Below are 115343 nucleotides of genomic sequence, written 5' to 3'. Positions count from 1 at the left end.
GGACGGAACCCTCAGTTGCGATATTTAAATCAGCCATTCCTACCTTAATCAAATTTTGCTGTATCATTCGACGTTTACTCCCAAAGCGCGGAAAATTTTTGTGAATGATTCAGGATCGGGTATGAGGAAAAAATGGCCCTCCAGGTCTTGGCAGTCTTCTAGAAATGTCGTTTCAATCAACAGCGCGGAATCGCCCATCTCGCCATATTGCAGCAAGCCATAGCTTAAAATAGCACCAGCCATGTCCAGTGCAACGGATGGTACCGATGGAGCCATCGCCAAGTGAGTAAAATCAGCTAACGAAGACAGATAAGAGCCTGTCAAAATATTTCCGATTTCACATAAAGCCGACAGCTCCATTTCGGAATAGCCGTTCTCATCATCGTGAGGCAATGACAGCAGTTGAGTTAGCAACCGCTTTGCTGCATCCTCCTGAATAATGAAAAACATATTGCCTGGCGCTTCGCCTTCCACTCTTAAAAACACTGCAATGACAACCTGCTCCATACCGCCAACGCGATCGGCAATTTCTTCGAAGGGCAGCAGGCTGACCTTCGGGACGCCCATATCGACTGGCTTGTTAAGGAGACGAGACAATGCAGTAGCTGCATTGCCTGCGCCAATATTGCCGACTTCCTTTAGTACGTCAAGCTCAAAAGCTTCAAACTTGCTGAATTGTGCCACTTTTATCCCTCCAGTTGCATGAGCTGTTCGATCTCGTTTTTATTCAGCACCTCAACTAGATTTAGCATAATAAGCAGTCTGCTGTCCCCGAGCTTGGCAATGCCATGCAAGTATTTCGCTTTAACGCCGCCTACGATTTCTGGTGGAGAATCGATGTTGTCCGTATCGATATCTATGACATCATTCGCGGAATCGACAATAAATCCTACTTCAAGATCATCTACCGCTACTACTATAATTCGCGAATTATCTGTCGGTTCCTGCTCAGGTAGGCCAAAACGCCCACGAAGATCGACAACCGGCACAACCACACCGCGCAAATTCATAACGCCTTTAATAAAAGCAGCTGTTTTAGGCACGCGAGTAATCGGCGACATCCGCTCGATCGTTCTGACTTTATCTACTTCAATTCCGTATTCCTCTTCAGCTAGCGCGAAAACAATGACCTTCAATTCTTCTCCCATTGTGAAAACCTCCTATTTGATTAATGCGTTAGGATCAATAATTAATGCCACCTGGCCGTCACCTAAAATCGTCGCTCCAGAAATCGCCTCGATATTGGTCAAATATTTGCCAAGCGTTTTGAGCACAATCTCGTTTTGGCCGATAAACTCATCAACGGTGACTGCCGCCCATTTTTCTCCCTTGCGCACCACTACAATTTCGGTTTCTTCCTCGGCGCTATCATTAAAGTCAGGTGTCTCAAGCACACGGCTCAGCGATACAAGAGGAATAACAGTATTGCGGAATTCGATCATTAAATTGCCATGAACGTTCAAAATTTGCGATCTGCGGATAATGCTGGTCTCCACAATAGAGGATAGCGGAATCGCATATTTTTCCGAGCCCAGCTTGATCAGCATGGCCGAAATAATCGACAAAGTCAGCGGAAGCTGTACTGAGAATTTCGTTCCTCTGCCAAACGCCGAGTCAATGGTAACATTTCCGCCGAGCGACGTAATTTTAGAACGTACAACGTCCAGTCCTACACCGCGTCCAGAAATATCCGAGATTTTCTCAGCTGTACTAAAGCCTGCTGCAAAAATCAGCATATTGATTTCGTCGCTGGACAGCTTTTTCGCCTCATCTTCGGTAACGACGCCGTTTTTGATTGCCGTCTTCAGCACGCGCTCTTGGTTAATGCCGCGTCCATCCTCTTCCACTTCAATGAACACATGGTTGCCGCTGTGGTAAGCGCGCAGGAAAATGGTTCCCACCTCCGACTTGCCAGCAGCAATGCGTTCTTCCACCGTCTCGATGCCATGATCGACTGAGTTGCGGAGCAAGTGAACGAGCGGGTCGCCAATTTCATCAATAACAGTACGGTCAAGCTCTGTATCCGCGCCTGTAATGACCAATTCGATTTTTTTATCAAGCGACTTCGCCAAATCGCGAATCATGCGAGGGAAACGGTTGAATACCGAATCGACGGGAACCATGCGCAGCTTGAGTACGATATTTTGCAAATCCGTACTTACACGCGTCATATGCTCAACCGTCTCGGTCAAGTCATTGCGCTTAATTTCGCTTGAAAGCTGTTCTAGTCGTACGCGATCAATTAGCAGCTCGCTAAACAAATTCATCAGCGTATCCAGACGGTCGATATCAACGCGAATCGTCCGATTAACCGCGGCTGGCGCAGCTTGGGCAGGCGCTTCCTTGCGAGGCGCAACCACAGCAGGAGCCTTGGCTTCTTCTTTTTTCTCGACGACAGCGATTGCCGCTGCAACCTCTTCCTTCGCTTTCTTAACCTCAGCCTCAGCTTGCTGGTTCGCTGTTGGCGTGCTGAGCAGATGAAGTGATTCCTCATCAAGCAGAGTCACAACTGCCGACTCTACTTCGGATACATTCATAATTTGCGTTTGCAGGTCTTCCAGCTTCGTCTGTGTAATTGTAAACACAGTGAAGGAACGATCGAATTTTTCCTGCTCCAAATCCTGTACAGAAGGTTCCGATTTCACAATCTCTCCGTGTGCTTCCAGCAGGTTGAACACCATATAGGCACGAACCGCCTTCAGCAAACAGTCCTCGCGAATCGTTACATGAATATGATAGGCCTGATGTCCGCTATCAATGGATTGCTTAAGGACCGAAGTCTGATACTCATCCAGCAGCAAAATAGGCTTGTCCGCATTGGTAGAATTGCCTGCAGCTGCGGCCTTTTGATCCGACTCCGCTTGTTTATGCTCTCCGCTAAAAATCGACTGCAACGCAGACACAATTGATGTCACATCCGCTTTACCAGTACCACCGTTAACGACATCCTGCACCATCGCCTCCAGCGCATCAAGACCCTTGAAAAGCGTATCAAATATAAAGCTGTCCATCTTGAGCTTGCTATTGCGAACAAGATCAAGCACATTTTCCATTTCATGTGTCAAGGCAGCCAGATCCTCATATCCCATCGTAGCCGACATACCTTTCAAAGTATGAGCCGAACGGAATATATTTTGAACAATTGATAGATCTTCCGGCTCGCCTTCCAGTCGCAATAAGTTTTCATTCAAGCTTTGAAGATGGTCGTTAGATTCGTCGATGAACATCGACAGATAGGCATTCATATCCATTGTATCGCACCTCCTGCTAGACTTGTGTTTGCTTCAATCGTTATTTAAGTACACAGCTTTCTATACGTGCAGCGATTTGCTGCAGCGGGAGCACGGTCTTGACTGCTCCGCTTTCGTAGGCACTGCGCGGCATGCCGTAAACGATACAAGTTTCCTCCGCCTCGCCTATAGAGGTTACTGCACCGCTCTCAACAAGCTGTTTAAGACCTTTCGTACCATCGCTGCCCATTCCGGTCAGGATGACCGCGTGACGCTTAAGCTCCTTGAAAGGAACCAATGATTCATACATCACATCTACCGATGGACGATGCCCATTGCGCTGCGGCTGCTCTGTTAAATGAATATAATAACCGGAACTATCTTTGCCAAGCTCTAAATGATAGCCTCCGGGAGCAACATAGACAACGCCGGGATGAACCCGATCGCCTTGCGCCGCTTCAACGACATGCAGCGCACTGAAGCTGTCGAGACGCTGAGCCAGCGATTTTGTAAATTTTGGAGGCATATGCTGGACAACTAGGACAGGTGCACCTAAATCGCCCGGCAAAGCGCTAATGACCGTATGCAAGGCACGCGGTCCACCCGTTGAAGCGCCGATTGCGACAATATGCTGAAACGATGTAGACCTCGGCAGCTCTTTTTTCGGTGGGGCGGGCTCTTCCGTTTTTTTGCTCGCTATAATCGGCGGAGCAGCTGGCTTATATGTAGAGGAAGGCGCAACCGCTTTGGCTGCCGCTGGCTGTTCCGGCTTTTTGCTAATGCTAGGCGGCTTTATTGGCGGCGTAATTTCCGGTCTCTTCTTCGCCGTAGAAGGTGCAGCAAGCCGTGATGCTGCTTTTGTTGGTGTTTCGGTTTTTAGGGGCTTTTTCGTTTCTAGCTCCTTTGCCTTAACTGGCAGCTCCATCTTCTCTTCAATGTAAGAAGGCTTCCTCGCCTGTACCGCTGTTTTTAGCTTCTCAATCAATTGCTCACCAACTTGGATAATGTCATTCGTTGCAATGCCTGACGGCTTGCGTATAAAGTCAAACGCTCCAAATTGCAAGGCTTTGATCGTATCCCGCGTGTTGTCCTCACTAATACCAGACAGCATTATGACCGGTGTCGGGTTTTGTTTCATAATCTTTTGCAAAGCCTCAAGTCCATTCATTTCAGGCATTTCTAGATCAAGCGTCACAACATCGGGCTTCCATTTTTCCACTGCTTTAACAGCTTCGGCCCCATTGGTTGCAGTCGCTATTATCGAAAACATTGAATCCTTTAAAATTAAGTCACTAAATATTTTTCTCATAAATGCAGAATCATCTACAATGAGTACACGATAAGGAGCCATCTTTTCCCCTCCCCTGATTAAAAGGACTATCTCGTTAGCTTGAATAATTTATGCAAAAATCCCTTTACACCGTTTTTAGCATCAGATTCCGGTTTCTTGTTTTCTAGAAAACGAACTGCAATTTCATGCATAGCTTTCGATGCTTCACTGCCTGGGTAGGCAATCGTGAAAGGAATCTGGCGTTTTACCGCCTTGCCTACATGAGCATCATCGGGAACGAGCCCAAGAAATGGCAAGGAGGCTTCTAGGAAGCGCTCGGCAGCCAAATTGATTTTATCTGCTGTCAGTCGACCTTCCCGCTTGCTGTCTGCCCGATTAACAATAAGTCTGAAATTAGGATGGATGCCCATCGCTTTTACCATCTTGATCAAGGCATAAGCATCGGTTATAGAAGTCGGCTCTGGCGTCGTTACAACGATGGTTTCCTGTGCTGCAGCGATAAATCTCGCCGTTTCCTTGGAAAGTCCCGCTCCAGTATCGAACACAATAACGTCGTACAGACCTTGAAGCTTGGAAACCTGCTCCGTAAACAAAGTCAGCTCTTTCTCCGACAGCTCCAGCAAATCCTTGATGCCTGATCCGCCTGCAATAAAATGCAGTCCTTCGGGCCCTTCCTGAACGACATCCCAAATCGTTTTGTCCTGCTTGAACAAATGGTATAAATGGTAGGAGGAGCGTACGCCCATCAGTATATCGATATTCGCCATTCCAATATCGACATCAAAAACGAGAACCTTCTGACCCAGCTTCTGAAGCATCAGCGCAAAATTGAGACTAAAGTTGGACTTGCCAACACCGCCCTTGCCGCTGGTGACAGCCAAAATGCGCGTTTCGCGATTGCCGCCTTCGCTGCTGCTTGCCTTTACCATATGTCGCAGCGCTTCAGCTTGATCATTCATCGTCCGCTTCCCCCAGCAAGTCATTCATATAAGCAGCAGCGTCAAAACGATCGATGTCATCCGGCACCGTCTGCCCTCTTGCCACATAAGTCGGTGTTAAACCAAACCTCAGCACAAGGTTGAAAATAGAGCCGTACACCGCCGTTTCATCCTGCTTCGTAAACAGCACCTTCTCGATGCCGTATTTCACAAAATTTCCAGCTACTGATGTCATATCCTTCGTTTTGCCGGTAAGACTCAGTACAAGCACCGTTTCATTGCGGTCGTGCGATTGAAGCAGGCTGTTCACTTCTGACACATTCAGCTCATTACGGAAGTTGCGGCCAGCCGTATCCATATATATGAGCTCTCGGTCTTCAAGCTGCTTGAATGCCTTCGGCAAATCCATAGGAGAAAAAACAACCTCCAGCGGAATATTTAAAATATTCGCGTATGTTCTCAGTTGGTCAACGGCGGCAATTCGGTACGTATCCGATGTAATAAAGCCTACTTTTTTGTTATGCTTAATCGTTTGATTAGCCGCAAGCTTAGCGATTGTTGTCGTTTTACCTACGCCAGTTGGACCAACAAAATGAACGATTCTAGCCTGTTCATCGATCATGCCAGCTGCATATGGAGCCATCCATTCGAGCAGCTGCCGTTTGGCCAGCTCCCATACTTGCGAACGCGTCAATGGCTCCCTTTGCTGCGCTTCCTGCTCAGAGATGATCGCCATTAGCTGGTCGATCCACTCCACTTCCAGCTCCTGCTCTTGAAGGCGGTCATGAAGTGCTTGTGCAGCTTCCGAAAATGAATTTCCTGCTTTTTGAGAAGAAAGCTGCAGGAGGGACTGCTTAATCCCTTTAATTTCATCCATCAGCTGATCGCTGACCGGAGAAGCCGCTGCAACTGGCGCAGGTCTTGCCGGCGGTTCAACCGTAGCTGTAGCAGCTGCGGTTGCCGATGCTACACGCTGCTGCTTTTGCATCGTCTCCGTAATGGCAGCCATAACGGCACTGACATCATCCGGCGCTTTGCGCTTCTGCGGCGGATTTTCTGGAGCAGCTGCGCTGGACTCAACAGCGGCAATAACTTCCATCTTCTTTTTGCGGAACATGCCCATGAAGCCGCCGACTTTGACTTCTTTCGTATTCAATATAACGGCATCTTTGCCAAGATCGCTTCGAATCATTGGCAGCGCCTCGGGAAGGGCATTGACTACGTAACGTTTCACTCTCATAAATTCACCACCCCTACGCTCTGAACTTCAACGCTAGGTTCAAGCTCACTATAAGAAATGACCGGAACCTCCTGCATCGTCCGCTCCACAATCTGGCGCAAATACATGCGGATTGTAGGGGAAGTGAGTACAACAGGCTGCTGTCCAGACTGAATTTGCCGGGTAACCTGCTCATTCAGCTTGGAATAAATTTGTTGAGTGACGATCGGATCAAGCGCAATGTAACTCCCCTGATCGGTCTGCTGCACGGATTCAGCGATTTTCTTCTCCATCGCCGGCCCGACTGTAATCACTTTAAGCTTGTCTCCCGTTGCCGCAAACTGCTGGGTAATTTGCCTTGACAGCGCTTGTCTGACATATTCCGTCAGCACATCGGGATCTTTCGTGTAATGACCATGATCGGCAAGTGTTTCGAAAATCGTCACCAGATCGCGGATCGAAACTTTTTCACGAAGCAGCTTGGCAAGCACTTTTTGCAAATCGCCAATCGATAGAACAGAAGGAATGAGATCGTCGATAAGCGCTGGATACGATTCCTTGACATTTTCAATAAGCGCCTTCGTCTCTTGACGGCCAAGCAGCTCATGCGCATGACGCTTAATAATTTCAGTCAAATGCGTGGCGACAACCGAAGGCGGATCTACGACGGTGTATCCCGACATTTCCGCTCTTTCCTTCATCTGCTCGTCAATCCAAATGGCTGGAAGCCCGAATGCCGGCTCTGTTGTTTCGATACCGAGTACCGATTCATCATCGAAACCTGGGCTCATTGCCAAATAATGATTGAGCAGAAGCTCGCCTTTCGCAACCGTATTCCCTTTAATCTTAACAACGTATTCATTTGGCCTTAGTTGAATATTGTCGCGGATTCGAATAACGGGAACGACAAGACCTAGCTCAAGCGCGCATTGCCTTCTGATCATAATGATACGATCCAGCAAATCCCCGCCCTGCTGCGTGTCTGCCAGTGGAATCAGGCCGTAGCCAAATTCAAACTCGATTGGATCCACCTGCAGCAAGCCAATAACGCTCTCCGGATTGCGAACCTCTTCAATTTGCTGCTCTTCCACAAGCATCTCCTCTTGCTCCACTTGCTTCTCCTGCAGCTTCTTCATTTTCCATGCTCCAAATGCGAGCAGTCCCGCAAAGGGGAGCGTACGCATAACGCCGATTGGCGAAACGAGACCAAGCAAAGCTATTGTTCCTGAAACTATGTATAAAAGATTAGGGTATTTAAATAACTGTGCAGTTAAATCCTGCGCCAGGTTTCCGTCCGATGCAGCACGTGTAACAATTAAGCCTGCTGCTACCGAAATAAGCAATGCTGGAATTTGGCTGACGAGACCGTCCCCGATCGTTAATATCGAGTAAGTTTCGAGTGCCTCAGCAAAGGGAAAACCATGTATCGCCATTCCGATTATAAATCCACCAACCAGGTTAATAATGAGAATGATGATGGATGCGATCGCATCCCCTTTTACAAACTTGCTGGCACCATCCATAGCTCCGTAGAAATCCGCTTCTCTTTCAATTTTGGAACGACGGGCCCGTGCCTGCTGCTCATTAATGAGCCCCGCGTTTAAGTCGGCATCAATACTCATTTGCTTGCCGGGCATCGCATCGAGCGTAAACCTTGCTGCAACCTCGGCGACCCGCTCAGAACCTTTCGTAATAACGATGAACTGAACGACGACGAGAATAAGGAAGACGATAAACCCGATCGCGATTTGCCCGCCGCCAACCCATCTACCGAATGTTGCGACAACTTCCCCCGCTTCTGCATGCTGCAAAATGTTCCGGGTTGTAGAAACGTTGAGTGCTAATCGGAATAAGGTCGTAACAAGCAAAACTGCGGGAAAGATGGAAAACTCCAGCGCTTCCTTCGTATTCATTGCGATAAGCAATATCATTAAAGCGACTGAAATATTCAGAATAAGCAAAATATCCAGCAAAAGAATAGGGATGGGAATAACCATCATGAGCACGATGCCTATGATCCCGATTAACACAATAAGATCTTTTGGTTTCATGACGCTTCCTCCTCCCTTAAATTACGATGATTTGACACGGCCTTTCAACTTGTAAACGTATGCGAGCACCTCCGCCACAGCTTGGAACAAATCTGCCGGTATGGCATCTCCGATTTCGGCGCGTTCGTATAATGCTCTGGCAAGCGGCTTATTTTCCATCGTAATAACGCCGTGCTCTTTAGCGATTTCCCTAATGCGCAGCGCCACATGATCCATGCCTTTGGCAATAATAACGGGCGCCTCCATATTAGAGGAATCATATTTCAAGGCGATTGCAAAATGCGTCGGGTTCGTAATAACGACATCTGCATTCGGAATTTGCTGCATCATCCGCTGGATGGCCATTCGACGCTGCTTTTCACGGATGCGGCCTTTGATAAGCGGATCACCCTCTGATTTCTTATGCTCATCCTTAATGTCCTGCTTGGACATTTTCATGCTTTTCTCATTTTCATACTTCTGATACAAAAAATCGGCAAAGGCAAGTATGACAAGTGCAGCACCGATTTTAATCCCCATATTAACTGTCAGACCAGCTGCAAAGGTGAAAATTTGTTCAACGGATAGATCTGAGAGCGAAAGCAACCGGCTCCAATCACTGGCAATCGTCTGATAGACCAGCAATCCAATGATTAGAAGCTTGAGCATGCTTTTAAGCATTTCTACAATCGAGCGCATCGAGAATATCTGCTTTAATCCTTGGAGCGGATTAAGCTTGCTGATCTTCATCTTGAGCGGTTCTCCTGTAAGCAGGAATCCAAATTGAGCAACGTTACCAATAATGCCAACCAAAATGGCTATCGTAAATATCGGCAACAAGAAAATCAACATTTGGGTGATTAGCGTATAAAATAAGTTGAAAACATTTTCTGAGGTCAGCTCCATCAGCAGCCAATTTTCGAATATATCATCGAACATCGTCATAATACGCTTTTTGTAAAAGCCGCCAAACATAGCAAACCCAGCAAACGTAAACAGTAAAATAAAGGAACTGGGAAAATCCGCCGATTTGGAAACCTGTCCTTTTTGACGTGATTCAGAGCGTTTTTTCGGGGTTGCTTTTTCCGTTTTTTCTTGGCTGAACAGCTGCAGGTCGAGCTTTAAACGATACAATTGCATTACAGCCCCCTTTACCCGTCCGGCCCTTTGAAAATAACGAATAGCTGCTCCAGATTATCGAACATAATAGAAAAGAGCCGTTCATATAATCCGGCAAGTCCCGGCATTAAAAGCACGAGCAAAATCATTCCGATAATGAGCTTGAGCGGTATTCCGATAACAAACACATTGTATTGGGGCGCTGTTTTGGCTAGAAACCCCAGCCCAACATCGGTTAGAAACATAGCAATAACCAGCGGAGCTGCAACTTGCAAAGCTAGAAGGAATGTGTTTCCAACTGCCTTTGTTAAAAACTCGCTAATGCTGCCACTGCTGATTCTCGCAAAAAAGTCTCCAGCAAGCGGCATCCATTTGTAACTGTCCATTAACCCTCTAAGCAAATAATGATGACCGTTCAAGGAGAAGAAAATGACAATGAGCATCAGGTATTTAAAATTGCCCAGCAATGGTGCTGAAGTGCCTGTCAAAGGATTGACGACGTTCGCCATTGCAAAACCAATCTGCAAATCCATTAATGCCCCTGCTGTCTGTACCACCACGAAAAATAAATAAACAACAAATCCGAACAGCAGGCCAATCAATATTTCCTGTACAATGTAAAGCACATAGCTTGCATCCGTAGCCACCGTCTGGTTCACGCCATAAGTGAGAAACACAATAAAGGATATAAAAAAACCTAAACCAAGTTTCGCAATATTCGGCACCATTTTACCTGAAAACATCGGAGCTACGACGAAAAATGATGTAATTCGACAAAAAATAAGCAAAAAAATAGGAAAACTTTTTTCGATAAGCTCCATCGCTGCGATTCACGCCTATCCGATATATTTATACAGGTTGTCCAGCAGATTATAAGTGAAATCGACGATCGTATTTAAAATCCACGGCCCAAACAAAACAACGGATGCAAAAACCGCTACGATTTTCGGAACAAATGCTAAGGTTTGCTCTTGAATCTGGGTAGTCGCTTGAAAAATACTGACCAATAGTCCGACAACAAGAGCGATTGCGAGCATTGGTGCGCTGCTTTTTAAGACTACAAATACAGCCTCGCTGGCCAGACCGATAATAAAATCGGCACTCATTGAACATCCCCCTTATACAGTCGTCAGGTATTGAAGCTTAATAACAAGGATTTGACTATCAAATACCAGCCATCTACCATGACGAACAGCAAAAGCTTGAACGGCAATGAAATCATTACAGGCGGCAGCATCATCATCCCCATCGCCATCAATGTACTCGCTACAATCATATCAATGACGAGAAATGGTATGAATATTAGAAAGCCCATTTGAAAGGCTGTCTTAATTTCGCTAATCGCATATGCCGGAATGAGAACCGTCAGTGGAATATCCTCGAATGTTGCCGGCTTTTCCGTCTTCGTGTAGTCCATAAACAGCTTTAAGTCCTTCTCCCTCGTCTGCTTGAACATAAACGACTTCATCGGCACAGACGCCTTCTCGAAAGCTGCCGTTTGGGAAATTTCCCCCTTCAAATATGGCTGCAAGGCTACCTCGTTTACTTGACCAAAGGTAGGGGCCATAATAAAAAAGGTTAAAAACATCGCTAGTCCGATTAGTACCTGGTTCGGCGGCATCATCTGCGTACCGAGGGATGTCCGAACAAAGCTAAGCACGATAATAATGCGTGTAAAGCTGGTCATTAATACTAGAATAGCAGGTGCTATGCTTAGTACAGTAATAAGCAACAAAATCGATAAAGCGCTAGGGTTCGGCTGATCGCTACTCGTGTTGCCAAAGTTAATTTCTACGTTCGGCAGCGGTTCAGCAAAAGCATGCGATTGAAATATGAGTCCGGCTAACTGTACCGCTACAAGAGCTATCCACCATTTATTTTTCATGATCATCATTCAACCGTTCATTAGGGTTAGGGTCTTTGAGGAGTGCTTCGAGCTGCTGCTTGCGATCCGCCTGACGATTCATCTTGTCCTTGAGCACATTCTGAAACGAAGAAGCGTCGTTCCACTGCTCATCCCGTGGTTCCTGCTCGCCAGAGCCTTGACGAAAACGTGAGATTAAGCCCGTCAAAGCACTAGGCGACCAGCCACCTTGCACTTGCCTCTCCATTGCCTCAATAATTGCCTCAGCCTGTGTTTCATCATCAATCTTGTCCAGTAAGGTGATGTTCTCACCAACCCCTACAATATATAGACGGCCTGCAAGCTCAACAACTTGAAGCGAATGATTTTGACCTAAGGAAATGCCCCCGAGCGAACGAAGCGAACGATTTGTTCCTCCGAACGCCCGGTTGCGCCGAGAGAGCCATTTAATAACAACAATGATCAACCCAATAATTAGCAATAAAGAAAATATAACCCATACCACACTACCTGCCATGTTGGACGGGCTAGTATATGGCGATTCAGGCTGGCTCGTCTGAGCTGCTCCCGCTAAAGCGGCGGCAGGCAGAACGGCCATTCCTGAAAACAATATAAGCGTTACACGAGCTTTAAGTTTGACCATCGCATACAACCGTTAGCCCAGCGTTTTCTTGATTGCTTCAATAACACGGTCCGCTTGGAAAGGCTTAACGATGAAATCTTTTGCTCCAGCTTGAATGGCATCAATAACCATTGCTTGCTGTCCCATTGCAGAGCACATAATGACTTTTGCATTCGGGTCGATTTTTTTAACTTCTTTAAGTGCTGCAATGCCGTCCATCTCAGGCATCGTGATATCCATTGTAATCAAGTCCGGCTTTAGTTCCTTGAATCTCTCCACTGCTTGTGCGCCATCTGGTGCTTCACCAACTACTTCGTAACCATTTTTTGATAAAATATCGCGGATCATCATGCGCATAAATGCTGCGTCATCTACGATTAGAATACGGTTTGCCATCTTTTTCTTCCTCCTAGGATGCTATTGTAATTTTTGAATTCGGTCCCATTGGCTTACGATATCGGTTACACGTACGCCGAAGTTCTCATCGATAACGACAACCTCGCCTTTTGCGATCAGCTTATTGTTAACCAGAATGTCTACAGGCTCACCAGCAAGCTTGTCCAGCTCGATAACAGACCCTTGAGACAATTCCAAAATATCTTTTATTTGCTTCTGGGTCCTTCCTAATTCTACGGTAACCTTCAGTGGTATGTCGAGCAGTAAATTGAGGTTCGTCTCTTCACCTTGAATATATGGCACATTATTGAAATTAGCAAACTGCACAGGCTGAACATTTACATTGCGATTGGCTGCATGGCCATATGTATTCGGGCCAGGCGGCTGCATCATCGGCGCTTCATAATATCCCGCTGGCGGTTGTTGTTCTTGCTTCTGCAACGATGGAGCCGTAGGCTGCTCAGGAGCACTTTGTGGCGGCCCTGGAGCAACCGGCGGCGCTGCTACTACTGGCGGCGCCTCGACTGCTACAGCAGTCTCTTCGCCCGTCTCTTCACCCATAAGAATAGCAACCATTTGCTTTGCAAAAGAAACAGGCAGTAGCTGCATAATTGTCGAATCTATCAAATCTCCAATTTTAAGCCGGAATGAAATTTTGATGAATATATCTACCGGAGGCAGATGACCCATTCCCCCACCGTTGTCTACATCGAGAATATCGATGCCTGGCGGCGAAATATTAACGAAACGATTGAAAATGGTAGACATCGACGTTGCAGATGACCCCATCATTTGATTCATCGCTTCCTGAACGGCACTGATATGAATCTCATTGAGCTCTTCGTCTGTAGGATTACCTGCTCCGCCGAGCATCAAATCGGCAATAATTTGCGCGTCTCTCGTCTTTATGACAAGTGAATTTATTCCTTGGAAGCCGTCTACATATTGAACACTTACAGCAACATGAGGCTTTGGAAATTCATCTGACAGCTGATCTCTGCGAATAAAGGTAACTTCCGGCGTCGTAATATCCACCTTCACGCCTAGCAATGTGGACAAAGCAGTTGCTGCGCTTCCGAACGTAATGTTCCCAATTTCACCAAGCGCATCCTGTTCCATAGCTGAGAGGAAATCTGATAACTGAACATCATCGGCAGATGGCTGTTCAGCATCCGTACTGCCAGAAGATTGATTTAGTAACGCATCAATTTCCTCCTGCGACAAATAATCTTTACTCGTCATAATCTTCTCCCGCTCCTTCGTTCACAACTTCATCAAGCTGAATAGCCAACCGATCTTTCACGGAGCCTGGACTGCCGATGAACTTCAATTTATCGCCTACCTTAATATGCAGGCCTTCCCCTACCGGCTTGCTGAGCGAAATGACATCTCCTACATTAAGACCCAGAAACTCTTGAATCGTAATGGTAGATTCACCAAGCTCGGCAACAATCGGCAGCTTCGCTTTGCTTACACGCTGCTCCAGCATTTCAACTTCCTCTGGAATACGCTCCTTTTTCTGCGAAACGAACCAATGATGCGCCGACAAACGAGGCATAACGGGCTCAATGACAACGTGGGGAATACAAAGATTGATCATCCCCGTCGTTTCACCGATTTTCGTACTTAAGGATATAAGCGCGATTGTTTCATTCGGTGATACGATTTGCATAAATTGAGGATTCGTCTCAAGTGCTTCCAGCCGTGGTGATATATCAATGATTGTTTTCCACGCCTCTTGCAAACTCTCAAACGTCCGGCTAAAAATCTTTTCCATAATAATCGTTTCGATTTCAGTCAAGTTATTGATTTTGGAAGGCGCAACGCCTTGCCCGCCAAGCATACGATCCAGCATCGCGTAAGCGATATTTGGATGCACCTCCATCACCATGCGTCCTTCAAGCGGCTCCGCCTCAAAAATATTCAATATCGTCATCTTCGGAATCGAACGAATAAACTCATCATAAGGAAGCTGCTCTACCTGAACTACACTGATTTGAACGAAAGTACGAAGCTGCGCTGAGAAATAGGTTGTCAAATATCGCGCGAAGTTCTCGTGTATGCGAGTCAAGCTGCGAATATGATCCTTCGAAAATCGAACAGCGCGTTTGAAATCATAAACTCTGACTTTTTTCGTTACTTCTTCCTTTTTCAAATCCTCGGCATCCATCTCGCCAGAATTAAGGGCCGCCAGCAGCGCATCTATCTCATTTTGCGATAAAACATCAACCAAATTTTCTCACCCCCTTCAAGGAATGTCGCCAACCAGCATTAAATGTTGGTCATGATAAACGCTGTTATTTCTACCTTGACCAGCTTCTGCTCTTTATCCAAAATCGGATTAATTTCATTGAGCAGCTTCGATTCCAGCAAATCCTCGCCTTTTGAGCCATTCAGCTCTTCAGCCGTCATATCTGCAAGTGCCCGGTTAATAATCGGCTTAACTTCGATTTCAATGATTTTATCAAAATCTTCCTTCGTCTTCTTGCTGTCCAGTTGGAAAGCAAAGCTAACGACAACGACTTTGTTCGAATCTTTCAAGTTGCGCTTGAATTCTTTAAGCTCAGACGTCACCTCAACGCGTTCATCGGCGCTAAGATGCTTGACTTCAACCTCTTTGTTAGCCGAGCCTTCTTTTGTACTTCCCATTATTGTGGGCCACATAAACCAGGCCACAACAGCAATTAATACAATCGATAGCAGTATAGTTACTAACCATGGCAACATCTTTTTCATCTTTAAGGACCCTCCGTCTGTTCACTCTTCTGGGCCGCCGCATATACGCCGATCGTACGAAGATAATTCTGTATCAGCAGCAAAAGCTCGTCCGAGCGTTCCACCACTATAAATTTCTTTCCAGTGGTCAAGGTAATAATGGTATCGGGCACTTCCTCCACCACTTCAATCAACAGAGCATTGATCATGAGCTTAGTACCATTAATACGAGTCACTGTAATCATAAACTGCCCCCTCACATCGCGGGGGAGGCGCTATGGCCCCCCACCTGCGTTATGCCTAGCGATTATCGTTTCAGATTGACAACTTCTTGCAAAATTTCATCAGAAGTCGTGATGATACGCGAATTCGCTTGGAAACCGCGCTGAGCCACGATCATTTCTGTGAACTCGCCTGTCAGGTCAACGTTTGACATCTCAAGCTGTCCAGCTACGATTGCGCCTGTTCCAAGATCAGCGTCACCAGCAACGGTTCTGAAGGCTTCAATGTCTCCCTCTGGATTGGCATTGTTCGTCATACGATAAAGATTACCACCCATTTTTTCAAGTCCGCTTGGATTAATTACTTTGACTACTCCAATCTGAGCAACTTCTTGTGTTCCATCCGCGGTAACACCGGTGATCATCCCATCTTGCCCTATTGTGAAAGAAGTGACCTCTGCTGGCAAAGTAATAGCACCACCAGCATTATCTAATACAAACAACCCATTTGCATTTACAAGCTGCCTGTTTGCATCAAGTGTAAAGTTTCCAGCTCTTGTTAAAAACGAAATCCCACCATCAACAGTTGGGCTCACTTGAAAAAATCCATCGCCGTCAATGCGAAGATCTGTCGGTTGGTTTGTTGTCATCGCGCTGCCTGGCGTATGAATGGTATCAATAGAAGCAATGCTGACACCAAGTCCGATTTGCTTCGCATTCACACCACCCTGCTCGCCTTCTGCCGAAGCAGTAACACCCGCTGTTGTTTGGCTCAAAATATCGCTAAACATGACGCGGCCGCCTTTAAAGCCCACCGTATTAACGTTCGCAATATTGTTGCCGATGACATCCAGCTTCGTTTGGAAGCCGCGCATACCTGACACACCAGAGTACATTGATCTTAGCATAGTATTTAAGCCCTCCTAAATTTGGGTTTATCCTTTTGATTAGTTGGCTGCCTCTGTCGGTCAGCAGCCTGAAGAGCCTCCGTATTGGTCCGGCTCTAGCTTAAAATAACGGCGCTGTCTATTTGCGTGAACACATTGCTTTGCATTTGCTTGCCGTCCATTGCAGTAACCACTGTACGACTAGGCACATTCACGATCATCGCGATATCCTTAAAAACGATTAAAGAATCAATCGCGCCTTTAGATGCTGCTTCGTCAACAGCATTTTCAATTTTCGTTAATGAATCAGCTTGAAGCTGAATGCCACGCTGCTTCATCCTAACTTCAGCATGATGGCTGAATTTCAATACTTTCGAATCCAGCAAATCCTGAAAATCGCTTGGCTGCTGAGATTTTAGCCCCGCCGTCTTCGCATTGTTTAATGGCGAGGATTTGAGCGGGAAATAATGCCCAATCTTTACGCTGTCGCTCATGAGGTTTGTTCCTCCCCGCTGTCAGCAGCGGCTTCGCTATCAGGCGTTTCAGCATCTTCAGCACTTTCAGCTGGAGCATCCGTTTCAGGCTCCTTCGTCTCTGCTGGAGTCTGATCAGAAATGGTAACGATGTCACTTACTTTAATCATCGTGTTATCTTCAAACTTGGCATATAATACCCCGTCTGTTGCTACAATCGACTTCACAACATCCGTATACATGACGGTGCTTCCTTTATCATCAAGCTCCTGCCATGTTACGCTCTTGCCAATCATTGTAGATGCACTGCCAATGTCCGAGTTCAGCTGTGTAAGCTGCTTATTCATATTCATCAGCTGTTCGACTGAGGTGAACTGCGCCATTTGGGCAATAAACTCTGTGTTGCTCTGTGGGCTTAAGGGATCCTGATTTTTAAGCTGTGTGACGAGCAATTCGAGAAATGCGTCCTTACTAAGCGATGTTTTATCATCCTCGGTCTTTCCTGCTATTTTAACGTTGGTCTGATCATAATTCGGCCAGATCACTTTATTCGTAACGACTGCCAATTCCATCACCTCCATCCCGCAAATGGTTGCTCATGATCCTAACATCTCTTTTAGACTGTAGCGTTAACCGCCCGTCCGTAGCCCATATCCTGAATGGCGATTTGCTCGATGACATCTGCTTCAAAAGCAGCTTCATCCGATCTGCTTCCGCCTTTTCCATTGTTGTTCCGATTCGTAAATTGTTGATTGGAACCTTGTCCCTGCCCGCCGTTAGAAAGCTCTGATGCAGCTTGTCCCTGCGTCACTTCGAGCTTGTCAATCGTTAAGCCTTGGGATTGCAGTGCCTGTCTCAATTGCGACATTTGGTTGTCCAGCATATCCTTGGCCATTACCGTATCCGTATGGAAAAGCGCGGTCAATTGACCATTTTGCATCGTGATTCGAACATCGACCTGGCCCAACTGTTCAGGGAACAGCATGATTTTAGCTTCGTGCTTCCCGTTTAATGAAAAAATATCAAACTTCTGTACGATAAGCCCCGTCATGGATTCCGCAAATTGGTCTGCTAGTACGAAAGGCTGAGCGACTGCTCTCGTTGCCACGCTAGTCGTTGCCTGCTTAAGCGAATGAGCAAAGTTTGCATTTAAATTGCCTGCCAGAACGGACTCATCATCGGCTGTATCTGCCGTTTCTTCAACCAAAGTTTCGGCTGATAAAGCTTCCGCTACTGCGCTTTTCAAGGCGATAGTATGCTGTGACTGCTGGTTCAAGCGCTGAAGCCAAGCAGCTGTTTGCTGTGGAGCAGTCTCATCCGCTGCGGCTGGTTCAAATATGGCCTGAGCATTGCTGTTATTGCTGTTATTGCGATCGGCCGTGCCTGCTTCCTTCTGCTTCTGCAGCAGTTTCTGCAAAGCTTCCAGCTGCTGTGCAATCAGCTGCGATGGCTCTTGCTGCTGAACGCGTTTCGCAGAACCCTGCTCAAGCACATTAGCCAGCTGAATCAACGCATTTTCCAAATCATGCTTCACAAGCGCAATTTGTGCTTTTACTGCAACATGATCAGTTCCTGCGTCCGCTGCCTGAACGAGCTCCTCTGAGGAAAGCTGCTCATCAGGCTGCTTCAAAGTGACAAGCGGAGAACCTAACAACGCTAGCAATGCCTGCATCTGCTCCAGCATCGCTTGCAAATCTGCCAATTGGGCTTGTGCAGCCTCATCCGTATCAGCAGTATCCAACTCATCAATTTGCTCTAGCAGCCCATCAATAGCGGCAAGCAAATCCTGATTGTTCGTTTCTCCAAGCAAGCCGGCTACATTTAGCGTGGTCATTCGAATCGTTCCGAGTGCTGCCGCATCTGTAGTGTTTGCCGGAGTTGTTGTACCTGTTCCCGCTCCTGCTTGGCCATTATTTAATTGGCCGTTCAGCGTTTGGGCAAAAGCCGCATCTCCTGTACCCTTCACTTGGGCATTCCCACCAGCGGAAGGAGCCGCCGCCTGTGAAGCTGCTGGTGATGATAAAACATCCATTTATTTTCACCTCCCCTCTATTTACCCGCCATCAGCTTCGAAACGATTTGAGCTGTTACTTTATCATTCAACGTCGACATCTCGCCAACAATATTGGATCTTGTTGTGTCATCTACCGCATTCAAAATCCGCAGCACCTTGCTGGCACTTACATCCGACATTGTCATCAGCAGCTTGGCGGCGCTTTTCGCATCCATAGCTGCAAACGTTGCACCTAGCTGCGTCGAATCCAGTGTAGAAGACGTGGTAGTCGTTGTTGCTGTCGTCGACTGGGCATTTTTAAGCTGCGATTGCAGCGCCGCAATTTGCAAATCTTTCGCCGAAACGGCATCCTTCAGCTTCAGCGTCGCATCAGCCGCTGTTTTTGGCGTCATTTTCTCCAACACTTTCACACGATCATTAGGAGCCATCGCATCGAGCACGAGTACCATTTCATCAAGCGTCATGCTTTCTAAAATAGGGGCCGCCTTATTCGGCGCAATTCGCGCGTACATGCTGGCGAGCTCTTTAATTTTGGCCGTGTACGCCTCATCCTCAAGCGCCTGTGTTGCATTTGACTGTTTCAACTGCTCAATTTGACTCTTCAAGCTGGAAATTTCCTTTTCCTGATCCGTTTTAAGAGTGGACGTCTCCGTCAATTGGCCCTCTTTCTCCGTCAGTTGAGCTTGCAGCTCGGCAATTTTACGAGTCATATTTTCTGCCTTGAGCGTTTCATCTGTGCTTTCACCGCTAGCCGACTGCGGGTTTGGCAGCACATCTTTGAGCAATGGAATCGAATTTCCGATCGTTAGCGCCTGATTTCGCATATCGCTATTAAGAAGTATCAGCAATATACCGAGCACAACAATCGTAAACAACACCGGGGTCATAAAAAACATAGCCCGCTCAAATCCACTATATCCTTGTTTCTCCACATCTGTATCTGCCACTGATTTCACTCCCTCTAACCTTGCGCTGCAGCCGGATGTTTACGGCACGCTTACCATGAAACGGACAGTAGCCATTTCATCCAACTCGTTTTGCTCCTTAAGCTGCATCGCATACCGGAAACGTTCCTTCTCGTTATCCTTTGCCTTCAACCATACTTTCTCATCCTGCATTTTGTCCGAAAGCTTGATCCGATTTTGCTCGACGACCGTTTGCGCCCGTTTCACTTCAAGCATTTTAGCTTCAATACATGAATCCAAATAATCCACATATTGTTGAATGGTCTGAAGCTCAGCCAATGAAACGCCGGATTGCGAAGACTGATGCTGCTTCTGCTCCCATTCTTCACGGCGTTCACGCAATTGCTCGACGGTTAGCTCGGCAGCCTGCAGCTCTCCAATTGAAGAGGACAGGATCCATTCTGCCTGCGTTTTTTCACTTGTCTTCAGATCAACGATTTTCTGGTAGGAATAACGAAAAGCTCCCATTCAACGCTTCATCTCCTGTAAAAATCAATTATTAGCCGCTCCTGAGCTTCTTCCAAGGTGACTTTTTCATCTGTTTTTTGTCTCGTGAACTGATGAATCGAATCAATAAATTGCATCGCCAAATCAATTTCCTCATTAGAACCGCGTTGATACGCCCCAATATTTATGAGGTCTTCCGAATCCTTATAAATAGATAACAGGCGCTTCAACTGATTAGCCGCATCCTGCTGCTCCTCCGTAATAATTTCTTTCATAACCCGGCTTACGGATTGCAGGACATCAATGGCTGGAAAATGTCCTTTATGCGCAAGATGACGACTCAGAACGATATGACCATCCAAAATCCCCCGTACCGCATCCGCGATCGGCTCGTTCATATCATCCCCATCTACTAAAACAGTGTAGAAGGCGGTGATAGATCCTTTCGGGCCTGTCCCCGCTCGTTCCAGCAACTTAGGCAAATTCGCAAATACCGAAGGCGTATACCCTCTCGTGGCTGGCGGCTCGCCAATCGCAAGACCTACTTCACGAAGAGCCATCGCGTAACGTGTGACAGAGTCCATCATAAGCATGACGTTTAGACCACGATCGCGAAAATATTCAGCAATAGAAGTGGCAATCAGTGCCCCCTTCATCCGTATAAGCGCCGGCTGGTCCGAGGTAGCGACAATGACGACCGAACGGGCTAATCCTTCAGGTCCCAAGTCCTTCTCAATAAACTCTAGCACTTCACGGCCACGCTCGCCGATTAGCGCAATGACATTGACATCAGCAGAGGTGTTTCGGGCAATCATGCCAAGCAGCGTACTTTTCCCTACACCCGATCCGGCAAATATGCCTACACGCTGGCCTCTGCCAACGGTCAGTAAACCGTCGATAGCTCGAACCCCAATTCCCAGCGGCTCCAGAACACGTGGGCGCATAAGCGGATTGCTTGGTTCATTATGAGTAGAATAATGCTGCATTCGGCTTGGTAAAAAAGAGCCATCAAGTGGCTGACCGAGGCCATCCAACACTTTTCCAAGCAATTCGGAGCCAACCTGCACACTAAGCGGCTTGCCTGTTCCTACAACATCACAGCCTGAGCTGATGGAATGTAGATCGCCAAGCGGCATTAAAATAACTTTATTGTTCCGAAAACCCACAACCTCAGCCTTAATCGGCTTTGCGCCTTTATTCGGATAGATGTAGCACACATCACCGATACTTGCATCAGGCCCTTCCGATTCAACGGTTAGCCCGATGACCTGTGTGACTTTCCCATTTACTCTTATTGGATCAATCGATTGCAAATGCTCGACATATTTGCCTGCCTGTAATGAACTATTGCTCATCAGCCTGTCCTCGCTCGTCCCTTGATTGATGAGCGAACTGGACTAGCTCGCGTTTTAACTCTGATAGCTGTGTATCGATGCGGGCGTCAATGCTTCCGTATGCGGAACGAATAACGCAGCCAAAATCTTTAACGGTGGCATCCGGCAAAATTTGCAATTCGGCTTGAGAATCAACCGCCAAATTCAGCTCTTCTTGAGCAGCCTGAACGAAAGCCAATTGACCAGGTGCGACGCACAGCGTAATAACACCCTGCTCGCGTCTTCTTGCAAGCGATTTTTTAATTAGCTCAATGACCATTTCTGGAGCTTGCTCAAGCTGCTGTCCGATTACTTTTTCCGCTACTGCGCAGCTTAGCTCGACCAGAAAAGGTTCTGCTTCCTGAATAATTTGCTCACGCATCGTATAAGCGGAAGCAAGAATCGAATTCGCTTCGAACAGCTTTTGCTCCCATTCCTGCTTGGCCAGCATATTCGCTTGCTCGATGCCTTCCGCAAAACCACGTTCATAGCCATCGCTGCGGGCAGCTTCTGTCGTCGCTTCATCTTCGAGCCTTTTCTCCAGCCACCAAGCCTCCACATTCGCTTCAGCATCGGTCAGCATTTGCTCACACTGAGCTCCCATTTCCCGCAAACTTTCTTCTGCAAACTGCCTGGCATCAGCAATAATTTGATCCCGCAGCGTAATCGTTTCTTCATCAGGCTGTTCTTCCTCTGGAGCTTCAGCTTCGCCATTCGCATTTGCTGCGAGTGCTGCATACTTGTTCTTCCAGTAAAGCTCTCTTAGTTGATCGATAGAAACAACGCTTGTCGATTTAATCAAATTAGACAATGATATCATCTCCTCCGCCACGGGCGATAATGATTTCACCTGATTCCTCTAATCTACGAATCGTTGCGACAATACGGGTCTGGGCCTCCTCTACGTCACGCAATCGGACAGGACCCATAAACTCCATTTCTTCCTTGAATGTTTCCGCCATGCGCTTCGACATGTTTTGGAAAATAGCATCTCGCACTTCTTCACTAGCAACTTTAAGCGCAAGCTGCAAATCGGCATTTTCGATATCGCGGATAATCCGCTGAATCGAACGATTGTCGATGTTGACAATATCTTCGAAGACGAACATCCGTTTTTTGATTTCTTCTGCAAGTTCTGGATCTTGAATTTCCAAAGAATCGAGAATGGTACGTTCCGTACCGCGGTCAACACCATTCAAAATTTGAACGATAGCGTCGATACCGCCAGCATTTGTGTAATCCTGAGTGACGGTAGCTGAAAGCTTCTGCTCCAGCACACGCTCCACCTGAGAAATAACTTCCGGCGAAGTGCTGTCCATAAGCGCAATTCTTCTGGCAACTTCGGCCTGCTTCTCTTGTGGAAGAGAGGACAAAATGTGCGATGACTGCTCCGATTGGAGATAGGACAACACGAGTGCAATCGTTTGGGAGTTCTCGTTTTGAATAAAATTGAGTATTTGCATCGGCTCTGCTTTGCGAGCAAAATCGAATGGTCGTACTTGCAAGGTAGCAGTCAAGCGATTTATCACTTCCGCCGCCTTGCTCTCGCCTAGCGCCTTCTCCAAAATATCTCTGGCGTAAGTAATACCACCCTGCGAAATATATTCCTGAGCTACACAAATTTGATTGAACTCTCCTAAAATCGTTTCACGCTCTGAGCTATCTACTTTGCGCACATTCGCAATTTCAAGAGTTAGCTGTTCAATCTCATCTTCTCTTAAATGTTTAAAAATTTGAGCTGACACTTCGGGGCCTAATGTAATTAGCAGTATTGCCGCTTTCTGCCTTCCGGATAGCCCATTCATCGATTTACTCATGCAAACGACCTCTATTCATCGACAAGCCAAGTCCGAAGTAAATTAACAAATTCATCCGGCTTGCGTTTGGCGAGTGTCTCAAGATTTTTACGTGCCTGGCTGTCATTGCTTAAGCTATCAAAATCAAGGGTAGGATATTCTACAGCGGTTGACGCTACAACTGCTTCCTGCGCTTCAGCTGCTGCCGCTGCTGCCGCTTGCTGTCTGCGTCTGCGAACGAGCAAAATGATCAAACCGGCAATAATCGCAAGTGCTGCTGCTCCAATTCCAATTGCCCATCCCATTGATAAGCCGCCAATCGTGTTTGTAGCGGTGCTTTCAGCAAATGTTTGTCCGATAAGTGAAACTTTTTTATTAATCAAATCGTCATTATTTACATCTTGACCTGAATCTGCAAGCTGTGCTCGCACTAAACCTGTCAAAAATGTCGTAATCTCTGTACGAGATTCTGGAGTGAGACGACTTGCTTCAACACCAATACTAATGGATAGATCTTTAATTACGAAAGGCCCTGAAATCGTGGTACGATTGATTCTTCCAAAATCGTAATTAACAGTAGAAGAGCTTTCTTCCGAGGTGGAATTTCCAGAACCATCTGTTGCTGTGTAGCCTGGCACATCTGTTTCTCCCGTTCCCGCTACACCGCCTGCACTGGAGCTGCCTCCTGTAGAAGAACTGGTTTGTTCCGTTTGACTTACAATAATACCGTTATTGTTATTTTCAGCAAGAGGCACAACCTGCTGTTCCTCCGTCTTCTTATTGTCGAAGTTCAAGTTGCTTCCGATGCTGATGACCAAATTTTCAGAACCTACTATCGGCCCTAGAAACTGTTGAATATTCTTTTTCAATTCCGCTTCATATTTGCGTTGAATTTGGAACTGGCTGTCAACTGCTTCAGCGGTACCGGCAATCGTACCTCCCGCTTCAGAGGATAAAAGCTCACCTTGCGGACCGGAGATGGTGATGCTCTCCACTGTCGTTCCTGGAACTGCTGTTTTTACTAGATTGTAATAACCATCAATTTCCTTTTGAGTTGGACGATAACCAGCCATAAACTCCATTGAGATGGAAGCCGATGCTTTATCCTTCTCTTCGGGAGTTAGAAACACGCTTTCTTCTGGCAAGTTCACAAGCACCTTAGAGCTTTTCACACCTTGCATGCGATTTAGCAATTGTTGAATCTCGCCATTTAAGGCACTTAAATATTTGACGTTAAATTCATTTTCGGTTGTGCCGAAGGTCGAAGAGCTCTTTGTAAAAGCCTCAAAGCCGATTGATCCGTTTTGCACAAGTCCTAGCGAGCCAATCGTTACTTTCGTGCGTTCCGCAACTGCGCTTGGCACAGAAATACTAGTTCCACCGCTCCCTAGCTCATAAGGGATACCATTACTATCCAAGTAGTTCATAATCGCTGCTGAGTCTGTCGTATCCAGATCTTGAAAAGCCAATTCATAATCTGTTCTAGTAAATATGACAGTCAGAAGGATAATAGATAACAACAGTACGCCTACAGAAGCCCCCAAGCCTATTTTCTGTTTTTTTCCCATTTGACTCCAGAATTGCGAAATTCTCAGTCTAAATTGGGCGATTTTCTCATTCACCTTGTCACCTCACCCAAATTCTTTGCCAGGTTTTTTATCGTTCATTATACCTGCATCCGCATAATTTCTTGATATGCCTCTACAACCTTGTTGCGGATTTGTGAGGTTAGTTGAAGACTAAGCTGCGCTCTTTCGCCAGCAATCATGACTTGAGAAACATCAACTTCACCAATTAAAAACTTATCGTTAAGCTTATGTACATTTTGTTCTTGGGCACTAACACCCTCAATTGCGTTATTTAAAAACTGGCTAAATGTTTTTGTAAGTTCTGCCGGAGTAGCTTGCTCAACAGGGGCAGCTGTTATCGTCTTTAAAGGCTGCACCTGGTTCATTGAAATGGCTTGAATCACTATATTCCTCCTCGACTAATGTTTAATGGTTGTTGCTACTTCCCAATCTCCAATGCTTTTACAAACATCGCTTTAGAAGAATTAATGGCTGTGACGTTCGCTTCATAAGAACGCGACGCCGAAATCATATCAACCATCTCTTTCGCGACGTCTACATTCGGCATATTTACATAACCGTTTGAATCGGCATCAGGATGGGTAGGATTATATACAAGCTTCGTTGGGGCTGTGTCATCAATAATTTTCGCGACCTTTACCCCACCAGTCGTTGTATTTTTTCCCATTTTTGCATTCAGCGTATTAGAAAAGCTTGATTTCAACGGCTCCAAAACGACCATCTTCCGTTTATAAGGTACGAACTGTCCGTTCTCATAACCAGCACGCGTCGTTTCCGCATTCGCAATATTTGAAGAAATAACATCCATTCGCAGGCGCTGTGCGGTTAGAGCAGAGGCGCTCGCATCAAATCCGCTGGAAATTTTCACTCTTTAGCCTCTCCCTTCTATTCCTGTTCGCATCATTTTGATTTCATGATTGATTTGCTGCAGATAAGCGTTATAGCTGAGCTGATTTTTCGCAAGCAACGACATTTCTCGATCAATATCCACATTATTCTCATTATTGTTCATGGCGGTGTCTTTATCGCTTATGACTTGAGGCGTTGGATTGACCAGCCCACCTATAGGAATATGCCTTGAATTCGTAAGCTTGCCTTTCAGCTTAGGTGAGCTATTACCCATTTGTTGTTCCAAAAGCTGTTCGAATTCAACCTCTGATCGTTTAAAATGCGGGGTATCCACATTGGCTATATTATTCGAAATGACATTTTGCCGCATTTCTGCTGCATGAACTGCCCCCTCTAGCCTTTGGAAAGAAGATCCGCTCAATAAGTTCACTTTATTATCACCACTTTCGATAATTAAAAGATCCTAATATTAGTTATTCAACACTCTTCGTAGCATTCCTGCTTTGTTCGACATTAAATTATTAAAAAAATGAGATCATGCTGTCGATATTTGCCGACATGTTTATATTCAACAATTCTCCAAATTATTACAATAAGAAAAAAGCCCTATCTTTATAAAAAGAAAGGGCTTTTTTAGTCGTATAGACTCATATTTCATGATTTAATTTTTTCCAGTTCTTGAAGAAGTTGGTGATTTAATATCTTAATGTAAGTTCCCTTCATTCCGAGCGATCTAGTCTCAATGACCCCCGCACTTTCTAATTTCCTAAGGGCATTTACGATTACAGACCTAGTAATACCGACCCTGTCAGCAATTTTAGAGGCTACAAGCAGCCCTTCCTTGCCTTCCAGTTGTTCGAAAATATGCTCGACTGCCTCAAGCTCACTGAACGATAACGAACCAATAGCAACCGACACGACGGCGCGACTACGTGCCTCATGCTCAATTTCTACCGAACGCTCCCGCAAGATCTCCATACCGACGATTGTAGATCCATATTCCGCTAACACTAAATCATCGTCGTCAAAAGCACCTTGATGCCGTGTCAAGATTAGCGTACCCAAGCGATCTCCGCCACCTGTTATTGGAACAACCGTCATAATTTCCTGCTGCCCCAGCGATGGAAAAGTCTCATAAACCCCAGCATCCGGCGCCACATTCGTAACCGATTCTGTCATTTCAAGAAATTGCTCATTGCTTTCCTGCGGGAAACGCAGCTCTTCCGCAGACATGGAACGCAGCGAGTCATGATCATGCGGATTCACAGCCGCACAGCCAAGCACCTTTCCCTTGCGGCTTACGACAAATACACTCGTTTGAATGGTGCTGGTCAGCACCTCCGCCATTTCTCTGAAAATAAGCGGTTTGCCAGCCGCCCGCTGCAGCAGGCGGTTTAGCGTCCTTGTTTTTGTTAATAGCGTCATGCCATTGCCTCCTAAAACTCATACCAACTACAATATATATTGACTCAAATCTTTATTTTGCGCAATGCTTCCCAGCTTTTCACGAACATATTCCGGTGTGATCAGCATATGGTCCAGCGTAATATCAGGCGCTTCGAAGGACAGATCCTCCAGCAGCTTTTCCAAAATCGTATGCAATCTTCTTGCTCCGATATTTTCGGTATTCCGATTCACTTCTGCTGCAATAGATGCCAGCTCATGAATGGCCTCATCTGAAAATTCGATTTCAATGCCTTCGGTTTGCAGCAGTGCTGTGTACTGCTTAGTCAGCGCGTTTTTCGGTTCCTTCAAAATGCTCACAAAATCGTCAAGCGTAAGCGATGTAAGCTCCACCCGAATCGGAAAACGGCCTTGCAGCTCGGGAATCAAATCGGATGGTTTCGCAATATGGAAAGCACCAGCAGCAATAAAGAGCACATAATCCGTTTTTACCGGACCATATTTTGTCATAACCGTCGAGCCTTCAACGATCGGCAAAATATCACGCTGCACGCCTTCGCGCGAAACGTCTGGGCCATTGCCACGCGAGGAACTCGCAATTTTGTCAATTTCATCGATAAAAATAATGCCTGATTGTTCAGCACGTGTAACCGATTCAGAAATCACATCATCCATATTGATCAGCTTGTTTGCTTCTTCCTGAATAAGCACTTTACGCGCTTCCTTAACCGGCAGCTTGCGCCGCTTCGTTTTTTTCGGCATCAGTTGTCCGAACAGCTCCTGCATATTCATGCCCATGCCTTCGGGGCCTGGACCGCCTGCTAGCATGTCCAGCATATTCGGAGCAGCATCTTCAATCTCAACCTCGACCATTTCATTTTCCAGCTTGCCAGCAGCAAGATCTGCCTGCACCTGAGCGCGTTTCTGCACAATCGTCTGATCATGCTCTGGCTCTTCAGCTTGCAAATTGTCGTTTTGCTGGTTGCCAAACAACATTTCGAACGGATTTTTTTGCGTCTTTTCCTTTGCTTTCGAAGGAACAAGCAGCGTCACCAGCAATTCGTTTGCCAGCTTCTCCGCTTTATCTTTAACCTGCTCGGTTTTTTCCGTTTTCACCATGCGGATCGCTGTTTCAACCAAATCGCGAACCATGGATTCAACGTCACGCCCTACATAACCTACCTCGGTGAATTTAGTCGCTTCCAGCTTCACGAAAGGCGCTTTTACAAGCTTTGCCAATCTGCGTGCGATTTCTGTTTTACCAACGCCAGTAGGCCCGATCATCAAAATGTTCTTCGGCACAACCTCATCACGCAACGCTTCATCAAGCTGACTTCTGCGATAACGATTGCGCAAAGCGATCGCGACCGAACGTTTGGCAGGCTTTTGACCGACAATATACTTATCCAGCTCCGCTACGATCTCTCTTGGTGTTAACGCTGCATTTGCCATATTAATCTCCTCCGCTTAAGAGCCGATTTCTTCGACAATAATATTGTGATTCGTATAGACGCAAATATCTGCTGCAATTTCCAGAGCCGAACGTGCCATTTCCTTCGCATCCAGATGAGTGGCATGGCGCTTGAGTGCTCTAGCTGCCGACAAAGCAAAGCTGCCGCCCGAGCCAATGGCCAAGAGGCCGTCATCCGGCTCAATAATTTCGCCATTTCCTGAAATCAGCAAAAGTCCCGTCTGATCCATAACCAGCATCATTGCTTCCAGTTTGCGCAGCACGCGATCCGAGCGCCATTCCTTCGCCAGTTCTACAGCTGAGCGCTGCAAATTGCCATGATGCTCTTCAAGCTTCGCCTCAAACTTCTCAAAAAGCGTAATTGCATCAGCAACCGAGCCAGCAAAACCTGCGACGACTTGCCCGCGATACAAGCGGCGTACCTTTTTCGCTTTATTTTTCATAACCATGCTGTTGCCGAATGTGACTTGACCATCACCTGCAATCGCGCCTTTCCCCTCGTGACGGACTGCGCAAATCGTCGTTGCATGAAATTCCATTTCCATCTCTTCGCCTCCTCTATGCAAATGCGCCTGTACTGATCAAAATCTTCAAAATAGCTATGTGACCATAACTAGCTGTTTACCAAATGAGTGAAATGCTCCTGCTTAAATTTCTCAACACCAGAAAGCGCACGGTTTGCAATCGCTTCATTCTTTTCCTTCTTGCTCTTCAAGCGTTTTTCAAGCGGCGGGAACAACCCAAAATTCGCATTCATAGGCTGAAAATGTTTGAAATCCGCCGTCGTAATATACTGCGCCATGCTGCCAAGCGTCGTGTCTCCAGGAAGCACAAGCGGTTCAAGATTGCGCGCAAGCCGGGCAGCGTTGAATCCAGCGATCAGACCGGAAGCCGCTGATTCCACATAACCTTCAACACCTGTCATCTGGCCGGCAAAAAATAAGGTAGGGCGATTTTTAAGCTGATAGGTCGGCTCCAGCAATCGTGGCGAATTTATGAACGTATTGCGGTGCATAACACCGAAACGCACAAACTCGGCATTTTCAAGACCCGGTATTAGCGAGAATACCCGCTTCTGCTCGCCCCATTTCAAATGCGTTTGAAACCCAACCAGGTTATACAGTGTACCAGCAGCATTGTCCTGACGCAATTGAATAACGGCATGTGGCAGCTTGCCCGTATGCGGGTTCACAAGTCCAACTGGCTTCATCGGCCCAAACAGCACCGTTTGCTTGCCACGGCTCGCAATAACTTCAATGGGCATGCAGCCCTCAAAATAAACTTCTTTTTCAAAATCTTTTATTTCCGCTTTCTCGGCATTAACGAGCGCATCATGAAAGATTTCGAATTCCTCTTCCGTCATCGGGCAGTTCAAATAAGCGGCTTCCCCTTTATCATAGCGGGACGCGAGATAAACCTTGCTCATATCGATAGAATCCTTCTCCACAATCGGCGCAGCAGCATCATAGAAATAGAAATATTCTTCACCCAGCAGCTCGCGTACTTGCTCGGACAAGGCTGGAGCTGTAAGCGGACCCGTCGCAATAATGACGATTCCGTCCGTTGGAATTTCCGTAACTTCCTCATTGCGGACTTCAACAAGCGGATGCTCATGCAGAAGACGCGTTACTTCGCCGGAAAATCCATCCCGGTCAACTGCAAGCGCTCCGCCTGCAGGTACCGCATGACGATCAGCGCAGCCAAGAATGAGCGAATCCAGTTGGCGCATTTCCTCTTTCAATACGCCTACGGCATTTGCAAGTCCATTGGCACGCAAGCTGTTGCTGCATACCAGCTCAGCAAATTGATTCGTATGATGGGCTGGCGTTTTCGTCTCAGGCCGCATTTCATAGAGTACAACTGGGACGCCTTGGGATGCGATTTGCCAAGCCGCTTCGCTGCCGGCTAGGCCAGCTCCGATAACGGTGACTTTTGGATAGGATGATGATGACAATGAACTTACCTCCAAATCATAATACGCGCTTCGCGCAAATAAATATCATTTTTTTCATGAAATTTCGGGTCAAACCTACAGGACGGATAAAGCACAGCTGTCCTCCCTATACAGGGAGGACCGGGTCCACAAACATGTGGAGCTGTGCACAGCATCATGATGCTGCTCTATGCTTCTTCGTGTTCTTCATCCTGCAGCTCTTCTGAATAATCGCATGTAGGACATTGCAACTTTGCACCGCTGCGATTGCGTTTTTCTACGAGCATGCTTTCGCATTTCGGACATGGTTTGCCTGAAGGCTTATCCCATGAAACATAATCGCAAGCCGGATACGTATCACAGCCGTAGAAAATCCGGCCTTTTTTACTGCGTCTTTCAATAATTTTGCCTTCCTCACATTTCGGGCAAGGCACGCCGATATCCTTAACGATCGGCTTCGTATTGCGGCAATCCGGAAAGCCGGAGCATGCGAGGAATTTGCCGAAGCGTCCCATTTTATAAACCAAATGACGACCGCATTTTTCACAAATTTCATCGGAAACCTCATCTTGAATTTCAATTTCCTTCATTTCCTCTTCCGCTACTTCCAGACGCTTCTCAAACGAGTCGTAGAAGGTTGCGAGCACTTTGACCCAATCCTGCGAGCCTTCCTCCACATGGTCGAGATCCCCTTCCATGTTGGCTGTAAATTCAGCATTGAGAATTTCCGGGAAAAACTCTTCCATCAGCTGAATAACAAGGTCACCAAGCTCAGTCGGCACAAATTTCTTCTCTTCTATCGCCACATATCCACGCTTCTGAATCGTTTCCAGCGTCGGCGCATACGTACTCGGCCGCCCTATGCCGAGCTCCTCAAGCGTTTTCACGAGTCTGGCCTCCGTAAAACGCGGCGGCGGCTGGGTGAAATGCTGTTTAGGCTCAATGGCTTCTGCTGGGATCATATCTCCTGGCTCGATTGGCGGGAGGAACTTATGCTCTTCCTCTGCCCCATCATCATTGCCTTCCACATATACTTTCATGAAGCCGGCAAACTTGACTTTCGATCCATTCGCACGGAACTTCACTTCGCCAGATAACATATCAACGGTCATCGTATCAAGAACGGCCGAGGACATTTGGCTGGATACGAAACGTTCCCATACCAGTTTATACAACCGGAACTGATCACGGCTGAGAAACGGCTTCATCGTATCCGGATCACGCATAATTGCCGTTGGTCTGATCGCTTCATGCGCATCTTGGGCATTGCTGTTCTTTTTCGCATAAACGCGAAGCTGCTCTGGCATATAAGGAGCGCCGTAGCGTTCCGTAATATATTCCTTCGCTTCTTCCTGCGCAATCGGGGATATACGAGTGGAGTCCGTTCTCATATATGTAATTAGACCGACCGTGCCTTCCTTGCCTAGCTCTACACCTTCATAAAGCTGCTGGGCAACCGACATCGTCTTAGACGCCCTGAAACCAAGCTTACGGGCGGCTTCCTGCTGCAGGGAGCTCGTAATAAAAGGAGGTGCAGGATTGCGCAAACGCTCTTTTTCCTTCACTTCCGCTACTTTAAAATCGGAGCCGCTTTCCATCGCATCCAGCACGGCTTGCATTTCCTGCTCGTTGCCGAGCTCGCGCTTCTCGCCGCCGATGGAATGGTATTTGGCCTCAAATGGAACACCGTTTTGCGAAACCTTTGCAGTAATCGACCAATATTCTTCCGGCACAAATTCATCGATTTCATTTTCACGGTCAATAATCAGCTTGACGCATACAGACTGCACGCGGCCAGCGGAAAGGCCTTTTTTGACTTTTTTCCATAGAAGCGGGCTGATTTTGTAGCCGACAAGACGGTCTAAAATACGTCTGGCCTGCTGCGCATTAACCAGATCCATATTGATTTTGCGCGGCGTCTTAAAAGCATCCTTAACCGCCTGCTTCGTTATTTCATTAAATACAACGCGGCAAGTATCCGAGGCATCAAGCTCCAAATAATGGGCCAAATGCCAAGCAATAGCCTCCCCTTCGCGATCCGGGTCAGCCGCCAGATAAACATGCTTCACTTTTTTGCTGGCGCTTTTGAGTTCTTTCAATACGCTGCCTTTGCCGCGAATCGTAATATATTTTGGATTGAAATCATTTTCAACTTCGACGCCAATCTGACTTTTCGGCAAATCGCGAATATGGCCCATGGAAGCCTTAACAATATATTTGCTTCCTAAATACTTGCCTATTGTTTTCGCTTTGGCTGGTGATTCGACGATAACTAATGAGTCTGCCACGTTAGGCGCCCCCCTCTCTACTGCTTACTACAATGCTATATATAGCGATCCAGACTGCTGCTCGATCCTACGTTTTATACATAAATTTATCAGAAGAGCGCTTAAATGTCCAAAAGGAACCGCAATCAGCTGGTGTAATTCATTAATGGATAATGGTCGCTCTCGCAGCAGTGCGATAATTTTTCGTTCATCAGCGGACAATTCCTTGTCCGATTGGCGCTGTGAAGAGGCAGAAGAATGCGAATGTTTAAGCCATTCATCGCCAAGCCATGCGTATTCTTCGAAAATATGCTCAGCCGCGCTAACTAGCTTTGCTCCTTGGCGAATAAGCGCATTAGGCCCTTCGCTTTTGGGAGAAGAAATCGGGCCTGGCACAGCGAATAAATCACGGTTCATATCCAGCGCTTGCGCCGCAGTAATCAAAGAACCGCTGCCAATTGCACCCTCTATGACGAGTGTGCCAAGGGAAAGTCCTGCGATAATCCGGTTTCGCAGCGGAAACATGCCTGGATGCAGCGGTGTGCCGATTGGCGTTTCCGAGAGCAATAGCCCCTCTTCCGCTATTTGGCGGTACAAAGTTCTATTCTCTGAAGGATAACAACAATCTACGGCGCATGCAAGCACAGCTATCGTGCTTCCAGCTCCACGCAGAGCCGCTTCATGCGCCTTGCTATCGATTCCACGGGCTAAACCGCTCGCAATAGTCATTCCGCCTGCCGAAAGCTGCTCAGTGAGCATAGAAGCAGTATGACGCCCATATGCGGTAGGATTGCGCGTTCCGACGACTGCTACAATTGGACGCTTCAACAGCTCCATCCGGCCAAGCGCATACAACACCCACGGCGGCTGCGGAATTTGCAGCAAATATTTTGGATAAGCCGCATCAAGCGATGTAATCACTGCTGCTCCTAGCTGAGCCGCCTTTTCATAGGAAGAGCCTGGAGCAACAAGTCCTTGCCCTATTCTCTTAACAGCCGATCGTGCCTGCTGGGTGCTGAAGCCAGCCTTAACATAGGCTGCTTCATCCTGACCGCCGCACTCTCGCCACGCGCCGCTGGCTACTGCCTTCTGAATCGTGCGCCAGCCAATGCCTGGCACTTCGCTAAGCATAATTATTATTTGTCTGCATTCGTCATGATCACGGTCCATATAAATCGGCCTCCATTATAATGAGGCACGCCCTTACATTCCTTCCTATTGTGCGTTACATGGCTGAAGAATGCAAGTCGCCCTCTCATCTTCATAAAAAAAAAGCAACCTTTCAGCTCCCGCTAGCGGGAATCGAAAGGTTGCTTACCTTTTTTAAAACTTTATTATTTTGCAGCAGTTGTACATTTTTCTAACAGGCCTTGCTCTTCAAGCACCGATACGAGCGTGGAGCCCATATCCGAAGGGGTTGGTGCTACTTTAATTCCGCATGCTTCAAGCGTAGCGATTTTTTCAGCAGCTGTTCCTTTGCCTCCGGAAATGATCGCGCCAGCATGGCCCATACGTTTGCCTGGAGGCGCTGTTGCGCCGCCAATAAAGCCTACAACCGGCTTTTTCATATTGGCTTTAACCCATTCTGCCGCTTCTTCTTCTGCTGTACCGCCAATTTCACCGATCATAATAACCGCGTAAGTATCAGGGTCGTCATTGAAACGGCTCAAAATGTCAATAAACTCGGAGCCTTTCACTGGGTCGCCGCCAATACCGACTGCAGAGGATTGTCCAATGCCGCGAGTCGTCAGTTGGTGAACCGCCTCGTAAGTCAATGTTCCCGAGCGGGAAACAACGCCTACATGGCCTTTCGTATGAATGTAGCCTGGCATAATGCCGATTTTACATTCGTCTGGTGTAATAACACCTGGACAGTTAGGGCCGATCAGCGTCGTTTTGCTGCCGTCCATATAACGCTTAACTTTGACCATGTCCAGTACCGGAATACCTTCCGTAATACAAATAACAAGATCAAGACCAGCGTCAACCGCTTCAAGAATCGAATCAGCTGCAAATGCTGGCGGCACATAAATAACCGAAGCTGTAGCGCCTGTCGCTTTTACCGCTTGTTCAACTGTGTTAAACACTGGAAGCGATACCGTTGAACCGTTTTCAAGAGTAATGTCAACGTTAGTTCCGCCTTTACCCGGCGTTACTCCGCCTACCATTTGCGTACCGTAATCGAGTGCGCCTTTCGCATGGAACAAGCCTGTTGCGCCTGTAATCCCTTGCGTAATAACTTTAGTATCTTTGTTTACCAAAATGCTCATCGAATCTCACATCCCCGTCCATGAATTCATACGCGTATTTATTTCACGAGAGCGACAATTTTTTGTGCGCCGTCTGACATAGAGTCCGCTGCTACGATGTTCAGTCCCGACTCGTTCAGCATTTTTTTACCCAAATCAACATTCGTGCCTTCCAGTCTTACGACAAGCGGACGATCCAGGCCAATTTCCTTAGCTGCCGAGATAACGCCATCCGCAATAACGTCACAACGCATAATGCCGCCAAAAATATTAACGAAAATACCTTTAACATTTTCATCGGACAAAATGATTTTGAAAGCTTCTGTTACTTTCTCTTTAGTTGCACCGCCGCCTACGTCCAGGAAGTTCGCAGGGTCGCCGCCATAATATTTGATAATGTCCATTGTCGCCATAGCAAGGCCTGCGCCATTAACCATGCAGCCGATGTTGCCATCAAGGGCAATATAGCTGAGATCGTATTTGGAAGCTTCGATTTCTTTCGCATCTTCCTCTTCCAAATCGCGCAATGCGACAATATCCTTGTGACGGTACAGGGCATTGGAGTCAAAATTCAGCTTCGCATCCAGTGCCATTACTTCACCATCGCCAGTTACGACAAGCGGATTGATCTCGGCAATAGAACAATCTTTCTCAACGAAAGCGTTGTACAAGGAGATCATGAATTTAACAGCCTTGTTAACAAGCGGAGTTGGAATGTTGATTGCATAAGCAAGCTTACGTGCTTGGAACACTTGCAAGCCTACAGCTGGATCAACGATTTCCTTGAAAATTTTCTCAGGGGAATGCTCGGCCACTTCTTCAATCTCCGTGCCGCCTTCCTCTGAAGCCATAATGACGACGCGGCCTGTGCCACGGTCAAGAACAGCACCGATATAATATTCTTTCTTGATGTCGCAGCCCTGCTCAATAAGAAGGCGCTTAACTTCTTTGCCTTCTGGACCTGTTTGATGCGTAACGAGCACTTTTCCAAGGATTTCTCCTGCATATGCGCGAACTTCATCCAAGCTTTTTGCGACTTTAACACCGCCAGCTTTACCACGGCCGCCCGCATGGATTTGTGCTTTTACAACAACAACTTTCGTACCAAGCTCTTCTGCTGCTGCAACCGCTTCATCAACGGTGAACGCAACTTTGCCCTCAGGCACAACTACACCATACTGTTTCAATAACGCTTTGCCTTGATACTCATGGATATTCATTGTTGAAATCCTCCATTTCATAGACCAAAATCAGTCGTATGTACACAAACATCTATTATCATAGCATTTTTCCTCTGATGTTACCTTATATTCGTGCAAGAAGACTTCGGCTTTTTTGATATGGGTTCAATCTCAATTTGAGATTAAACGTCAAAATCCGCTAATTTACAGCCTTTTGCTCCTCACCGCTACCCTTTCATTCAATATTTGACAAAAATGGACAGCGCCCATTATGATTAGTTTGCACCAAGCAGGCTTTTGCTACTCCATAAGAACATTCAATGCGGCATTTCATTTAAAATCATACACGCAACATACAGGACGTAAGGAAGCACCTTCATCCCACTAATTGGAGGTGCTTTTTGTTATGTTCAGCTTAATGCAGAGCGCGACTGTTTATGGCGTCGAAGGCAAAGAAATTGCAGTTGAGGTTGATATTGCAAGCGGCCTGCCGCAAATTGCGGTAGTTGGGCTGCCTGACCCTGCTGTGCGGGAATCCGTCGAACGGGTAAGGGCTGCCATTAAAAACAGCGGCTTCACCTTCCCGATGGAGCGTATTACCGTCAACCTCGCCCCGGCCGATTTACGCAAGGAAGGCACGGCGTTTGACCTTGCAATTGCTGCTGGCATTTTGGCGGCTAGCGGGCAATTAAATGCGGCCCACTTTCATCACACGATGATGCTCGGCGAGCTGTCGCTTAACGGCTCTATTAGGCCGGTTACGGGCGTGCTTGCGATGATCGAACAGGCCAAAAAATCAGGCATCCGCCGCGTGCTGCTACCGATCGCCAATGCTCCGGAGGCTGCCTGGATAGCCGGTATGGAGCTGTTTGGAATCACGCATTTAATGGATTTGCGTCCACAAGGCAGCGAGGGACTGGAGGCCATTCGCTACACTCCGGAACAACGCAGTGGCAGCAAGAGCTATTTAGGGCTGTTGGCTGAAAATAAACCTATGCTTGCGCCTGACTGCGGCGACTACAGCGATGTTATCGGTCAGCAGCTAGCCAAGCGTGCGCTTGTTATTGCTGCTGCAGGCCGGCATAATGTGCTGTTTTCAGGCCCGCCAGGCACCGGGAAAACGATGATGATTCGCAGGCTTCCAAGCATTCTCCCGCCTCTTTCCGAGCAGGAAGCGATTGAAGTGACCAAAATATACAGCGCTGCCGGCAAGCTTTCTACTGACAATCAAGGCCTTATCGCGGCTGCTCCTTTCCGCGCCCCGCATCATACGATTTCTGCAGGCGGACTTGTAGGCGGCGGCTCTGTGCCAAAGCCCGGCGAAGTGACGCTCGCCCACCATGGAGTGCTGTATTTGGACGAGCTGCCTGAGTTTTCTCGCCAAACCCTTGAGGTGCTAAGGCAGCCATTGGAAGATGGCATTGTGACGATTGCCCGCTCTAGCGCCGTCTTTCATTTTCCAGCGCGACTGATTTTAGCTGTGTCCTTTAATCCATGCCCTTGCGGATTTTCAGGGCATGAAACATCAGATAAACGCTGCACGTGTACAGACGCCGTTATTGCCCGTTATAAAGCCAAGCTGTCCGGTCCGCTTCTCGACCGGATCGATATTCAGCTTGAGGTTCCGCAGCCCATTGACCTTGGCAGCACGATAACGGATCGCAATCGAAAACCTCTGTCTTCTGAAGTGATGCGCTATCAAGTGCAAAGAGCACGTGAACGGCAGAAGGAACGTTTTGCACAGCTGAAAATCATCACGGATGCGAGCTTGTCCGGCTCAGCTCTGCACCGGGCGATGCTGATTCGTCAGGATGCTGCTGAGCTGCTTGGGCACGCGCTCCAGACGCTCCCTATCAGCATGCGTGCCCATGACCGCATTATGCGCCTTTCGCGAACTGTAGCTGATGTTGAAGGCAGCCCTTATATCGAGATAGAGCATATAGCAGAAGCTATTCAATATCGAAAGCTCAGCTTATGAGGGTAGCGCCTACTTAAACAAGTAATCAATCAAACTACAAAAGGAGCATCACCGCCTATTGCGCGGTGATGCTCCTTTCATTTTTAGCAGAAAGGCTTCCAGTATCTAATTGATGGGACTCACACGGCACGTCAAAGGTTTTCAATTGAACGATACTCCGTTAAAAGGCAGCTGTTATATGCTTCAGCTCACTTATGGCATCATCGTGCTCCAGCGTAATAGCAATGACATCGAAGCGTATGCTGCGCTCTAGCTGCCGAGTCAGCTTTAAATAGACTTGTGCTGTCTCCGCCACCTGTTTTTGCTTGCGCCAATCGACCGACTCAGCAGCTGTCCCGAACCGCCCGCCTGACCGGCGTGTACGCACCTCGACAAACACCAGCTTGTCTTCCCCGCACACAATGAGATCCAGCTCTCCCGATCGGCAGCGCCAGTTGCGCTCCTCAATCGTATAGCCTGCATCCAGTAAATAGGCTTCTGCAGCAGCTTCCCCAAGCTTTCCGGTCCATTTGCGCTTGTCCGCCCGCTTGCTGCTCGTTAGATCAGGCTGATCTGGCTTTCTATTAGTCATTCAAATCCCTCGCCTTACGATCGGAGCGATAAACAAAGCTGAGTATTTCCGCTACCAGCGTATAGAGCTCAGGTGGAATCGTCTGATCGATATCAAGCTTTGACAACACCTCTACAAGCGAAGCATCCTCCTGCATCGGTATGCCGTTTTCCTTCGCCTTTTCTATTAGCTGCTCTGCTAAATAGCCTTTGCCCTTCGCAACGACGACAGGCGCTGTTCCGACGCCCGGCTCGTATTTGAGCGCAACCGCCCGCCGTATCGGTTCAGGCTTATTATTTTTGTTTTCTTCTGTGCTCATGCTTTCAGGTCAACCCCTTTATAACGGCCGGAAAGAAACGTCCTCGGGGCAGTTATATGTCCTTCTGCTGCTCCCTCAGCTGCATTTGCTTCATTCTCAACAATCGGGGAGGTTCGCAGCGACAGCAATTGGTAGCCCGCCTGATTCAAGCTGTCTGCTACCTCTGCTCGGGAAGACTGGGCTAGTCCATCCATTGCCGGATGATTGTTCCACAGCGTCAAGCTTACTATTTTGTCCACAACATGGACATCTACTACCGTATCTCCTAGCGTTTTCATCGATAAATCAAATAGCAGCCGGCAATTATCCGCATCCAGCTCGCCTTTGCGGCCTCGGCGCGTTTGAATATGAACCGATGCCGTCTGATTGCCGTCATCCCCCTTAAAAGGAACAAAGACGGTGAGATGGCTAAAAAGAGCGCCATTACGCTCAGGCGACATTAGCAGCTGCTGGCCTGTAATATGCTGCACCAGCTGCTGCGCCGTCTCTTTAAGCGCGGCCGGCGCGTCATCGGAAGTGGACAGTGCGAGCAGCACGCTTTTCAGCGATTCTTGAATGCTCTGCTTATGATCTTGAGCAAGTGCTGGCAATGGCTCAGCTTTGTGCCCTTGCGTCGTATTCACCGAAGAATCGGCTTTCAGCAAGTCAGCGCTAAGCTTGCTGCCTTCTGGAAGCTTGTCGCTCGCTGCTGCTGCCTGCTGCTGCGCTTGGGCGGCTGCTAGAGGACGCTCAGCTGCCCCTGAACGCTCTTGCAGCTGAGCCGAGCTTGCATTGCGCCCAGCTGCGTTATCACCACGCAGTGCCTGTTCTGCGCCGCTACGGGCCTGATTGGCAGCGCCCGCCTCTGGTTCTGCGGCCCCTTGCTCAGTCGAGCCTGCTGCTGGCTGTGTCTGAATGCCAAGCAGCTGCTTTCCGAGCTGCTGCTCGTGATCGACACCGAGCCACTTCATCATCTGGCCAAGCCAGTTGGCCGGGCTGACCTCTGCCTTGCCTGCCGCTCCTGTCAGAGCGGCGGCACTGCTTCCAGCAGCAGCATCGCCTTTGCTCGCTGCCACAGCCGCTTCAGCCCCGCTCATCTTCGCGGTCTGCCCACTGCCTGCCGTCTCCGCCGCTCTCGCCGCGGCAGCTCCTGCTTCTGCTCCGCGCGGCTGCAGCGCATTCGCGCGCCCGGCTTCGCCAGCGGCGGCTCCCGGCTTCTCGCCGCCGCCAAGCCCCCGCAGCAGCTCTGCGCCTTCGCCGAGCAGCGCTTGCAGCTTGCCCAGCTGCTGAGCCAGCTGGGACTCCTTCCCGCCCGCCTGCGCCTGCCCGCCGGCGGCTTCCTTGCCGCCGGCTGCAGCCGCAGGCGTCGCCAGCTGGCTCAGCTGGTCCAGCAGCTCATGCGCCGCTGGACCAAACATCACCTGCTGCAGCGCACTAATCGTGGCAGCTGTCACAGGCAAACCACGCTTGAATGCAGAGGCTGCCGCCTGCATCCATTGCTCCGTATCCGCGCCGGCGGGCATAGCTGCCCCCGCTTGCTGAAACACCTGCGCGGCATCCTTATTCAACGGGATGCCTTCCTGGTTTAAGTTCTTTATGATTTGCGCCGCCCATTTCTGGTCAGGCAAAGCAAACTGCTTAAGCAAATCCTTGATTGACTGCTCCGGCAGCTCGGCAAGCGCGGCGTCTATTTGCTTCAGCATAATAAGGCCGCCTTCCGCCTGCGCTCCAACCTGAAGCATCGCTGCTTGTCCAGCGGCTAACGGCACCTCAAGCGTGGCCCTTACCTGCACGCCGTTGATCTGCACTAATGCCTCATTGTTATCCGATACCTGCAGCACCAGGGCGCGTACCGTCTGTCCCGGCTTAAGCTCAGCCGAGCGTATATCCGTTCCCGACGCTTCGCCCAGCATGCTTCTCATCATTTGTCCAATATTCATTGCCATCGCTCCCGTTTTACGATGAAATTCAGCTTAAGCCTGTCAGGCTTCATCCGGCTTCGCTAACAAAACATGCTTTATTACCTTTATCGGCTAGTCGCCTTCGTATGATGAATCAGCTTATATGCTGCCGGCTCAATCTACCTTGTATAACCTCAATTATACAAAAAAGACGGCATATGCGCTGCACCAGCAGCATGCCGTCTTTCTTTAAATATAAGAATTTATAAGTTTCCCCTTGTAAAAAGGCTTATATTTATCGCGAATCGGCTTTTGCCACCAGAGGACGGCAACAGCCATTTACGCTTGTCAAAGCAAGTCAAGCAATCGCCAGATCGCTTCATTCTATCATCAACAACTCGATTTGCTCATTTAGAATAATTGCTGCTGCTCCGCAAATATTTTCCCAAGAAAGGTTTTGCGATGCAGCGGGCTCGCACCATACTCTAGCAGACGCTCGCGATGCAGCTTGGTTGGGTAGCCCTTATGTACCGCTATGCCGTATTCTGGATACTGCTGCTCCCATTCATCCACACATAAACGGTCGCGTGTCACCTTCGCCAAAATAGATGCAGCAGCAATCGTCTGGCTGTTGGCATCTCCTTTGATGATCGCAAGCTGCGGCTTTGGCACATCCACTTTCTCCGCGTCAATGAGCAAATAATCAGGCTCTATCGCCAATGATTCGATGGAAAGCTTCATCGCAAGCCTAGCCGCCTGCTTAATATTAATGCGGTCAATTTCAGCAGCTTCTACACGGGTAACCGACCACGCGATACACTTTTCGATAATGATATCATAAAGCTGATCCCGCTTTTTCTCCGAGAGCTTCTTGGAATCATTTACCCCTTCAATGACCAGATCAGGCGGCAAAATGACTGCAGCAGCGACGACATCGCCGAACAGGCAGCCCCGACCGACTTCATCCACACCAGCAATCGCCTGGCAGCCTTCACTCCACAGCTTACGTTCATACTCCAGCATATCCGCCTAACCCCCGCTTCAAATCCTCAGGCATACGAGGACACTCATACAATCAAAAATCTAGCTATTTCGCTTCCACGGTGCTTCAAGCGAAATATGGCCGAACTTGCCTGCACGCAGCTCCCGCAAAATAATGCCCGAAACCTTCTCCAGGTCAACACGCGCTCCGCTTTGCAGACAACCCCGCTTGCGTCCGATTTCCTCCATCACCTTGACGATTTCATCAGACTCATTCGTATCCGGCTGCTCCATCGTGATTTCGAAGCGCTCTTTCACACTTCCCCAGTAACGATCAACCAATTCCTTCAACGCAAAAAATGCAATATCCTCGATATTCAATACCTGCTCGCGAATCGCGCCTGTCATCGCAAGGCGATAGCCGACAAGCTCGTCCTCAAACTTCGGCCACAAAATACCCGGCGTATCAAGCAATTCTATGTCCTTGCCTGCTTTTATCCACTGCTGGCCTTTTGTTACGCCTGGGCGATCGCCAGTTAGCGCAATATTGCGACCTGCCAGACGGTTGATCAGCGTCGATTTCCCAACATTTGGAATGCCAACAATGAGCCCACGCACCGCTCTCGGATTAATTCCCTTTGCGATTTGGCGGTCAATTTTTTCCTGCAGCAGCGCTTTCGCTTTCACCGGAACCTCGTTTACCCGCGTTCCTGTTGAAGAATCGACCGCGATGCATTCATGGCCTTCTCCCTTAAAATACGTAATCCATTGCTCTGTCACCTTAGCATCTGCTAGGTCAGACTTGTTGAGCACGATCAGCCGCGGCTTGCCACCCAAAATTTCATCGACAATCGGGTTACGGCTGGACATTGGAATACGCGCATCAAGCAGCTCGATCGTTACATCAATCAGCTTGAGCTTGTCCTGTATTTGTCGTTTCGCCCGTGTCATATGACCGGGGAACCATTGAATCGTCAATTTCTCACCTCATTCAAATGCCAATTAATGCTTAATAAAGCTCAGCTTGTTCAGCGGCCAGAAAATAACTTCCGCCCGGCCTACAAGCTCTTTATCCGAAATATAACCAAGGGCACGGCTGTCCTGGCTGTTGCTGCGATTGTCGCCCATTGCGAAAATCGTATCCTCCGGCACAGTCGCTTCCGTTATTCGCTCATTAGGAAAATCTGATTCATTATTATAAAGCTGACCATTTGCCTGAGCCTGCTTAATGGCATCCGCAATATATGGCTCTTCCAATTTCACATCATTAATGAAGACATCATCGCCTTGAACCTTGATTGTATCTCCTGGCAGTCCGATGACGCGTTTAATAAAATCTCTGCCTTGTTCCGGAACATGGAACACAACGACCTCGCCTCTGTCAGGCTCACGGAATTTGTACAATATTTTATTCACAATGAGACGCTCGCCAGTTTCAAAGTTTGGATGCATCGACTCTCCTTCAACCATAAACGGCGCAAACAGAAAACTGCGAATAATGACGACCAGCACGACCGCTATAGCAAGCGCTTTGATCCATTCTACCGTTTCTTTCATCGCTTTAGCTTTTTGGCTAGGCGCTGCTTTGTCAGACTCAGCAGATGGAGTAGCCGTTTCGGCGCTATCTGATGTGATTTCAACTTCATTTTCATCATTACGTGATTGCTGGTCCATAAAAACGCCTTCTTTCCATCTTCGAATTCATCCTTGCTGACAAGCTGTAAGAATAACGAAAGGGAGCTTGTTTAACCAAGCCCCCTCTTGTTTATTCGACTTAACGAATTTCTTTAATTCTAGCTGCTTTACCACGAAGGTTACGTAGGTAGTACAGTTTAGCGCGACGTACTTTACCACGACGTGCCACATCGATACGATCGATTTTAGGCGAGTTCAACGGGTAAGTTCTTTCGACGCCAACACCGTAGGAAATTTTACGTACTGTAAAAGTTTCGCTAATACCGCCGCCACGACGTTTGATTACAACGCCTTCAAATAGCTGGATCCGCTCGCGGGATCCCTCGATAACTTTAACGTATACTTTCAACGTGTCACCGGGACGAAAGTTAGGAAGGTCTTTGCGAAGCTGCTCTTGCGTAATCGCTTGTACGAGATTCATCTTGGATTCACTCCTTCCACCATAGACGTTCTTAATAGCTCTCCAACTTCCCATTTGAAATTGGGTCATTACCATTAGCGGACCGTCCGATTAATACGAACAACATTTGAAATCATACCATATTCAAACCCAAATTTCAACAACTTTTTCCGGGCTTGCCAACATTATCGCTTAAGACTGCTGTTTGTCCAAAGAAGCAAGCCATTTACGCTCCTTGGCGGTCAATTCAGCCTTCTCCAGCAGGTCAGGACGTCTATTCCGTGTACGAAGCAGCGATTGCTCGCGGCGCCATGTCTCGATGCGGCTGTGGTGACCGGAAATCAGCACCTCCGGCACCTCCATATCACGAAATACAGCAGGTCTTGTATAATGCGGATGCTCCAGAAGGCCTGTGCTGTATGAATCCGTTACTGCTGACGTTTCATTGCCAAGGACACCGGGAAGCAGGCGCGCTACACTGTCGATGACAACCATCGCAGGAAGCTCCCCGCCAGTCAGCACATAGTCGCCAATCGAAAGCTCATCCGTTACTAAATGCTCACGTATACGCTCGTCATAGCCCTCGTAATGGCCGCAAATCATAATTAGATGCTCTTCCTTCGAAAGCTCCTCAGCCTTCTGCTGGGTGAAGGTTTCCCCCTGTGGGCACATTAAAACAACACGCGGACGAGCCCCTGTTCCGACCTGCTCCATCAAGTGCTCAACAGCCGAAAATACAGGCTCTGCTTTAAGCACCATGCCTCCTCCACCGCCATACGGATAATCGTCTACCGTATTATGCTTATTGCCGGAGTACGCTCGAAAATTAATGGCATTCAGCGATACTATGCCTTTTTCCTGTGCCTTGCCAAGAATACTGGCGCCAAACACGCCATCGAACATTTCAGGGAAGAGCGTAAGCACATCTACTCTCACGCTAAATCAACCCTTCCATAAGATGAACGGTTACTGTCTTCGCAGCAATATCTACGTTCAGCAACACATCATCAATAACAGGAATAAGCACTTGGCTTCCTTTTCCTTTAGGACGGTCGACGACCCATACATCATTGGCGCCTGGTCGCAAAATTTCAGAAATGGTGCCCAGTTCCTCGCCCTCGTCTGTCACAACGCGACAGCCGATAATTTCGTGGAAATAATATTCCCCTTCATCCAGCTTTCCAAGCTGCTCCTCTGCTACCTTCAGCAGCCAGCCCTTGTACTTCTCCACTTCATTAATATCATTATATCCCTTAAGCTTAAGAATATAATTGCCCTTATGCTCACGGGAAACCGCAATCTCTACATCCAGCTTGGTGCCATGCTCTTCATGTATCATAGCGAGCTTATTGCCGACTGCAAAACGCAAATCTCCAAAATCGGTCTGGGAAAGCACCTTCAACTCGCCGCGCAGACCATGCGTATTAACGACTTTTCCAACTGTAAACCATTTGCCGCTCATTATTCATGTATCCTTTCTTTGCTATATAAGTTGAAATTTTCTTTCGTCCCACTTATATAGTTTTCTTTTTTATGATCAGGATTTTGCATAAATCAATAAAATGCAGAATGCTATTAGGCTGTTGATCTGCCATTCAAGGCCATTTATGCAAATTCCTCATGATACACGCATAAACGGCTGTCGCCGGCCCGAAAAAAGGCGGCAGCAGCCGTTTTGCGTAAAACAGAAAAATATCCATTACGAATATTATTCTGTTTTTATGTTTCAAGGTGAAACGGCTGTCGCCATCCTCTGGCGGTGCCACGCGCTTCATTTCGAGAAATATAAGAATGTATAAGTATGAAACTTATACATTCTTATATTTTGAAAAAGGGTTAGGATAAACAACCCTAACCCTCTCCGAATTCGTTTTACGATATGATGTCCACGATAACCCGCTTCTCTGATTTGACAGCTGCAGAGGTCACAACTGTACGCATCGCTTTCGCAATGCGACCTTGCTTGCCGATAATTTTACCGACATCCTCCGCATGAACCGACAGCTCATATACGATGCCGCGGTCATCGTCTCTTTCCTTCACGCTTACGTCTTCCGGATGATCCACTAACGCCTTTGCTATGACAAGAATCAATTCTTTCATTTATAAAGGCCCTCCGCTGTTCAACAGTTATTTCTGTTGCTTAAGCTCATGGAACTTTTTCATTACGCCTGCTTTAGAAAGCAAGTCGCGAGCTGTATCCGAAGCTTGCGCTCCGTTTTGCAGCCATTTCAAAGCTTTTTCTTCGTTGATGGATACTTGAGCCGGTTGTGCAACCGGGTTATAAGTACCGATCTCCTCGATAAAGCGACCGTCGCGCGGCGAACGGGAGTTAGAAACAACTACGCGATAAAAAGGGGCTTTGTGAGCACCCATACGTTTCAAACGAATACGTACTGCCATGTGAAATTCACCTCCTTCAATTAATAAACCTATTTAAATTAAAATGGAAACTTCATGCCTTTGCCTAACATGCCTTTCAGGCCCTTCTTGCCGCCCTTAAGGCCTTTAGGCCCCATCATGGACGAAAACTGCTTCATCATTTTGCGCATGTCATCAAACTGTTTGATCAGTCGATTGACTTCGGCAACCGATGTTCCGCTTCCGGCAGCAACCCGTTTCCGGCGGCTGTGGTTGAGAATTTCCGGTTTCGTCTTTTCTTCCTTCGTCATCGAGCGCACGATCGCCTCAACACGGCCGATTTGCTTCTCATCGATTTTCATATCTTTAAGCCCTTTGACCTTGCCCATTCCTGGAAGCATATCCATCAGCTGATCAATCGGCCCCAAATTCCGCACCTGCGCCATTTGCTCCAGAAAATCATCAAATGTAAACTCAGCCGTGCGCATCTTGCGCTCCATTTCGGCAGCTTTGTCTGCATCAATGTTCATCTGTGCCTTCTCGATAAGAGAAAGCATGTCGCCCATGCCGAGAATACGCGATGCCATCCGGTCTGGATAAAACGGCTCAAGCGAATCGATCTTCTCGCCCATAGCAGCAAACTTGATAGGCTGGCCCGTTACAGCTTTAACGGACAATGCCGCACCACCGCGAGTATCGCCATCAAGCTTCGTCAATACGACACCGGTCAGTTCAAGCTGCTCATGGAAGCTTTGGGCTACATTGACCGCATCTTGACCTGTCATGGAGTCGACAACGAGCAGCACTTCATCAGGCTTAACTAGTTGATGAATTTGTTTCAGCTCGTCCATCAGCGTTTCATCAATATGAAGCCGGCCCGCTGTATCAATAATGACATAGTCATTATGATTTTCTTTTGCATGCTGCAAGCCTTGCTTCGCAATTTCTACCGGAGAAGCTTGATCGCCAAGCGAAAACACCGGTGCACTGATTTGCTCGCCGAGCACTTGCAGCTGCTTGATTGCAGCTGGACGATAAATATCGCAGGCTACAAGCAGAGGCTTATGATTGCTCTTCTGTAGAAGCTTGGCAAGCTTGCCGGACGTCGTTGTTTTACCTGCGCCCTGCAAACCGACCATCATAATAACCGTTGGCGGTTTATTCGCTTTCGCCAGCTTGCTTTGCGTGCCGCCCATCAGCTCGGTCAATTCTTTATTAACGATGTTAATAATGACCATCCCTGGAGTAAAGCTTTTCTCCACTTCCTGACCAATAGCTTGTTCCTTTACTTTGGCGATAAAATCTTTGACGACTTTAAAGTTAACGTCTGCCTCAAGCAGCGCAAGACGCACTTCACGCATCGCCTCGTTCACATCAGCATCGGATACTTTCCCCTTGCCCTTCAGCTTGCTAAAAACGTTTTGCAATCGGCTTGACAAGCTTTCAAATGCCGCCATGATCCATCACCTCCGTTATTTCCTTACCTGTTGTTCGTCGTTATTAATTGCTCAATTATATCTAGAATTCCCTGCTTGGCATCTGTTCCAAGGGAAAGCTCTGTTACGCTACTTTCCAAATGTTCGGCAAGCTGCTGCAATGCTTCATGCTTCTCCAGCAAGCGAAGCTTGCCTTCGTAGCTTTCAAGCACCTGCACCGCGCGCTTCACATGCTCATAAACCGCCTGCCTGCTAATGCCGGATTCCGCTGCAATTTCCCCAAGCGAGAAATCATCGTGAAAATAATATTTAAGTGAAGTCCTCTGCTTCTCAGTAAGCAAGGGCTCATAAAAGTCAAATAATAAATTAATTCGGGTCGTCTTCGCAAGGGCGTCTGGTTCACTAACATTCATGACCTTTGCTCCTTCCCGTCAAGGGTAAATCCTTTACACCTTAAGCAACGTCTCTTATCTTACACGATTGAAGCAGGCACTGTCAAGCTTTCAACCTTGTCAGCTTGAAATACATGCATTTCAGGCCAAGCGTAAACGGCCGAAAGCCGTCCTCAGGTGGTAAAGCTAACGTTTCGCGGTGAAATATAAGCGGAGTATAAGGGGAAACCTATACTCCGCTTATATTTTCAAAAAGCTGATTTATTGCTGCGTTTCAGCCTCTTCCGGCTCTTCTTGATCTTTAATTAGACCAGCAAACAAAGCGTGAACAAACTGCTCCGAATCAAACTGCTGCAAATCCGTCATCTTCTCGCCCAAGCCAACCAGCTTGACAGGCAAATTAAGCTCATTGCGGATAGCAATGACGATGCCGCCTTTAGCCGTACCATCAAGCTTCGTCAATACGAGGCCGGTTACGCCGCTTTTCTCGCCGAACAGCTTCGCTTGGCTGAGTGCATTTTGACCAGTTGTCGCATCGAGGACGAGCAGCACCTCATGAGGCGCATCCGGAATTTCACGCTGAATGACGCGGAAAATTTTATTGAGCTCTTCCATCAAGTTGGACTTGTTTTGCAGCCTTCCAGCGGTGTCGCAGAGCAAAATATCTACGCCGCGCTGCTTCGCCGCCTGCACCGCATCGAACATAACCGCCGCGGGATCGGAGCCAGACTGCTGCTTAATGACGTCAACGCCTACGCGCTGGCCCCACACCTCAAGCTGCTCAATGGCACCGGCGCGGAACGTATCGCCCGCCGCCAGCAGAACGCTTTTGCCCTCATTTTTAAACTTATGAGCCAGCTTGCCAATCGTCGTCGTTTTACCAACGCCATTGACGCCAACGAACAAAATAACCGTAATGCCGCTGCCTGACATGCGAAGGGCAGTTTTCTCATTGTCATCACCCTTGAGCAGCTCAACCAGCTTTTCTGACAATACCGGCTGCAAATCAGCCGCATCTTCGATTTTGCGTTTTTTCACTTCCGCGCGCAGCTCGTCAATCAGCTTCATCACGGTATTGACGCCTACATCGGCACCGATCAAAATTTCCTCAAGCTCCTCGTAAAACTCCTCGTCAATCTTTTTCCGGCGCGTAATGAGCTCTTCTACCTTTTCAACAAACGCTGTACGGGTTTTGGACAACCCTTCTTTAAATATCGTCGTGACCGCTTCCGTCTTGGAAGCGATGCTTTCCTTCAATCTTTTGAAAAAACTCATCGCGATTGCTCCTCCGTCTTCGTAACTATCATGTATTCTTTCCTCATTCTTAAAGCCGCAAGCTACGCGGTAGCCTGCTCCGCTTCCTCCTCCAGACGCACCGATACGAGCTTCGATACGCCGCCTTCCTCCATCGTTACGCCATACAGCACATCCGCTTCCTCCATCGTGCCTTTGCGGTGGGTAACGACGATAAACTGCGTCAGCTCGGAAAACTCACGCAAATATTGGGCAAATCTGGATACGTTAGCCTCATCAAGCGCTGCTTCTACCTCATCCAATACACAGAAAGGCACGGGCTTCACCTGCAAAATAGCAAACAATAGCGCAATTGCCGTAAGCGCACGCTCGCCGCCAGAGAGCAGCTGCAGGTTTTGCAGCTTCTTGCCAGGCGGCTGAGCAACAATGTCTATGCCTGTATCAAGCACGCGATCCGGCTCAACCAGAACAAGATCTGCCCGGCCGCCGCCGAACAGCTTTGCAAACACAATGCTGAAGTGGCCCCTAATTGCTTCAAATGTCGTTTTGAATCGTTTCGACATTTCCTCGTCCATCTCGCGAATAACTTGATAAAGCGTCGTTTTCGCTTCCACCAGATCATCCTTCTGCTCCGATAAAAACTCATAACGCTCCTTGACGCGCTCATACTCGTCAATAGCGCCAAGATTCACATCGCCAAGCATCGTAATTTGACGTTTCAAATCACGAACCAGATTTTGTGTGCCAATGACATCCTCAGGCACAGGGTACTGCTCCCTCGCCAGCTCAATGCTCAGCTCGTATTCCTCGCTGAGCTTGCGCAGCAAATTGTCGAGCTCCACATCAAGACGATTCGCGGCGATTTCATTTTGGCGCAGCTGCTCCTCGATTTGCCGGAGCTGCGTGCGCTGCTCCTTCGTCTCGCTCTCGCCATGTTCCAGCTCTCGAATTCTGTCCGCTCTCGCCGAGCGCTGCAAATCCGTCTGCTCCGAGCATTCCTGCTTCTTAAGCTTCAAATGATTTAGCTGCTCCACCTGCTGAACGCTTTCCTCCGCATGGCGAGTAATCTCCTCTTCCTGCTGTGCAAGCAGGGAACGGACATTGCCAAGCTCCTGCTTCGCCCTTACAATATCAGCTCGAACACGGGCGGCTTGGTCTTCAAACGACTGCTTCTCTTGATCCGTCTTGGCTGAGCTGATTTTCAAATCCGTCAGTTGGCCTTGCAGCGCTTCCTTCGCCGTTTCGCTCGCTTTGCGGCGCTCCTCAGCAAGCTTGATCGCCTCCTGCAGCCTAGCCTCGTCTGCTACCAGCTTCTCAAGCTTTGCCTGCGCCTCCTCGGTTGTAGCCTGCATCGTTTGCTGCTCCGCCAGATGGCTGCTGCGATCAGCCGAATACAGCTGTTCCTGCTCATTAAGCTGCTTTTCCTCAGACAGCATCTGTTGAAGCTCGGCCCGCACCTGCTGCTCGTCAATACGCGATTGCTCCGAACGAGAACGCAGCTCCTCCATATTTTGCGATCGGATCGATTGCTCCTTGCGAAGATCGCTGAGCTTGTCGCGAAGCTGCTTCATCGTGGCCTCGGCTGCCGTAATTTCCTGATCGAGTCCTTCAATTTGCCGCTGCCGTCCAAGCAAGCTTGCGCCTTTCTTCTGCAAGCTTCCGCCTGTCATCGAACCTCCGGCATTTACAACATCGCCCTCTAGCGTTACAACCCGGTAGCGATATTGGCATTTAGAGGCAATACGGTTCGCCTGCTCCAAATTTTCTGCAAGCAATACATTGCCGAGCAAATTTTGAATAATAGACTTATATTGCGGGTCGCAAGAGACTAAATCGGCCGCAACGCCTACAAAACCTTCTGCGTTTTCAGCCAGGCGTCTGTCATGCTCAGGCACTTGCCTTGCGCGAATGACATCGAGAGGCAGGAAGGTAGCTCGGCCCAACTGACGCTGCTTCAGAAATGCGATTGCCGCGCGAGCTGTCTTCTCATCCTCCATGACCACATGCTGAAGTGCCCCGCCAAGCGCCGTTTCAACCGCAACCTCGATCCGCTCTGGCACGCGCACTAGCTCGGCTACCGCGCCATGAACGCCGCTAATGCCGCCGGATGTGCGGCGCGATGCTTTGAGCACTTCCCGAACGCCGTGCATAAAGCCGTCGAGTGCATCCTGCATTTCCTTCATCGTATCGCGACGGGAAATGCTGGCATCGATTTTTTGCTCCCATTTGCGAATAGCTGCAGCCGCTTCATCCACATACTGGCCAGTCTGCTTCGCTTTTTCAGCCTCATCTATGTATTTGTTACGAGCACCATTGATATCTTTCAAAATCGATTCCAGCTGTGCTTCCAGCTGCGCGCGTCTAGCCCCACTTTTCCGCTTCTGCTCTTTCCACTTCAGCTCATCCTCGCCAAGGCGCTCCATCCGCCGACCAACAGCTTCCTTCTGCTGCTGGGCATAACGAATTTCATTGCGCAGCTCCGCCATCGCGCTAAGCACATCAAGCAGCTCGCCCTTCAGCGTCTCCTCAGCATCAGGAGCAGCCCCGCCAACAACACCAATAAGACGGTCTTCCTCCTCAGTCAGCTTTGCTTTCAAATCGGCCAGCTGCAGCTCCAGACCAGCCGCACGGCTGCGGAATTCAGCTTCCTCCTGCATCAGCGTGCCAATGCGGGCATCCTGCGACGCAGCGGATTCCACAAGCTGTGCCTTGTTATGCTCCAGATTGCGTTTGCGCTCCTTCAAAACCTCGCCGTAGCCTTCGCATTTCTCATAATCCTCGCTGTATTGCAGCATCGCTTCATGAAGACGGTCAAGCTTCTCCTCGATTGCGCGCAGCGCAAGGCGATCCTTCTCCAAATGCGCATCATGCTTGCTCACAACCGTTGACAGTTCCAGCTCGCTTTGCTTGAGCACCTCAAGCTTGGCATTCGCCTCCGACCAAGATTTATGGACCGAATCAATGTTATGAACGTACATGGAAATTTCTTTCGTACGCAGCTGCTCTCGCAGCGCTTTATAATGAATCGCTTTCTCCGATTGCTCCTTGAGCGGCCCAACCTGGTCCTCAAGCTCAGTAACCAAATCGTGAATGCGCAGCAGGTTCTGCTCCGTCTCATCAAGCTTCTTCTGCGCTTCCCGCTTGCGCGATTTATATTTAACGATACCGGAAGCCTCTTCAAAAATACCACGGCGGTCCTCAGACCTTGTACTTAGTATTTCCTCAATTCGGCCTTGTCCGATAATCGAATAAGCTTCCTTGCCGATTCCCGTATCCATAAACAGCTCGGTAATATCCTTGAGCCGGCATGATTGCTTGTTAATCATATATTCACTGTCACCGCTGCGATGGACACGGCGGGTTACTGTCACTTCATTGTACTCCAGTGGCAGTGCTCCATCCGTATTGTCGAGCGTCAGCGACACTTCACCATAATTGACTGCTTTGCGCGCGTCGCTTCCGGCAAAAATAATATCTTCCATTTTGCCGCCGCGAAGACTTTTGGCGCTTTGCTCGCCCAGCACCCAGCGGATGCCGTCGGAAATATTGCTTTTGCCGCTGCCGTTGGGACCGACGACTGCCGTAATCCCCGTGACGAATTCCATCTCCGTCTTATCGGCAAACGATTTAAAACCTGCTAGTTCAATACGCTTAAGGAACATAAATTGTCTTTCACCTCACCCGCTATTGTACCACAAAATACAGACGCCGGATAACCTCACTTTAAGCTCTCCGCTACCATAGCCCCATCCTCTCCTTCCAACCAAAGTGAGACGGGTAGAGTCGTCCTTTAGAGGCGCGTTGCATTATGAGAAAATAAGGCACAGGGTAGAAAAAACTGATCCTTACTTACATCATTATGCGTTCTTGGGCATGGACGCCCCGGTACAACAAAGCTGGACAAAGCTTCGTTGCCTTTTACCTGTCTGGTTCTATCGTGCTGGACAAAAGCCCGACACAGTTTCCCTACCACGATAGCAAGGAATATAAAAATACAACGTCGAATAATAAGGAATATAGATAGGAGGAGTCGCTTTAATGACACACGCATTGCAGGCCATTATCGAGCATTATTTCCCTTTAGATATTGTAAAAACGGAACCCGTGCCCTTCGGGCTAACTAATACAACCTGTTTCGTAACGGTAAACGACCAAAAATACGTAGCACGTCATTATGACCTTTATACCAAGACTCCAGAAAGCTTGCACTTAGAAATGGATGTGACATCTTTTTTATTACGCTCAAATCTTTCCTTTAATATCCCTTCGTTTCTGCCAACACAAAATGGACACTTGTATGTGACGTTATCAGACGGATCATTAGGTGCTCTTGTAACCTTTCTTCAAGGAACAGCTCCGCCAATTCAAACACCTGATGATGCTTACTTATTTGGCCGCGTCGTCGGTGAAGTTAGTGCAAGGCTTAGTGAATATGAACGACCAAAGAATATTAAATATGATGGAATTCCATTTACTAACTTGTATCAGCTACATCCACTTGCTACGGAAGAAATTACAGCTTCTTTCTGGAAAAAACCTCCTTTCCCCGTTACAGACGAGCAAAAACATTATTATAACGAAGCACTGATTTCAGTTGAGACAAATCGTAAGGCTTTATTATCCTTACCCCTGCAGTTGGTCCATCACGACTTATTAGTATTCAACTTATTATCCGTAGACCGCTGCATTACGGGAGTCTTGGACTTTGATTTCCTCGCGGTCGATATCTCATTTTTGGAATTTGTAATTAGCCTCAACCATGTACTCCAGATGTCTGGCGGTTCACTTGAAATGTCGGCAGCGTTTATTGAAGGGTATGCATCGTTTCGGACCTTGTCATCTGAGGAATTGAGCCAACTACGCACGTTAACCCGTTTGTACCATATTGCGGTCCTACACATATATATTGGACAAAATAGGGCAGGAAAGGACATTTCTACCGCTTTTGCTTACATCGCGAATCAATTAATTGAGCGAGATAATTGGTTGGAGCGTAATGAAGGTCATCTAAGAGGGTTGTTAGCACCTTATACATAGTCATATTTAAAGAAGAGGCTACCGGGATTTGTAACAATCCCAGTAGCCTCTTCCTATAGCATCCTCTTTACGGCTGAGCGGAAAGGGAGTGCCACGCTTCTTCCGCTGCGCGCTGCTCCGCTTCCTTCTTCGTCCGACCGCTGCCGCTGCCGCATCTGGCATCACCCAAAATCACTTCCACGACAAACTCGCGATCATGCGCCGGTCCGCGCTCCTCGGTAATCCGGTATTCTACCGTACCGAGCCCATGATGCTGGGCGCGCTCCTGCAGCTTGGATTTGAAATCCTTCACGAGCAGGCCATAATCGTTCGATTCAATGAATGGAAACACATGCTCTTCGAGAAAAGCACGGGCCCGGTCCATACCTGCATCGAGAAAAATCGCACCGACAAACGCTTCAAACAAATCCGCCAGCAGCGCCGGTCTTTGTCTGCCGCCAAGCTGCTCTTCGCCTCGTCCCAGCAGGACGTAGGCGCCAAGAGCAAGCCGCTCTGCAAAAAGGGCAAGTGACGGTTCACATACGACCGAGGCGCGCATACGCGTAAGCTCGCCCTCTGGCCGGCGTGGATAGGAGCGAAACAGAAATTCTGAGACGAGCAGCTGCAATACCGCATCGCCCAAAAATTCCAAACGCTCATTATGCTCGATTGTGCCATGCTTATGCTCATTTACATACGACGTATGCGTGAAAGCTTGCTTCAGCAGCCTATGTTGTTTGAAGCGTAGCCCCAGACGCGACTGCAGCTCGCTTAAGGAATCATGCTTCATAAACTTTCATCACGATCGTCGCATTATGACCGCCAAAACCGAAGGAGTTGGACATTGCGATACGAACATCCGCTTTGCGCGGCTCATTCGGCACATAATCCAAATCACATTCCGGATCTTGGTTGTCTAAGTTAATCGTTGGTGCAATGATACCGTTTTGCAGCGTCAAGCCTAAAATAACCGCTTCCACTCCGCCGGCCGCGCCAAGCAGATGTCCCGTCATCGACTTTGTCGAGCTGACTGCCACTTTATAAGCGTGGTCGCCAAATGCTTTCTTAATCGCTTTCGTCTCTGAACGGTCGCCTACTGGCGTTGAAGTGCCGTGAGCATTAATATAATCAACCGCTTCTGGAGCAATTCCAGCATCTTTGAGCGCTTTCACCATACAGCGCGCTGCGCCGTCTGGATCTGGCTCTGTCATATGATGCGCGTCGCCGCTCATGCCATAGCCAATAATTTCAGCGTAAATCCGTGCCCCGCGTTTTTGAGCATGCTCGAGAGATTCCAATACGAGCACGCCTGCACCCTCGCCCATAACGAAACCATCCCGGTCTTTATCGAAAGGCCGGCTTGCCTTACTCGGCTCATCATTACGAACGGACATGGCGCGCATGGAGCAGAAGCCAGCCATGCCTGTTGGACGGATAGTCGCCTCAGCACCGCCGCACAGCATGACATCAGCGTCGCCGCGCATAATCATTTTATACGAATCGCCAATGGAATGAGTACCTGTCGCACAAGCGGTAACCGCTGTGCTGTTCGGACCTTTCGCTCCTGTAAGCATCGATACTTGACCAGATGCCATATTCGCGATCATCATTGGAATAAAAAACGGGCTGACGCGCTTCGGGCCTTTCTCCAGCAAAATATTATGCTGATCTTCCCAAGTGCCTAGGCCGCCAATACCGGAACCAATCATAACGCCAACGCGTTCCTCATCAGCATTCTCACCGATTTTCAAATCCGCATCCTTAACCGCCAATTGGCTGGCTACAGCAGCGAACTGCACGAAGCGGTCCATACGGCGCGCTTCCTTCTTGTCCAATCCGAATTCCTCCGGACTGAAGTTTTTGATTTCTGCGGCAATGTACGTTGGGTATTCCGAAAAATCGAACGCTTCCACAACGGACACACCGGACTTGCCTGCGAGCAAATTGCCCCAAAACTCCTCCAGCTCATATCCGAGGGAAGTCATAACTCCCATACCTGTAACGACAACTCTTTGCTTCATTTCGATTCACCTCTATGAACTGCAATATACGCTGCTGCGCTGTATCTTTTATATATAAATAGCTCTTACGCTCATTTATTCTTCTAAATAATCACATGCCCTAGATGGAGAGAAGTCCCGTTTGTGACAACGGGACCCAGGCTTCCTTAGTTAAGAGATTGTATGTACTTAACAACTTCTCCTACTGTTGTGATTTTCTCTGCATCTTCATCAGAGATCTCCATATCGAACTCGTCTTCAAGCTCCATGACCAATTCCACGACATCGAGCGAGTCAGCGCCGAGGTCATCTTTAAATGAAGCTTCAAGCGTTACTTCCGCTTCGTCTACACCTAGGCGGTCTACAACGATACGTTTTACGCGATCTATTACTTCGGACATCCGGTTCACCTCCTCTTTGGTATTATACGAGAATTAAAACTAAAATGCCATACGTAACCGTTTTAATTCCCGGCAAAGCCCTTGCGTCCCTATATTACATGTACATGCCGCCATCTACATGAACGGTTTGACCCGTCATATAGCCTGCTGCATCAGACGCCAGAAAACGTACAGCTGCTGCAATATCTTCCGAGCTGCCAAGGCGCGCAAGCGGAATTTGAGCAACAAGCGATTCCTTCATTTCTTCCGGAAGCTTGTCCGTCATTTCAGTCTGAATGAAGCCTGGCGCGACGCAATTGACCGTAATGCCACGCGAAGCAAGTTCCTTCGCGCTAGCTTTCGTTAGGCCAATAACGCCAGCTTTAGCAGCAACATAGTTAGCTTGTCCAGGATTGCCAAGCACCCCGACGACGGAAGAAATATTAATAATGCGGCCTGAACGCTGCTTCATCATTGAACGAGTAACTGCCTTGATGCCATTGAATACGCCCTTTAAGTTCGTCTCAATAACTTGGTCAAATTCCTCTTCCTTCATACGCATAATCAGGTTGTCTCTTGTAATTCCGGCATTATTCACCAAAATATCAATAGCACCGAACTGCTCCAGCACATCCTTGACCATAGCATCGAATTCAGCTGCCTTGCCTACATTAGCCTGCAATACAATGGCACGGCGTCCAAGCGCCTCTACAGCTTGAGCTGTCTCAGCGGCTGCCGCCTCGCTGCCCGAATAGTTAATGGCAACATCTGCCCCTGCTTCTGCCAGCGCGATCGCAATCGCTCTGCCAATCCCACGGGAAGCGCCCGTTACAAGCGCCTTCTTGCCTTCCAAATTCGCGAACATGATAAAACCTCCCCTATTCGGCTGCTTGCAAAGCATCTAATGCTGCGATGCTGTTAAGCGAAATCACCTTGACGGATCTATCGATTTTTTTGATCAAGCCAGCAAGCACCGTGCCTGAACCGATTTCCACGAAAGTATCTACACCTTCAGCGATTAAATAGCGAACGCTGTCTTCCCACAATACTGGCGAGTAGACTTGCTCGACCAGCAAGGCGCGAAGCGCTGCCGCATCCGTAACTGCACTAGCTGTAACGTTAGCTACAACCGGCACAGCTGCATCGCTCATGCTTACGCCTGCCAATACGCCGGCAAGCTGCTCAGAAGCAGGCTTCATAAGCGATGAATGGAAGGGGCCGCTAACCTCAAGCGGAATGACCCGCTTGAATCCGGCTTCCTTGCCGCGCTCGACAATGGCCCCAACGCCTGCTGCGGAACCGGAAACGACGATCTGCCCTGGGCAGTTCACGTTCGCAAGCTCAACAACATGGCCTTCTGCCGTCACCATGTGACATAGCTCGGCAAGCGCTTCACGCTCTGCGCCAAGCACGGCTGCCATAGCGCCATGTCCACCAGGAACCGCCTGCTCCATAAAGAGACCGCGGGAACGCACCGTACGAACGGCATCCTCAAAGGATAATACGCCAGAAGCTACTAGCGCGCTATATTCCCCCAGGCTGTGGCCTGCTACATAGTCCGCCTTCAAGCCTCGGCCTTCTAGCGCTTGCAGCAGCGCGACGCTTACGGTAAGCAGCGCAGGCTGTGTATTGGCCGTCTGCTTGAGCGTGTCCTCCGGCCCTTCAAAAATAATATCGCTCAGCTTAAAGCCAAGCGCTTCATCCGCCTGTTCAAAAATCTGGCGCGAATCCGCGAATGCTTCATAAACATCCTTGCCCATCCCTACAGCCTGAGCACCTTGTCCTGGAAATACAAAAGCGGTTTTACCCATCCTGCAATCCCTCCGTTACCAAATCAATACAGAAGCTCCCCAAGTCAGTCCGCCGCCAAAGCCGACGAATACGAGAGCGTCTCCTTCTTTTACCCGGTTTTGTTCAACCGCCTCTGCCAGCGCCACCGGAATCGATGCTGCCGACATATTGCCATAGTTGTTCAAATTAATCATGCATTTCTCCTCTGGCAAATTCAAACGGTTAAGCGCCGATTGAATGATTCGGATATTCGCCTGATGCGGGATAAGCAGATCGATTTGATCCTTCGTCATATCCGCTTTGCGAAGCGCTTCCTCTGCTGCACTGCCCATAATGCGCACCGCAAACTTGAATACATCATTTCCAGCCATATGGATAAAATGCTGCCGCGATGCGACACTTTCCTCCGTAGCTGGCATGCGGGAACCGCCGCCGCTTACTTTCAGCAGCTCGCCGCCGCCGCCATCTGCTCCGAGCTGGAAAGACTTAAAGCCTCTGCCTTCTGCTACCTTACCAAGCACAACTGCTCCCGCACCGTCACCAAACAAAATGCATGTATTGCGGTCTGTGTAGTCCGTAATACGCGAAAGCGTCTCCGCGCCAACAACAAGCACATGCTTATACAAGCCGGAAGAAATCATGCTCGTTGCTGTTGCAAGGCCATAAATAAAGCCCGAGCAAGCTGCGGAAAGATCGAATGCTGCCGCCTGTTTGGCTCCCAGCTTCTCTTGAAGCAGACAGGAGGTCGATGGAAATGCCATGTCTGGCGTTATCGTCGCCACGATAATGAGATCGATATCCTCTACCGTAAGTCCTGAAGCTGCAATTGCAGCCTTGGAGGCTTCATAAGCGAGGTCCGACGTCGCTTCTTCGGGTGCAGCCATCCGGCGCTCGCTAATTCCTGTGCGGGTAACGATCCACTCATCATTCGTTTCAACCATTTTTTCAAGCTGCTGATTCGTTATAATACGTTCAGGCACATATTTGCCTGTACCAATAATGCCTACAGGATGCAAAATCACCACAACACACTCACTTCCCGCTTATTTCCGCTGCAATCGATTCGGTCAGCTTGCCTTGAATGGCAATTCGCGCCTGGCGAATCGCACTTTTGACAGCTACCTCGTCGGAGGAGCCATGGCATTTCATGACGAGTCCGTTCAAACCGAGCAGCGGTGCGCTACCATGTTCTTTATAGTCCATTTTGTTTTTGAGCTTGCGCAGCTTCGGCAGCATAATCGCTCCGGCCAGCTTGGTAAGCAGCGTTTCGCCAAAAGCGTTTTTGATGAAGCCAAACAGGGAGCCTGCCGTGCCTTCCATCGCTTTCAGCATAATATTTCCAGCAAAGCCGTCGCAAATAAGAACATCACAGCTGCGGCTTAGCACATCTCTTGCTTCAACATTCCCGATAAAATGAATCGGCGCATGTTCAAGCAGATCGTACGCCGCCTTAGTCAGTTCATTGCCTTTGCGAGCTTCCGTTCCAACGTTGAGCAGCCCGACACGCGGCTTTTCCATTCCATGCACTTTGGAGCGATAAATGCTCCCCATAATAGCGTATTGCAATAAATGCTCTGGCTTTGCATCCATATTGGCACCTAGATCGAGCGCCAGCATGCCGACATCGTCCATCGTCGGAAGCATAGGCGCGAGCGCCGGGCGCTCAATGCCATCCAGACGGCCGACAACGAGCAGTCCTGTCGTCATCAATGCTCCGGTATTCCCGGCAGACAGCATTGCGTCTGCGCGTTTTTCACGGACGAGCTGGCCCGCAACGACCATGGAGGCTCCTTTTTTACGCCTAACAGCCTTTACCGGCTCATCATCTGGACCGATGATCTCATCAGCATGACACAGACTGATATTGGCTGGCTTATTGCCGCCCATCAGCTGCTCGATGATGGCAGTATCTCCTACCAGTACGAGCTCCGTATCCGGCCACTCATGCGCGGCTTCAAGCACGCCCTTCACAATGAGGCCAGGCGCATTATCTCCGCCCATAGCATCAATGGCTATCCGCATGTTCGTCCCCTCCTTCATTCTCCGCCTCCCCCGCGGATCGGAAAATCACAAAATTCCCTTGAAAAACCATTTCTTCACCAACATACGTGAAAATTTCGACCTTCGCTTTGGAGCGTTCGCCGGAAATCGACCTCACATAGGCTTTCGCTATGCATTTTTCATCTAATTTTACCGGGCGAATAAATCGAATGTCCGCCGTTACCGTTAAAGCGATAGGATTGTCGATAATGGCGACGGCCAGCGAATTGGCTTGGGCGAAAACGTGATGGCCCCGGGCAATGCCGGTTCGCGAGAAAACGTGCTCCTCACGTATTTCAAAGATTGAAATTCCGCTTTTATTCAGCTGAAGATCAACAATATCACCTATAACTTCATGAAGCGGCAATGACCGTACCGTATCGTACGAACGCTCCGCCATCAGCTTCAGCCGCTCGCGCAGTTCGGGAATACCAAGTTCCATCCGATCCAGGCGGATCGTTTGGATGCTTACCTTCAAATGCCTTGTAAGCTCCCGGTCTGTCATGAACGGATTTTCCTCCATTAGTTTGGCAAGCAGCTGATGCCGCTGCCGTTTGGGCATTCGTTCGATCGTCGGCACCACCTTGGACTGGCGTGTAAGCAGGCGCAAAAAATGCTTTTTGACCAATCATATATTTTATAAAAACGTCGGTCCAACAGACCAACGTCTGCTATTATCACCTGGTACTAAACTTCTCTATAAAAAAAGCCTCTGTAAGCAGCGAGTCAAGCCCAGACGGTTACTTCCGCCTGGTTAAAGGCGGCTTCGTCCCGCGAAGAAACGGAAAGCGCTGCTATAAGGAGCTAAACGTGTGCAAAAAAACAGCACCTCACCAAGCGATGAAGTGCCATTGTGAGATCCCGGAAATTATTGAGCAATAATTTCTTTCGTTTTGTAATATCCGCACACTTTGCATACGTGATGAGCCAATTTCAGCTCTCCGCATTGCTCGCATTTTACCATACCTGGTACAGCCAACTTAAAGTGAGTGCGACGTTTGTCGCGGCGAGTTTTGGACGTTCTTCTTTGAGGTACTGCCATGTTTAACACCTCCTTCACAATATTCGCGAAGCGATACACTATTGATCCTTGAACAAATCCTGTAGTGCTGCAAAACGATGGTCAAGCTTCTCGTTGTTGCAACCGCATGTCTGTTCATTTAAGTTTTGTCCGCATGTGTGACAAAGTCCTTTACAATCACTCTTGCAAAGCGGGGCAAACGGCATAAACAGTTGAAGCGCCTCTTCCACATAAGGCTGCAAATTCAATCTTTCACCGGATACCGCAATGAAGTCGCTGTCGTCGTCCTCTTCCTGCTCATCCTCGTCTTTGCCACGTTTCGGCGCAGGCTCGAACTGCTCGGAGAAAGGAATGACTGTATGCTCCTGAACGGCTTCCAAGCATCTGGAGCAAGCAAGCTCCCAATCGATAGTCATTTCACCATCAACCAAGATAGATCCTGCATTTCCTTCTACCTTAAGCGCGACATGGAGCGGACCTGTGTTAATCACATCAGCCCGTCCTTCAAATAGAGGAGCAACATCAATGGATTCATTGATTGTATGCTTTAACCTCTTGGACATCGTTTCTTCTACATGAAACTGCATATTATCACCTCAAACAAACAAAATTTATTATAGCTATTTTATAAGGGTTTTGTCAACATTTTCACAGAGGATTAGCTTTTTTTGCTTTCAACGGTTGAAAATGATGGCTCCGATTTTATCTTAATCATAGCTATGTTATTCTTAAAATATAAGCAATGATAAGTTTTACACTTATAGTAGGCTTATATTCCACCAGCGAAACGGCAGCTTTGCCGCCAAGGATAGCTTAAGCCGTTTACGCTTGTAATGCAACCATTTTACAATTGAGGAGCACGGTTATATGCGTACGGTAGGATTAATTGTTGAATATAATCCATTTCACAATGGCCATCGCTATCATTTGGAGCAGTCGCTGCTGGCAAGCGGCTCTGATGCCGTTGTCGCTGTAATGAGCGGGCATTTCCTCCAGCGCGGCGAACCGGCCGTAATGGACAAATGGAGCCGTACGGAAGCCGCGCTGCGCGGGGGCTGCGATCTCGTCATTGAACTGCCAGTAGCCTACGCAACACAGGCAGCGGAATGGTTCTCCTACGGCGCCGTTGCGCTGCTGGAGGCAACGGGCGTCGTCGATGGCTTCTGCTTCGGCACGGAAAGCGGCGATTTGGCTCCGCTTATGGAAGCCGCCTCCGTCATCGCGCAGGAGCCGCCCGCTTTTGCCTCGCAGCTAAAAGAGCTGCTGGCTACAGGGATAAGCTACCCGAGCGCCTACAGCAGCGCGGTAGCCGCTTATTTGGGCAGCATAGGAAAGCCAGAGGCTGCTGCGTTTCCTTTTGCCATGCCCAATCATACGTTGGGGCTGCACTATTTGATTGCCCTTGCGCGTCTAGGCGGGCGAATGGAGCCTTTTACCATTCGCCGCGAGAAAGCGGCTTATAATCAGGAGGACGTTACGGACAGTGCCATTGCCAGCGCTACCGCCATTCGCAAACAGCTTTTGCTGGAAAGGCATATTGCAGGCATTAAGCCGTTCGTGCCGGCCACAACCTATGACGTATTGGCGCGTGAATGGGATGCAGGGCGAAGTCCCGTAAGCTGGGACAGCTTCGCTACTCCTCTCCTGCACGCCATCGTCACCCGTTCAGCGCAGCAGCTGGCCGAACTGCATGAAATAACCGAGGGGCTAGAGCATCGCATTCGCAAAACGCTGCCACGGCTGAAGCAGCTTCAGGTGGAGCACCTGCTTACAGAGCTCAAAACGAAACGTTATACCCGAACGAAGCTTCAGCGGTCTCTGCTCTCTATTTTGCTTGGACATGCCAAGTCGGATTTCACACCGGACAAGCTGCGCAGCGGACTGCAATATATTCGCGTGCTTGGCTTTAGCGAGAAAGGCAAAGGACTGCTGCGAAAAATGCGCACAACCGCGACGCTGCCTGTCCTGTTAAGCGCGTCGGCTGCTGATCAGCCCTACCGTTATTTAGAGCTTGATACGCAAGCTACTGCTGCCTATATGCTCGCTCATGCTGGAGCCCAGCAGCCGAGCGCCTTATTTCGCGACTATTATGCCAAGCCGATCATGCTATAATTCAAACCGCCTATTTTTCGCTGATATACTGCTCAATCATCTGCTTAGCCTCGCTGAGACTAGTCACGCTGACGACCTTCATGCTCGCCTTGATGTCCTTCGCCTTGTCCGCAGCCTCCTTGTAATTGGCGGACGGGGCGAGAAACAGCTCTGCCCCCTCGCGGCTTGCCGCAATGACCTTGAACGCAATGCCGCCAATTTCCCCAACCGTCCCATCGGCTGCGATTGTACCTGTTCCAGCAATAATCGCTCCCCCCGTCAAATCCTGCTTGTCGAGCAGCAAATCAAGCGACTGCAGAGCAAACATCAGCCCCGCGGAAGGGCCGCCAATGGCTCCTGCATCGATTTGCAGCTTAAAGCGGCTATCGTCCGGCTTCAGGCTGCGAAGCTCAGCAAGCTGAATACCGCCAAGCGCGACAGGAAGCTTATCAGGCGTTAGAGGAGCCTCATAGGCGCCCAGTGTAATCGCAACGTCTTGCTCTGCTCCTGCCCGCTTTACGGTAAATACGGCCTCATCGCCTGGCTTATGGGCACCAAGCTCGCTGACGATTTGCTTGGCATCCGCAAATGGCTTGCCGCCTTTTAACGAAACGAGAACATCTCCGGGCTCCCAACCGCTGCCATCACTGCCCTGCAACACATCGGACACCGCAATGCTGTCGACCACTGATTGATAGGAAAGATGGGCGAAGCGATATGCAGCTTCAATGGCTTGATTTTGCGAGCCTTGCATGACGACGGTCATTCGCTCCGCGTATTCCTGCTCCGTATAGCCGCGCAAAATCGATGAGCGGCTGTAAGTCGCTATATCCTTATCCCATGCAGATGACAAGGTTTCCCACCAATTCGCATCCGATAGCCTGACAGCTGTCATCAGAAAAGCACCTTCTTCTGGCTTCGAAGCGGGCGATGGGCTTGCTGAAGGCTTCACCGCTACATCATCATCCTGCCCCTCACCCAAACGAACCATTGGCTTCGTCGGAGCAGCAAGCCCAGGCTCGTACATGACATAGGGTGTTGGTGCATACAACAGCATATACATGAATAAAGCGGTCGCCATCATAATAAAGCCTAACTGCCTTACTCCCGACGATTTCAAGGACAAATCGCGCCCCTTTCGTTGCTCATAAACCTTCTTCATCCCTTGTTCTAACAGGCCAAGGGGCTGCATACATATCGTACAAGCCGCTATACTAGCTGCCATTTGCCATTTCCCGGCGCTCTCAAGCAGCCTTTGTATTGCAAAGCTCTAATTGACGGGCATGCAGGCGCTGCAAATAGCCCATATTTCCATACGCGCAGCTGAAAATTTGTGTGTGCACTTATCGAAATCATGCAATTCCCTACGATGACCTGAAATGGAGTTGATCGTCCAGTGGCTAAAACCTTGCTCGCAGCGCTAGCGTCCATTCTGCTGGTCGGAGCTGTTATCTACCAGTCAGAAGCAGCCTTTCAAGCTTCCCTTCAAGGATTGACCCTATGGTGGAATATTGTTTTCCCTGGGCTGCTGCCTTTTCTCGTCCTATTCGAGCTCATTACCGCCTTTGGCCTCGTACATGGAATCGGCGTGCTGCTCCAGCCGCTCATGCGCCGCTTATTCCGGCTTCCTGGAGAGGCAGCGCTCCCCCTGCTATTCGGCTGGCTATCCGGCTTTCCCGCCGGTGCCGAAACGACAGCCGTGCTTCGCAGGCATGGGCAGGTTACGCTCCAAGAAGGCCAGCGGCTGCTCGCCTTTTCACATATGCCGAATCCCATCTTCATGCTTGTCGTTCTCGGCGCAGGCTTTATGCATCAGCCGGAGCTGGGGCTGTTGATCGCAGCAGCCGTCTGGCTGGCTGCGCTTTGGACAGCCTGGCTGCTGCTGCTGACCAGCAGGTCCGAGGCTTTGCCGGCCCGCGCCGCCCAGGTGCAGGAAGCCCGCTTATTTGAGCGGGCGGCCAAGGCCATCACCGCCGCGCGGGAAAGCGACGGCCGCGGCTTCGGGCGGGCGCTCGGCGAAGCCGTATCCAGCGGCGTGCAGAAGCTGATGCTGATTGGCGGCCTGATTATTTTCACCGCTGTCATCGCCCGGCTTATGCAGCCGCTTTGGCTTTTTATAAGCTCAGGAGGCTGGTGGGAAGCGCTCTTCCTGCCCGCGCTGCTGGAAAGCCATATTGGCACCTACACAGCTGCCGTGCTGGAAGCACCGAGCCTCGCACCTGTGCTGAGCGCCGCTATCACCGCCGCGATACTCGCTTGGAGCGGCATCAGCGGCCTGCTGCAGGCAGGCTATTCTACAAGCGGGACAGACCTTAAGCTCCTCCCGCTCGCTGGAGCCAAGCTGCTTCATGCCGCCCATGCCGCTTGGTTCGTGGTGCTATTGTGGAAGCCGGCACAGCTGCTGCTCGCCAGCGCCCCTTTTGATTTTTGGCGGCTAGCCGCTAGTGCGCTGCCAGCCGTTTCATCAAACGGGGCGTGGATGAACAGCCCGGTTCCGGGCTATTTTCACACGCAGCATTTCCCTAATCTGTGGCCCTACACTTTGGCTGCATCAGCGCTGCTCATGCTTCTGCTCGCAGCGCTGTATATGCTGGCACGAAGAGAGGCTGACATACCCAAATAATGCTCAGCTTCAGCTACAGAAATAGCTTTGCTGAGCGATTAATATCTACTGCTTCGACTTGTACTTCTCAGTCAGGCGCTTCTCCACCGCGGACGGAACGAGCTCAGACACCGCACCTTGAAACTGCGCGATCTCTTTCACAATACTGGAGCTGAGATAAGAGTACTTCGGATCGGTCATCATAAAAATCGTATCAATGTCCTCATCAAGCAGCCGGTTCGTCGATGCCAGCGTAAGCTCATACTCAAAATCGGTTACAGAGCGAATGCCCCGTACAATCACGTTGGCGTTGCGGGACTTCATGAAACGCACGAGCAAATCGCGGAAGCTTTCAACCGAAACATTCGTCAGATCCGATGTCAACTCGGTGATCATTTCCTTGCGCTCCTCCAAGCTGAAAAGCGGGTTTTTGCTCGTATTATTCAGCACCGCTACTATTAAATGGTCGAACTGCTTCGCCGAACGGCGGATAATATCCAAATGCCCAAAAGTGACCGGGTCAAAGCTTCCGGGGTATACGGCTACGCGAATCTGGTCATTCGTCTGCATCGTTAAGTCCTCCATTTTGAGCTTCATTCGGCTCGTAGCGATAAATAGTTACTGCCGTGTCGCCGTATTTGTTTTTTTTCAATTGAAAAAAGCCGCTCCACTGCTCCTCATAGGTATGGGCTGCGTCATGTTCAACGACAATAGTTGCCCCATCTTCAAGCATGCCGTGGTCAGCCATGTAAGTCATGAGCTTGTCCGCCGTTATGATTCGGTATGGCGGGTCCAGAAAAACAAGCGAGAAAGCGATTCCACGCTTTTCCAACAACTTTAATGCCCGCTCCGCATCGTTGCGGTAAATTTCCGCTTCCTGCCCCATGCCGGCCGCCTGCGTATTGTGGCGAATGATGTCGATGCTATTTTTCTCCTGATCGATAAAAATCGTCCGCTCGGCCCCTCTGCTCCAAGCCTCTATGCCAAGCCCTCCGGTTCCAGCAAACAAATCCAGCGCAACGCCCCCGTCAAAAAAAGGCCCTATCATGCTGAAAATCGCTTCCTTCACCTTATCGGTCGTAGGTCTTGTATTGTTGCCAGGCACCGCCTTCAGCGGTCGTCCCTTGGCTGCGCCCGCAATGACTCTCACTGCCAAATGCCCCCTTTATTCGCTATCCTCGCCTATCGTACCATAATTGCCATGGGATATTAAAGAGGTTAAAGCTTTTGTTAAAAATGCTCGGCTATCACCAATTTACAGCTTCTGAAGGAATAAAAAACCACAGCCCGCAATTGTTGTTGACACCAAGTGACTCGGGACACAGCCTGCATATTTTGTAGGACTGAGGTTCCGCTATGCTGGCTTTTAATCCGATTTTATGCCGTATGCGGACAGGAAATTCGTTATGACCCTCATTAACCTGTCAAAATGGCTATTTGCAGCGTATTAACGTCCCCTGAGTCCGCCAGCTTGCCTAAACATGTGATTCTGTCAAAATAGCGGCTGCTGTGTCCGCCAACTATCTTTGTGCAGGGAGTAAAACCTGGAAGCGAAGAGTAGGTGGATTGATAAAAACTACTATACTCTCTACTTCCTCTTCCACATCTCGCCAAAACATCTCTTTTGTAGTATATTGGTGTCGAAACAACGATAAAGGGAGCGGACACATTGCAAACGAGAAAAACATTTTACAAAAAGATCAGTTATGGCCTAATAACGGCGGTCGCTCTTGGCGTTCTGAGCGGATGCTCATCGGAAGAAGTCTCTACTGCATCACCTAGCCCTTCGGCAACGATTGAAACCTCAGCATCTCCTTCACCGGAAACCGAGGCAACTGCCGCACCGACCGCCGAGCCTGAAAAAGACTTGAACGTAAGCGAGCAGCTTACGCTTGGTTATATTAACTCCTACTATAATGAAACCGATGTAGAAGCCAGAAAGAAATTTGCCCAGGAGCATATGCATCCTGATGTTCAAAGCATATTTGTATTTGCCGCATCTGCGGTTATTGATGAGAAGGATCATTTTTTGAATCCGAAAGTTGTGGAAACGGTCGACTATGAAAAAGACGGAACGAAGGGTACCCTGACTTTGGTAAAAGGAGACGGGGATAAAGAATTTATCGGCCTTATTATAGAAGATAAATTCAGCTTTGGATTCATTTCAACCGCAGCTAGCGATGATATGAAAGCTGCTTTTGAAGGGGTTCGCGAGCAATTCAAGTAATTTTTAGTATAGGAGTCGTTACAATTGAAACGAAGAAAGCTGTTGTTCAATCAGACCCGATTTATCATTGTCGTTCTCTTGGCAGGCAGTGTGGTTGGGATCATTTATACAGGGAATAAAGATCAGCAAATAGCGGATGGGGTGCCAGCTCCCCTTTCAATAACAACGAGTGCGGAGCAACTGACATCCTTTTCCCCTTCTCCAGAAGTGCAACTGCCTGTTTACGAAATAACGGATGAACATATGGATGACTCTGGTATTTGGCATGTTACGCTCAGTACGCTGACTGCCAATCAACAAGAGCTTAAAAAGCTTGTGCAGCATGCCTGCTCAATCGCACTTACTAAATCGCAAATCGTCAATTCGGTGTTTGTAGATGTCGTCAAGAACGAGAAGGCTTCCTCTAAACTCGCTACCGGTAAAATGGCATTAACGAGTACAGGCGAAGCCCAAACCGGTTCGAAAAAGATGGAAGTCACCTTCCAGTTAAACAGTTGAATTTATATCATTTTATACACAAATATACGATAGGAGCATGAACAATGAAGAGCCAGCCGTTTTATAAAAAATGGTTGTTTTGGGTAATCACCGTCATCCTGCTTGCCGGTCTTGTAAATGGCCAGCTGCGCGATGAGGATGCCGCAGGCAGCGCCTCGGTGAAAAGCAATGAAAGTCAGCTAGAAAAGACATCGTCCAAGTCGGAATAGCTGCACAGAGCATAGAGAGATCATAGGGGGATATGAACATGCAGCAAAGAAAACCGATTTATAAAAAATGGTGGTTCTGGGTAATCATCGTCCTATTCGTAGGAACTGTAGGTAATTTGAATAAAGATACAAGCAATACTCCAGCCGCCACAAACGCAGAAAGTTCCAAAAATGAAACCAAAACCGCATCTGAAACAGCGAGCAATGCAGCAGACTCTAAGAAGGAAGAAACTTCTAAGACCGAAAAGGCAAAGGCTGAAGGTGTCGTGGCTCAAGATGTAGAGAGCTTCCGTAAAGCTTTCAATAAAGCATCAGAGGCGCTCGGAGCCAAGTTTACCGTTAAGTCTTTGAAAATAGAAGGTTCCGGCTTTCAGCATCAGCTCACAGACTCCATCTACCTTAATGGGTTTGTAAATAAAGATACAGGAGCTATTAAAGAGCTTCTTATTATGGGTTCTGGTGATGGAACTGCTCAATCGGGCGCTAATTTGATTTTGTCATTCGGAGCTTTAATCGGGGCAACTAATCCTGATCTGGAAACCAATGAAAGCGGAAATATTTTTGAGGAGCTGGGCATGATGGACAGCAATGTTGATATGTATAACTTAAATAAATCTACTGAGCGCAATGGCATTGTATACACCGTTAAATCCTCGCAGGAAACAGGTGTATGGTTTATTGCGCAGGATGCTTCTGTAAAATAAAACACAAAAAAATCGAGCGCCCCTTTCGGGACGCTCTATTCATGGGAGAGGAGAAACCGGACGAAGAGCTTATGGGGAACGTAAGTCTTCTCCGCGGTTGTCTACGACATCTTGCGACGCCGATAATTTTATTTTGTCCGTTTTGCGGATGTTTATACCTTCACGACAAGAAAAAGGTTGGAAGATGGCCAAAAGGCTGCGGACATCCTGTATAATTCAAAGTAAGAATTAAAAAACTTACACCAATTTAAAGGGGATGCACCATGGACTTTGTGGCAATTGACTTTGAAACCGCCAACTCCAATCGCTCCAGCGCCTGCGCGGTCGGCATCGTCGAGGTGCAGGGCGGAAAAATCGTTTTCGAGCAGGTTTGGCTCATTAATCCGCAGCAGCATTTTGACCGGATGAACATCGAAATTCACGGCATCACTCCGGCTATGGTGGCGGACAGCCCTACTTTTTCCGAGCTATGGCCTATACTTGCGCCATTATTAAAAAATAAGCAGGTAGTCGCGCATAATGCTTCCTTTGATATGAGCGTCCTGCGTTATTGCCTAGATGATGCGGCCCTGACTTATCCGGCCTTTCATTATTATTGCACCTATCAGCTTAGCAAAAAACTGCTGCCGAACATGCTTTCCTATCGTTTGAACGTGTTAGCTAGTCATTATCAAATTCCGTTAAATCACCATGATGCGCTTGATGATGCGAGAGCGGCTGCGTTAATTTTAGCAAGATTGCTTGAGCAGGAGCAGCAGCTAGGCCCTACCGAGCTTGCGCTCGCCAAAGGCTATAAAATCGGCAAAATGCATGCTCGCGGTTACACGCCTTTCTCAACAACGGCTGCTAAAAGCAAAAAGCAAGCAAAGCCATCAACCTCTGCCAGCACTAAACGAACCCAAGCTAGCGCAACAGAAACAGCAGCCGAAAAATCTGGGCTGCAGGTCATCAGCGGACAACAAGCCGATATGATCCGCCGTTTGGGCTTGAACTCATTATAACGACCGTGATATCGGGCCAGCCTTACTCCCAGCTGTCATATCTCAAGCCTTCAATGATCTGCGGTCGTTTCGTAATGCCCGCAGCGGCTTGCAGGGCAATTTTGCCTTTGCCGCTCTTCACCAGCTCAAATAGCTGCTCCGTATGGAATACACCGCCTGGAAGGCCGCCTTCATACACAGCGGTGGCAACAGCGGTCGCCACTTTAGCGGTCGCTGCCGCCTCATGGGAACCGTCCACCAAATATTGAACATGCTTCTTCGCAGCATTTTTCATTCCCCAGCCATCTACTTTAACCGCATAGCCGTCTGAGCCAAATCGCATCATCCCAAAGCTGCTCACAGCGGCAGAGCGAATCCATTTAACCTTCAGCAGCCGGAATAATCCCGTTGCGCGTATCCATGCGACCAAGCGGGTCACCACACCTGAATCGAAGCAGAGCCTTGTCGATACGGTCGGCACTTTCAGCGTTCTTGGCAGCGACTGCTGATCGGAGAACGGGAAACGGTAAGCCATGCGGCTGCCCAGCTCCTTGCCAAAGTCGGTGCGTTTGCCGCCGCTAAAGCTGACCGTCTGCGTGACCCCGCCATTTTCAACAATGGAAAATGCACGGCCAATGCTGTCTACCGTCCACTCTATCGCCGCCTTGCCATGCTGATCGCCGAGTCCAAGCATAATCGCGATATCTACGCTATCCAGCTGATCCAGCTCCTGCTGCGCCTTGCGAGCAAGCAAATTCGTTACCCCTGGCGCTAGCCCGACACTCAGCACAGCTGTCGCCTGTGCCTGTGCAGCTTCCTCTGTATGCTTCTCTAAGCTGGTCAGGAAAGGACCATACGCTGAAATATCCACATAATGCGTTCCACTCCGCAGACAAGCCTGTACAAAAGCATCATCCGTCTGATCCATGCACATGACAACGAGCTTCACTCGTTCGAAATCCATCTCTTGCTTCCAGTTGGTTAAATTAAATGCCATTGGTTTCACCTGGCCGCCCGTTTGGTCCGCGAATTGCTTCGCTCGCTCTAGGCTTCTGCCCGCCGCATACACTTTTCCTGGAAAATTTGCTCCGAGCTGCTTGCTTATATCTCCGCCCACATGGCCGTAGCCGCCTATAACAACGATGTCTTGTTTCATTTGTCCTGCCTCTTCTCTTCTATGTTGTGCTGCTCATCTGCTTTGACAGCAAACCATCCTGTAATAAGGTAGGAACCGAAAAATTTTGAAATATGGCTAAAGCCTGCTTCCCGAAGCAGCTCTTCCACCTGCTCTGGCGGCACGGGATCTGATTCGGCACCGAGAGAGGCGGCAAATCGCTCCCAATCCTCAAGCGGAATGCCATTATCCAGCATGTGGCTTTGCCAAGCGCTCATTTGGACGGCAAAAGCTTCTTCCTGACGATCACAGCTTATTGCAGCAATAAATAACGGTGCTCCCGGCTTCAAACGTTCGGCTATACTGCGCAGCAGCTCCCTTTTCTGATCAAGCCCCTTTATAAAATGCAGTACCAGCAGGGAAGTCGCTGCATCGTACAGCTTGTCCTTCGGCAGCTCGTCTGCCGTTCCCTCGTGCAGCGTTACTCCCGCTTCCAATCGCTCCATCAGGATGCGCTGCTCTGCTATAGCCAGCATGCGCGCAGACGGATCAACCCCGGTAAAGCTCCACGCTGGATGCGCACCGCCAAGCGTCACAATCTCCTGCCCGCCGCCTGCACCAACGACTAATATGTCCTGTTCCCTTTCAGGGCCAAGCATCGCGTTCATTAAACGGTCCGTCATATCATATAGCATAAAATAGCCTGGTATTTTCAAAGAAATCGTTCGTCCGTATCCCTCCACTTGGGGATCATTCCAACTCATCGCCTTCTGCTGCTGCTTCTCATTCATCGGTACAGCTCTCCCTTCAACTATGTATATGGTTCGCTCTTTTCAATTCGGCGGGTATTCTGTAAAATGTAAGCTGTAATTAATGTTAATTATATCGGGCCGCCTCAAAATCACTATCCCATAAATGTGGGTAATCAGGAGAGCTGGAATGAACAAGCAAAGAGAAAGTGTACGGAAACAGCTCGCCAAATTAGAAGAAGCTAACCTTCGCTCCAGCGAATACAGAGAGAGGCTGCTTGCAGAGCTGCGAACGACGATGCCTTTTGCAGCCGCATGCTGTACGCTTGTCGATCCGCATACGATGCTGTCTACTGGCGCAGTTACGGAGGAAGGCGTAGAGGCCATTCATCATCTATTGTTTGAATATGAATATTTAAGGGAAGATTTCAACTCGTATGAGGAGCTTGCCAAGCTTGCGGAGCCTGTTGCAACATTAAGCGGTGCAACCGAGGGCGATTTAAGCCGAAGCCTCAAATCTATGAAGGTGCTGCAGCCTGCCGGCTTTGGAGATGAGCTTCGTGCAGCACTTACGGTGGATGGAGCTTGCTGGGGGTATTTGACGTTATTTCGGCTGCTCAGTGAGCCGTTTTTTCAAGAAGAGGAGCGCTTATATATCGCTTCCTTAGTGCCAAGCATGGCCCGCACCTTGAAAAAAGCCAGCTTGCTGCTGCCAGGTAGCGAGGGCGCCGCCTTTCATGACGATCCAGGTATTCTAATATTGTCCGAGCAGCTGCTGCCACTATCAAGCAATGACGCTGCAAACAGCTGGCTGTCGGAGCTCCGCGAGTGGGAGTATATCGATGAGCAGACTCTGCCTAGACCGGTCCGCGCTGTATGCTCGCGAGCTTTGGCTGCCAATGCCGCGGACAAGCAGCTACAGAACGCTGCAAAAGTATGTATCCGGATTCCTGATGGCCCCTACTTATCGCTGCGGGCAAGCAAGCTCCAGACTGCTGATCGCTCGGTTCAGCTTGCCGTTTGGTTCGAGCTTGCGAAGCCCGGCGATATTTTGCCAATCATTGCCGAGGCTTATGCGCTGACCTCGCGCGAGAAGCAGCTGGTCGAACGGTTATGGCGAGGCCTATCCACGAAGGAACTGGCCAGTTCCCTGCATATTTCCTCGTATACGGTGCAGGACCATCTCAAATCTATTTTTGCCAAAACGGAAGTATCCAGCCGCAGAGAGCTGATTTGGAAGCTTTTTTCCCGTTACAATCTTTATACGAATGAATGAGTGAGTGAATCAATAACGAATGAACAAGCAGGCAGCTTGCCGCTTACGATTCGGTTGTCTGCCTCTGAATGCCAAGCGGGGTAGGCAGCCGATCGAGGCTGTAGCTGTTTTTTTCATTTTGATAGACTGCAAGCTTCTGATCACCTATATTCTCCGCCCAATCCTTCAGTTGTTCCCGCTCGCCCTGATAGTCATAAAACGGGATGCTGAAACCGCACGCTGTCGTCACCTTATGAATATTTAGCACAATCATTTGCCTAGCGCCTGGCAGCAGCTCAAACCTTCCAATCAGCTCATTCCAGCGCTCGGTTCCTGGCAATATAACATTTCCTGTGCCAAATAGCCGCATAATAACGGGCTTTCCCTCCATGGCTACAAACATAATCGTCATCCTGCCATTTTCCAGCACATGCGCACTCGTTTCATTGCCGCTCCCCGTCAAATCGAGATACGCGACCTCCTGGTTCGACAATATGCGAAATGTATCGTAGCCTTTCGGAGATATATTCACATGGCCCTCCGCCGTCAGCGGAGCCGATCCTACAAAAAACATATGCTGCAGCCCGATAAACTCCTCATGCTCCGGCAATAATTTTTCAAATGCTCTCCCCATTATGTTCAACCCCTTCTTATGTAACTCTATCCCTATTATATCCCAACTCCAGCAGATGGAAAAATGAATGATGCGGAAGGCGGATCTTGCAGCGAGAACCGTTTCAGCCTTTCCACATCGCTTATTCCGCTGTATAGTTATAGAGAACGGATCAGCCTGCTATACGAAGATGATGCTGTAGCACCATATAGAAGGAGAGAGATAATAATGACTACCCTTACCTTGCTTGATGCTTTGAAACAAAGACGCGCAGTTCGCAATTATTTGCCGCAGGAGGTAGAGGAAGAGAAAATTGCCGCTTTGCTGGAAGCTGCAACGCTCGCTCCTAACGACCGCCTGCGGGAGCCTTGGCATTTTTATGTCGTTCGCGGCGAAGCGAAGCAGCGTTATGAGCAATTGGCGCGCACCTATCTGGAGGAGCGTTTCCCTACCAAGCCGCATTTAGTAAAAGAATCTATTAAAGTGCTGGAAACGACGCCGCTTGCCATCGTCGTAACGGCCGATATCGTTGAAGGAGACGAAGCCTCCTCCAAGGACAATGAATATGCTGCAGCCTGCGCCATTCACTCTATGTGGCTGACCGCCGAAACGCTGGGACTTGGGCTTGTATGGCGTACACGCGGCATCGGCCTCGTTCATGACGAGCGGATGTTTGAGTTTATCGGAGCCCCAGTGGGCAAAAAAATAATTGGCACCGTCTTCATCGGCTATCCGCAAGGAGAAGCGCCTGCGACTGCACGCAAGCCTTATTCCGAGAAAACGACCTGGCTGTAACGCATAATTTCGCGCAGCTCCTATTTTTCATGCAACCAGCTAAAGACTGCTTCGTATGATAAGGGATGAGTTCCTTATGGTAGGAGGTGCGCAGTTTTATGAATACTTTCGGAAGAGGCTGTCTGTATATTATAATCGGCTTCGTGCTGTTGTTTATTTTCGCTTTTGTTGCTGGCAGAGCCATTCACATTCCTTGGTTTATAACGATTCCGCTGATTGTGCTTGCTTTCTGGGCAGCCTCCCAGCGCAAAAAATAGCTGCCTCGCCCTTATATAATCGTCACGGTGCGTGTGCTTTGCTCCCATTCGATTTTTTTATTCATGGAAGCAGCCAGCGCACGCATCGTTACATACCCCGTTCCTTCATCCAGCAGCGACTCCAGCTCCTGGCTATTTACCGTTACTTTTGAACCCGTCCAGCCAATTTTCCCGCCGAGGCGACTGCCAAGAGCTCTCGCTGGCACCCATACGGTGCCGCTACGCTCGTAGCCAATTACCTCCACCATCCCATTTTGTAAAATTGGAACCGTCTTCGCTCCCTGAAACACCGTCGTCTTTACAGCTGCCGAAGCCTGATCATCATATTGCCTCAGCCCATTGCTATTTATGATAGCAATCAGCTTGGCCGCATAAGCCGGATCGGTTGCATAGCCGCAGGTCAGCAGCATTTGCGCCTGTTCCTCTGGCGTCTTCGCAAGCCTCACCCGATCATATCGCGTTTTCATAAACAGCAGATCCTGATCCTTCATAAAATGATACACGCTGCTGTATGCGCGAAAGGCCGCGCTCGTATTTATATTTCGGCCATCGATATGCTCCCATGTTCCTTTAACGACGGCTTGCCCCTGCCAGTAGGCATTCGGCGAAGCTCCTCCTACTTTAATGCCCCCTAAATTGTACCAGGAATGAATGACACCTCCGGTTTCCAAAATATATTGCGCCAGCCGTACAGAAGGCAGCATCGGCGAGCCCTCGCGACGTACTTGTAGGACGGCAGGCACCAATGCCGCAATAAATTGCTGTCTTGTCATAGCCACCATCGCTCCCTCCCCCTTCTTTTTCGCAAGTTGTCCATCTATTATTTCTTATGCAGCAAGCCTCTATTGCGGCACGGCCTGCGCACACTGTCCCGCGCTCTTTGTGGAAAGCAACGCGTCCTCGATCGGCATCTCTCCTCTATTGCCGTTCCTGCTTCTAGTCATACGCCGCTTTTTACTATCCATTAGGTCATTGTCCATGAATCTGAGGTCCATCGTGAATACAATATAGTCAAGCGCGTATCCGCTAACGATTTATCCACATGCAAATGACGAGAAAGGAAGGAAACAAGTGGCCAAATCACTTAAGCGCAAGCGACATCAAACGTCCGCCAAACGCAAGAAGCACAGCTCTTCCAATAAAACGCTGCTGGCCAAACGCCGTAAACGCAAAGCGGTCAAACCGCGCGCTAAACGGCGGGCCGATCGCAGACGTAAAAGCAACGGCAGCCTTCGAAAAACAAAAAACCGCTCGTCCTCTAACCTATCGCAACACGCCAAACAGTCACGGCAGGCTGAAGAGCATCCTGCTGCCGAAGAGGTACATGATCCACAGCCTTGGACCGCACAGGGCATCAATCTTGTCGGTTTTATTCATGCGGAAATGGGCATTGGCGAATCGGCCAGACTCGCGGCGCGAGCGATTGAACGAGCCGAAATTCCATTCGGCATTTTAAACTTCCCGCTTCAGGTCGCCACCCGGATGTCGGATATGAGCTGGGAGCATAAGAAAACGGAAGAACGCTCCTATAACACCAACCTTTTTCATATGAATGCGGATTATATGGCTCCGGCTAAGGACCATTTTGGACATAGCCTATTCCACAACCGCTACAATATTGGCTATTGGCACTGGGAGCTGCCTGATTTTCCCGAAGAGTTTGTTCCAGCGTTCAAGCTGGTGCAGGAGGTATGGGTATCCAGCCGCTTCGTGCTTGATTCGGTTGTGCAGAAATCTCCCATCCCTGTCGTCATCATCCCTCATGGCGTAGAGGTTGAGACTTCTCCAAAGGTTACGAGAGAATCGCTTGGCCTGCCAGAGGGCCGCTTCCTGTTCACGATGATGTATGATGTACAGAGCTATACGAATCGTAAAAATCCACAAGCCGCCGTAGAAGCCTTCCGGCTCGCTTTTCCGAAAAATGATCCAACGGTCGGGCTCGTACTCAAGGTCAACAATACGAACTTCCGGCCGGAAGATATGGAGGCGCTGCGTCAGCTCGCTGCCGAGCATAACAATATTTATATTATTGATCGGATTTTCTCCCGCGTGGAAGTCAACTCGCTGCTGGGTGTCACGGATTGTTTTGTCTCGCTGCATCGCGCCGAAGGCTTTGGACTGGGCCTCGCAGAAGCAATGTATTTGGGTAAGCCGGTCATCGGCACGAACTGGTCCGGCAATACCGACTTTATGAACGAGACCAACTCCTGTCCCGTCAATTACGAGCTGGTTCAGGTCGGTACCGATTGGGGACCGTATCAGGGGTATCAGATTTGGGCCGAACCCGATGTGCATCATGCCGCCTTGTATATGCAAAGGCTTTTGCAAGAGCCAGAGTGGCGCGCAGCCATTGCAGCGAAGGGGCAGCATACGATTCACACTTCCTATTCACCGCAGGCGGTTGGCAGCATGATTCGGGCACGCCTGACCGAGCTTGCGCTTCTATAATAACTGGAAAATTAAACGAAACACGGACTGCCTCTGGCGTGAATGCTGGGGCAGTTTGCTTTTTCCAGCCGTTCTCTCTCAGGCCTACTTAGCAAAAACATAGCAGCAGCGTAATAATACCCTCTGAACCTCTATCAGACAACGATTAAGCTATCGTCCGATTTTCCGTCTAGAGGGTATGAACTAAAAAGCTCTCCTAGCGCGTGCGGTATGCAGCAAGCTTGGGTCATCCTGCGCGCAGCCTAACCTAATTCCGCCCGCCAATAGCTCAGCAAATCCTGCATCGTCTGCTCAAAGGGAATTTCCGGACGCCAGCCTGTACGATGATGAAATTTAGAATAATCGCCAATCAGCTCCGGTACATCCGCAGGCCGCAGCCGTGCCGGGTCCTCCTGAATCGAAATGGTGCTGCTGCTAAGACCGACCAGCGTCTGCAGCATCTCCCTAATCGCCCGGGAGCTTCCCGACGCAATATTATACACTTCTCCAGGCTCGCATTTTTCAATGGCCAAGCGGTACGCTCGCACCACATCGCGCACATCGGTAAAGTCACGCTTCGCCTCCAAATTGCCTACATATAGAACGGGCGGCTTCAGTCCCCGCTCGATTTCAACGATCTGCTTTGCAAAATTGGAGGTTACAAACTGCTCGCCGCGCCGCGGTCCTGTATGGTTGAAAGTACGCATGCATACAATATGCATGCCATAGCTGCGATAATATTGGTAGCCTAAATAATTTTGCGTAATTTTGCTGACGGCGTAGGGACTGAGCGGCCGCAGCGGCGTCGTTTCTTTAATCGGAATATCCTGCTTTTCTACCTGGCCATATTCCTCGCTGGAGCAGGCGAGCAGCAGCTTGCAGTTAATGCCTGCTTTTCGCACCGCTTCCAGCAAATGAATTTGCCCGGCAATATTGTTGTATATCGTCGCCAGCGGCGATTCCCAAGACTTTGGCACGAAGCTTTGCGCTGCTAGATGAAAAATCATGTCCGGCTTAACGTCCGCTATCATTTTTTCCACATCGGCTTCATTAGTCAGCTCGCATTCGTATAGCCTGACAGACGGCAGCAAATGAGCGATATGCTTAATACTGCTGGTTTTCCTGACGGTGCCTGACACTTCCATTTGATGCGCCAGCAAATGCTCTGCCAAATGGCTTCCGGCAAAGCCGGTTATGCCTGTAATCAATGCTTTCACGGCATGCCTCCTTCCCGATCAGCATCCATCGCGGCTATCGCTTGCTTAACCGCCTGCTCCTGTGTTTTATGACAAATCAACAGTCCCTCGTCTGTCGATACGACGATTAGATTATCAATGCCAATGACCAGCACCCGCTGCCGCTCCGTATAAACAATACTGTTGGTCGTTGCCGTAGGATAGACGCTGCCCAGCAAAATATTGCCCTCGCTGTCCTGCCCGAATATTCGTTCAAGCGAGGTCCACACGCCAACATCGTCCCATGTAAAAGCAATCGGCAGCGTGTACAGGCGTTCCAGCTTTTCAATCAGTGCATAATCAATAGAAAGCTTTGGCAGCTGCACATACGCATGTGCCAGCTGCTCCCCTTCAAGCTCAAAAACACGCCACATATCCGGCTGGTACAGCTGCATGTAGCCTGCAATAGTTGACGGCTTCCATATAAAAATACCGCTGTTCCAGTACATATTCGGTATCGCAATCAGTTCCTCCGCCCGCGAGAGCGTCGGTTTCTCGATAAAAGCTTTTACCGTCTTAATGCCTGGCCCATATTTGCCATCTTCATGCTCACCCGCTTCAATATAGCCGTATCCCGTCTCTGCCCTTGTCGGCACAATCCCCATCGTTACAACAACGCCTTCATCGCGCGCCGCTTGCTCTGCTGCCCGCAGCGCCTCCATCAGCTCGGCAGCATCTGGAATATATTGATCCGAGGGAGCCGTTACAATCACTTCATTTAAGCCCCGTTTCTGAAAAAAACTCGCCGTCAGCGCAATGCAAGGCGCCGTGTCCCGCTGCTCCGGCTCAATAATGAGCTGTTCCTCGCTAAGCTGTGGCAGCTGCTCCCGAACAAGCGGCAAATAGTTGCGGCTTACTGCTACATATACATCCTCCTCCGGCATGCAGCTGCGAAAACGGCTGTACGTTTCCTGCAGCATTGTAGCCTCGCCAGATGTTAAGGAAAGGAACTGCTTCGGCTTTGCCGTCGTGCTTCTCGGCCAAAAGCGCGTTCCTTTTCCCCCTGCCATAATGACTGCCTTCATACCGGTTCACCCCAAAATAAATAGCTTTCTATTATACATGTGCGTGTAGCCAATATGCAGCTCCTTCCTACCATAGCCGGCTCCGAAAGTATAGTATCGTCTCTTCAACATCGTATGCTTTGCTAGAGCTTTCATAGTGGACGAATTGCCTGCCCTTGCTGCAAATCGGGCATTTATCGCCGCCTGTATTGCAATAGAAGGAGGAGTGCGGAGGTGTGTGCTTTTTTTCGCGGTATAATCTATCAATTTAGAAAATATACGATTATCCTTGGACAAATACCGTTGCTATCTCTATCTACCAACATATGATGTGGTATACGATTGAAAGGAGATGAATCAATTATGGGTGAAACTGGATTAACTGGTTTAACTGGACTAACTGGTCTTACAGGACTTACTGGTGCTACTGGTCCCACCGGACCAACAGGACCTACGGGTGCTACTGGTCTAACGGGATTAACTGGCCCTGCTGGCCCTGGTTCTGCTGTTGTAGGTATCCAAGGTGCTGTTCCGACTTCTATCCCAACTGCTGCTACTGCTGTCACTGCCGCAACTCTGATTGTTCCGGTAACGGCCACTTCCAACCAGGTGATTATTGAAGGTACCGTTAATGTATCCATTAACTTTACTGCTCTTCTGGTTGTAGCGCTCAACCCAACCATTACAGTCGACCTGCTGCAAGATGGCGTCATTGTAGCTACAGTAACAAGCTCCGACTTGCTTGCGATTACGCTGCTCGGATTGTTCTCTTTAGAAAGAGCCATTCCGATCACGTACTTCAACGGCGGTCTAGCAGCTGGCAATCACACGTACGCACTGCAAGTTACAGTATCGGGCATTGTCATCGCGGTAGGCACTACTGCAGACATCACTTACTCGTCGCTTACTGCTACGATTGGCACTATTCCTTCCTAAGCTGCTGCGGCCATTAAAGCAAAACAACCGTCCCTCACGGGACGGCTACATAAAATTGGCTGCCTTCGATTTAAGCCTGAATCGGCGCTTCCCCTTTGACGATTGAATTAGCCATATGGCCGAAATCAATCGCAGCCCTGCCCATTTCTGCTGCGATTGCATCCGCAAGGATGACAGCCGCAATGCCTGCTGATACTAACGCCAGTTCAAAATCATGCTGTCTGATTTCCCCCATCGCCCGGTCCACATCATGGATTCCCTGAACCTGGGCTACAGCTCCCACAACCGTTACGCCGCTCTCAGCAAGCACTTTGGCTAGCGGCTGCGCCAAATTCCCAATGACAAGCACTCTCCGTCCTCTCATCAAGCGGGACAAATGTCCTTCTTGATACAAACGGTAATTGACGAGCGAATCTGTCAGCACCTTACTGCGAAAATCAATGCCATACGTTTGAAAAACGGCCGTAGCCAGCCGTTGGTAGTTCGGCTGCCGCAGCTTTGGAATGCCGACAATGTCGGCCCGCTTTACCGCTGCCAGCAAGCGGTCGCGGGCGGCAATGTCCGGCACCTTCACTCCGGCATACTCTAAAAAACCGCCCTCGTGGCGAACCTGTTCAGTTGGCAGCACACTTTCCTGTGCTAGCGTCAACAGCTCGCCATCTCCAAGTCGCACGACAGATAGCGGCTTGCGCTGCTCCAGTGCTTCCATCAATCGCTCAGCCACCTGCTGCGCAGTCAAAAGGTGGACGATGCGTTCTCCTAGCGCAGCGATGCCTGATGCAATAACCTGCGCTACGGATGTATCTGGGAGTACATGTGCTTCCGGCAGCTGCTCATCGATGATGGCGTCGCCGCCTTCGTAGCGTCCGATTTTCAGCCCTTTCTCGTAGCCTGCCCTCTCGGCCGACTCCCAGCTGTGCGAGTGGTCTTCCCTTTGTCCCTCTGCCTGCTTGGTTCCATCTTCGTAACCTCTGCTATATCCTTCTTCATGACCGATTTGATAACCATCCTCATAAGGTTCCTTAGCCGCCTGCGGCTTGGCGGACTTTGCGGAGCGATTTTTCCTCTTTGAAACGGCACGTCTCTTCCGCCGCTTAATCGGAAGGCTGGCCGTTTTGCGTCTTCTCGCCATTTTCATGCTGAACACCTCCTGCATTGGTGCATAATTTGCATCTGGTCAAGCGTAAACGGCTGAAGCCGTCCTTCGGCGGCAAAGCTTCCGTTTCGCGTAGAAATATAGAGAAAGGATGGAATAATCACATACTTTCCTATATTTCAAGGTGAAACGGCTGTCGCCATCCTTTGGCGACGCGGCGCGTTTCATTCCGAGAAATATAGAGAAAGGATTACGTTTGCTTATCCTTTCCTATATTTCAAGCGTAAACGGCTGAAGCCGTCCTTCGGCGGCAAAGCTTCCGTTTCGCGTAGAAATATAGAGAAAGGATTACGTTAGCCTATCCTTTCCTATATTTCAAATAAACTGCTGCGGGTCCACGCCCCATTTGTCTGTAAACAGCTTCCGGTTGCGGGCGAGCAGACGCTCTACAGCATCCTGGCCCTCCTGCTTGAAGCTTGCGCTGCCATGATGAAATACGAATGTATCCTTAACCATCAGCAGACGGTAACCTGCTTGCCGCGCACGGTAGCAATAGTCATCATCCTCATAATGTCCTGGCGAGAAACGCTCATCCAGCAGACCAATTTGATCCATCAGCTCCCGCGAAAATAACAGGCAAAAGCCAACCAATCGGCTGACCTCCTCATAATCGCCTGCGGACTCTGCGGCGAGCTGCTCCGCCATCTCCTTATAATTGCCGCGCATTTCAATTTGCTGCTTGCCGCTTACAAAGTTGGACATCGGCCCCGCGATGCCAATCTGCTTGCTGCTGCCTAAAGCCTGTCGCAGCTTGCCCAGCCAACCAGGTGCCACCAGCACGTCATTGTTCAGCAGCAGCAATTGATCACCGCGGGCCAGACGCAGCCCCCAATTGCAGGCGGCGGGAAAGCCTTGATTGCGCGGCAGACCGATGAATGTGATTTGCTGCTCGCGCAAATATTCAATCGTTCCGTCTGTTGAGCCATTATCGACGATGATTAGTTCATGGTCTTCCGGTGTACTGCTGCGAATGGAATAAATCGCTTCCTGCAGCAGCGGCAAACGGTTGTAGGTCGGAATAATAATACTGGTCAGCATCTATTACCCTCCTCGGCCAGCACTTTTGCGATCCCTTACTACGTCCGCATATTGCAGACGAGCATTTCCCGCTTTCATCATCCACTCCAGCGCTTCCAAATGGTCGCCTACGATGAGCCTCGCCACATGATTGCCCATGCCTACATTTCCCGGACGCATCCGATTATGTCGAATGACATCTACCATGCTCGCTGTACCTACCTTAAGGCCATATCGGAGCGCAATCGCCTGCGCCTTTGGCGGAACGGCCAGTTGGGCTGCTCCAATAGCCTCAATCGCTTTACGCGAGAGCGCATGCGGAACGGCAGTCAAGGAATTAACGGTAAGATCGGGCCGATTCACCGAGCGGTTCACGAACTCCTTCATCATCATGACTTCATCTCTACCTGAGAAATTCCCCATATAGGAAGATAAATTATTGAGCACCATATCCGTCCCTCCAGCGACTGCCTCAATAAAAGGCAGCAATTGCTCCGCAGCAACCGGAATATCCGCATCGACGAACAGTACAATATCCGAGACCGTTGTTCTGGCGCCTACCGCCCGTCCCACATCATGACCGAGTGCCCCAGCGTAATGAATGAGCACGGCTTTGCCGCTCTCCCGCACTTTGCTGGCCGTCGTGTCGGTTGAGCCGTTCACCACGACGACGATTTCATGTAGCGGAAGCCTCTCCAATTGCTGAATCATGGAGGCCATGGATTCCTCTTCATTCATCGCCATCACCACTGCCGCAACGGCCTGGTTCGTCGGCAGCAGCACCCAATTCGGCGCCGGGGTTCCCGTAGCGGCAAAATATCCTTCTATGAAGGCCTTCATACAGGCCAAATATGCTGATTTGGAAGCTGCCCCGCCCGTCGCCAGACAGTAGCTATGCCATAGCCGCTGCAACTGCTGCAGCTCATCGGCTGGCTCAGGCTCCTGCCTCGCCGTTAAACCCGCTGCGAGCCCGCCATTTCGCGCTTTTGCACACTGCCCTCGGATAATGGCAGGCTGCAGCGCCCCTCCACGCCTCGCCTGGCTCCTGCGATGTCTGCGCCCGCGGGTCGCAAGGCGTCTGGCTGTGCGGCGGCGAATGCCGCCTTGTGAGCTGCGCGGGCTTCTTTTCCCCGCACGGCCGCTTTTTCTGCTGCGGCTCCTCAACCTATTCCACCTCGCATCCATTCGGATATATTCGTTTATGTTGTCATTGTATGTAGGGATAAGGCGGACGCAACGGCGGCTGTACGTCTATGAGAAGGAGAAATGTGCGCTTTTACTTGGCGCAACTGCCCTATCCTATCTGGCAAGCTCCACATAGGATAGTGTAGTTATGCTTCTATTTTGCAAGGCAGGAGGATGTTATGGACTGGACATTTTACAACCCGAAATTTATTGCAGATGCGGCACCTGAGCTGCCCGCAAGCTTTATGGCAGGCGGAGCCTGGTCCGGGCATCGAAAATTTGCTTATGATCTTGTCCGTTTTGCCCGCCCGAGCCTGATTGTAGAGCTGGGGACGCTGTACGGCACATCCTATTTCAGCTTTTGCCAAGCGATTAAGGATGCTCAGTTGAAAAGCGCATGTTATGCGGTGGATACTTGGATGGGTGATGCCCATACCGGAGCTTATGGCACGCTGGATGATTCGATGTACGCTGCGGTCAATGCAGTAAGCGCCCGTGAATTTCCTTGTATCGGAACACCGCTGCGCGGCACCTTTGATCAGGCGCTCGCCGCCTTTCCCGACGGTTCGATTCAACTGCTTCATATTGACGGCTACCATGTGTACGAGGCTGTTCTGCATGACTATACGACTTGGCTTCCCAAGCTTGCGGAGGGTGGCATTATTTTATTTCATGACACCGTGGTTCGGCTCGCAGATTTTGGCGTTTACCGGCTCTGGGCGGAGCTTTCGGCGATGCCTCACCTGCATTTCGAGCATTCCAACGGTTTGGGCGTTCTGTTCCCTAAAGGCTGCCCAGCCAGCTTCCAGCCGATCATTAAGCGGCAGCAGGAGCTGGCTGATCATTACGCTTAGCGATGGAAGCATATTTAGCAATTTCAAGCATTATGCAGCGCGCAGAACGATACTTCGCACCAGGTGCGCTGCATGATCCGGATTGAAGGAGGCGATCCCTATCTACACTATCCCTCAGCAATTTTATGAGAAAACAAGAGATTGGGCGCAGCAAGCGGCTGTCCCTCCCGATCTGCTTTCCTATTATTATCAGGTCATTTACCCGGCTGAAACGTTGACGCTCCCCGCCGGCAAAGGCATCGATCAGCCACGCTGGGTGACGGCTTCTGCCTTTGATGAAGCTTTTGTAGCGGCCATTCCTGGCGGGCGGCTGGTGACGAGCAACGCATATGTAGTTACGCCGGACAATAAGCGGCTGCGTGATGTCGAGCTCGACTGCCCGCTCATTGATTTCACGCAGCTTCCGGAGCCGCAGCATTTCAAGGGAACGGTCGCCACGCTCATTTGGGGCTGGAACATGCCGCATATCAAGGCATGTACGCAAAACATTTTCGGACATTGGTTTTTCGATCTGCTGCCGAGGCTCCATTTGCTGGAGAAGAGCGGCATTCCGATAGACAAATATGTCATCGGCAAGCTGTTTCACCCTTTTCACTATGAATCGCTTGCCATGCTAGGCATTCCGCTCCATAAGTGCATTCAGGTCGAGGATGCGGACTTTCATCTGCTCGCCGACCGCCTGATCGTGCCGGCGGTGCCGCTGATGGTCGGCAAATGTCCGCCGTGGGCGTCGCATTTCATGGCCAAGCGGCTTAAAGCTGACCGGCGCGTAAAAGCCAAAAAAGGCTTCGAGCGCCTCTATATTACCCGTAAGGATGCCCAGGCCCGCTTTGTCGCCAACGAGGAAGAGGTTCTCCGTTTTCTGAAAGGCAAGGGCTTCAGGGAAATCGTACTCACTCCGCTCTCTACCGCAGAGAAAATCGCGATTTTCTCGTCAGCGCAGCATATTGTCGCCCCCTTCGGGAGCGGCAGCATCAACATTGCCTTCTGCGAGCCGGGCGCAGCTCTTTTGGAGCTTGCTCCTTCCACCTTCGTCGACCCCTATTTCTGGAAGCTATGCGCACATGCTGGCGTAGACTATTATGAAATCGTATGCGAAGTGGAGCAGCCTCCCAAGCCTTTCGTCGGAACGGATAATATTGTCGTTAATATAAATAAGCTTGAACATGTGCTTAAGCTAGCGGGCCTTTAGCCCGCTGCCTACAAATCCTGCGCCGATGCTGCGAATAACTGCCCGCGCCCCCACATATATTGAATTCGCAAGCGCAACATTTTTCATAATTCACGGAGCAACGGCTGGCATCCTTCCTGTTAGGCAGGAGACAGCCTCGCCCTTGGCAGGAGGTTTGTAACAATGCGGATTCTTGTATGGTCTGTCCATTTTTCCATCGGCGGCGGGATGAGACTGCTCCATAATTTGATTTCGGCTATGGCCAGGCAGCCAGATGTGGAGCAGATCAGGCTCGTCCTCTCGCCCGATTCCCTTATTCGCAACGTCGCGGAACTGAAAGCATTAAACAAGGTTGAGATGGTATCCACCCAGCACAGCATCGATTCCGACCAAAATTCCTATTTGCTCGCTGGTATCGACGTCGTCTATTACTACTGGCCGCACACCCACCCCTACCATGCCCTTGATCGTCCAACCGTCTGCACCTTTCACGATACGACGATGTTCGATTATGTCCCGCCTTTTACAAATGGCGAGCAGCTTAAGGGCCACTGGATTTTATCGAAAAAATGGCTGGACCACGTCACGTCCGTCGTCGTTTCTTCGGAGCATGTGAAAAATCGCCTCATTGCTCATTTCGGCCCTCGCCATCAATCGGCGACTGTCGTGCCCCATGCCATTACACCGATTGCCGCACAATATGCAAGCCAGGTCTCTCCTGCCACCGCTGCCCGCATTCCGTCCAAATACATCATTTATCCATCCAATACATCGCCGCATAAAAACCACAACAATCTGCTCGAGGCCTTGTCCCATTGGAAGGGGCGCACCAAATGCCCGCTAGTACTCACTGGCTATCTAACCGACACGCTGCGGCAGCCTTTTCCGGATTGCACGCCGCAGCACAGTTGGATTCCAACGCTCATCTCCACCATTCGCCGAACAGGCCTTGTCGTTAATCGTGATCTTTACCCGCTCGGCTTTGTAGGAGATGAGGATATTCCCGCGCTCATTAAAAATGCCTGGGCGCTCATTATGCCCAGCCTTTCGGAAGGTGGCGGGAGCTACCCGGTCGAAGAAGCGCTTCGCCTCGGTACTCCGGTGCTCTGCTCGGACATTCCGGTCATGCGCGAGCATTTGGCACGGCATAGTGCCAAGATTGCCTGGTTCAACCCCCAGAGCCCCGATTCCATCGTTCAAGCGCTTGAAGATTTGACTGCGAATTATGATGAATACAAAAGCTCCGCCATAGCGGGCATTCATGATCCAGCGGAAAGCTGGGATGATGTAGCAAAGCGTTATTTGAACGTTTTTCGCGATACGTATTGGCGGTATTACGGCAAGCAGCTGCCCTAGTCGGCAGCTGCTTGCACCTCTTCAATGACGTTTGCATAATCTCCTGCGACATCCAGCCATCTCCTGCTCAACGCGCCGCTAAGTGCGGCCTGCTGACGCGGGACAACCTCTTCTCCCTCCCGTGACAGCCGTGCAATAGCGTCCGCCATCTCCTGGATATTATGCGGATGGAAGGTTGCGAAGCAGCTCATGTCGCTAATAACCTCCTTCACCACCTCCAGCCTTCCGAAGGCGACCGGCGTATTCATCAGCAGCGACTCCAATATAGGAAATGGGCAGCTGCCCTCGAAGAGCGTTGGAACGATTGTGCCTGCGGCATAGCGGTATAGGGAAGGCAAATCTACTGAAGCTATGCGCCCCATAAACACGATTGAACTGCGAATAACAGGATCGGCAATTTCGTTCAGCGCTGCCAAAATTTCCTGCTGCCGCGGGCGGTTCCCAAGATCATCTGTAAAAACAAGCTTCATGCCAGATGCTCTTCCTGCTTCCGTCTGCTTGAACAGCGCAAAAGCTTTGATGAGGCCCTCATGATTTTTATGCAGCCTTACAACCGACGGGAAGGTCAAATATGGACCATCCAGCTTGTAGGCGCTGCGGAACTTCTCCTCGCTATGCGTTTGAAACACCGCATATTCCTCATGCGGCGCTGCAAAGCGCACGACAGCCGTTTTGTGGACAGCCAGCTCGAGAAACTCCAGCCCCTCATGATTGCGGGTAAACTCCGAAGCGAAGACTACCTTCGCCGCTTTTTCCGTCACCTTTTGCGCTACAGAATGGATATATTGATAATGCTGGGTATACGCGCTGTACAGCTCAGGCAAATGCAAATATACGAGATCATGCAGACAAACCATATAAGGTTTTTCCAAATATTGCGCGAGCGCCATCCCAACATATGGCACAATCCATATGTCCGCAGGCACGCTGCGGTTCACCGTATCCATGCTGTCCGTGCGGTGCAGCTTCAAACGATCGCCATAAGCCGCGCGCAGCGGGGCATACACAGCCGCAGCCTCGGCAAAATTCGCTTCCGTTGTCGCTACATGTAGGGTAAAATCATTCTCCAGCGCAAGCAAGCCTTCCGACAAGCGGACGATGAAACGACCGATGCCTTCTCCATCCATCGCAATTTGCACCCCAAAGCAAAGGAACATGCCGATTTGCCGGCTGTTTATACGGGCCGCACTCGCCGCAAGCGGAGGCAAATACGGCGCCCCAATGAGCAGTCCAAACTCCTCCGACATGACAAGGCTCGCTATCCATGCGCGCCGCAGCAGTCCTTGCTTCAAGGCCGTCGTGTATCGTCCTACCTTATTGCTATCCGGCGCACGATTCATTATTTGTACGTGGATGCCGTGAATAAAATCCAAATCCGCAGCGGGGAACAAATGCTGAATCAGATGGGCTGTCGTATTCGCTTCTCCAGAGGGCACTCTGGAGAAAATAGCCTCCGCCTCTGGACTCTGGATAAGAGCCGCAGCAATTACCGCCCGCGGCGTGCCATGGGCCAGATGGCTGCGATGTCCGTTAAAGCCTTCGTTATCCGGTTCGCGCTGGAGCACCTGACGATACAGCTCCCATAAAAAATCCTCATCCCCCAGCCGGAATACCCGGCGCAGCAGCTCTACAATTGGAGCTCCTGCGGGCAGCCCCTGACGGAACGCCGCATTATTTGCTTTTAACAGCTCCGTATCTATTGGTGCTGGAGGCGGCTCGACCGGTGCTGGAGGCTCAATTACAAGCTGAGCCTGCTCGGTTGCCTTCTGCCTGTTCCTGCTTCTTGTCGAGCCGCGCAGTTTCCTGCCGCCCCGTCTGCCTTTGCGTCTTCTTGTCCTTGCTACTTTTCCGACTCGCGCTCTATTGCCGCGTTTTCTTCGCGATATGCGGCTATGCGAGCCGCGCTTCGCTGTTCCTTGTTTACGAGCTCTTTTGCGTTTCATATCACGCCTCCAATCGCTCTGCCTTCTACATAGCGTATTGTCCCGCTCACAAAAAGCAACGGCACCTGCCCCCGCCTGCTAGGGATTTCAACTATATTTGAATAAATGGACGACTGCCCGGCTGCAAGTGAAGCAATTTTCTGCCATTTGAATATGATGGGAGTAGCTGCATCACCCCCTCATTTTATTGTTGAAGGAGCCTATACGGCATGAATGCTGTTTCTGCGAATCCTTATCGTACCGTTGTTGTTGGGGCTGGCGGACATGCCAAAGTTGTCGTTGATATTCTTCGTACCAGCCAGACATACAAGGTCATTGGCTGCATCGGCCGCGAGCCAGGCGGGCAGGTTTTGAATGTCCCCGTGCTTGGCGACGATGCCATGCTTCCTCTGCTGCTGGAGCAGGGGGTACGCCATGCTTTTATCGCTATCGGCGATAATGCGACGCGGCTGCGGCTCGCCCGCCATGTGCAAAGCCTTGGCTTCGAGCTGATTAATGCCATAAGCCCGTTAGCTTATATTGCTCCCAGCGCCACGCTCGGCTGTGGCATTGCTGTTATGCCGGGAGGCATCATCCAGCCGGATGCTCGAATTGGCTCCCTCACCATCATTAACACGGCTGCATCGGTTGACCATGATTGCATCATTGGCGAGGCTTGCCATCTGGCGCCTGGCTCCACGCTGTCCGGCGGTGTAACGATCGGCGACGGTTCTTTTCTCGGAACAGGCACTGTCGTCATCGACGGCATTCGCATTGGAGCAGGCTGCATGATTGGTGCTGGTGCCGCCGTCATTCGGAATATTCCGGACCAAACGCTTGCCGTTGGCGTTCCCGCCACAGTGAAGCGTCTTTTGAACCAAGAGCGAACGTAACACGGAGGAGGCATAATGTTGGGCGACAAATTTTATCCGGTTGCCGTTCCCATTTTTAATGGAAATGAGAAAAAATACGTCATGGATTGCCTGGATTCCACGTGGATTTCCTCGACAGGCAAATATATTCATACGTTTGAGGAAGCTTTCGCGGACTTTTGCGGGACGAAATTTGCCGTGTCGTGCAGCAATGGAACAACTGCTCTGCATTTGGCGCTGCTGGCTCACGGGGTAGGCCCGGGAGATGAGGTCATCGTCCCAACGCTAACTTTTATCGCCACGGCAAATGCCGTCACGTATTGCGGAGCCACTCCCGTCTTTGTTGACAGCGAGCCCGATACGTGGAACATGGACCCTGAGCTGCTGGAGGGGCTGATTACGCCACGCACGAAGGGGATCATTCCCGTTCATCTATACGGGCATCCTGCCAATATGGACGCTATATCAGAAGTTGCGGAGCGGCATGGATTATTTGTGCTGGAGGACGCTGCGGAAGCACCCGGTGCAAAATACAAGGGCAAGCGGACCGGCTCGCTGGGCCATACGGGAACGTTCAGCCTATTCGGCAACAAAATCATTACGACCGGTGAAGGCGGCATGATTACGACCAATGACGAGCAGCTTGCCCGCAAAATGCAGCTTCTGCGCGGACAGGGCATCGATCCCGCCCGCAAATATTGGTTTCCCGTCATTGGCTACAACTATCGCCTGACGAACTTGCAAGCGGCGGTTGGCTGCGCACAAATGGAAAACATCGACTGGCATGTCGGCGAACGGATACGCGTCGCCTCGCTTTACTGCAAGCAGCTTGAAGGAAACAGCGCCTTCACGCTGCCTGCCGAGCAGCCATGGGCCAAAAACGTTTACTGGATGTTCAGCATCCTGCTAAACGGCTATAACGAAGAGCAGCGCGGCGCTTTCATGGAGCGCCTGAAAGAACGCGGCATTGAAACGCGTCCGTTCTTTTATCCGATGCATGTGCTCCCGCCGTATCAAGGCATGCAGCGCAGCGAGGAATTTCCCATTGCAAACCGCATTGCAGCGCAAGGACTGAATGTGCCGACCTACGGCGGCTTAACCGAGCAGGATATCGCCTACATTTGCGATTGCCTGCGGGAAAGCCTGTTATAAAGCGGCTGATTGCGGGCCCCTCTTCAACCCTCATCCATTCTGCTCCAAGACAATAGGCTTCCGGCTCCACACTTCGGGTGGGGTCGGAAGCTTATTTGTTCAGAAATGTTCGTTCAATTCCCTAGCAGGTAGGGAATATCTTTTTCTTATCTAGCATTCATAATAATGATACACTGCCCAAAAGCTAAAGTATCAGGAGTACATTGCTTATCGTTTCAATCTCACAAATTATGGATTGGATTAAGTTATGAAACATTACACATTATAGTCGAGGCAGAAATTCTCCTGCCTGGAACAGAAGCTTAAAATCTTACTCAGAAGGTGACATTAGCTGATGCATGATGAAGTAACCTTGTATTTGGTCCGACATGGACGCGCTACTGGAAACCAGCTAGATGCTCCTCTTAGTTCAGTCGGAGTAACTCAGTCTGAACAACTGGCAGATGCTCTTGCAGGCATGGACAGCCTGCACATGGAGAAGTTTATCTCCAGCCCTTATTTGCGCGCTTGGCAAACAGCGCAAATTATTGAAAAACGGCTGAACCTCAAGCTAGAGCCAGCGGAAAACCGTCTTCGAGAGCAAGGAGTACCCGGTATCGACAAAGAGGAAAGCGCACAAGAAGTATCTACGCGTGTTGTTGCCTTCACAAACGAACTATTGAAAAGTGACGCTCAAACGTTTCTTCTAGTCAGCCATCGGTTGACCTTAACGCTGCTGCTTCAGCATTACGTGCCCGATTTCACCGATCAACAGGGCGAACAAATGACAAACCCAGATCTTTATGAACTCCGCTTTAAAAACGGAACAGCCTTTCAAAAACGACTATGGAGCCCTGAGGCTCACCATTTGATCAACACTTAGGTCGATGGAAGACTTCTGTTTATAGCACTTAAACCTAGACTCTCGATGCACGTCTTGTTCAAGGCCGTCTCAAGAAGTGTTGGCTCTTATAACTCAGGAGGTAATCTAACTATGCAAACAACACTTGAAAGAAGCCGCATGGCTACCCATGTAATGCCGGATATCACCAATTTGCCTGCATGCATTCAGGATGTGAAGAAAGCTGTACTTTCTAACATTCAGGGGCCGCCTGATCCGACGGATTATCATCAATTAAGGGGGAGGCTTGAGGCAGCAAAGAGCAAGCTCCCGATGCTGTATCAACAGGCGGTTGCCGTTCCTTTTATCCGCACCTTGGATAATCTGGGCCAGCAGGGCTTCATGGAAATTTTACTACGGGACCCAAATAGAAATAATACAGCCAGACTCATGCTGGATATCGCCCATAGCATTCTCCAGAATGGCGAAGGCTTTCATGCACTGGCAAGCGATGGCTTTCAGGAGATGGTCAGCGATCTTTATGACGGTTATCTAAGTGCAGGTGACCGGATAGGCATCAAGCCACCGGATCTCAGTGTTATTACGGCCTTGGTAAAGTGGGGAGAACCCGAATCTGGCCCTTATACTTGGCCTATCGACGCTACATCTGTGTTTGGTTTGGAAGCTGCGATTGTCAGTCTCCCTCCTGCCCATGCAGCAACTGGCTTGCTGGCATGGTCCAGCATCCCTCATGAGGTGTGTGGCCACGATATTCTGCACGCAGATGTTGGGCTGTTGGAGGAACTGGCAGATGCTGTTCGCACCAGCTTGACCCAAGAAAATATCGGCCAAGGCCTTCCCGATTACTGGGCATCCCGCATGGACGAAACCGCTTCGGATGTTCTAGGCATTCTAAATTTGGGACCTGCTGCGGCCATTGGTCTTGTCGGTTATTTTCGCGGCATGAACGCCGCTTTTACCGGACAAGCCCAGCTGCGAAATGAAGGGCCTTCTGGTGATCCTCATACAGCTGACATTTTACGTGGATATTTAGGTGCCTATGCTTCTGGCCTGCTTGCATTCGATCATGCAGGTGATTGGGAGAAAATCATTGAAGCAGAATCTGACAAGGATCTTTCCGATATTCAATTAGGCGGCAGCCGAATTGATGCTGATACAGCTAAACGCTCTGCCCGAGTAGTCGCTTGGACAATTATGAAAACCAAACTTAGAAGTCTTGAAAATCACTCGCTCGATGAAATTCAAAATTGGAGAAACAAGGATGAACGCATTACCTCTTCATTGCGCATCTTGATGCGCACTACAGGCTCGCTTTCCGACGAATTCCGCTCTGGTTATTACGCTGCGCATATCGTAGCGGCAGCCTTAACCGAAGGCTTGTCTAGCGAAGCAGATGTCCAGTTAGTATTTGATCGCATGCTTTCACTGCTCAAGCTGATGCATGATACAAATCCTTCTTGGGGGCCGCTTCTCGTGCAGCATCCTGGCGATATTACACGCCATCTTGTTTATCACCCAATTGAAAAAAATCTGAGTCTCCTCTAATCGACTCCTCAAAATCAATAGCCCGCCGGAAGCTGCTGACTTGCTGCAGTGATCCGGCGGGCTATTGTCAATCTATTCCAAATCCAAACTTACATCATAGCCCAGCTTGCGCAAATCCGCTACACGCTGCGTCTCCTCCAAATCGGCGGCGACCATATCCTTGACGAGATCAGCAAGGCTGCTGGCTGGGGTCCAGCCAAGCTTCGCCTGCGCTTTTCCCGGGTCGCCAAGCAGTAGCTCCACCTCGGTCGGGCGGTAATATCGCGGATTAACCTGGACGACCAATTGGCCAACTGGAAGCTGGTATTCCGGACGCTTGCAGCTGACCACATGGCCCAGCTCATCCGCTCCTTCGCCGGTAAAAGCGACCTCGATGCCTGCCTCGGCAAAAGCGAGCCGCACAAACTCACGCACCTCTGTTGTCTGCCCAGTGGCTATGACATAATCCTCCGGCTCGTTTTGCTGGAGAATGCGCCACATCGCTTCTACATAATCTCGCGCATGCCCCCAGTCGCGCTGGGCCGACAAGTTGCCCAGCTCCAGCGTCTGCTGAAGGCCAGAGGCAATGCGGGCGACGGCACGGGTTATTTTTCGTGTGACGAACGTTTCTCCACGTACCGGGCTTTCGTGGTTGAACAAGATGCCGTTACAGGCATACATGCCGTAGGCTTCCCGGTAATTGACCGTAATCCAATAGCCATACAGCTTGGCGACCGCGTAAGGGCTGCGTGGATAAAACGGTGTCGTCTCGCTTTGCGGAACCGCCTGCACAAGTCCGTACAGCTCTGATGTGGATGCCTGATAAATTTTCGTTTTATCGGTCAGACCAAGCAGCCTAATGGCTTCGAGCAGGCGCAAAGTACCGATACCATCGGCATTCGCCGTATATTCCGGCATATCAAAGCTGACATGCACATGGCTCATCGCCGCCAAATTATAAATTTCATCCGGCTGAATGTCCTGCACCAGCCTCACCAAGTTCGTTGAATCTGTCAAATCCCCATAATGTAGATGGAGCCGCTGCTCTACACGATTCGCTTCGTCCACAATTCGGTCGATTCGCCCCGTATTCGCCAGCGAGCTGCGCCGTCTCAAACCGTGAACGATGTATCCTTTCGCCAGCAGCAGTTCGGTTAAATACATGCCGTCTTGTCCTGTCACACCTGTAATGAAGGCGACCTTATTCATGGCTCCCTCCGCATTCTCTCATATTTGGATAATGGCTATCCTATTCCACTATCTTATGAATACAAGAGGAATGTCGGCATCGGGCAAAACACCATTTTTCACAAAAGTATCCGAACCATAAAAAGGCGTGACGCCTTTCGCAAATGCCAAGGTGAAACGGCTGTCGCCGTCCTCTGGAGGCGCGGCGCGTTTCAGTCCGAAAAATATAAGCCTATTTATAAGGGTGAAGCTTATAAATTCTTATATTTGAAAGTAAGCGTCACGCCAGCTTTACTTCTTTTCTCGACCTAACCGGCTTTAATAATTTGCACGCCCCACGGCGCAAGCGTAAGCTGCTCGCCGCTGCTAACCGCACGGCCCTCCAGCAATTCTTGCCCCGCAGCATGTGGATAAACGAAGGATACCGGCTCAGCCGAATAGTTGAAATAGTAACGCAGCTGTGCTCCCTGCTGATTAACCCCTTGCTTCACGATGATCGGGAAGCTGACCTGCTGATCTTCCCCCCATAATCCCGCCTCTTGAACGGTGCCCTTCAGCACCTCATGCGCCGAAGCTCCATCCGTCAGACAGCCGATGTAAGTTGCTGTACCTTTGCCGTAGCGGTTGCGGGTAATGGCCGCATATTCGCCCCACTGTGGATGGTCGTAATGCGCCAGCACTTCGACGTCCCCTGTGAGCGGAGTCAACAGCTCCATCCAGCTTGTAACCGTTCCTGGCGCTGCCGCAAGCCCCGCACCCTTCAGCCCGACATTTTTTGGATCAATAAACAGGCTGTAGCCGACGCCGCACGCCTGGCCAATAATACCTGGCTGCTGCGAGGTCCGTACTTTAATCCGCTCGTCCGCAAAGCCGCTTTTGAACGAATAAACGGCATGTCCGCCCTGCTCCACAAAAGCATTTAGCCGCTCAAGCGCCAGATCCGGTACCGCATACAAAGCCGGAACAACAACCACTTTGTAATCATCCAGTTGCTCGCAAGCTGGCGTAATAAAATCGCAGCCGATGTTCATTTTGTACAGCTCGTCATACAGCCAGCGCACAACATCATTGTACAATTTGCCGTCCGGCAGCTTGAACCATTCCATCGCCGTCAGCGCTTCATTGCTCACCATAACAGCAACGTTGTTTTGCTTGCGCAAATGCACCAGTTCATCGCTCAGGCGGGCAAAATCCCGTCCGATCGTTCCGGCTTCGTTATAAACCGGATTAGGCAGAAAATCATGGCTGAGCAGCCCTTTCCAATACGTTTCAAATGAGTTATGGATCGAGTGCCAGTGCCAATAGGCGACCATATCTGCTCCGGATGCCACATGGCTGAACGCCTGCAGCCGCAGCTGCCCTGGATAGGGCGTCCAATGCGGGAATGCCTGTGCCTGCGTTTCCAGCACCAAATAGTTGCTGCCCTTCAGCGAACGCGTCATGTCGCCGCCGAAGGAAATTTCAATGCCCGTCAGCTCATCCTGTGACGGATGATAGATGTCTACGCCAGCAATATCGAATGGCACCGCCGCTTCGAAATGGTTGACCGAAGGCTGCACGCCAAAGGAATAACCGCGCCATTCAAAATCGAAGTTTTGCGTCACGAACTGCCCCGGCTGCTTGTATTCATTGACAAGGCCTACCTGCCATGCAAGAAACTCATTAACCAGCCCGCGTTGAAACTTAGCGAACTCTGCTCCTAGGCTGCCGTTAATGGTCCCGACAACCGATGGGAAGTCCTCCCAGCTGTTAATGCGGTTGCTCCAATAATCGAGACCGAACAGCTCATTGACGCGGCCGAGCGTCTCGTAAGTATCACGCATATATTTGACGAAGCGCAGCTGCACATTCGGCCCAGCCGTGCCATAATGCTTCGTCTCATTATCTGTCTGATAGCCGATAACCGCTGGATGCTTGCTGACGCGCTCAATCAGCTTGCGAATGATCCGCTCAGCATGGAACAAGTATACCGGATGCGTAATGTCCATAATTTGACGCGCGCCGTATTTGCCTGGCCCCGCCGCCGTTACCGCAAGCACATCTGGATGCTCCTTGACCATCCACGTCGGAATCGCATACGTCGGCGTGCCAACGATAACATGGATACCCGCCTCATGCATGGCATCCAGTACGCGGTCTACGGAGCTAAAATCGAATACGCCATTTTGCGGCTCATGCGTGCTCCAAGTCGATTCGGCAATGCGGACTACGTTAATGCCCGCTTCCTTCATCATGCGAATATCTTCATTCAGTCTGTCGTATGGCATATATTCATCGTAATAAGCAACCCCATATAATAATTTATCCATTAGCCCTTCACTGCTCCTTCTGTAATGCCTTCCATAATAAAGCGCTGGAAGAAGGCATAAATAATAATAACAGGAATCGCCGTCAATACAAGCGAAGCGAGGATGAGCGTCCATTCCTTGTTGTATTCGCCAAACAATGTGTTCGTGGACAAAATGAGCGTATAATGATCCGAATCCGTCAGCATCAGCATCGGCAGCAGGAAGTCATTCCAAATCCATAGGAAATCGAGAATGGCAATCGTCACCGTAATCGGCAGCAGCAGCGGAAAAATAATCCGGAAAAACGTCTGGAACTCGCCGCAGCCGTCCATATGAGCCGCTTCCTCCAGCTCGCGCGGAATCGATTTTACGAAGCCGTGGTATAGAAAAACGGCCATATTGACGCCTAGTCCAATGTAAATGAGTGCCAAGCCATAAGTAGTGCCCTGCACAGACAAGCTGTTCGCCATGCGGGTAAGCGGAATCATAATCGAGTGAAACGGCACGAGCATCGAAGCGACGAATAGGAAAAAGATCGCTGCGCTCGCCTTGCCTGGTGTCCTTGACAGCTTATAGCCTGCCAGCGCCGCGCAGAACACGATGCCGCCGATGCCCAGCACCGATACAATTACCGAATTCAGCGTGCTGCTAAGCATATTGATTTTGTGAAAGGCCTGCACGTAGTTGTCAAAGGTCGGCGCAGACGGCAAAGCTACGAAGGATTGAAACATTTCTCCCTGCGTTTTAAATGAATTGGCAATAGCCATATAAATCGGGAAGAAGGAAATGGCGGCTCCGATCGTAAGAAACAGCGTAATAAATAACGAGCTCGCGCTTCTGTTTCTCATGCCTCCACCTCTTTTCTTTTCATGACTGCAATTTGGATGAGTGTGAAAATCAAGACGATAATGAATAAAATGACCGATTTCGCACTGGCATAGCCATAGCGGAAATTATTCGAAAAGGCCTCTTCATAAATATTCATCGTAATCACCTGCGTCGACCGGCCCGGACCTCCGCCCGTAAAGCCATATACGACCTCGAACACCTTAAAAGCCCCGTTCAGCGTCAAGAAGAAGCAAATCGTGATCGCATGTGTAATCATCGGCAGCGTAACCTTCATAAAGCGCTGCAGCGGATTCGCTCCATCAATAATGGCCGCCTCCATCAAGCTTTGCGGCACTCCTTGCAGACCCGCCAAATAAATAATCATCATGTAGCCGACGCCATTCCAGAGCGAGATAATCAGAATGGCATAGAAGGAAAACTTAGGATCGCCAACCCAGGATTGATCCAGGAAGGTAAACATTGTTTTTTCCGCCAGCTGCGGCAGCACTTGAGTGAACACGAATGTCCACATAAAGGCGCTAATAATAATACTGATCATGTTCGGCATGAAAAATATCGTGCGGAAAAATCCTTTGCTTTTGCTCCGCGATTCAATGAGAACAGCAAGCAGCAGCGCGATTACATTTTGCAGCACAAGCATATACAGCACATATTTTAATGTGAACAGCAGCGAGTGGACAAAATCCGGGTCGTCCTTCAGCGCCTCCACAAAATTTTCGAGACCGATAAATTGATAGTTCGTATTCAGTCCATTCCAATCTGTAAAGCTGTAATACATACCGCCAAGAGTCGGAATTAGCAGAAAAATGGCGTACAAAATAAATGCAGGCGCGACGAAGGCCAGCAGCGATACATATCTTTTTAAAACACCCTTCATTGGCACGGTTGCTCACCTCTCCTAAGATGATGATGGGAAGGCATGGCAGGGTGGGAGACGCGCCTCGCGCCTTATCCACCCTGCCGCCATTCCTTCTTTCTTTATTTAATTATTTATTAACTTTGTTAAACGATTTCCATGCCTTGTCGAGTGCCGCTATAACACCGTCCTGCGACAGTTGTCCAGCGTAGTACGATTGCAGCGCTTTGCCTGACTCATCCTTAACCGCTTGTGGGACGGAAGGATCCAAATACGATTTGCCTTCTTTAACGTAAATCATTGCATCCTCTACCCAAGGATAGGTGGTGAACGAATGATTTTTGGCAACCGGATTAAATTTAAGCTCTTCGTAAAATGCATTTGAGTCTTTGTCATCGAGCACGTAGTTAATGAAGTCCAGCGCCACTTCCTTGTTCGCACTGTTTTTCGATACAACGAGCGAAATAGATGTACTTAGGTTGATCATCGTTGCATTAGGATCATCATTGATCGGCAGTGGAGCTACGCCAAATTCCATATCTGGATTCGCTTTAAGAATCGACTCGGCGAACCATGGACCTTGAACCCACATGGCCGCTTTGCCTGATGCGAAAGCTGCGGAACCATCGTCACCGCCCAGCTCCATCGCTTTATCCGTACCGTTCTGGTTGACCAGATCGATCACCTCGAACATCGATTTCAATTCGCTGAACGAGCCTTCGTCCTTGTTCATTCTTTCCACAAAATCTTTATTTGTCGTATTCGAGATAGCGCCTACTGCCAGCGGCAGGAACAGCTGCGGAATCCATGCTTCCTTGTAGGAAAGCAGGAATGGCGCTATATTGTTTTCCTTCAGCTTCGCGATAACCGCTTTCATTTCTGTTAAAGTGGTTGGCGGCGTCAAGCTAAGGTCTTTAAAAATCTTTTTGTTATAAATGTATCCCCATGACAGCGTTTCCGTAGGAACGGCAACGATTTTACCGTCTGTTGTCGTAACGGAAGGCTTCACGCTATCGAGCAGCTTGTCTACAAAAGGCTGTCCAGACAAGTCTTCTAAGTAGCCTGCTTTGTAAAAGGAAGGAATTTCATTAATCGCATGCACGGCGAAAATGTCCGGGGCATCATTGGATGCCAGTCTTGTTTTCAAAATTTGCGGAGCCGTGTCGGCTGTCGGCATTTCTAGCTGTATTTGGACATCAATGTTTTTCTCGGCTTTTTCCTTCGCTACAAATTGCGCAATGTATTTATCGTAGCTTTCTTTGAGCCTTGGCTGAGGGATAAACATTTTGAGCTTAACCGTTTTCGCGCCGCCTTCGCCTGTCGTTTCTCCGCTATTATCGGTTGCCGTACCGCTGTTCGAGCCGCAGCCTGCCAGCAGTGTTGTAATTAATGCTGCGCTTAGCGCTGATTTCCAAAGCTTCTTTTTCATCTGTAATGACCTCCCGTAAGCTTGTTTGTTTACGCTTTCATTGTATCTGATTTATGAAAGCGTTTAATTGGACAGAATTAGACTGTTCGCTTGGACATTTTTAAACCAATTTGAATGTGGTCCGATTTGTCCAATGTGCCCGCATCAATCCTCGCTGCCTCGCCGCATTTCTCCTGGGGCAATGCCGAAATGCTTTTTAAATACACGGTAAAAATACGTGACATCTTCATAGCCTGCCATTTCTGCAACGGTTTTAATTGGCAATTTTTCATCAAGCAGCCACTCCCGCGCCTTCTCCATGCGAAGCTGCAGCATATAATCGGTCATATTGCAGCCGTATTCCTGTTTAAATGTTTTACTCAAGTACTCCTTGCTAACGAAAAAAGCGCGAGCTACCTGCTCCAGTGAAATCGGTTCGGCAAACCGCGCTTCCATATACTGCCTAACCTCGTCCAAATTAAGCCGTTTCTTGAATTTTCGCTGCTGAATCAGCTGCTCCAGCGCATCCTCATAACGGGCAGCCAGAAAAGCGGCTGCATTCGCGCTCGAGGCGAGCTCCGCCCCGTCTCTGGCACTATCTACCGCATTTGCCTCCAATGAATTAGTCAGCAGAAGCTCCTTAAGCATGAGCAGCAGCTCTTGGACGACGCGCTCCAGCAGCTGCGGCTTGCCAGCGACACTGCTCTCCATATCAATCGCCAGCTCTCCGAAAAGCTCCAGCAGACCTTCGCGGTCCAGTTCATTGAACCTAGCGCGCAGCCGCTGCTTCAGCGAGGTCAGCGACAACAGCCATTCGAGATCCAGCGTTAGCAAGCGCCGGCTCTCCTCCGCAGCCGCGAGCCCCGACGCACATTTTGAAAGTACCGCGTTCAGCTCCTTCGGATCAATCGGCTTGAGCAAATAATCTACCGCTTGGCAGCGAATCGCATGCTGCATGTATTTGAAGTCATCATAGCCGCTAATGACGACAATTTGGATATGAGGCAAACGTTCATGCAGCTCATTGAGCAGCTTGACGCCATCCATGCCGGGCATTCTCATATCGGTAATAATGACCTGCGGCATTTGCTTCTCCGCAAGCCGCAGCGCCTCTTCCCCATCCTCCGCCTCGGCCACGATCTCCATGCCATGTTCCTCCCAACGGCCGAACGTCCTTACAATATCCCGTCCCCAGCTTTCATCGTCAACCAACATAACTTTAATCATGTATTTCTCCCCCTTGCATGTCGCCAGGTATATGGATGGTTATACGCGTGCCAACCCCGACTTCACTATCTATCGTCAGTCCGTACGCTTTGCCAAAATGCATTTGCAGCCTTGAGGCTACATTGCCCAGCCCAATTCGCTCTCCATGTGTCCAAACCTCTCCATCCGCATAGCTGAGCCTTTGGCGTACTTCCCTCAGCCGCTCAGCACTCATCCCTACGCCATTATCTCTAATTGTAATAATGACGTCAGAGGATGTAGCTTGAGCTACCTTCACACCCAGCTCCCAGCCTCCAGCCTGCGAATCAAGCCCGTGCATAAACGCATTTTCCACGATGGGCTGCAGCGTCAGCTTCGGAATCCGGCTTTGCAGCAGCTGCTCGTCCACCTCTAAGCTGTACTGCAGCCGTGATTGAAAACGCTGCTGCTGAATGACCATGTAATTGTTCATATGCTCCAGCTCCTGCTTCAGCGTAGCCAGGGCATCCGGCTCGCGAATGACATAACGGAACATTTCGCTGAGCGAGCGAATCGTTTCGTAGCTTTCAGCGGGCTTTTTGGAAAACAGCATGCTGCCGATCATTTGCAGCGTGTTTTGTAAAAAATGCGGATTGATTTGCGCCTGCAGCGCCTTGAGCTCCGCTGTCTTTTTTTCCAAATTCATGCTGTATTCGCTCTTAATATGCTCTCTAATGCGATGCGACATATTATAAAACTTGGTCTCCAGCAAGCCAATTTCATCCATGCGTCCACTCAACGGCTTATCTCCCTGTTTAATAAGGCTCAGCCCTTGCATAGAGCGAGCAAGCAGCACAATCGGCCTTGCTGTGCGCCAAGCAAGCAGCACGGCAATAATAATAGCCGCCGCAACCGTTATCGCTCCAACCAATATTCCATAATGCATCGTTGCTTGTGCGCTTTGGTTAATAGCGCTCATTGGAATAATTTTGATAAGCTTCAGCTTCATCGGATCAATCGTATTGTAAAATACATATTCATCCGCCTTGCGCTCATAGCCGGGCTCTGTACCGCCCTTCACGATTTCCGCAACCTGCTCGGGCGAAAGGGCTTCGCTGCCCATTCGGTACAAAATTTCTCCGTCTGGGCCGGCAATAAGCACGGTCTGGTCTTTGGCCGGATTAAGCAGCGAGAGCGTCTGGTCGAGAATCGCCCAGCGCACCTCTAGCGTTATACCGCCGAGAATTTCGCGGTTTTCGAACCGATTGATGCTGCGTATCAGCTGAAAACGATCGCCTTCCAGGCTGTTTCTAATCATAAAATCCTTTTGCTGGTTAAACAGCTCATTGTAAGGATCAGGTATGCTTTCCAGCGTTTTAATTTGGTTCTGGGACGCATTCATCGTAAACAGCTTGCCGCTTCTTTTCAAATAGAGCTCAATGCCCGAAATATAATGATTGCCCGAATAAAACAGCGAGGCCATTGCATCCTCAATGTTGCGCTGCGCTGAAAACTGGCTCGACAACCCAGAATCCTCCTCGCTGGCAATATAATCATTCAGGTTCGGGTTAATGAGAACAGAATATAACAGACTGTTCATTTGCGAAAATTGTTCGCCGAGATAAATGCTCGTCCATTTCATATTGGACACATTCGTCCCAATAAGCTCGGCCTCCATTGACTTTCGGTTATTATCCACAGCAAGCGCAGTTACGGCTACAATTGGCAGCGCCGACACAACAACCATAATTAAAATCAGCTTATTGCGTATGCTGCGCCGAAACGGGTGCAGCATGGCACGATATATTTTAGACAGCAGCCTCATTCCTTTTCCCTCCCCACTCTTTACTTTTATAACGACAAAACAAACGCCATGCTTGAGCGCAAAGGCGTTTGTTCATTGAAATTATATTTTATGCAAGTACAATCGTGTGAAAGGATTCCGGCTCCAGCTCAAAAGCATGCTCTGCTTCGCCATCGGACAGCCTTAGCTCTCTTGTATCCGTGTAAGGATTCGTGATCACGATGACTCTCGAGCCGTCTTCACGTTTGAAAGCTATGGCATGGCCGCTCCACGGACCTTGCAGCCCAATACGCTGCGAGCCTGGTGCCACAAAATGGCTGAAATGCTTCATCACGTAATATTCCGGATTGTTTATCGCCCGCTTCGCATCCGGTTCAACTGTGATCATGGCATTTTGCTCCCAGCCCCATGTGCTGCGTCCTTTCGGCTCCAACGCCATATTCCAGTAAATATAGCTGTTCACGCCGTTGCTGAAATAATGCTGGTACAGATGGAACACATATTTGGCATACGCCCATGTGTTTTTGCCATCTCCGCATTCATTTTCCGTCTGCATATAACGCAGCTCCGGGTAGCTCTGCGACGTCCGGGCGATTGCATATTTGCCTGCCCATTGATAGCCGACGCCTTTAATATATTTATAAGCTTCAGGGTCGCTCAGTACGAGACCTGCATAAGCGTCATAATCGTTCGTTGTCCCTTTCATCAGCTCCAGCCATGGGTCGGGGGCATTAATCGTTCCGAGCCAAATTTCCGTGTCCAGCCCATGCTGCTTGAAGGCAGGTCCTAAATAATCGCGGATGAACTCCCTAAGCTGCTCGCCCGTCCATACGCAGGAAGGAAACTTTTGATCGGCAACCACTTCATTTTGCACATGGACCTGATGGATCGTAATGCCTTCCTCTTGGTAAGCCTGAACGAACTTGACGAAATACAGCGCATAGGCTTCGAGAATTTCCTTCTCCCAGCGCAGCGTTCCGTAATTATAAGCCTTCGGCGTCTTCATCCACGTCGGCGGACTCCATGGCGAAGCGAACAGCTTCAGCTCCGGATTGAGCGCCAGCGCTTCTTTTATATAAGGAATCAAATACTTGCGGTCGCGTTCAATGGAAAAATGCTCCATCGCCACATCCCCGTCCGTTTCGTTCAAGCTGTACCACTCCAGTGCGTAGTCGCTGGCTCCAATAGGCATGCGGCAAATGCTGAAGCGCTGCTCGCCTTCTGGATGGAACAGCTCGTGCATGACCGCAGCACGTTCTTCCTCCGATAAGTGGCTCAGTGCAGTGAAGCCCAGCTCATTGAAGCAGCCGCCAAAGCCCTCCACCGTTTGGTATACGCTTTCAGTTATCGCCAAGTTAGATAGAGCAGGTGAAAAGGCGCGTGATTCCGTGCTTTTCTCCGTCCAGCTCGCTGTTTGTGTGCTTGAAAACCATTTTGCCGTTTGTCCCATATCGACAACCCCTATCGTTTCATCACTTTTGCTTATTGTTTATCTTACCCTCTTAGTATAAATTAAATAGAATAAATCGCCGATTGTCCAAACAACGTGAAATTTACCCAAATCAAAGGTGGTCTGCCTAATGGATGATGAAGTGACACTCTCGCCGTGGATTCAAAATGTGCGCTTTCTGCCTGCCATCGACTGGAACATTAAGTTTTTCGGCGCACATGAACAGCGTGTAGACAAGCATTGGCAGATGCCGCTGGAATCCCATATTGGCTTTGAAATGATTTTTATTCAGGAGGGTGCGCAGGAAACGATCATTGGCGAAAGCAAATATCAGCTGGGTGCCGGCGACTTTCTGCTTATTCCCCCCGGCTTTAAGCATAAGAGCCGCTGCGTTTCGGAGGAGGGCATGGCTTATTTTTGCGCCCACTTTAATGTGGATGATCCGGCTTTTCGCCAAGAAATGATTCGTAATGGCCGCCTGCTGTTTCCCGCGGGAAGCGCTGATTCTGAGCGCCTGCTGCCTATTTTGAATCCATGGATTGCGATGCTTAGGCGGGGCGGCGGCTATACGACGGCGGATCGCTTTCGGCTGCAAGCGGATTTGTTTGAGCTGTTCGGACTATTAGTCAGTACGATCTGTTTGCCGGAGGAGGAGCTGGCAGCTATGCCACCAGCATCCGTTCAATATGCCAAAGCGATTGCCGAGGCGATCAAGGGGAACTTTGACCCGCATAAGCTTCCTGGGGAGTCGGTGGCGGAGAGCGCCTTTCGCATTGAAGAGATTATGGGCTCGCTGGGCATCAGCCCCGGCTATGGGCTTGAAGTGTTTCGCAAAGTGTATGGGCTGTCGCCACGGCAGTTTTTATCTGAGCTCAAGCTTCAGGAGGCTAAGGTGCTCATTCGCCAGCCTGAGCTGTCGCTGAAGGAAATTGGTTTGCGGCTGGGCTATTCCCAGCTGTCGCATTTCAGCAGGCAATTCAAACGCTGGACCGGCATGAGCCCGCTCCATTACCGCCAGCAGCATTTTCAGCAGTAACGGTGCCCCCGCGAAAATGCGATTAGCCTCCGTAATTGTCAGTACGGACAGGATCTCTTGTAGAACCTCTCCTTTTTGGAGGACTGGAGTTCCGCTATTTGAGCTTTTTTTGTAATTTAAGTATGTAGGCGGACAGGAAATGCCTTATCGGTCTCAATATCTCGGCAAAACAGCGATTTGGGGACCATTAGGGGCTTCTGTGTCCACGAGGCATCTCCATGACCATTTGCTAGAAGAAATAGCGGATTTCGTGTCCGCCAAAACAGGTGGTCCTTCAAAGCAAAGCGCGAAGAGCTTATCGTAATAAATAAGGCGCGAAATTTTCGCTGCTGCGAAAACCCCGCGCCTTATTTATTTCCCCTCAACTGACCACAATTCTAACTGACTACCATTATAACCAAGTTCCTATAGATGTCTTTTTGTAGCCTTTTCTGCTTTTGCAGCTGTTTCAGTTCATATGACTTTTGCAGTTGTATGCTCTACCTGCTCTAACCGCTCTAACCGTTCTACCCTAGCAGTCCTTCCTGAAAGGCAACGACCTGATTATCCTTTGCCGACTCGTATGCCCCAGCCAGCAATGAAACCGTATGCAAATTGTCAAACGCACTATTTTCGGCTTCCACGCCAGTCTCCAGCCAGACGAGCAGCTGATTGAGGCCGTCAAATATCGCCTCCTCAATCGGCAGCGCGTGCTCCCATGTCTGCACCGGCTGCGGATTCCAGTTCGGCGCTCCGCTCGGGTCGCGGCGATACAGCCCAATCGTATTGGATGAAGTGCTGAGCACGCCTTCGCTGCCAAGCACGACGAGATCATTTTTATGAAACGGACTGGAGAAGCTTTGGGTAAAATGGGCGCGCACGCCGTTGTCAAACGTCATCAGCACGGTTGCATCCGTCTCCCCTAAACAATCGACCGCCTTCGAGGAGTAGGCACTGCAATAAATGGAAGCCGCCTTGGCATCCGCAATTCGGCGCATACCATCAAACCAATGAATGGCCATGACGGATAAGGCGTGACGCTGCGTATGTACTCGCCAGCCTGCATCCTGCCGATAGAACAAGGAATCATATTGAATCGACTCCAGCTTGCCGATGGCGCCTGACTTGACCAAATCGCGAATAAAATCAAATGGATGATGCTTGCGGAAATTTTGATTAATGCACACTGGAACGTTCAGCTGCTTGGCAAGCTCTGCTATTTGCTGCGCCTCGGCAAACGTGTCGGCGAAAGGCTTTTCCAGAAAAACCGGAATGCCCGCTTCCAGCAGCGGCCGCATGATGCTTCCACGTATCGTCGAAGGCGTACAGACCACTGCGGCATCTAGCCCGCTATGCGCCAGCATTTCCGCAAGATCAGTGTATCTTCCCTCAATGCCGAACTCATCCGCCCGCTCCTGAACGGCCGCTTCGCTTGGGTCGCAAATCGCAACAACCTCTACGCGATCCTGGTGATTGGCATAGCCTCTCAAATGCAGCCGCGTGACAGCCCCTGCACCGACAAATCCAATTTTATATTTTTTCATTCCGCCACTCTCCCCATACCTGATTTCATGAATGGCAAGCATTGCTGCATGCCCATCACTATCTCACCGCCGCTTTCCTCATCCGCCGACATCCAGCCCTCGTAGCCTATACGCTGTACTTCCGTCATAATCGGCTGAAAATCAATCGAGCCCTCTCCTAAAATCCGATATTCGCCAGCCGCAAAATCCTTCATATGAAAATTATTGATGAATGGCGCAAAGCTGCGAATAACCTCCGCCACATCGGTAATGCCTGACTTCACCATATGCGCCGTATCGACCGTCAGTCCAACCCCGTCCTCCGGCCGCAGCTCGCTGAAAAAGGTATCAAAATCCGCCCGATGCATGACCGGCTGATCATAATGATGATGCAGCGACAGCTTGAGTCCGCTGCTTTGCGCTTCCTTGCCCAGCTCCGCGAACAGCCTCGCAAAGCCAGCGATAGCTTCCTTGTCTAGTCCCGTCCTTGGGACGCTGTGACAGTAGACGATCAGCTCCGTGCCCACCTGCTTCCCAAAGCGGAAAATACGGCGCAGCTCCTCCTTGCTGTCATCGCTAAGCAGCGTACCTCCCGTAATAAGCGCGGAAGCAAGGCCCGGCCGCTGTCCCCAGCGTTCTATAAACCGCTCCGGCTCCTCCACGTGGGGCATATATTGATTCCATTTAAGCTGCAAGCCTTCGTAGCCCGCCGCCTGATAGCCATGAATTAACGCTTCCTCTTCCGCTGTCCCCGCTGTTGGCCGGGAAAAAGCATACCGGATTCCCACTTGTCATCCTCCCTGCTTTCTGCTTTCTGCTTTCTGCTTTCTGCTTTCTACTTTCTACGATCTACGTCGTGCCACCTGCTTGAACAAACCTATGCTCTGCTCATACTAGGTCGCCCAACGCTCGAAAGGCTGCTCTACTCGCCCACCGTTTCCCGATCGACTGCGGAATACGCAATGATCATCCGGCACGGCTCCCAGCTCGTTACCTTGGCATGATGCAGCACATTTTGCGGAATACGCAGTGCCATGCCTGGCTTCAAATGATACATTTCATCCCCTAGCGAATGATCGCATTCGCCTGACAGCACAAAAATAATTTCCTCACAGTTCGGATGCCGATGGCGTCCATTTTCCTGACCTGCATTAATGTAAACCTGCCCAAATGTCATTTGGCCCTCAGGATCGATTTCTTGTCCATATAACCATGCTATTTTGCCCCAGCCCATATCCAGCACGTGCTGCTCCTCATTTAAATCCGCCGCTTTAACCATACTGTCCCTCCTTGTTTCATATAGCCTTCAATGTTTCAACTTCTCAATTTTTCAAGATTTCAAAACTTCTAGTCTTCTAAACTTCAACGCTTCAATGTTCCAAGCACTTAGCTCAAGGTGATTGCAGGTTTATTTTAATTCAACTAAGTTGAATTATCAACAACTTTATTGAACCGTTTTCAACTCAGTCCTTTTATGATACGATAGAGGGCAAGTATGACAAATAAAGGTGTGTGACTGATGAGCCTCGGCAAAAGAATCCGGCTGATCCGCATGGAACAGAAGCGGACGCAGGAAGAAATCGCAAAACAGTGCGGCTTTACGAAGAGCCTCCTGTCCAAAATTGAAAACGATCTATCCGCTCCTCCGGTGGCGACACTGATGAAAATTGCCGGAGCTTTAGGCGTCCGGGTGTCCGACCTGATTGAAGAGCAGAGCGCCAATGCGACCGTATTCAATTCTAGCCTGCAGTACAGCGATAAAGACAGCTGGCTACGGACAGACAGAGGGTATTCCTTCTACGCGTTTGCCAGCGAACGCAGAGACAAGCTGGTCCAGCCTTATTTGATTACGGCCCGCAAAGGCGAGGTCAAGCCGCACGGCTTCTCCCATGAGGGCGAGGAATTTATTTATATGATCAGCGGCGAGATGACATATAAGGTTGGTGCGACTGAATATTCGCTGCATCCGGGGGATACGCTTTATTTCAATTCGCTGGAGGAGCATCTCCTCTGCCCCGTATCGGACGAAGTGACGTACATGGCTATCTTTACGCAAAAATCACTGGAGCAATAACGGCGGCTGCCAAAGACAAGCATTTACTTTTTCAATGAAAACGGAGGAATCAGGGTATGAAATACAGACGCGTTGGTTCAAGCGGCATTAAAGTAAGCGAAATCGGTCTTGGAAGCTGGCTCACCTACGGCACAGCTACCGAGCAGAAAGCGGCTGACGCTTGCATTCAGCAAGCCTTTGAAAGCGGCATCAACTTCTTCGACACTTCCAATGCCTATAATCGCGGCGAAGGCGAGCGGGCGCTCGGCAGCGCCCTGCGTCCATTCGAGCGCGCAAGCTATGTGCTTTCGACGAAGGTCTTCTTCAATATGGGTGACGGCCCCAATGACGGCGGCTTATCGCGCAAGCATATTATGGAGCAGTGCGATGCCAGCTTGAAACGTCTCGGTACGGATTATATTGATATTTATTTTTGCCATCGCTATGATCAGAATGCTCCGCTGGAAGAGACGCTGCGGGCGCTGGATGATTTGACGGCACAGGGCAAAATTTTGTATTCCGCTGTCAGCGAATGGAGCGCCGCTCAAATCGCCGATGCGACCGGCATTGCGAAGCGGCTGAACCTGCGTCCGCTCATTTCCAACCAGCCAATCTACAATATGTTTGAGCGATATATCGAGCAGGAAGTCATCCCTGTCAGCGAGCGGGAAGGCATTGGCCAGATCGTCTTTTCGCCGCTGGCACAAGGCATTCTGACCGGAAAATACAGAAAAGGCCAGCAATTGCCTACAGATAGCCGCGCTGCCAATGATTCGATCAACCATGTGCTGAAAAGCTATTTAAGGGACGATGTCCTTGACTGCGTAGAACAGCTGGACGGGCTGGCTAGCCAGCTTGGCGTCTCCATTTCCCAGCTCGCGCTGGCATGGGTGCTGCGCTTGCCGGGCATCAGCTCCGCGCTAATTGGCGCGAGCCGTCCGCAGCAAATCGTCGAAAACGTCAAAGCTGTCGAGCTGGAGCTTTCAGAAGATGTCGTCCAAGAAATTGAAGGCATTTTGGAGCAAGTGAAGCATTTCGCGCCGCTTAGATAATAGCTGTAGCTACTTGTGCTAAAATCTGTATTTTGCAGGATTTCTCCAAAATAAGAACCCCTCTCCTTGATCAAGCAGCGTTCGGCTTGCCGATACTGCTACTCCTCAGGAGAGGGGCCTTTTTTATTTAGAAAGCGATGTGCTTCCTACTCTTTCTCGCCTCGTTCGTCCTATTCTGACAAGCTCGCCTGCTTAAAGGTCAGGATCAATCCCTTTTGTTTCTTTACCTAGAAAAGCAACCGCCAGCGCACCGCATACGATCGCTACAAAGAAAATAATGAACACCGTTTGAATCGATGTGCCGCCTGCCACGAGCATCCCCACCATGTAAGGGCCAATGATGCCCCCAATCCGGCCAAAGGAAGCGGCAAAGCCTGCACCCGTTGCACGAACCGCCGTCGGATATTGCTCCGGCGTGTAAGCATACATCGCTCCCCAAGCGCCAAGGTTGAAGAAAGATAGGCAAGCTCCGGCAGCAAGCAGCATGCCTTCTGTCGTCGCGCTGCCGAACCAGATGGCACTTACCGCCGTCAGCAGCAAATAGGTGACAAGCACAAATTTACGTCCCAGCTTCTCGATGAAATAGGCCGCTGTAAAATAGCCCGGAAGCTGCGCCAGTGTAATGAGCAGCACATATTGAAAGCTTTTGACCAACCCGAAGCCCTTCAGCACCATCACGGTCGGCAGCCACAGAAACATGCCGTAATACGAGAAGACGACTGTCAACCACAGCAGCCACAGCATAATGGTCGAGCGGCGATGCTTCGGTGACCATATCGCAGCCAGCCGCTGGCGCAGCGGCAAAACCTTCCCCTTTTGCGCCACATAACGCGGTGAATCCTCAATCGCTCTTCGCAGATACAGCGCATACAGCGCCGGAACCGCTCCAATAATAAATGCTGCTCTCCAGCCATAAGCCGGAATAACAAAATAAGAGACGAGCGCGGCGACAATCCAGCCGCCTGCCCAGAAGCTTTCCAGAAGCACAATCGCTCTCCCTCTATCCTTAACGGGAACCGACTCAGATACGAGTGTCGAAGCGACGGGCAGCTCGCCTCCAAGTCCAAAGCCGCCAACAAAACGCAAGAGGCACAGCACGGTAAAGGTGCCCGCCAGCGCCGACAAGCCACTCGCCGCCGAGAAAATGAGCAGCGTCCACAGCAATATCGTGCGGCGTCCGTAGCGATCCGCCAGCGCCCCTGCCGCTGCCGCGCCCACCGCCATACCGATGGAATTAATCGCAGTCAGCTGTCCGATCTGCTCGGTGCCAAGCCCCCACTCTACGCTTAGCGCAGCTACGATAAAGGACAGCATGCCAACGTCCATGGCGTCGAACATCCAGCTAAGTCCGGCGCTGAACAGCAATTTGCGTTGTTTTTTGTCTTGCAGCAATGATGCCTGTTTCATTTTGTTCTAACCCCTTATGTAAGCATGTGATTTATTTATCATCGCATCTTCTGACTTATTGGACAAGCTTCATTATTATAACCACCCCGCAGAACGTTAGCCCCCTCTCCCTTTCCGAAGCCTAGTAACTATAAGTAAAACCCTCCCACCCAAGTTTTGTTGATGTTAGCTTGGAATGGAGGATATTTGCAAGGTCATAAACAGCTTATTCACTAATTGATTAAAAACCATCAATATTAGGAACTCCACATGTGTTAAGTGTGTGTACAGACAAAAAAACCAAACCGACCAATAACAACTTCCTTCTTACGGTCATCCAATATATACCAATTGGATCATGCAAAGAAACACCCTTCCGGGTTTTTTTAAGCGATCGCAGATGCATAAGTATTTCGTTCTCAATACAACGAGCCACGAACGTCGCGAGCTTCGTACCTTTTCCAGTCTGGATGCTCTCAATGGCTTTAATCAATCCAATCGTTCCGATGGAGATTAGATCCTCTAAATCCTCCCCGGTATTGTCGAATTTTTTGACATTTTGAACACGATCCAATGTAAGTTCAAAAAAATAAACCGTTCACTGTCAGAGACAGTAATCGGTTTATTTAATCTGGAGCTACTCTTCTTTCTAAGTGGAGTTCGATACTTCGTATCCACTCAGGCAGTAATATTTCATAATATCAGCCTTCAGGACAATCTCGCCTTCGGCGCTGCTATTATCTATAACAATTAAGTGATCAATAAGCTCCAAGTGCTCAAGTGAACTACCAACCACCTAAGAGGTGGCGGCTTCTTGGTCAATAGAGCTACTGCTCCAAGTTTACCCAACAAGCTTACAGGTTAGTTCCTAACCCATAGGATGCAATATTACCTTGCTAGTTTCAGAAGGTTTTGAGCAGCATTTACGTCTCTGTCATGATGCACATGACAGGCTGGACAAGTCCATTCACGCAAGGCGAGATTCTTCACCTCTGCATTTTTGTAACCGCAACATGAGCATAGTTGACTGCTTGCGTAGTTCTTAGGTGCAATAATAATGTCTCTGCCGTACCACCCAGCCTTGTATTCAAGCATCGAACGGAACATGCTCCAAGATACTTCACTGATTGCCTTTGCAAGCTTATGATTCTGGATCATATTCTTTACTCTAAGGTCTTCCATGACAATGACTTGGTTTTCGCTAATCATCTTGGAAGATACTTTGTGCAAGAAGTCTTGACGCTGATGGCTAATCTTTTCATGCAGGCTTGCAACTTTCAGCCTAGCCTTATGACGGTTATTGCTTCCCTTCTTCTTGCGTGACAAATCTTTTTGCCATTTAGCTAATCGCTTTTCAGACTTGCGAAGGTACTTAGGATTGGAAGTTACTTCACCATCTGAAGTAATAGCGAATTCTTTCAGTCCAAGAGTCATTAATCCCAAAACAAGAAAACCGGCATTTGCCGGCTTCCTTAATCCTATTTCTTCATGTATGTCTTAAAATTAATCCTGTAACTTTACTTCGTGGTACTGTAGGATCATGATACACAATGTATACCTTGGAAAATTGATTTAAATAGGAAAAAGCGCTATCAAATTCACCCATCACAATAAATCCAGCCGCTAGGCAAAATAATGTTCGGCCTCGACGATCCTCTTGCTGATTCCAATAAATCTGCCCCTCAAATTGAAAACTGCTCATATAGTTCTTGAATCGCTGTTGAATTTCAAGGACTCTCCTATTATTAATTGTGGTCTCTAGTTATAGTTGTTAGGTGCCCTCGGATCAATGTCTGGCTCATTTCTAGCACTATTAAATGTGATTTTACCTGACTCATATTGTTGGTTCAGCTTTACAAGCTCGCAGCCTTTAACATTAAATAAAAGTGATTATTAAAATGCACTTCATTCGTATATATTTTTGTCAATAAACCAATGCACTTGTCTATTATTTCCCCAGTGAACTTTTTGGACATAATGGCTTTATTCGAATAGATCCTTACTGTCTTCCAGTCATTAATAATTTGGTCCAATAATGAGTCAAGCGTATGTTTTGCATTGATATGATCAATGTTGTACTTATAGAGAGTATTTAACCTGTATTTCTCAGAACATTTTCTATAAATAGTACTGCTTAGTGTTTCTATAATCGTTTCATTTGTTATAACGAGCTCGAAATTTTCTGCCAACAACAATATATTATTCAAACTTTCCGTTATTTCATTTTGATACCTGCACATATTTTCTACAAATTTATTGATGTTTTTTTGTGCTAGCTTCTTATTGTTCAAGATATCATGATCAGCGGGGGACACTAGTGCATATTCCCAAAAGTAGTTTGGCATTTTTACGTGTTCCGAACTCAAGCACGACAATTTAAATTCTGAAAATGGTAAAGAATATTGTCTGTATTCTGTAATATCATCAACCGTATATATTTCCTCGGTAGTAAGATTAAAGCCATAGACAAAAACAGGATGCAGTCCATGTTTTTTGTTATAGT

Annotated in this window: 114 protein-coding genes and 2 pseudogenes (2 of these 116 running past the window's edge); 24 read left to right on the top strand and 92 right to left on the bottom strand. The window is 49.4% G+C overall.

Translation table 11 applies throughout. The features are described from left to right. The 39 genes from MHB80_RS12845 to sucC all read right to left on the bottom strand — a co-directional run. Nucleotides 1–67, bottom strand: the beginning of a protein-coding gene (locus tag MHB80_RS12845) for a chemotaxis protein CheD (protein ID WP_341282495.1). 428 nt of this gene lie to the left of the window's left edge; only the first 67 of its 495 coding nucleotides appear in the window; the start codon lies at nucleotides 65–67; the stop codon falls past the left edge of the window. Beyond that, nucleotides 64–684, bottom strand: coding sequence for a chemotaxis protein CheC (locus MHB80_RS12840; RefSeq protein WP_046230734.1), 621 nt, complete (start codon nucleotides 682–684; stop codon nucleotides 64–66). Before MHB80_RS12840 ends, MHB80_RS12845 begins: the two co-directional genes overlap by 4 nt. Before the next feature lie 2 nt (nucleotides 685–686). Beyond that, nucleotides 687–1148, bottom strand: a complete 462-nt coding sequence (locus tag MHB80_RS12835; protein WP_338555967.1) for a chemotaxis protein CheW — start codon at nucleotides 1146–1148, stop codon at nucleotides 687–689. Between the two features lie 12 nt (nucleotides 1149–1160). Next, the gene (locus MHB80_RS12830; protein WP_341282494.1) at nucleotides 1161–3251 is read right to left on the bottom strand and encodes a chemotaxis protein CheA; all 2091 of its coding nucleotides are present in this window, start codon (nucleotides 3249–3251) and stop codon (nucleotides 1161–1163) included. A gap of 40 nt (nucleotides 3252–3291) precedes the next feature. Then, on the bottom strand, nucleotides 3292–4581 hold the full coding sequence (locus MHB80_RS12825) for a chemotaxis response regulator protein-glutamate methylesterase (RefSeq protein WP_341282493.1): 1290 nt from the start codon (nucleotides 4579–4581) through the stop codon (nucleotides 3292–3294). 26 nt (nucleotides 4582–4607) lie between these two features. Continuing rightward, on the bottom strand, nucleotides 4608–5480 hold the full coding sequence (locus tag MHB80_RS12820) for a MinD/ParA family protein (RefSeq protein ID WP_341282492.1): 873 nt from the start codon (nucleotides 5478–5480) through the stop codon (nucleotides 4608–4610). After that, complete coding sequence (gene flhF / locus MHB80_RS12815) at nucleotides 5473–6699, bottom strand: flagellar biosynthesis protein FlhF (RefSeq protein ID WP_341282491.1); 1227 nt, start codon at nucleotides 6697–6699, stop codon at nucleotides 5473–5475. Before flhF ends, MHB80_RS12820 begins: the two co-directional genes overlap by 8 nt. Further along, complete coding sequence (gene flhA / locus MHB80_RS12810) at nucleotides 6696–8729, bottom strand: flagellar biosynthesis protein FlhA (protein ID WP_341282490.1); 2034 nt, start codon at nucleotides 8727–8729, stop codon at nucleotides 6696–6698. The genes flhF and flhA overlap by 4 nt, the downstream gene beginning before the upstream one ends. A gap of 21 nt (nucleotides 8730–8750) precedes the next feature. Then, nucleotides 8751–9848, bottom strand: a complete 1098-nt coding sequence (gene flhB / locus MHB80_RS12805) for a flagellar biosynthesis protein FlhB (protein ID WP_341282489.1) — start codon at nucleotides 9846–9848, stop codon at nucleotides 8751–8753. A gap of 11 nt (nucleotides 9849–9859) precedes the next feature. Next, a complete protein-coding gene (gene fliR / locus MHB80_RS12800; RefSeq protein WP_341282488.1) occupies nucleotides 9860–10648 on the bottom strand; it encodes a flagellar biosynthetic protein FliR in 789 nt (262 codons plus the stop codon). A gap of 15 nt (nucleotides 10649–10663) precedes the next feature. Continuing rightward, complete coding sequence (fliQ, locus tag MHB80_RS12795) at nucleotides 10664–10933, bottom strand: flagellar biosynthesis protein FliQ (protein WP_338555951.1); 270 nt, start codon at nucleotides 10931–10933, stop codon at nucleotides 10664–10666. Between the two features lie 23 nt (nucleotides 10934–10956). Beyond that, complete coding sequence (fliP, locus tag MHB80_RS12790) at nucleotides 10957–11712, bottom strand: flagellar type III secretion system pore protein FliP (protein WP_341282487.1); 756 nt, start codon at nucleotides 11710–11712, stop codon at nucleotides 10957–10959. Next, on the bottom strand, nucleotides 11702–12334 hold the full coding sequence (locus MHB80_RS12785; RefSeq protein ID WP_341282486.1) for a flagellar biosynthetic protein FliO: 633 nt from the start codon (nucleotides 12332–12334) through the stop codon (nucleotides 11702–11704). The genes fliP and MHB80_RS12785 overlap by 11 nt, the downstream gene beginning before the upstream one ends. Nucleotides 12335–12346: 12 nt before the next feature. Beyond that, a complete protein-coding gene (locus tag MHB80_RS12780; RefSeq protein WP_338555945.1) occupies nucleotides 12347–12709 on the bottom strand; it encodes a response regulator in 363 nt (120 codons plus the stop codon). Nucleotides 12710–12730: 21 nt separating this feature from the next. Beyond that, the gene (gene fliY / locus MHB80_RS12775) at nucleotides 12731–13951 is read right to left on the bottom strand and encodes a flagellar motor switch phosphatase FliY (protein WP_341282485.1); all 1221 of its coding nucleotides are present in this window, start codon (nucleotides 13949–13951) and stop codon (nucleotides 12731–12733) included. Then, the gene (fliM, locus tag MHB80_RS12770; RefSeq protein ID WP_341282484.1) at nucleotides 13941–14942 is read right to left on the bottom strand and encodes a flagellar motor switch protein FliM; all 1002 of its coding nucleotides are present in this window, start codon (nucleotides 14940–14942) and stop codon (nucleotides 13941–13943) included. The genes fliY and fliM overlap by 11 nt, the downstream gene beginning before the upstream one ends. A gap of 38 nt (nucleotides 14943–14980) precedes the next feature. Beyond that, nucleotides 14981–15445, bottom strand: coding sequence for a flagellar basal body-associated FliL family protein (locus tag MHB80_RS12765; RefSeq protein WP_341282483.1), 465 nt, complete (start codon nucleotides 15443–15445; stop codon nucleotides 14981–14983). 2 nt (nucleotides 15446–15447) lie between these two features. Beyond that, nucleotides 15448–15669, bottom strand: coding sequence for a flagellar FlbD family protein (locus tag MHB80_RS12760; RefSeq protein ID WP_341282482.1), 222 nt, complete (start codon nucleotides 15667–15669; stop codon nucleotides 15448–15450). Nucleotides 15670–15731: 62 nt separating this feature from the next. Continuing rightward, entirely contained in the window at nucleotides 15732–16553 is an 822-nt protein-coding gene (flgG, locus tag MHB80_RS12755) for a flagellar basal body rod protein FlgG (protein ID WP_341282481.1), read from the bottom strand. A gap of 95 nt (nucleotides 16554–16648) precedes the next feature. Further along, on the bottom strand, nucleotides 16649–17026 hold the full coding sequence (locus MHB80_RS12750) for a TIGR02530 family flagellar biosynthesis protein (RefSeq protein ID WP_341282480.1): 378 nt from the start codon (nucleotides 17024–17026) through the stop codon (nucleotides 16649–16651). Further along, nucleotides 17023–17571 carry a flagellar hook capping FlgD N-terminal domain-containing protein gene (locus MHB80_RS12745; RefSeq protein ID WP_341282479.1) on the bottom strand — a complete coding sequence of 183 codons (549 nt, stop codon included), beginning with the start codon at nucleotides 17569–17571 and terminating at the stop codon, nucleotides 17023–17025. The genes MHB80_RS12750 and MHB80_RS12745 overlap by 4 nt, the downstream gene beginning before the upstream one ends. A 50-nt stretch (nucleotides 17572–17621) precedes the next feature. Next, complete coding sequence (locus MHB80_RS12740) at nucleotides 17622–19037, bottom strand: flagellar hook-length control protein FliK (protein WP_341282478.1); 1416 nt, start codon at nucleotides 19035–19037, stop codon at nucleotides 17622–17624. 17 nt (nucleotides 19038–19054) lie between these two features. Then, complete coding sequence (locus tag MHB80_RS12735) at nucleotides 19055–19966, bottom strand: MgtE protein (protein WP_341282477.1); 912 nt, start codon at nucleotides 19964–19966, stop codon at nucleotides 19055–19057. Nucleotides 19967–20005: 39 nt separating this feature from the next. Next, nucleotides 20006–20452, bottom strand: a complete 447-nt coding sequence (fliJ, locus tag MHB80_RS12730) for a flagellar export protein FliJ (RefSeq protein WP_341282476.1) — start codon at nucleotides 20450–20452, stop codon at nucleotides 20006–20008. An 8-nt stretch (nucleotides 20453–20460) separates the two neighbouring features. Next, nucleotides 20461–21786 carry a flagellar protein export ATPase FliI gene (gene fliI / locus MHB80_RS12725; protein WP_341282475.1) on the bottom strand — a complete coding sequence of 442 codons (1326 nt, stop codon included), beginning with the start codon at nucleotides 21784–21786 and terminating at the stop codon, nucleotides 20461–20463. Next, nucleotides 21776–22615: a FliH/SctL family protein gene (locus MHB80_RS12720; protein ID WP_341282474.1), complete on the bottom strand. Its 840-nt coding sequence runs from the start codon at nucleotides 22613–22615 to the stop codon at nucleotides 21776–21778. The genes fliI and MHB80_RS12720 overlap by 11 nt, the downstream gene beginning before the upstream one ends. Further along, nucleotides 22608–23621, bottom strand: coding sequence for a flagellar motor switch protein FliG (gene fliG, locus MHB80_RS12715; RefSeq protein WP_341282473.1), 1014 nt, complete (start codon nucleotides 23619–23621; stop codon nucleotides 22608–22610). The genes MHB80_RS12720 and fliG overlap by 8 nt, the downstream gene beginning before the upstream one ends. Nucleotides 23622–23632: 11 nt before the next feature. Further along, on the bottom strand, nucleotides 23633–25222 hold the full coding sequence (gene fliF / locus MHB80_RS12710) for a flagellar basal-body MS-ring/collar protein FliF (protein WP_341282472.1): 1590 nt from the start codon (nucleotides 25220–25222) through the stop codon (nucleotides 23633–23635). A 44-nt stretch (nucleotides 25223–25266) separates the two neighbouring features. After that, nucleotides 25267–25572 (bottom strand): flagellar hook-basal body complex protein FliE, encoded by a 306-nt coding sequence (gene fliE, locus MHB80_RS12705; protein WP_341282471.1) that lies wholly within the window; start codon nucleotides 25570–25572, stop codon nucleotides 25267–25269. Between the two features lie 35 nt (nucleotides 25573–25607). Continuing rightward, on the bottom strand, nucleotides 25608–26057 hold the full coding sequence (flgC, locus tag MHB80_RS12700; RefSeq protein ID WP_341282470.1) for a flagellar basal body rod protein FlgC: 450 nt from the start codon (nucleotides 26055–26057) through the stop codon (nucleotides 25608–25610). Nucleotides 26058–26060: 3 nt separating this feature from the next. Further along, the gene (gene flgB / locus MHB80_RS12695) at nucleotides 26061–26468 is read right to left on the bottom strand and encodes a flagellar basal body rod protein FlgB (protein WP_341282469.1); all 408 of its coding nucleotides are present in this window, start codon (nucleotides 26466–26468) and stop codon (nucleotides 26061–26063) included. A 224-nt stretch (nucleotides 26469–26692) separates the two neighbouring features. Beyond that, the gene (gene codY / locus MHB80_RS12690) at nucleotides 26693–27463 is read right to left on the bottom strand and encodes a GTP-sensing pleiotropic transcriptional regulator CodY (RefSeq protein ID WP_341282468.1); all 771 of its coding nucleotides are present in this window, start codon (nucleotides 27461–27463) and stop codon (nucleotides 26693–26695) included. 27 nt (nucleotides 27464–27490) lie between these two features. Further along, nucleotides 27491–28894, bottom strand: coding sequence for an ATP-dependent protease ATPase subunit HslU (gene hslU, locus MHB80_RS12685; protein WP_341282467.1), 1404 nt, complete (start codon nucleotides 28892–28894; stop codon nucleotides 27491–27493). Nucleotides 28895–28909: 15 nt separating this feature from the next. Further along, on the bottom strand, nucleotides 28910–29458 hold the full coding sequence (gene hslV / locus MHB80_RS12680) for an ATP-dependent protease subunit HslV (RefSeq protein WP_056038270.1): 549 nt from the start codon (nucleotides 29456–29458) through the stop codon (nucleotides 28910–28912). 68 nt (nucleotides 29459–29526) lie between these two features. Then, nucleotides 29527–30867: an FADH(2)-oxidizing methylenetetrahydrofolate--tRNA-(uracil(54)-C(5))-methyltransferase TrmFO gene (gene trmFO / locus MHB80_RS12675; protein ID WP_341282466.1), complete on the bottom strand. Its 1341-nt coding sequence runs from the start codon at nucleotides 30865–30867 to the stop codon at nucleotides 29527–29529. Between the two features lie 167 nt (nucleotides 30868–31034). Further along, complete coding sequence (topA, locus tag MHB80_RS12670) at nucleotides 31035–33134, bottom strand: type I DNA topoisomerase (RefSeq protein WP_341282465.1); 2100 nt, start codon at nucleotides 33132–33134, stop codon at nucleotides 31035–31037. A gap of 27 nt (nucleotides 33135–33161) precedes the next feature. After that, nucleotides 33162–34283: a DNA-processing protein DprA gene (dprA, locus tag MHB80_RS12665; protein WP_341282464.1), complete on the bottom strand. Its 1122-nt coding sequence runs from the start codon at nucleotides 34281–34283 to the stop codon at nucleotides 33162–33164. 164 nt (nucleotides 34284–34447) lie between these two features. Next, nucleotides 34448–35383 (bottom strand): succinate--CoA ligase subunit alpha, encoded by a 936-nt coding sequence (gene sucD, locus MHB80_RS12660; RefSeq protein WP_341282463.1) that lies wholly within the window; start codon nucleotides 35381–35383, stop codon nucleotides 34448–34450. Between the two features lie 38 nt (nucleotides 35384–35421). Further along, nucleotides 35422–36582 (bottom strand): ADP-forming succinate--CoA ligase subunit beta, encoded by a 1161-nt coding sequence (gene sucC, locus MHB80_RS12655; protein ID WP_341282462.1) that lies wholly within the window; start codon nucleotides 36580–36582, stop codon nucleotides 35422–35424. A gap of 367 nt (nucleotides 36583–36949) precedes the next feature. Between sucC and MHB80_RS12650 the strand changes: the two genes are divergently transcribed. Further along, the gene (locus MHB80_RS12650) at nucleotides 36950–38521 is read left to right on the top strand and encodes a YifB family Mg chelatase-like AAA ATPase (RefSeq protein WP_341282461.1); all 1572 of its coding nucleotides are present in this window, start codon (nucleotides 36950–36952) and stop codon (nucleotides 38519–38521) included. Between the two features lie 160 nt (nucleotides 38522–38681). On the opposite strand, the gene MHB80_RS12645 is transcribed toward MHB80_RS12650, so the two are convergent. From MHB80_RS12645 to smc, 15 genes are all read right to left on the bottom strand, one after another. Further along, nucleotides 38682–39092 (bottom strand): YraN family protein, encoded by a 411-nt coding sequence (locus MHB80_RS12645; RefSeq protein WP_341282460.1) that lies wholly within the window; start codon nucleotides 39090–39092, stop codon nucleotides 38682–38684. Beyond that, nucleotides 39085–39390 carry an EscU/YscU/HrcU family type III secretion system export apparatus switch protein gene (locus MHB80_RS12640; protein WP_341282459.1) on the bottom strand — a complete coding sequence of 102 codons (306 nt, stop codon included), beginning with the start codon at nucleotides 39388–39390 and terminating at the stop codon, nucleotides 39085–39087. Before MHB80_RS12640 ends, MHB80_RS12645 begins: the two co-directional genes overlap by 8 nt. Beyond that, nucleotides 39387–41309 (bottom strand): hypothetical protein, encoded by a 1923-nt coding sequence (locus MHB80_RS12635; RefSeq protein ID WP_341282458.1) that lies wholly within the window; start codon nucleotides 41307–41309, stop codon nucleotides 39387–39389. The genes MHB80_RS12640 and MHB80_RS12635 overlap by 4 nt, the downstream gene beginning before the upstream one ends. 372 nt (nucleotides 41310–41681) lie before the next feature. Continuing rightward, complete coding sequence (locus MHB80_RS12630) at nucleotides 41682–42293, bottom strand: ribonuclease HII (protein ID WP_341282457.1); 612 nt, start codon at nucleotides 42291–42293, stop codon at nucleotides 41682–41684. 60 nt (nucleotides 42294–42353) lie between these two features. After that, entirely contained in the window at nucleotides 42354–43229 is an 876-nt protein-coding gene (gene ylqF / locus MHB80_RS12625) for a ribosome biogenesis GTPase YlqF (protein ID WP_341282456.1), read from the bottom strand. Nucleotides 43230–43253: 24 nt separating this feature from the next. Continuing rightward, a complete protein-coding gene (lepB, locus tag MHB80_RS12620; RefSeq protein WP_341282455.1) occupies nucleotides 43254–43925 on the bottom strand; it encodes a signal peptidase I in 672 nt (223 codons plus the stop codon). A 100-nt stretch (nucleotides 43926–44025) separates the two neighbouring features. After that, the gene (gene rplS / locus MHB80_RS12615; RefSeq protein WP_056039073.1) at nucleotides 44026–44367 is read right to left on the bottom strand and encodes a 50S ribosomal protein L19; all 342 of its coding nucleotides are present in this window, start codon (nucleotides 44365–44367) and stop codon (nucleotides 44026–44028) included. Between the two features lie 171 nt (nucleotides 44368–44538). Further along, nucleotides 44539–45282 carry a tRNA (guanosine(37)-N1)-methyltransferase TrmD gene (trmD, locus tag MHB80_RS12610; protein WP_341282454.1) on the bottom strand — a complete coding sequence of 248 codons (744 nt, stop codon included), beginning with the start codon at nucleotides 45280–45282 and terminating at the stop codon, nucleotides 44539–44541. Nucleotide 45283: 1 nt separating this feature from the next. After that, complete coding sequence (rimM, locus tag MHB80_RS12605; protein WP_341282453.1) at nucleotides 45284–45808, bottom strand: ribosome maturation factor RimM; 525 nt, start codon at nucleotides 45806–45808, stop codon at nucleotides 45284–45286. A 410-nt stretch (nucleotides 45809–46218) separates the two neighbouring features. After that, the gene (locus MHB80_RS12600) at nucleotides 46219–46449 is read right to left on the bottom strand and encodes a KH domain-containing protein (protein WP_046230689.1); all 231 of its coding nucleotides are present in this window, start codon (nucleotides 46447–46449) and stop codon (nucleotides 46219–46221) included. A 27-nt stretch (nucleotides 46450–46476) separates the two neighbouring features. Beyond that, nucleotides 46477–46749 (bottom strand): 30S ribosomal protein S16, encoded by a 273-nt coding sequence (gene rpsP / locus MHB80_RS12595; protein ID WP_046230688.1) that lies wholly within the window; start codon nucleotides 46747–46749, stop codon nucleotides 46477–46479. Nucleotides 46750–46787: 38 nt separating this feature from the next. Then, complete coding sequence (gene ffh, locus MHB80_RS12590) at nucleotides 46788–48164, bottom strand: signal recognition particle protein (RefSeq protein WP_341282452.1); 1377 nt, start codon at nucleotides 48162–48164, stop codon at nucleotides 46788–46790. 23 nt (nucleotides 48165–48187) lie between these two features. Beyond that, nucleotides 48188–48556 carry a YlxM family DNA-binding protein gene (gene ylxM / locus MHB80_RS12585; protein ID WP_341282451.1) on the bottom strand — a complete coding sequence of 123 codons (369 nt, stop codon included), beginning with the start codon at nucleotides 48554–48556 and terminating at the stop codon, nucleotides 48188–48190. 240 nt (nucleotides 48557–48796) lie between these two features. Then, complete coding sequence (gene ftsY, locus MHB80_RS12580) at nucleotides 48797–49810, bottom strand: signal recognition particle-docking protein FtsY (protein ID WP_341282450.1); 1014 nt, start codon at nucleotides 49808–49810, stop codon at nucleotides 48797–48799. 62 nt (nucleotides 49811–49872) lie between these two features. Continuing rightward, a complete protein-coding gene (gene smc, locus MHB80_RS12575) occupies nucleotides 49873–53451 on the bottom strand; it encodes a chromosome segregation protein SMC (protein WP_341282449.1) in 3579 nt (1192 codons plus the stop codon). A gap of 376 nt (nucleotides 53452–53827) precedes the next feature. Here smc and MHB80_RS12570 point away from each other — a divergent pair, with 376 nt between their 5' ends. Further along, the gene (locus MHB80_RS12570) at nucleotides 53828–54826 is read left to right on the top strand and encodes a phosphotransferase (protein ID WP_341282448.1); all 999 of its coding nucleotides are present in this window, start codon (nucleotides 53828–53830) and stop codon (nucleotides 54824–54826) included. 67 nt (nucleotides 54827–54893) lie between these two features. Here the strand turns inward: MHB80_RS12570 and rnc are convergent, their stop codons facing one another. The 10 genes from rnc to MHB80_RS12520 all read right to left on the bottom strand — a co-directional run bounded on the left by rnc (nucleotide 54894) and on the right by MHB80_RS12520 (nucleotide 62624). Then, entirely contained in the window at nucleotides 54894–55595 is a 702-nt protein-coding gene (gene rnc, locus MHB80_RS12565; RefSeq protein ID WP_056038330.1) for a ribonuclease III, read from the bottom strand. Next, a complete protein-coding gene (gene fabF, locus MHB80_RS12560; protein ID WP_341282447.1) occupies nucleotides 55585–56826 on the bottom strand; it encodes a beta-ketoacyl-ACP synthase II in 1242 nt (413 codons plus the stop codon). Before fabF ends, rnc begins: the two co-directional genes overlap by 11 nt. Before the next feature lie 146 nt (nucleotides 56827–56972). After that, nucleotides 56973–57206, bottom strand: a complete 234-nt coding sequence (gene acpP, locus MHB80_RS12555) for an acyl carrier protein (protein WP_046230681.1) — start codon at nucleotides 57204–57206, stop codon at nucleotides 56973–56975. A 94-nt stretch (nucleotides 57207–57300) separates the two neighbouring features. Beyond that, nucleotides 57301–58050 carry a 3-oxoacyl-[acyl-carrier-protein] reductase gene (fabG, locus tag MHB80_RS12550; RefSeq protein WP_341282446.1) on the bottom strand — a complete coding sequence of 250 codons (750 nt, stop codon included), beginning with the start codon at nucleotides 58048–58050 and terminating at the stop codon, nucleotides 57301–57303. 13 nt (nucleotides 58051–58063) lie between these two features. Then, a complete protein-coding gene (gene fabD / locus MHB80_RS12545; RefSeq protein ID WP_341282445.1) occupies nucleotides 58064–58996 on the bottom strand; it encodes an ACP S-malonyltransferase in 933 nt (310 codons plus the stop codon). Between the two features lie 15 nt (nucleotides 58997–59011). Continuing rightward, nucleotides 59012–59998, bottom strand: coding sequence for a beta-ketoacyl-ACP synthase III (locus MHB80_RS12540; protein WP_341282949.1), 987 nt, complete (start codon nucleotides 59996–59998; stop codon nucleotides 59012–59014). 10 nt (nucleotides 59999–60008) lie between these two features. Beyond that, nucleotides 60009–60998 (bottom strand): phosphate acyltransferase PlsX, encoded by a 990-nt coding sequence (gene plsX / locus MHB80_RS12535; RefSeq protein ID WP_341282444.1) that lies wholly within the window; start codon nucleotides 60996–60998, stop codon nucleotides 60009–60011. Continuing rightward, nucleotides 60982–61578: a transcription factor FapR gene (gene fapR, locus MHB80_RS12530; RefSeq protein WP_338556715.1), complete on the bottom strand. Its 597-nt coding sequence runs from the start codon at nucleotides 61576–61578 to the stop codon at nucleotides 60982–60984. Before fapR ends, plsX begins: the two co-directional genes overlap by 17 nt. 306 nt (nucleotides 61579–61884) lie before the next feature. Then, entirely contained in the window at nucleotides 61885–62058 is a 174-nt protein-coding gene (rpmF, locus tag MHB80_RS12525) for a 50S ribosomal protein L32 (RefSeq protein ID WP_042160385.1), read from the bottom strand. A gap of 38 nt (nucleotides 62059–62096) precedes the next feature. Beyond that, nucleotides 62097–62624: a DUF177 domain-containing protein gene (locus tag MHB80_RS12520; protein ID WP_341282443.1), complete on the bottom strand. Its 528-nt coding sequence runs from the start codon at nucleotides 62622–62624 to the stop codon at nucleotides 62097–62099. A 280-nt stretch (nucleotides 62625–62904) separates the two neighbouring features. Here MHB80_RS12520 and MHB80_RS12515 point away from each other — a divergent pair, with 280 nt between their 5' ends. Continuing rightward, nucleotides 62905–64149, top strand: a complete 1245-nt coding sequence (locus tag MHB80_RS12515) for a nucleotidyltransferase (RefSeq protein WP_341282442.1) — start codon at nucleotides 62905–62907, stop codon at nucleotides 64147–64149. Nucleotides 64150–64159: 10 nt separating this feature from the next. Here MHB80_RS12515 and MHB80_RS12510 read toward each other — a convergent pair whose 3' ends face one another. Beyond that, on the bottom strand, nucleotides 64160–65353 hold the full coding sequence (locus MHB80_RS12510; RefSeq protein ID WP_341282441.1) for a S16 family serine protease: 1194 nt from the start codon (nucleotides 65351–65353) through the stop codon (nucleotides 64160–64162). Between the two features lie 171 nt (nucleotides 65354–65524). On the opposite strand from MHB80_RS12510, the gene MHB80_RS12505 reads away from it, so the two are divergent. Beyond that, nucleotides 65525–66751 carry a nucleoside recognition domain-containing protein gene (locus MHB80_RS12505; protein WP_341282440.1) on the top strand — a complete coding sequence of 409 codons (1227 nt, stop codon included), beginning with the start codon at nucleotides 65525–65527 and terminating at the stop codon, nucleotides 66749–66751. A 45-nt stretch (nucleotides 66752–66796) separates the two neighbouring features. Here MHB80_RS12505 and coaD read toward each other — a convergent pair whose 3' ends face one another. Continuing rightward, nucleotides 66797–67300, bottom strand: a complete 504-nt coding sequence (gene coaD, locus MHB80_RS12500; RefSeq protein WP_341282439.1) for a pantetheine-phosphate adenylyltransferase — start codon at nucleotides 67298–67300, stop codon at nucleotides 66797–66799. Then, nucleotides 67287–67880 carry a 16S rRNA (guanine(966)-N(2))-methyltransferase RsmD gene (gene rsmD, locus MHB80_RS12495; protein WP_341282438.1) on the bottom strand — a complete coding sequence of 198 codons (594 nt, stop codon included), beginning with the start codon at nucleotides 67878–67880 and terminating at the stop codon, nucleotides 67287–67289. Before rsmD ends, coaD begins: the two co-directional genes overlap by 14 nt. Before the next feature lie 519 nt (nucleotides 67881–68399). On the opposite strand from rsmD, the gene MHB80_RS12490 reads away from it, so the two are divergent. From MHB80_RS12490 to MHB80_RS12470, 5 genes are all read left to right on the top strand, one after another. Beyond that, nucleotides 68400–68957 (top strand): hypothetical protein, encoded by a 558-nt coding sequence (locus MHB80_RS12490; RefSeq protein ID WP_341282437.1) that lies wholly within the window; start codon nucleotides 68400–68402, stop codon nucleotides 68955–68957. Between the two features lie 24 nt (nucleotides 68958–68981). Further along, nucleotides 68982–69455 carry a hypothetical protein gene (locus MHB80_RS12485; RefSeq protein ID WP_341282436.1) on the top strand — a complete coding sequence of 158 codons (474 nt, stop codon included), beginning with the start codon at nucleotides 68982–68984 and terminating at the stop codon, nucleotides 69453–69455. Nucleotides 69456–69499: 44 nt separating this feature from the next. Continuing rightward, nucleotides 69500–69664: a hypothetical protein gene (locus MHB80_RS12480; RefSeq protein ID WP_341282435.1), complete on the top strand. Its 165-nt coding sequence runs from the start codon at nucleotides 69500–69502 to the stop codon at nucleotides 69662–69664. Between the two features lie 38 nt (nucleotides 69665–69702). After that, nucleotides 69703–70368 carry a hypothetical protein gene (locus MHB80_RS12475; RefSeq protein WP_341282434.1) on the top strand — a complete coding sequence of 222 codons (666 nt, stop codon included), beginning with the start codon at nucleotides 69703–69705 and terminating at the stop codon, nucleotides 70366–70368. Nucleotides 70369–70631: 263 nt separating this feature from the next. Continuing rightward, complete coding sequence (locus MHB80_RS12470) at nucleotides 70632–71369, top strand: 3'-5' exonuclease (protein WP_341282433.1); 738 nt, start codon at nucleotides 70632–70634, stop codon at nucleotides 71367–71369. Nucleotides 71370–71391: 22 nt separating this feature from the next. Here the strand turns inward: MHB80_RS12470 and MHB80_RS12465 are convergent, their stop codons facing one another. Together MHB80_RS12465 and MHB80_RS12460 are read right to left on the bottom strand one after the other, a co-directional pair. After that, nucleotides 71392–72504 (bottom strand): saccharopine dehydrogenase NADP-binding domain-containing protein, encoded by a 1113-nt coding sequence (locus MHB80_RS12465; protein WP_341282432.1) that lies wholly within the window; start codon nucleotides 72502–72504, stop codon nucleotides 71392–71394. Further along, nucleotides 72501–73253 (bottom strand): class I SAM-dependent methyltransferase, encoded by a 753-nt coding sequence (locus tag MHB80_RS12460; RefSeq protein WP_341282431.1) that lies wholly within the window; start codon nucleotides 73251–73253, stop codon nucleotides 72501–72503. The genes MHB80_RS12465 and MHB80_RS12460 overlap by 4 nt, the downstream gene beginning before the upstream one ends. Nucleotides 73254–73401: 148 nt before the next feature. On the opposite strand from MHB80_RS12460, the gene MHB80_RS12455 reads away from it, so the two are divergent. After that, nucleotides 73402–74487 (top strand): helix-turn-helix transcriptional regulator, encoded by a 1086-nt coding sequence (locus MHB80_RS12455; protein WP_341282430.1) that lies wholly within the window; start codon nucleotides 73402–73404, stop codon nucleotides 74485–74487. 43 nt (nucleotides 74488–74530) lie between these two features. Here the strand turns inward: MHB80_RS12455 and MHB80_RS12450 are convergent, their stop codons facing one another. Beyond that, the gene (locus tag MHB80_RS12450; protein ID WP_341282429.1) at nucleotides 74531–75100 is read right to left on the bottom strand and encodes a pyridoxamine 5'-phosphate oxidase family protein; all 570 of its coding nucleotides are present in this window, start codon (nucleotides 75098–75100) and stop codon (nucleotides 74531–74533) included. 207 nt (nucleotides 75101–75307) lie between these two features. On the opposite strand from MHB80_RS12450, the gene MHB80_RS12445 reads away from it, so the two are divergent. Further along, nucleotides 75308–75874 carry a nitroreductase gene (locus MHB80_RS12445; protein ID WP_341282428.1) on the top strand — a complete coding sequence of 189 codons (567 nt, stop codon included), beginning with the start codon at nucleotides 75308–75310 and terminating at the stop codon, nucleotides 75872–75874. Between the two features lie 98 nt (nucleotides 75875–75972). After that, on the top strand, nucleotides 75973–76131 hold the full coding sequence (locus MHB80_RS12440) for a hypothetical protein (RefSeq protein WP_341282427.1): 159 nt from the start codon (nucleotides 75973–75975) through the stop codon (nucleotides 76129–76131). Between the two features lie 11 nt (nucleotides 76132–76142). On the opposite strand, the gene MHB80_RS12435 is transcribed toward MHB80_RS12440, so the two are convergent. After that, nucleotides 76143–76913, bottom strand: a complete 771-nt coding sequence (locus MHB80_RS12435) for a glucosaminidase domain-containing protein (RefSeq protein ID WP_341282426.1) — start codon at nucleotides 76911–76913, stop codon at nucleotides 76143–76145. A 289-nt stretch (nucleotides 76914–77202) separates the two neighbouring features. On the opposite strand from MHB80_RS12435, the gene MHB80_RS12430 reads away from it, so the two are divergent. Then, a complete protein-coding gene (locus MHB80_RS12430) occupies nucleotides 77203–78579 on the top strand; it encodes a glycosyltransferase family 4 protein (RefSeq protein WP_341282425.1) in 1377 nt (458 codons plus the stop codon). 242 nt (nucleotides 78580–78821) lie between these two features. Here MHB80_RS12430 and MHB80_RS12425 read toward each other — a convergent pair whose 3' ends face one another. Continuing rightward, nucleotides 78822–79775 carry a GDP-mannose 4,6-dehydratase gene (locus tag MHB80_RS12425; protein WP_341282424.1) on the bottom strand — a complete coding sequence of 318 codons (954 nt, stop codon included), beginning with the start codon at nucleotides 79773–79775 and terminating at the stop codon, nucleotides 78822–78824. Further along, nucleotides 79772–80818: a sugar phosphate nucleotidyltransferase gene (locus MHB80_RS12420; RefSeq protein ID WP_341282423.1), complete on the bottom strand. Its 1047-nt coding sequence runs from the start codon at nucleotides 80816–80818 to the stop codon at nucleotides 79772–79774. Before MHB80_RS12420 ends, MHB80_RS12425 begins: the two co-directional genes overlap by 4 nt. Before the next feature lie 342 nt (nucleotides 80819–81160). Here MHB80_RS12420 and MHB80_RS12415 point away from each other — a divergent pair, with 342 nt between their 5' ends. Next, nucleotides 81161–81733, top strand: coding sequence for a hypothetical protein (locus MHB80_RS12415; protein WP_341282422.1), 573 nt, complete (start codon nucleotides 81161–81163; stop codon nucleotides 81731–81733). 70 nt (nucleotides 81734–81803) lie between these two features. Here the strand turns inward: MHB80_RS12415 and MHB80_RS12410 are convergent, their stop codons facing one another. The 3 genes from MHB80_RS12410 to MHB80_RS12400 form a co-directional block, all read right to left on the bottom strand. Next, entirely contained in the window at nucleotides 81804–82871 is a 1068-nt protein-coding gene (locus tag MHB80_RS12410; RefSeq protein WP_341282421.1) for a GT-D fold domain-containing glycosyltransferase, read from the bottom strand. A 333-nt stretch (nucleotides 82872–83204) separates the two neighbouring features. Then, nucleotides 83205–83927: a glycosyltransferase family 2 protein gene (locus MHB80_RS12405; protein ID WP_341282420.1), complete on the bottom strand. Its 723-nt coding sequence runs from the start codon at nucleotides 83925–83927 to the stop codon at nucleotides 83205–83207. A 3-nt stretch (nucleotides 83928–83930) separates the two neighbouring features. Beyond that, a complete protein-coding gene (locus MHB80_RS12400; RefSeq protein WP_341282419.1) occupies nucleotides 83931–85070 on the bottom strand; it encodes a glycosyltransferase in 1140 nt (379 codons plus the stop codon). A 200-nt stretch (nucleotides 85071–85270) separates the two neighbouring features. On the opposite strand from MHB80_RS12400, the gene MHB80_RS12395 reads away from it, so the two are divergent. The 3 genes from MHB80_RS12395 to MHB80_RS12385 all read left to right on the top strand — a co-directional run bounded on the left by MHB80_RS12395 (nucleotide 85271) and on the right by MHB80_RS12385 (nucleotide 88472). Further along, nucleotides 85271–85945, top strand: coding sequence for a class I SAM-dependent methyltransferase (locus MHB80_RS12395; protein ID WP_341282418.1), 675 nt, complete (start codon nucleotides 85271–85273; stop codon nucleotides 85943–85945). Between the two features lie 82 nt (nucleotides 85946–86027). Further along, entirely contained in the window at nucleotides 86028–87137 is a 1110-nt protein-coding gene (locus tag MHB80_RS12390; protein WP_341282417.1) for a glycosyltransferase family 61 protein, read from the top strand. A gap of 162 nt (nucleotides 87138–87299) precedes the next feature. Further along, nucleotides 87300–88472 (top strand): glycosyltransferase family 1 protein, encoded by a 1173-nt coding sequence (locus MHB80_RS12385; RefSeq protein ID WP_341282416.1) that lies wholly within the window; start codon nucleotides 87300–87302, stop codon nucleotides 88470–88472. Here the strand turns inward: MHB80_RS12385 and MHB80_RS12380 are convergent. Beyond that, nucleotides 88469–90415, bottom strand: a complete 1947-nt coding sequence (locus MHB80_RS12380; protein WP_341282415.1) for a DUF4214 domain-containing protein — start codon at nucleotides 90413–90415, stop codon at nucleotides 88469–88471. The genes MHB80_RS12385 and MHB80_RS12380 overlap by 4 nt on opposite strands. A 209-nt stretch (nucleotides 90416–90624) precedes the next feature. Between MHB80_RS12380 and MHB80_RS12375 the strand changes: the two genes are divergently transcribed. The 4 genes from MHB80_RS12375 (at nucleotide 90625) to MHB80_RS12360 (ending at nucleotide 94804) form a co-directional block, all read left to right on the top strand. After that, nucleotides 90625–91287 carry an acetyltransferase gene (locus MHB80_RS12375; RefSeq protein WP_341282414.1) on the top strand — a complete coding sequence of 221 codons (663 nt, stop codon included), beginning with the start codon at nucleotides 90625–90627 and terminating at the stop codon, nucleotides 91285–91287. A gap of 15 nt (nucleotides 91288–91302) precedes the next feature. After that, entirely contained in the window at nucleotides 91303–92418 is a 1116-nt protein-coding gene (locus tag MHB80_RS12370; protein WP_341282413.1) for a DegT/DnrJ/EryC1/StrS family aminotransferase, read from the top strand. Between the two features lie 334 nt (nucleotides 92419–92752). Further along, complete coding sequence (locus tag MHB80_RS12365) at nucleotides 92753–93280, top strand: histidine phosphatase family protein (protein ID WP_341282412.1); 528 nt, start codon at nucleotides 92753–92755, stop codon at nucleotides 93278–93280. A 111-nt stretch (nucleotides 93281–93391) separates the two neighbouring features. Further along, nucleotides 93392–94804, top strand: coding sequence for a hypothetical protein (locus tag MHB80_RS12360; RefSeq protein WP_341282411.1), 1413 nt, complete (start codon nucleotides 93392–93394; stop codon nucleotides 94802–94804). A 72-nt stretch (nucleotides 94805–94876) separates the two neighbouring features. On the opposite strand, the gene gmd is transcribed toward MHB80_RS12360, so the two are convergent. The 8 genes from gmd to MHB80_RS12320 all read right to left on the bottom strand — a co-directional run bounded on the left by gmd (nucleotide 94877) and on the right by MHB80_RS12320 (nucleotide 105811). Beyond that, on the bottom strand, nucleotides 94877–95992 hold the full coding sequence (gene gmd / locus MHB80_RS12355) for a GDP-mannose 4,6-dehydratase (protein ID WP_341282410.1): 1116 nt from the start codon (nucleotides 95990–95992) through the stop codon (nucleotides 94877–94879). A 287-nt stretch (nucleotides 95993–96279) separates the two neighbouring features. Further along, on the bottom strand, nucleotides 96280–98280 hold the full coding sequence (locus MHB80_RS12350; RefSeq protein ID WP_341282409.1) for a beta-galactosidase: 2001 nt from the start codon (nucleotides 98278–98280) through the stop codon (nucleotides 96280–96282). Beyond that, nucleotides 98280–99107, bottom strand: coding sequence for a carbohydrate ABC transporter permease (locus MHB80_RS12345; RefSeq protein WP_046230649.1), 828 nt, complete (start codon nucleotides 99105–99107; stop codon nucleotides 98280–98282). Before MHB80_RS12345 ends, MHB80_RS12350 begins: the two co-directional genes overlap by 1 nt. Then, on the bottom strand, nucleotides 99104–99991 hold the full coding sequence (locus tag MHB80_RS12340; protein ID WP_341282408.1) for a sugar ABC transporter permease: 888 nt from the start codon (nucleotides 99989–99991) through the stop codon (nucleotides 99104–99106). Before MHB80_RS12340 ends, MHB80_RS12345 begins: the two co-directional genes overlap by 4 nt. Before the next feature lie 103 nt (nucleotides 99992–100094). Beyond that, complete coding sequence (locus MHB80_RS12335) at nucleotides 100095–101393, bottom strand: extracellular solute-binding protein (protein WP_341282407.1); 1299 nt, start codon at nucleotides 101391–101393, stop codon at nucleotides 100095–100097. A 144-nt stretch (nucleotides 101394–101537) separates the two neighbouring features. Further along, nucleotides 101538–102599, bottom strand: a complete 1062-nt coding sequence (locus MHB80_RS12330; protein WP_341282406.1) for a response regulator — start codon at nucleotides 102597–102599, stop codon at nucleotides 101538–101540. Beyond that, the gene (locus tag MHB80_RS12325; protein WP_341282405.1) at nucleotides 102592–104382 is read right to left on the bottom strand and encodes a sensor histidine kinase; all 1791 of its coding nucleotides are present in this window, start codon (nucleotides 104380–104382) and stop codon (nucleotides 102592–102594) included. The genes MHB80_RS12330 and MHB80_RS12325 overlap by 8 nt, the downstream gene beginning before the upstream one ends. An 88-nt stretch (nucleotides 104383–104470) precedes the next feature. Next, nucleotides 104471–105811 (bottom strand): glycoside hydrolase family 30 protein, encoded by a 1341-nt coding sequence (locus tag MHB80_RS12320; RefSeq protein WP_341282404.1) that lies wholly within the window; start codon nucleotides 105809–105811, stop codon nucleotides 104471–104473. A 130-nt stretch (nucleotides 105812–105941) separates the two neighbouring features. Between MHB80_RS12320 and MHB80_RS12315 the strand changes: the two genes are divergently transcribed. Further along, nucleotides 105942–106847, top strand: coding sequence for an AraC family transcriptional regulator (locus MHB80_RS12315; protein ID WP_341282403.1), 906 nt, complete (start codon nucleotides 105942–105944; stop codon nucleotides 106845–106847). Between the two features lie 506 nt (nucleotides 106848–107353). Here MHB80_RS12315 and MHB80_RS12310 read toward each other — a convergent pair. The 3 genes from MHB80_RS12310 to MHB80_RS12300 all read right to left on the bottom strand — a co-directional run bounded on the left by MHB80_RS12310 (nucleotide 107354) and on the right by MHB80_RS12300 (nucleotide 109628). Further along, nucleotides 107354–108370, bottom strand: coding sequence for a Gfo/Idh/MocA family oxidoreductase (locus MHB80_RS12310; protein ID WP_341282402.1), 1017 nt, complete (start codon nucleotides 108368–108370; stop codon nucleotides 107354–107356). Then, complete coding sequence (locus MHB80_RS12305) at nucleotides 108367–109137, bottom strand: TIM barrel protein (protein ID WP_341282401.1); 771 nt, start codon at nucleotides 109135–109137, stop codon at nucleotides 108367–108369. The genes MHB80_RS12310 and MHB80_RS12305 overlap by 4 nt, the downstream gene beginning before the upstream one ends. A gap of 134 nt (nucleotides 109138–109271) precedes the next feature. Continuing rightward, on the bottom strand, nucleotides 109272–109628 hold the full coding sequence (locus tag MHB80_RS12300; protein ID WP_341282400.1) for a cupin domain-containing protein: 357 nt from the start codon (nucleotides 109626–109628) through the stop codon (nucleotides 109272–109274). Nucleotides 109629–109868: 240 nt separating this feature from the next. Here MHB80_RS12300 and MHB80_RS12295 point away from each other — a divergent pair, with 240 nt between their 5' ends. Both MHB80_RS12295 and MHB80_RS12290 read left to right on the top strand, forming a co-directional pair. Continuing rightward, a complete protein-coding gene (locus MHB80_RS12295) occupies nucleotides 109869–110423 on the top strand; it encodes an XRE family transcriptional regulator (RefSeq protein WP_056038465.1) in 555 nt (184 codons plus the stop codon). Between the two features lie 56 nt (nucleotides 110424–110479). Further along, on the top strand, nucleotides 110480–111454 hold the full coding sequence (locus tag MHB80_RS12290; protein WP_341282399.1) for an aldo/keto reductase family protein: 975 nt from the start codon (nucleotides 110480–110482) through the stop codon (nucleotides 111452–111454). Nucleotides 111455–111646: 192 nt separating this feature from the next. Here the strand turns inward: MHB80_RS12290 and MHB80_RS12285 are convergent, their stop codons facing one another. The 4 genes and pseudogenes from MHB80_RS12285 to MHB80_RS12270 form a co-directional block, all read right to left on the bottom strand. Continuing rightward, nucleotides 111647–112861: an MFS transporter gene (locus MHB80_RS12285; protein ID WP_341282398.1), complete on the bottom strand. Its 1215-nt coding sequence runs from the start codon at nucleotides 112859–112861 to the stop codon at nucleotides 111647–111649. Between the two features lie 325 nt (nucleotides 112862–113186). Then, nucleotides 113187–113414 (bottom strand): annotated as a pseudogene (locus MHB80_RS12280) (sigma factor); the annotation flags it as partial. A gap of 314 nt (nucleotides 113415–113728) precedes the next feature. Continuing rightward, a pseudogene (locus tag MHB80_RS12275) lies at nucleotides 113729–114274 on the bottom strand (RNA-guided endonuclease TnpB family protein); the annotation flags it as partial. A gap of 419 nt (nucleotides 114275–114693) precedes the next feature. Then, nucleotides 114694–115343, bottom strand: partial view of a hypothetical protein gene (locus MHB80_RS12270; RefSeq protein ID WP_341282397.1) — the 3' portion only. It continues 388 nt past the right edge of the window; only the last 650 of its 1038 coding nucleotides appear in the window; its start codon lies off the right edge, out of view — the gene reads right to left on this strand; its stop codon occupies nucleotides 114694–114696.

This window comes from Paenibacillus sp. FSL H8-0537 (assembly GCF_038051995.1).
Lineage (GTDB): Bacteria > Bacillota > Bacilli > Paenibacillales > Paenibacillaceae > Pristimantibacillus.
This window is presented reverse-complemented; position numbering and strand designations above follow the sequence as displayed.

Excerpts from the sequence above, each read along its gene's own strand:
- MHB80_RS12835 (WP_338555967.1), bottom strand. The coding sequence starts at position 1,148 with ATGGGAGAAGAATTGAAGGTCATTGTTTTCGCGCTAGCTGAAGAGGAA.
- MHB80_RS12830 (WP_341282494.1), bottom strand. The coding sequence starts at position 3,251 with ATGGATATGAATGCCTATCTGTCGATGTTCATCGACGAATCTAACGAC.
- MHB80_RS12825 (WP_341282493.1), bottom strand. The coding sequence starts at position 4,581 with ATGGCTCCTTATCGTGTACTCATTGTAGATGATTCTGCATTTATGAGA.
- MHB80_RS12820 (WP_341282492.1), bottom strand. The coding sequence starts at position 5,480 with ATGAATGATCAAGCTGAAGCGCTGCGACATATGGTAAAGGCAAGCAGC.
- flhF (WP_341282491.1), bottom strand. The coding sequence starts at position 6,699 with ATGAGAGTGAAACGTTACGTAGTCAATGCCCTTCCCGAGGCGCTGCCA.
- flhA (WP_341282490.1), bottom strand. The coding sequence starts at position 8,729 with ATGAAACCAAAAGATCTTATTGTGTTAATCGGGATCATAGGCATCGTG.
- flhB (WP_341282489.1), bottom strand. The coding sequence starts at position 9,848 with ATGCAATTGTATCGTTTAAAGCTCGACCTGCAGCTGTTCAGCCAAGAA.
- fliR (WP_341282488.1), bottom strand. The coding sequence starts at position 10,648 with ATGGAGCTTATCGAAAAAAGTTTTCCTATTTTTTTGCTTATTTTTTGT.
- fliQ (WP_338555951.1), bottom strand. The coding sequence starts at position 10,933 with ATGAGTGCCGATTTTATTATCGGTCTGGCCAGCGAGGCTGTATTTGTA.
- fliP (WP_341282487.1), bottom strand. The coding sequence starts at position 11,712 with ATGAAAAATAAATGGTGGATAGCTCTTGTAGCGGTACAGTTAGCCGGA.
- MHB80_RS12785 (WP_341282486.1), bottom strand. The coding sequence starts at position 12,334 with ATGGTCAAACTTAAAGCTCGTGTAACGCTTATATTGTTTTCAGGAATG.
- MHB80_RS12780 (WP_338555945.1), bottom strand. The coding sequence starts at position 12,709 with ATGGCAAACCGTATTCTAATCGTAGATGACGCAGCATTTATGCGCATG.
- fliY (WP_341282485.1), bottom strand. The coding sequence starts at position 13,951 with ATGACGAGTAAAGATTATTTGTCGCAGGAGGAAATTGATGCGTTACTA.
- MHB80_RS12765 (WP_341282483.1), bottom strand. The coding sequence starts at position 15,445 with ATGAAAAAGATGTTGCCATGGTTAGTAACTATACTGCTATCGATTGTA.
- MHB80_RS12760 (WP_341282482.1), bottom strand. The coding sequence starts at position 15,669 with ATGATTACAGTGACTCGTATTAATGGTACTAAGCTCATGATCAATGCT.
- flgG (WP_341282481.1), bottom strand. The coding sequence starts at position 16,553 with ATGCTAAGATCAATGTACTCTGGTGTGTCAGGTATGCGCGGCTTCCAA.
- MHB80_RS12750 (WP_341282480.1), bottom strand. The coding sequence starts at position 17,026 with ATGAGCGACAGCGTAAAGATTGGGCATTATTTCCCGCTCAAATCCTCG.
- MHB80_RS12740 (WP_341282478.1), bottom strand. The coding sequence starts at position 19,037 with ATGGATGTTTTATCATCACCAGCAGCTTCACAGGCGGCGGCTCCTTCC.
- fliJ (WP_341282476.1), bottom strand. The coding sequence starts at position 20,452 with ATGGGAGCTTTTCGTTATTCCTACCAGAAAATCGTTGATCTGAAGACA.
- fliI (WP_341282475.1), bottom strand. The coding sequence starts at position 21,786 with ATGAGCAATAGTTCATTACAGGCAGGCAAATATGTCGAGCATTTGCAA.
- fliG (WP_341282473.1), bottom strand. The coding sequence starts at position 23,621 with ATGAGTAAATCGATGAATGGGCTATCCGGAAGGCAGAAAGCGGCAATA.
- codY (WP_341282468.1), bottom strand. The coding sequence starts at position 27,463 with ATGACGCTATTAACAAAAACAAGGACGCTAAACCGCCTGCTGCAGCGG.
- hslU (WP_341282467.1), bottom strand. The coding sequence starts at position 28,894 with ATGGCAAATGCAGCGTTAACACCAAGAGAGATCGTAGCGGAGCTGGAT.
- hslV (WP_056038270.1), bottom strand. The coding sequence starts at position 29,458 with ATGGAAATGGAATTTCATGCAACGACGATTTGCGCAGTCCGTCACGAG.
- dprA (WP_341282464.1), bottom strand. The coding sequence starts at position 34,283 with ATGGACCGTGATCATGACGAATGCAGACAAATAATAATTATGCTTAGC.
- sucD (WP_341282463.1), bottom strand. The coding sequence starts at position 35,383 with ATGAGCATTTTGGTAAACAAAGATACTAAAGTTATTACGCAAGGGATT.
- sucC (WP_341282462.1), bottom strand. The coding sequence starts at position 36,582 with ATGAATATCCATGAGTATCAAGGCAAAGCGTTATTGAAACAGTATGGT.
- MHB80_RS12650 (WP_341282461.1), top strand. The coding sequence starts at position 36,950 with ATGTTCAGCTTAATGCAGAGCGCGACTGTTTATGGCGTCGAAGGCAAA.
- MHB80_RS12645 (WP_341282460.1), bottom strand. The coding sequence starts at position 39,092 with ATGACTAATAGAAAGCCAGATCAGCCTGATCTAACGAGCAGCAAGCGG.
- MHB80_RS12640 (WP_341282459.1), bottom strand. The coding sequence starts at position 39,390 with ATGAGCACAGAAGAAAACAAAAATAATAAGCCTGAACCGATACGGCGG.
- MHB80_RS12635 (WP_341282458.1), bottom strand. The coding sequence starts at position 41,309 with ATGAATATTGGACAAATGATGAGAAGCATGCTGGGCGAAGCGTCGGGA.
- MHB80_RS12630 (WP_341282457.1), bottom strand. The coding sequence starts at position 42,293 with ATGCTGGAGTATGAACGTAAGCTGTGGAGTGAAGGCTGCCAGGCGATT.
- lepB (WP_341282455.1), bottom strand. The coding sequence starts at position 43,925 with ATGGACCAGCAATCACGTAATGATGAAAATGAAGTTGAAATCACATCA.
- rplS (WP_056039073.1), bottom strand. The coding sequence starts at position 44,367 with ATGAATCTCGTACAAGCGATTACGCAAGAGCAGCTTCGCAAAGACCTT.
- rimM (WP_341282453.1), bottom strand. The coding sequence starts at position 45,808 with ATGAGCGGCAAATGGTTTACAGTTGGAAAAGTCGTTAATACGCATGGT.
- MHB80_RS12600 (WP_046230689.1), bottom strand. The coding sequence starts at position 46,449 with ATGAAAGAATTGATTCTTGTCATAGCAAAGGCGTTAGTGGATCATCCG.
- rpsP (WP_046230688.1), bottom strand. The coding sequence starts at position 46,749 with ATGGCAGTACGTATTCGTTTGAAACGTATGGGTGCTCACAAAGCCCCT.
- ffh (WP_341282452.1), bottom strand. The coding sequence starts at position 48,164 with ATGGCGGCATTTGAAAGCTTGTCAAGCCGATTGCAAAACGTTTTTAGC.
- ylxM (WP_341282451.1), bottom strand. The coding sequence starts at position 48,556 with ATGAATGTTAGTGAACCAGACGCCCTTGCGAAGACGACCCGAATTAAT.
- ftsY (WP_341282450.1), bottom strand. The coding sequence starts at position 49,810 with ATGAGTTTTTTCAAAAGATTGAAGGAAAGCATCGCTTCCAAGACGGAA.
- smc (WP_341282449.1), bottom strand. The coding sequence starts at position 53,451 with ATGTTCCTTAAGCGTATTGAACTAGCAGGTTTTAAATCGTTTGCCGAT.
- MHB80_RS12570 (WP_341282448.1), top strand. The coding sequence starts at position 53,828 with ATGACACACGCATTGCAGGCCATTATCGAGCATTATTTCCCTTTAGAT.
- rnc (WP_056038330.1), bottom strand. The coding sequence starts at position 55,595 with ATGAAGCATGATTCCTTAAGCGAGCTGCAGTCGCGTCTGGGGCTACGC.
- fabF (WP_341282447.1), bottom strand. The coding sequence starts at position 56,826 with ATGAAGCAAAGAGTTGTCGTTACAGGTATGGGAGTTATGACTTCCCTC.
- acpP (WP_046230681.1), bottom strand. The coding sequence starts at position 57,206 with ATGTCCGAAGTAATAGATCGCGTAAAACGTATCGTTGTAGACCGCCTA.
- fabG (WP_341282446.1), bottom strand. The coding sequence starts at position 58,050 with ATGTTCGCGAATTTGGAAGGCAAGAAGGCGCTTGTAACGGGCGCTTCC.
- fabD (WP_341282445.1), bottom strand. The coding sequence starts at position 58,996 with ATGGGTAAAACCGCTTTTGTATTTCCAGGACAAGGTGCTCAGGCTGTA.
- plsX (WP_341282444.1), bottom strand. The coding sequence starts at position 60,998 with ATGCGGATAGCCATTGATGCTATGGGCGGAGATAATGCGCCTGGCCTC.
- fapR (WP_338556715.1), bottom strand. The coding sequence starts at position 61,578 with ATGCCCAAACGGCAGCGGCATCAGCTGCTTGCCAAACTAATGGAGGAA.
- rpmF (WP_042160385.1), bottom strand. The coding sequence starts at position 62,058 with ATGGCAGTACCTCAAAGAAGAACGTCCAAAACTCGCCGCGACAAACGT.
- MHB80_RS12520 (WP_341282443.1), bottom strand. The coding sequence starts at position 62,624 with ATGCAGTTTCATGTAGAAGAAACGATGTCCAAGAGGTTAAAGCATACA.
- MHB80_RS12515 (WP_341282442.1), top strand. The coding sequence starts at position 62,905 with ATGCGTACGGTAGGATTAATTGTTGAATATAATCCATTTCACAATGGC.
- MHB80_RS12510 (WP_341282441.1), bottom strand. The coding sequence starts at position 65,353 with ATGGCAGCTAGTATAGCGGCTTGTACGATATGTATGCAGCCCCTTGGC.
- coaD (WP_341282439.1), bottom strand. The coding sequence starts at position 67,300 with ATGCAGACGAATGACCAGATTCGCGTAGCCGTATACCCCGGAAGCTTT.
- MHB80_RS12480 (WP_341282435.1), top strand. The coding sequence starts at position 69,500 with ATGAAGAGCCAGCCGTTTTATAAAAAATGGTTGTTTTGGGTAATCACC.
- MHB80_RS12475 (WP_341282434.1), top strand. The coding sequence starts at position 69,703 with ATGCAGCAAAGAAAACCGATTTATAAAAAATGGTGGTTCTGGGTAATC.
- MHB80_RS12470 (WP_341282433.1), top strand. The coding sequence starts at position 70,632 with ATGGACTTTGTGGCAATTGACTTTGAAACCGCCAACTCCAATCGCTCC.
- MHB80_RS12465 (WP_341282432.1), bottom strand. The coding sequence starts at position 72,504 with ATGAAACAAGACATCGTTGTTATAGGCGGCTACGGCCATGTGGGCGGA.
- MHB80_RS12460 (WP_341282431.1), bottom strand. The coding sequence starts at position 73,253 with ATGAATGAGAAGCAGCAGCAGAAGGCGATGAGTTGGAATGATCCCCAA.
- MHB80_RS12455 (WP_341282430.1), top strand. The coding sequence starts at position 73,402 with ATGAACAAGCAAAGAGAAAGTGTACGGAAACAGCTCGCCAAATTAGAA.
- MHB80_RS12450 (WP_341282429.1), bottom strand. The coding sequence starts at position 75,100 with ATGGGGAGAGCATTTGAAAAATTATTGCCGGAGCATGAGGAGTTTATC.
- MHB80_RS12445 (WP_341282428.1), top strand. The coding sequence starts at position 75,308 with ATGACTACCCTTACCTTGCTTGATGCTTTGAAACAAAGACGCGCAGTT.
- MHB80_RS12440 (WP_341282427.1), top strand. The coding sequence starts at position 75,973 with ATGAATACTTTCGGAAGAGGCTGTCTGTATATTATAATCGGCTTCGTG.
- MHB80_RS12435 (WP_341282426.1), bottom strand. The coding sequence starts at position 76,913 with ATGGTGGCTATGACAAGACAGCAATTTATTGCGGCATTGGTGCCTGCC.
- MHB80_RS12420 (WP_341282423.1), bottom strand. The coding sequence starts at position 80,818 with ATGAAGGCAGTCATTATGGCAGGGGGAAAAGGAACGCGCTTTTGGCCG.
- MHB80_RS12415 (WP_341282422.1), top strand. The coding sequence starts at position 81,161 with ATGGGTGAAACTGGATTAACTGGTTTAACTGGACTAACTGGTCTTACA.
- MHB80_RS12410 (WP_341282421.1), bottom strand. The coding sequence starts at position 82,871 with ATGAAAATGGCGAGAAGACGCAAAACGGCCAGCCTTCCGATTAAGCGG.
- MHB80_RS12405 (WP_341282420.1), bottom strand. The coding sequence starts at position 83,927 with ATGCTGACCAGTATTATTATTCCGACCTACAACCGTTTGCCGCTGCTG.
- MHB80_RS12395 (WP_341282418.1), top strand. The coding sequence starts at position 85,271 with ATGGACTGGACATTTTACAACCCGAAATTTATTGCAGATGCGGCACCT.
- MHB80_RS12385 (WP_341282416.1), top strand. The coding sequence starts at position 87,300 with ATGCGGATTCTTGTATGGTCTGTCCATTTTTCCATCGGCGGCGGGATG.
- MHB80_RS12380 (WP_341282415.1), bottom strand. The coding sequence starts at position 90,415 with ATGAAACGCAAAAGAGCTCGTAAACAAGGAACAGCGAAGCGCGGCTCG.
- MHB80_RS12375 (WP_341282414.1), top strand. The coding sequence starts at position 90,625 with ATGAATGCTGTTTCTGCGAATCCTTATCGTACCGTTGTTGTTGGGGCT.
- MHB80_RS12370 (WP_341282413.1), top strand. The coding sequence starts at position 91,303 with ATGTTGGGCGACAAATTTTATCCGGTTGCCGTTCCCATTTTTAATGGA.
- MHB80_RS12365 (WP_341282412.1), top strand. The coding sequence starts at position 92,753 with ATGCATGATGAAGTAACCTTGTATTTGGTCCGACATGGACGCGCTACT.
- MHB80_RS12360 (WP_341282411.1), top strand. The coding sequence starts at position 93,392 with ATGCAAACAACACTTGAAAGAAGCCGCATGGCTACCCATGTAATGCCG.
- gmd (WP_341282410.1), bottom strand. The coding sequence starts at position 95,992 with ATGAATAAGGTCGCCTTCATTACAGGTGTGACAGGACAAGACGGCATG.
- MHB80_RS12350 (WP_341282409.1), bottom strand. The coding sequence starts at position 98,280 with ATGGATAAATTATTATATGGGGTTGCTTATTACGATGAATATATGCCA.
- MHB80_RS12345 (WP_046230649.1), bottom strand. The coding sequence starts at position 99,107 with ATGAGAAACAGAAGCGCGAGCTCGTTATTTATTACGCTGTTTCTTACG.
- MHB80_RS12335 (WP_341282407.1), bottom strand. The coding sequence starts at position 101,393 with ATGAAAAAGAAGCTTTGGAAATCAGCGCTAAGCGCAGCATTAATTACA.
- MHB80_RS12330 (WP_341282406.1), bottom strand. The coding sequence starts at position 102,599 with ATGATTAAAGTTATGTTGGTTGACGATGAAAGCTGGGGACGGGATATT.
- MHB80_RS12325 (WP_341282405.1), bottom strand. The coding sequence starts at position 104,382 with ATGAGGCTGCTGTCTAAAATATATCGTGCCATGCTGCACCCGTTTCGG.
- MHB80_RS12320 (WP_341282404.1), bottom strand. The coding sequence starts at position 105,811 with ATGGGACAAACGGCAAAATGGTTTTCAAGCACACAAACAGCGAGCTGG.
- MHB80_RS12315 (WP_341282403.1), top strand. The coding sequence starts at position 105,942 with ATGGATGATGAAGTGACACTCTCGCCGTGGATTCAAAATGTGCGCTTT.
- MHB80_RS12310 (WP_341282402.1), bottom strand. The coding sequence starts at position 108,370 with ATGAAAAAATATAAAATTGGATTTGTCGGTGCAGGGGCTGTCACGCGG.
- MHB80_RS12300 (WP_341282400.1), bottom strand. The coding sequence starts at position 109,628 with ATGGTTAAAGCGGCGGATTTAAATGAGGAGCAGCACGTGCTGGATATG.
- MHB80_RS12295 (WP_056038465.1), top strand. The coding sequence starts at position 109,869 with ATGAGCCTCGGCAAAAGAATCCGGCTGATCCGCATGGAACAGAAGCGG.
- MHB80_RS12290 (WP_341282399.1), top strand. The coding sequence starts at position 110,480 with ATGAAATACAGACGCGTTGGTTCAAGCGGCATTAAAGTAAGCGAAATC.
- MHB80_RS12285 (WP_341282398.1), bottom strand. The coding sequence starts at position 112,861 with ATGAAACAGGCATCATTGCTGCAAGACAAAAAACAACGCAAATTGCTG.